Source organism: Streptomyces sp. NPDC030799, assembly GCF_055572255.1.
Genome location: NZ_JBVIDS010000004.1, coordinates 223,598 through 338,940 on the forward strand (window position 1 = coordinate 223,598; position 115,343 = coordinate 338,940).

The 115,343-nt window shown below is 72.1% G+C and carries 98 protein-coding genes (2 of these 98 running past the window's edge); 38 read left to right on the forward strand and 60 right to left on the reverse strand.

Annotation, left to right across the window (positions count from 1 at the left end):
• The 8 genes from ACZ41I_RS11980 to ACZ41I_RS12015 form a co-directional block, all read right to left on the reverse strand.
• A protein-coding gene (locus ACZ41I_RS11980) for a S66 peptidase family protein (RefSeq protein WP_468322687.1) crosses the window boundary here: on the reverse strand, positions 1-76 show its start. 848 nt of this gene lie to the left of the window's left edge; only the first 76 of its 924 coding nucleotides appear in the window; the start codon lies at positions 74-76; its stop codon lies beyond the left edge, outside the window.
• Positions 73-2,025 (reverse strand): prolyl oligopeptidase family serine peptidase, encoded by a 1,953-nt coding sequence (locus ACZ41I_RS11985; RefSeq protein WP_468513982.1) that lies wholly within the window; start codon positions 2,023-2,025, stop codon positions 73-75. Before ACZ41I_RS11985 ends, ACZ41I_RS11980 begins: the two co-directional genes overlap by 4 nt.
• Before the next feature lie 13 nt (positions 2,026-2,038).
• Complete coding sequence (locus ACZ41I_RS11990) at positions 2,039-3,355, reverse strand: M20/M25/M40 family metallo-hydrolase (protein ID WP_468513983.1); 1,317 nt, start codon at positions 3,353-3,355, stop codon at positions 2,039-2,041.
• Positions 3,348-4,181, reverse strand: a complete 834-nt coding sequence (locus ACZ41I_RS11995) for a M55 family metallopeptidase (protein WP_399766093.1) — start codon at positions 4,179-4,181, stop codon at positions 3,348-3,350. Before ACZ41I_RS11995 ends, ACZ41I_RS11990 begins: the two co-directional genes overlap by 8 nt.
• Before the next feature lie 93 nt (positions 4,182-4,274).
• Positions 4,275-4,988, reverse strand: coding sequence for a methyltransferase domain-containing protein (locus ACZ41I_RS12000; RefSeq protein WP_468513984.1), 714 nt, complete (start codon positions 4,986-4,988; stop codon positions 4,275-4,277).
• Positions 4,989-5,132: 144 nt separating this feature from the next.
• On the reverse strand, positions 5,133-7,586 hold the full coding sequence (locus ACZ41I_RS12005; RefSeq protein WP_468513985.1) for an ATP-binding SpoIIE family protein phosphatase: 2,454 nt from the start codon (positions 7,584-7,586) through the stop codon (positions 5,133-5,135).
• A 157-nt stretch (positions 7,587-7,743) separates the two neighbouring features.
• On the reverse strand, positions 7,744-10,146 hold the full coding sequence (locus ACZ41I_RS12010) for an MFS transporter (RefSeq protein WP_468513986.1): 2,403 nt from the start codon (positions 10,144-10,146) through the stop codon (positions 7,744-7,746).
• Between the two features lie 161 nt (positions 10,147-10,307).
• Entirely contained in the window at positions 10,308-10,751 is a 444-nt protein-coding gene (locus tag ACZ41I_RS12015; protein WP_351244431.1) for an SRPBCC family protein, read from the reverse strand.
• A 135-nt stretch (positions 10,752-10,886) separates the two neighbouring features.
• Between ACZ41I_RS12015 and ACZ41I_RS12020 the strand changes: the two genes are divergently transcribed.
• The 3 genes from ACZ41I_RS12020 (at position 10,887) to ACZ41I_RS12030 (ending at position 14,201) form a co-directional block, all read left to right on the forward strand.
• On the forward strand, positions 10,887-11,918 hold the full coding sequence (locus ACZ41I_RS12020; protein WP_468322702.1) for an Rv2578c family radical SAM protein: 1,032 nt from the start codon (positions 10,887-10,889) through the stop codon (positions 11,916-11,918).
• 177 nt (positions 11,919-12,095) lie between these two features.
• Positions 12,096-13,655, forward strand: a complete 1,560-nt coding sequence (locus ACZ41I_RS12025; RefSeq protein WP_399766109.1) for an alpha/beta hydrolase — start codon at positions 12,096-12,098, stop codon at positions 13,653-13,655.
• A 147-nt stretch (positions 13,656-13,802) separates the two neighbouring features.
• Entirely contained in the window at positions 13,803-14,201 is a 399-nt protein-coding gene (locus ACZ41I_RS12030) for a RidA family protein (RefSeq protein WP_399766112.1), read from the forward strand.
• 40 nt (positions 14,202-14,241) lie between these two features.
• Here the strand turns inward: ACZ41I_RS12030 and ACZ41I_RS12035 are convergent, their stop codons facing one another.
• Positions 14,242-14,829: an adenylosuccinate lyase gene (locus ACZ41I_RS12035; protein ID WP_468513987.1), complete on the reverse strand. Its 588-nt coding sequence runs from the start codon at positions 14,827-14,829 to the stop codon at positions 14,242-14,244.
• 395 nt (positions 14,830-15,224) lie between these two features.
• Here ACZ41I_RS12035 and ACZ41I_RS12040 point away from each other — a divergent pair, with 395 nt between their 5' ends.
• From ACZ41I_RS12040 to pssA, 9 genes are all read left to right on the forward strand, one after another.
• A complete protein-coding gene (locus ACZ41I_RS12040) occupies positions 15,225-17,030 on the forward strand; it encodes a 3-hydroxyacyl-CoA dehydrogenase family protein (protein ID WP_468513988.1) in 1,806 nt (601 codons plus the stop codon).
• Positions 17,031-17,184: 154 nt separating this feature from the next.
• Positions 17,185-18,003, forward strand: a complete 819-nt coding sequence (locus tag ACZ41I_RS12045) for a TetR family transcriptional regulator (RefSeq protein WP_399766121.1) — start codon at positions 17,185-17,187, stop codon at positions 18,001-18,003.
• Between the two features lie 397 nt (positions 18,004-18,400).
• Positions 18,401-19,738: a crotonyl-CoA carboxylase/reductase gene (gene ccrA / locus ACZ41I_RS12050; protein WP_363217076.1), complete on the forward strand. Its 1,338-nt coding sequence runs from the start codon at positions 18,401-18,403 to the stop codon at positions 19,736-19,738.
• A 9-nt stretch (positions 19,739-19,747) separates the two neighbouring features.
• Complete coding sequence (locus tag ACZ41I_RS12055; RefSeq protein WP_363217072.1) at positions 19,748-21,775, forward strand: protein meaA; 2,028 nt, start codon at positions 19,748-19,750, stop codon at positions 21,773-21,775.
• A complete protein-coding gene (locus ACZ41I_RS12060; RefSeq protein WP_363217071.1) occupies positions 21,772-22,737 on the forward strand; it encodes an HpcH/HpaI aldolase/citrate lyase family protein in 966 nt (321 codons plus the stop codon). The genes ACZ41I_RS12055 and ACZ41I_RS12060 overlap by 4 nt, the downstream gene beginning before the upstream one ends.
• Positions 22,738-22,752: 15 nt before the next feature.
• Positions 22,753-23,265 carry a MaoC family dehydratase gene (locus ACZ41I_RS12065; RefSeq protein WP_399766125.1) on the forward strand — a complete coding sequence of 171 codons (513 nt, stop codon included), beginning with the start codon at positions 22,753-22,755 and terminating at the stop codon, positions 23,263-23,265.
• Positions 23,265-24,470, forward strand: coding sequence for an acyl-CoA dehydrogenase family protein (locus ACZ41I_RS12070; RefSeq protein WP_228620643.1), 1,206 nt, complete (start codon positions 23,265-23,267; stop codon positions 24,468-24,470). Before ACZ41I_RS12065 ends, ACZ41I_RS12070 begins: the two co-directional genes overlap by 1 nt.
• Positions 24,471-24,640: 170 nt before the next feature.
• A complete protein-coding gene (locus ACZ41I_RS12075) occupies positions 24,641-25,297 on the forward strand; it encodes a phosphatidylserine decarboxylase (RefSeq protein ID WP_363217069.1) in 657 nt (218 codons plus the stop codon).
• Between the two features lie 22 nt (positions 25,298-25,319).
• A complete protein-coding gene (gene pssA, locus ACZ41I_RS12080) occupies positions 25,320-26,141 on the forward strand; it encodes a CDP-diacylglycerol--serine O-phosphatidyltransferase (RefSeq protein ID WP_363217075.1) in 822 nt (273 codons plus the stop codon).
• Between the two features lie 91 nt (positions 26,142-26,232).
• On the opposite strand, the gene ACZ41I_RS12085 is transcribed toward pssA, so the two are convergent.
• Entirely contained in the window at positions 26,233-27,369 is a 1,137-nt protein-coding gene (locus ACZ41I_RS12085; RefSeq protein WP_468513989.1) for a glycerate kinase, read from the reverse strand.
• Positions 27,370-27,587: 218 nt separating this feature from the next.
• Between ACZ41I_RS12085 and ACZ41I_RS12090 the strand changes: the two genes are divergently transcribed.
• From ACZ41I_RS12090 to ACZ41I_RS12105, 4 genes are read left to right on the forward strand one after another with little or no spacing between them, the layout of a single operon-like run.
• Positions 27,588-28,664, forward strand: coding sequence for an ADP-ribosylglycohydrolase family protein (locus tag ACZ41I_RS12090; protein WP_399766131.1), 1,077 nt, complete (start codon positions 27,588-27,590; stop codon positions 28,662-28,664).
• Positions 28,665-28,692: 28 nt separating this feature from the next.
• On the forward strand, positions 28,693-29,187 hold the full coding sequence (locus ACZ41I_RS12095) for an NUDIX hydrolase (RefSeq protein ID WP_363217066.1): 495 nt from the start codon (positions 28,693-28,695) through the stop codon (positions 29,185-29,187).
• Positions 29,184-29,444, forward strand: coding sequence for a hypothetical protein (locus tag ACZ41I_RS12100; protein ID WP_468513990.1), 261 nt, complete (start codon positions 29,184-29,186; stop codon positions 29,442-29,444). Before ACZ41I_RS12095 ends, ACZ41I_RS12100 begins: the two co-directional genes overlap by 4 nt.
• Positions 29,445-29,502: 58 nt before the next feature.
• Positions 29,503-30,240 carry an SIR2 family NAD-dependent protein deacylase gene (locus tag ACZ41I_RS12105; RefSeq protein WP_468322717.1) on the forward strand — a complete coding sequence of 246 codons (738 nt, stop codon included), beginning with the start codon at positions 29,503-29,505 and terminating at the stop codon, positions 30,238-30,240.
• A gap of 49 nt (positions 30,241-30,289) precedes the next feature.
• Here ACZ41I_RS12105 and ACZ41I_RS12110 read toward each other — a convergent pair whose 3' ends face one another.
• Together ACZ41I_RS12110 and ACZ41I_RS12115 are read right to left on the reverse strand one after the other, a co-directional pair.
• Positions 30,290-30,979, reverse strand: a complete 690-nt coding sequence (locus ACZ41I_RS12110; RefSeq protein ID WP_468513991.1) for a hypothetical protein — start codon at positions 30,977-30,979, stop codon at positions 30,290-30,292.
• 206 nt (positions 30,980-31,185) lie between these two features.
• A complete protein-coding gene (locus tag ACZ41I_RS12115; protein ID WP_468513992.1) occupies positions 31,186-31,635 on the reverse strand; it encodes a hypothetical protein in 450 nt (149 codons plus the stop codon).
• A gap of 193 nt (positions 31,636-31,828) precedes the next feature.
• Here ACZ41I_RS12115 and ACZ41I_RS12120 point away from each other — a divergent pair, with 193 nt between their 5' ends.
• Entirely contained in the window at positions 31,829-32,788 is a 960-nt protein-coding gene (locus tag ACZ41I_RS12120) for a D-2-hydroxyacid dehydrogenase family protein (protein WP_468322726.1), read from the forward strand.
• Positions 32,789-32,870: 82 nt separating this feature from the next.
• Here ACZ41I_RS12120 and ACZ41I_RS12125 read toward each other — a convergent pair whose 3' ends face one another.
• The 3 genes from ACZ41I_RS12125 to ACZ41I_RS12135 all read right to left on the reverse strand — a co-directional run bounded on the left by ACZ41I_RS12125 (position 32,871) and on the right by ACZ41I_RS12135 (position 35,948).
• Positions 32,871-33,362, reverse strand: a complete 492-nt coding sequence (locus ACZ41I_RS12125) for a methylated-DNA--[protein]-cysteine S-methyltransferase (RefSeq protein ID WP_468514095.1) — start codon at positions 33,360-33,362, stop codon at positions 32,871-32,873.
• A gap of 40 nt (positions 33,363-33,402) precedes the next feature.
• A complete protein-coding gene (locus ACZ41I_RS12130) occupies positions 33,403-34,881 on the reverse strand; it encodes an AlkA N-terminal domain-containing protein (protein ID WP_468513993.1) in 1,479 nt (492 codons plus the stop codon).
• Positions 34,882-35,075: 194 nt separating this feature from the next.
• Entirely contained in the window at positions 35,076-35,948 is an 873-nt protein-coding gene (locus ACZ41I_RS12135) for a methylenetetrahydrofolate reductase (RefSeq protein WP_399776656.1), read from the reverse strand.
• A 183-nt stretch (positions 35,949-36,131) separates the two neighbouring features.
• Here ACZ41I_RS12135 and ACZ41I_RS12140 point away from each other — a divergent pair, with 183 nt between their 5' ends.
• From ACZ41I_RS12140 to ACZ41I_RS12150, 3 genes are all read left to right on the forward strand, one after another.
• Positions 36,132-36,317 carry a respiratory nitrate reductase subunit gamma gene (locus tag ACZ41I_RS12140; RefSeq protein WP_468322733.1) on the forward strand — a complete coding sequence of 62 codons (186 nt, stop codon included), beginning with the start codon at positions 36,132-36,134 and terminating at the stop codon, positions 36,315-36,317.
• 131 nt (positions 36,318-36,448) lie between these two features.
• The gene (locus ACZ41I_RS12145) at positions 36,449-37,150 is read left to right on the forward strand and encodes a B3/B4 domain-containing protein (RefSeq protein ID WP_468513994.1); all 702 of its coding nucleotides are present in this window, start codon (positions 36,449-36,451) and stop codon (positions 37,148-37,150) included.
• A 45-nt stretch (positions 37,151-37,195) separates the two neighbouring features.
• Positions 37,196-39,016, forward strand: coding sequence for an aminotransferase-like domain-containing protein (locus ACZ41I_RS12150; RefSeq protein ID WP_468513995.1), 1,821 nt, complete (start codon positions 37,196-37,198; stop codon positions 39,014-39,016).
• A gap of 150 nt (positions 39,017-39,166) precedes the next feature.
• On the opposite strand, the gene ACZ41I_RS12155 is transcribed toward ACZ41I_RS12150, so the two are convergent.
• The 4 genes from ACZ41I_RS12155 to ACZ41I_RS12170 form a co-directional block, all read right to left on the reverse strand.
• The gene (locus ACZ41I_RS12155; RefSeq protein ID WP_363217053.1) at positions 39,167-39,676 is read right to left on the reverse strand and encodes an O-acetyl-ADP-ribose deacetylase; all 510 of its coding nucleotides are present in this window, start codon (positions 39,674-39,676) and stop codon (positions 39,167-39,169) included.
• Positions 39,673-41,091 (reverse strand): phytoene desaturase family protein, encoded by a 1,419-nt coding sequence (locus ACZ41I_RS12160; RefSeq protein WP_363217052.1) that lies wholly within the window; start codon positions 41,089-41,091, stop codon positions 39,673-39,675. Before ACZ41I_RS12160 ends, ACZ41I_RS12155 begins: the two co-directional genes overlap by 4 nt.
• A gap of 477 nt (positions 41,092-41,568) precedes the next feature.
• On the reverse strand, positions 41,569-42,414 hold the full coding sequence (locus ACZ41I_RS12165; protein ID WP_363217050.1) for an inositol monophosphatase family protein: 846 nt from the start codon (positions 42,412-42,414) through the stop codon (positions 41,569-41,571).
• A gap of 91 nt (positions 42,415-42,505) precedes the next feature.
• Positions 42,506-44,326, reverse strand: a complete 1,821-nt coding sequence (locus ACZ41I_RS12170) for a gamma-glutamyltransferase family protein (protein WP_468513996.1) — start codon at positions 44,324-44,326, stop codon at positions 42,506-42,508.
• 381 nt (positions 44,327-44,707) lie between these two features.
• On the opposite strand from ACZ41I_RS12170, the gene ACZ41I_RS12175 reads away from it, so the two are divergent.
• The 3 genes from ACZ41I_RS12175 (at position 44,708) to ACZ41I_RS12185 (ending at position 47,087) form a co-directional block, all read left to right on the forward strand.
• On the forward strand, positions 44,708-45,772 hold the full coding sequence (locus tag ACZ41I_RS12175; protein WP_468513997.1) for a lipoate--protein ligase family protein: 1,065 nt from the start codon (positions 44,708-44,710) through the stop codon (positions 45,770-45,772).
• Between the two features lie 82 nt (positions 45,773-45,854).
• On the forward strand, positions 45,855-46,262 hold the full coding sequence (locus ACZ41I_RS12180; RefSeq protein WP_399776640.1) for a hypothetical protein: 408 nt from the start codon (positions 45,855-45,857) through the stop codon (positions 46,260-46,262).
• Positions 46,263-46,391: 129 nt separating this feature from the next.
• Entirely contained in the window at positions 46,392-47,087 is a 696-nt protein-coding gene (locus ACZ41I_RS12185) for a hypothetical protein (protein WP_468513998.1), read from the forward strand.
• A 16-nt stretch (positions 47,088-47,103) separates the two neighbouring features.
• Here ACZ41I_RS12185 and ACZ41I_RS12190 read toward each other — a convergent pair whose 3' ends face one another.
• From ACZ41I_RS12190 to ACZ41I_RS12230, 9 genes are all read right to left on the reverse strand, one after another.
• Entirely contained in the window at positions 47,104-48,630 is a 1,527-nt protein-coding gene (locus ACZ41I_RS12190; protein WP_399776638.1) for an NCS1 family nucleobase:cation symporter-1, read from the reverse strand.
• 115 nt (positions 48,631-48,745) lie between these two features.
• A complete protein-coding gene (locus ACZ41I_RS12195; RefSeq protein WP_468513999.1) occupies positions 48,746-49,765 on the reverse strand; it encodes a TIGR03842 family LLM class F420-dependent oxidoreductase in 1,020 nt (339 codons plus the stop codon).
• Between the two features lie 11 nt (positions 49,766-49,776).
• Complete coding sequence (hydA, locus tag ACZ41I_RS12200) at positions 49,777-51,180, reverse strand: dihydropyrimidinase (protein ID WP_363217042.1); 1,404 nt, start codon at positions 51,178-51,180, stop codon at positions 49,777-49,779.
• A gap of 28 nt (positions 51,181-51,208) precedes the next feature.
• Complete coding sequence (locus ACZ41I_RS12205; RefSeq protein ID WP_363217041.1) at positions 51,209-52,051, reverse strand: nitrilase-related carbon-nitrogen hydrolase; 843 nt, start codon at positions 52,049-52,051, stop codon at positions 51,209-51,211.
• Positions 52,052-52,206: 155 nt separating this feature from the next.
• Positions 52,207-53,769: a PucR family transcriptional regulator gene (locus ACZ41I_RS12210; RefSeq protein WP_399776631.1), complete on the reverse strand. Its 1,563-nt coding sequence runs from the start codon at positions 53,767-53,769 to the stop codon at positions 52,207-52,209.
• Between the two features lie 17 nt (positions 53,770-53,786).
• Positions 53,787-55,070: an aspartate aminotransferase family protein gene (locus tag ACZ41I_RS12215; RefSeq protein WP_399776629.1), complete on the reverse strand. Its 1,284-nt coding sequence runs from the start codon at positions 55,068-55,070 to the stop codon at positions 53,787-53,789.
• The gene (locus tag ACZ41I_RS12220) at positions 55,067-55,909 is read right to left on the reverse strand and encodes a nitrilase-related carbon-nitrogen hydrolase (RefSeq protein WP_363217038.1); all 843 of its coding nucleotides are present in this window, start codon (positions 55,907-55,909) and stop codon (positions 55,067-55,069) included. The genes ACZ41I_RS12215 and ACZ41I_RS12220 overlap by 4 nt, the downstream gene beginning before the upstream one ends.
• A gap of 207 nt (positions 55,910-56,116) precedes the next feature.
• Positions 56,117-58,342 (reverse strand): hypothetical protein, encoded by a 2,226-nt coding sequence (locus ACZ41I_RS12225; protein ID WP_468514000.1) that lies wholly within the window; start codon positions 58,340-58,342, stop codon positions 56,117-56,119.
• Positions 58,343-58,480: 138 nt separating this feature from the next.
• On the reverse strand, positions 58,481-58,732 hold the full coding sequence (locus tag ACZ41I_RS12230) for a helix-turn-helix domain-containing protein (protein WP_363217035.1): 252 nt from the start codon (positions 58,730-58,732) through the stop codon (positions 58,481-58,483).
• A 63-nt stretch (positions 58,733-58,795) separates the two neighbouring features.
• On the opposite strand from ACZ41I_RS12230, the gene map reads away from it, so the two are divergent.
• Positions 58,796-59,563, forward strand: a complete 768-nt coding sequence (map, locus tag ACZ41I_RS12235; RefSeq protein ID WP_468514001.1) for a type I methionyl aminopeptidase — start codon at positions 58,796-58,798, stop codon at positions 59,561-59,563.
• 210 nt (positions 59,564-59,773) lie between these two features.
• Positions 59,774-62,308, forward strand: a complete 2,535-nt coding sequence (locus tag ACZ41I_RS12240; protein ID WP_399776623.1) for an ATP-dependent Clp protease ATP-binding subunit — start codon at positions 59,774-59,776, stop codon at positions 62,306-62,308.
• Between the two features lie 58 nt (positions 62,309-62,366).
• Here ACZ41I_RS12240 and ggt read toward each other — a convergent pair whose 3' ends face one another.
• Positions 62,367-64,169, reverse strand: a complete 1,803-nt coding sequence (gene ggt, locus ACZ41I_RS12245) for a gamma-glutamyltransferase (protein ID WP_468514002.1) — start codon at positions 64,167-64,169, stop codon at positions 62,367-62,369.
• Positions 64,170-64,311: 142 nt separating this feature from the next.
• On the opposite strand from ggt, the gene ACZ41I_RS12250 reads away from it, so the two are divergent.
• Positions 64,312-65,058: a hypothetical protein gene (locus ACZ41I_RS12250; RefSeq protein ID WP_399776618.1), complete on the forward strand. Its 747-nt coding sequence runs from the start codon at positions 64,312-64,314 to the stop codon at positions 65,056-65,058.
• A 110-nt stretch (positions 65,059-65,168) separates the two neighbouring features.
• Positions 65,169-66,737, forward strand: coding sequence for a CocE/NonD family hydrolase (locus ACZ41I_RS12255; RefSeq protein ID WP_468514003.1), 1,569 nt, complete (start codon positions 65,169-65,171; stop codon positions 66,735-66,737).
• Between the two features lie 193 nt (positions 66,738-66,930).
• Here ACZ41I_RS12255 and ACZ41I_RS12260 read toward each other — a convergent pair whose 3' ends face one another.
• From ACZ41I_RS12260 to ACZ41I_RS12305, 10 genes are all read right to left on the reverse strand, one after another.
• Positions 66,931-67,386 carry a DUF6278 family protein gene (locus ACZ41I_RS12260; protein ID WP_363216560.1) on the reverse strand — a complete coding sequence of 152 codons (456 nt, stop codon included), beginning with the start codon at positions 67,384-67,386 and terminating at the stop codon, positions 66,931-66,933.
• A 15-nt stretch (positions 67,387-67,401) separates the two neighbouring features.
• On the reverse strand, positions 67,402-68,181 hold the full coding sequence (locus ACZ41I_RS12265; RefSeq protein ID WP_468514004.1) for an exodeoxyribonuclease III: 780 nt from the start codon (positions 68,179-68,181) through the stop codon (positions 67,402-67,404).
• 35 nt (positions 68,182-68,216) lie between these two features.
• The gene (locus ACZ41I_RS12270; RefSeq protein ID WP_363216562.1) at positions 68,217-68,852 is read right to left on the reverse strand and encodes an MBL fold metallo-hydrolase; all 636 of its coding nucleotides are present in this window, start codon (positions 68,850-68,852) and stop codon (positions 68,217-68,219) included.
• Positions 68,853-68,904: 52 nt separating this feature from the next.
• A complete protein-coding gene (gene pcaDC / locus ACZ41I_RS12275) occupies positions 68,905-70,194 on the reverse strand; it encodes a bifunctional 3-oxoadipate enol-lactonase/4-carboxymuconolactone decarboxylase PcaDC (RefSeq protein ID WP_468514005.1) in 1,290 nt (429 codons plus the stop codon).
• Positions 70,195-70,382: 188 nt separating this feature from the next.
• Positions 70,383-71,075: a response regulator gene (locus ACZ41I_RS12280; protein ID WP_468514006.1), complete on the reverse strand. Its 693-nt coding sequence runs from the start codon at positions 71,073-71,075 to the stop codon at positions 70,383-70,385.
• Positions 71,076-71,107: 32 nt separating this feature from the next.
• Entirely contained in the window at positions 71,108-71,740 is a 633-nt protein-coding gene (locus tag ACZ41I_RS12285) for a potassium-transporting ATPase subunit C (protein WP_399773055.1), read from the reverse strand.
• An 8-nt stretch (positions 71,741-71,748) separates the two neighbouring features.
• Positions 71,749-73,875, reverse strand: coding sequence for a potassium-transporting ATPase subunit KdpB (kdpB, locus tag ACZ41I_RS12290; RefSeq protein ID WP_468514007.1), 2,127 nt, complete (start codon positions 73,873-73,875; stop codon positions 71,749-71,751).
• Positions 73,875-75,536: a potassium-transporting ATPase subunit KdpA gene (gene kdpA / locus ACZ41I_RS12295; protein WP_468514008.1), complete on the reverse strand. Its 1,662-nt coding sequence runs from the start codon at positions 75,534-75,536 to the stop codon at positions 73,875-73,877. Before kdpA ends, kdpB begins: the two co-directional genes overlap by 1 nt.
• A 9-nt stretch (positions 75,537-75,545) precedes the next feature.
• Positions 75,546-75,635, reverse strand: a complete 90-nt coding sequence (gene kdpF, locus ACZ41I_RS12300) for a K(+)-transporting ATPase subunit F (RefSeq protein WP_468514009.1) — start codon at positions 75,633-75,635, stop codon at positions 75,546-75,548.
• 207 nt (positions 75,636-75,842) lie between these two features.
• Positions 75,843-77,684 carry an APC family permease gene (locus tag ACZ41I_RS12305; RefSeq protein ID WP_468514010.1) on the reverse strand — a complete coding sequence of 614 codons (1,842 nt, stop codon included), beginning with the start codon at positions 77,682-77,684 and terminating at the stop codon, positions 75,843-75,845.
• 322 nt (positions 77,685-78,006) lie between these two features.
• On the opposite strand from ACZ41I_RS12305, the gene ACZ41I_RS12310 reads away from it, so the two are divergent.
• A complete protein-coding gene (locus ACZ41I_RS12310) occupies positions 78,007-79,584 on the forward strand; it encodes a Na+/H+ antiporter (protein ID WP_468514011.1) in 1,578 nt (525 codons plus the stop codon).
• 179 nt (positions 79,585-79,763) lie between these two features.
• Here the strand turns inward: ACZ41I_RS12310 and ACZ41I_RS12315 are convergent, their stop codons facing one another.
• From ACZ41I_RS12315 to ACZ41I_RS12355, 9 genes are all read right to left on the reverse strand, one after another.
• Positions 79,764-80,501 (reverse strand): VC0807 family protein, encoded by a 738-nt coding sequence (locus tag ACZ41I_RS12315; RefSeq protein ID WP_468514012.1) that lies wholly within the window; start codon positions 80,499-80,501, stop codon positions 79,764-79,766.
• A 208-nt stretch (positions 80,502-80,709) separates the two neighbouring features.
• A complete protein-coding gene (locus tag ACZ41I_RS12320; RefSeq protein ID WP_468514013.1) occupies positions 80,710-82,992 on the reverse strand; it encodes an SWIM zinc finger family protein in 2,283 nt (760 codons plus the stop codon).
• A 368-nt stretch (positions 82,993-83,360) separates the two neighbouring features.
• Positions 83,361-86,228, reverse strand: a complete 2,868-nt coding sequence (locus ACZ41I_RS12325; protein ID WP_468514096.1) for a DEAD/DEAH box helicase — start codon at positions 86,226-86,228, stop codon at positions 83,361-83,363.
• Between the two features lie 109 nt (positions 86,229-86,337).
• A complete protein-coding gene (locus ACZ41I_RS12330) occupies positions 86,338-86,919 on the reverse strand; it encodes a sugar kinase (RefSeq protein ID WP_363216572.1) in 582 nt (193 codons plus the stop codon).
• Positions 86,916-88,061, reverse strand: a complete 1,146-nt coding sequence (locus ACZ41I_RS12335) for an ROK family glucokinase (protein WP_363216573.1) — start codon at positions 88,059-88,061, stop codon at positions 86,916-86,918. The genes ACZ41I_RS12330 and ACZ41I_RS12335 overlap by 4 nt, the downstream gene beginning before the upstream one ends.
• Before the next feature lie 119 nt (positions 88,062-88,180).
• On the reverse strand, positions 88,181-88,951 hold the full coding sequence (locus ACZ41I_RS12340; RefSeq protein WP_468322794.1) for an ATP-binding cassette domain-containing protein: 771 nt from the start codon (positions 88,949-88,951) through the stop codon (positions 88,181-88,183).
• A complete protein-coding gene (locus ACZ41I_RS12345; RefSeq protein ID WP_399773030.1) occupies positions 88,948-89,976 on the reverse strand; it encodes an ABC transporter permease in 1,029 nt (342 codons plus the stop codon). Before ACZ41I_RS12345 ends, ACZ41I_RS12340 begins: the two co-directional genes overlap by 4 nt.
• Positions 89,973-90,977 (reverse strand): sugar ABC transporter substrate-binding protein, encoded by a 1,005-nt coding sequence (locus tag ACZ41I_RS12350; protein WP_468322798.1) that lies wholly within the window; start codon positions 90,975-90,977, stop codon positions 89,973-89,975. The genes ACZ41I_RS12345 and ACZ41I_RS12350 overlap by 4 nt, the downstream gene beginning before the upstream one ends.
• Before the next feature lie 170 nt (positions 90,978-91,147).
• Positions 91,148-91,885, reverse strand: coding sequence for a GntR family transcriptional regulator (locus ACZ41I_RS12355; RefSeq protein WP_363216605.1), 738 nt, complete (start codon positions 91,883-91,885; stop codon positions 91,148-91,150).
• Positions 91,886-92,015: 130 nt separating this feature from the next.
• On the opposite strand from ACZ41I_RS12355, the gene ACZ41I_RS12360 reads away from it, so the two are divergent.
• Positions 92,016-93,038 carry a Gfo/Idh/MocA family protein gene (locus ACZ41I_RS12360; protein WP_468514014.1) on the forward strand — a complete coding sequence of 341 codons (1,023 nt, stop codon included), beginning with the start codon at positions 92,016-92,018 and terminating at the stop codon, positions 93,036-93,038.
• 184 nt (positions 93,039-93,222) lie between these two features.
• On the opposite strand, the gene ACZ41I_RS12365 is transcribed toward ACZ41I_RS12360, so the two are convergent.
• The 8 genes from ACZ41I_RS12365 to allB form a co-directional block, all read right to left on the reverse strand.
• Complete coding sequence (locus ACZ41I_RS12365; RefSeq protein ID WP_363216578.1) at positions 93,223-93,894, reverse strand: response regulator transcription factor; 672 nt, start codon at positions 93,892-93,894, stop codon at positions 93,223-93,225.
• Between the two features lie 62 nt (positions 93,895-93,956).
• On the reverse strand, positions 93,957-95,228 hold the full coding sequence (locus ACZ41I_RS12370; protein WP_399773021.1) for a sensor histidine kinase: 1,272 nt from the start codon (positions 95,226-95,228) through the stop codon (positions 93,957-93,959).
• 194 nt (positions 95,229-95,422) lie between these two features.
• A complete protein-coding gene (locus ACZ41I_RS12375; protein ID WP_399773019.1) occupies positions 95,423-95,818 on the reverse strand; it encodes a ribonuclease domain-containing protein in 396 nt (131 codons plus the stop codon).
• A gap of 85 nt (positions 95,819-95,903) precedes the next feature.
• A complete protein-coding gene (locus ACZ41I_RS12380; protein WP_468514097.1) occupies positions 95,904-96,800 on the reverse strand; it encodes a DMT family transporter in 897 nt (298 codons plus the stop codon).
• Positions 96,801-97,083: 283 nt separating this feature from the next.
• The gene (locus ACZ41I_RS12385; protein WP_399773017.1) at positions 97,084-97,710 is read right to left on the reverse strand and encodes a dihydrofolate reductase family protein; all 627 of its coding nucleotides are present in this window, start codon (positions 97,708-97,710) and stop codon (positions 97,084-97,086) included.
• 74 nt (positions 97,711-97,784) lie between these two features.
• Entirely contained in the window at positions 97,785-98,603 is an 819-nt protein-coding gene (locus ACZ41I_RS12390; RefSeq protein ID WP_363216582.1) for an AIM24 family protein, read from the reverse strand.
• A 126-nt stretch (positions 98,604-98,729) separates the two neighbouring features.
• On the reverse strand, positions 98,730-99,845 hold the full coding sequence (gene alc / locus ACZ41I_RS12395; RefSeq protein ID WP_468322810.1) for an allantoicase: 1,116 nt from the start codon (positions 99,843-99,845) through the stop codon (positions 98,730-98,732).
• Positions 99,846-99,892: 47 nt separating this feature from the next.
• Positions 99,893-101,233 carry an allantoinase AllB gene (gene allB / locus ACZ41I_RS12400; protein WP_468514015.1) on the reverse strand — a complete coding sequence of 447 codons (1,341 nt, stop codon included), beginning with the start codon at positions 101,231-101,233 and terminating at the stop codon, positions 99,893-99,895.
• Between the two features lie 272 nt (positions 101,234-101,505).
• Between allB and ACZ41I_RS12405 the strand changes: the two genes are divergently transcribed.
• Positions 101,506-102,297: an IclR family transcriptional regulator gene (locus tag ACZ41I_RS12405; RefSeq protein WP_468514016.1), complete on the forward strand. Its 792-nt coding sequence runs from the start codon at positions 101,506-101,508 to the stop codon at positions 102,295-102,297.
• 134 nt (positions 102,298-102,431) lie between these two features.
• Here the strand turns inward: ACZ41I_RS12405 and ACZ41I_RS12410 are convergent, their stop codons facing one another.
• Entirely contained in the window at positions 102,432-102,749 is a 318-nt protein-coding gene (locus ACZ41I_RS12410) for a DUF5955 family protein (protein ID WP_363216586.1), read from the reverse strand.
• A gap of 130 nt (positions 102,750-102,879) precedes the next feature.
• Between ACZ41I_RS12410 and ACZ41I_RS12415 the strand changes: the two genes are divergently transcribed.
• Together ACZ41I_RS12415 and aceB are read left to right on the forward strand one after the other, a co-directional pair.
• Positions 102,880-103,482 carry a nucleotidyltransferase family protein gene (locus ACZ41I_RS12415; protein ID WP_399773005.1) on the forward strand — a complete coding sequence of 201 codons (603 nt, stop codon included), beginning with the start codon at positions 102,880-102,882 and terminating at the stop codon, positions 103,480-103,482.
• Positions 103,483-103,666: 184 nt separating this feature from the next.
• Positions 103,667-105,292: a malate synthase A gene (aceB, locus tag ACZ41I_RS12420; protein ID WP_363216588.1), complete on the forward strand. Its 1,626-nt coding sequence runs from the start codon at positions 103,667-103,669 to the stop codon at positions 105,290-105,292.
• Between the two features lie 62 nt (positions 105,293-105,354).
• On the opposite strand, the gene ACZ41I_RS12425 is transcribed toward aceB, so the two are convergent.
• Positions 105,355-106,269: a HipA family kinase gene (locus ACZ41I_RS12425; protein WP_468514017.1), complete on the reverse strand. Its 915-nt coding sequence runs from the start codon at positions 106,267-106,269 to the stop codon at positions 105,355-105,357.
• 365 nt (positions 106,270-106,634) lie between these two features.
• On the opposite strand from ACZ41I_RS12425, the gene ACZ41I_RS12430 reads away from it, so the two are divergent.
• A complete protein-coding gene (locus ACZ41I_RS12430) occupies positions 106,635-107,459 on the forward strand; it encodes a CAP domain-containing protein (RefSeq protein WP_468514018.1) in 825 nt (274 codons plus the stop codon).
• 12 nt (positions 107,460-107,471) lie between these two features.
• Here ACZ41I_RS12430 and ACZ41I_RS12435 read toward each other — a convergent pair whose 3' ends face one another.
• Positions 107,472-108,956, reverse strand: a complete 1,485-nt coding sequence (locus tag ACZ41I_RS12435) for an IucA/IucC family protein (RefSeq protein WP_468514019.1) — start codon at positions 108,954-108,956, stop codon at positions 107,472-107,474.
• Positions 108,957-109,072: 116 nt separating this feature from the next.
• Here ACZ41I_RS12435 and ACZ41I_RS12440 point away from each other — a divergent pair, with 116 nt between their 5' ends.
• From ACZ41I_RS12440 to ACZ41I_RS12450, 3 genes are read left to right on the forward strand one after another with little or no spacing between them, the layout of a single operon-like run.
• A complete protein-coding gene (locus ACZ41I_RS12440) occupies positions 109,073-110,614 on the forward strand; it encodes an IucA/IucC family protein (protein ID WP_468322985.1) in 1,542 nt (513 codons plus the stop codon).
• Between the two features lie 9 nt (positions 110,615-110,623).
• Positions 110,624-111,886: a VWA domain-containing protein gene (locus ACZ41I_RS12445; RefSeq protein WP_468322825.1), complete on the forward strand. Its 1,263-nt coding sequence runs from the start codon at positions 110,624-110,626 to the stop codon at positions 111,884-111,886.
• Entirely contained in the window at positions 111,886-112,686 is an 801-nt protein-coding gene (locus ACZ41I_RS12450; protein ID WP_468514020.1) for a hypothetical protein, read from the forward strand. Before ACZ41I_RS12445 ends, ACZ41I_RS12450 begins: the two co-directional genes overlap by 1 nt.
• 76 nt (positions 112,687-112,762) lie before the next feature.
• Here the strand turns inward: ACZ41I_RS12450 and ACZ41I_RS12455 are convergent, their stop codons facing one another.
• A complete protein-coding gene (locus ACZ41I_RS12455; protein WP_468514021.1) occupies positions 112,763-113,389 on the reverse strand; it encodes a winged helix-turn-helix transcriptional regulator in 627 nt (208 codons plus the stop codon).
• An 81-nt stretch (positions 113,390-113,470) separates the two neighbouring features.
• Here ACZ41I_RS12455 and ACZ41I_RS12460 point away from each other — a divergent pair, with 81 nt between their 5' ends.
• Together ACZ41I_RS12460 and ACZ41I_RS12465 are read left to right on the forward strand one after the other, a co-directional pair.
• Positions 113,471-114,679, forward strand: a complete 1,209-nt coding sequence (locus tag ACZ41I_RS12460) for a pyridoxal phosphate-dependent aminotransferase (RefSeq protein ID WP_363216596.1) — start codon at positions 113,471-113,473, stop codon at positions 114,677-114,679.
• A gap of 136 nt (positions 114,680-114,815) precedes the next feature.
• Positions 114,816-115,343 carry the 5' portion of a trypsin-like serine peptidase gene (locus ACZ41I_RS12465; RefSeq protein WP_468514022.1) on the forward strand. It continues 1,290 nt past the right edge of the window, so only the first 528 of its 1,818 coding nucleotides appear in the window; it begins with the start codon at positions 114,816-114,818; its stop codon lies beyond the right edge, outside the window.

A 115,343-nucleotide genomic window follows, 5' to 3' on the forward strand; every position in this document is an offset into this window, starting at 1 on the left:
GCACCGGCCCGCTGGTGGCGACGACGGCCACCCGGGCGCCCGGGGCCAGCCGCTTCGGCCGTGTCAGTTCCTTCACGAGTGCAGCTCCAGTCTGGGGACACCGGGCACGTCCAGCCCGAACACCTGGGCGTACAGGGAGATTTCGGCCTCCAGGGCGCGGATCATCGTATCGGCCCGCCGGAACCCGTGTCCCTCCCCCGCAAAGGTGATGTAGGCGTGCGGCAGGCCCCGGCCCGCGATCCGGGCGAGGAAACGTTCGCACTGGGCGGGCGGGCAGATCACGTCGTCCAGGCCCTGCAGCAGCAGGAACGGCACGGTGAGCCGGTCGGCGTGCGCGGTCGGCGACCGCTCGGCGTACCGGGCGGGCACCTCGGCGAGCGGCCCGATCAGTGACTCCAGGTAGCGGGACTCGAAGTCGTGGGTCTCGCCGGGGCCCCAGGTGGCCAGGTCGAGGATCGGGTAGACGATGGTGCCGCAGGCGTAGACGTCGGTCGTGGTCAGCGAGACGGCACTGGTCCAGCCGCCGGCGCTGCCGCCGCGGATGGCGAGCCGGTCCGGGTCGGCGGTGCCCTCCTCGGCGAGGGCGCGGGCGACGGCCGCGCAGTCCTCGACGTCGACCACGCCCCACTGCCCGCGCAGCCGCTCACGGTAGGCCCGGCCGTACCCGGTGGAGCCGCCGTAGTTCACCTCGGCCACCCCGATGCCCCGGGAGGTGAAGTAGGCGATGGCGAGGTCCAGCACGAGCGGCGCCCTGCTGGTCGGGCCGCCGTGCGCCCAGATGACGTACGGCGGTGCCGCACCGTCGGGCGCGGTCCGTGCGGGGTGGTGCGGCGGGTAGACGTGGGCGTGCACCTCGCGGCCGTCCGGGCCGGTGAAGGTGCGGATGTGCGGCTCGGGGTAGTAGGCGGGGTCGACGGCGTCCCGGTGCCGGGCGCCGATGGCGCGGGCCCGGCCGGTGGCGGTGTCCAGCTCGACCACTTCGTACGCGGTGCGCGGACTGGCGCCGACGCCGACCACGCGCCCGCCGTGGGCGGCGAGGGTGGCGCCGAACTCGGTCCACGGTCCGGCGGCGTCGACGATCTCCCCGGATTCTGTATCCAGTATTCCGAGTACGGTCGACCCTCGGCCGTGCACGACCGCGACCAGACCGTCGTCCAGCGGCGCGAACCAGCGCAGGCCCGGTTTCCACAGGGGGCCGGCGAACTCCTCGTCGCGCGGGCACAGCGGGATGCCGTCCCGGTACAGGTTCCACCAGCCGCTGCGGTCGCTCGTATACAGAAGACGGTTGTCCGTCGACCATTCGGCCTGCGCGATCGCCTCCTGGGGCCCGCCGGCGACGGCGTCGACGGTATGCAGTGTGCCGTCGACAGCGATCTGGGCGACGAGCAGTTCCGTTCCGTCCCACGGCATGCGCGGATGGTCCCAGGCCAGCCAGGCCGCCCGGCGGCCGTCGGGCGAGACGCGGGGCCCGGTGACGAACCGGTGCCCGCCGTCGGTGAGCTCGCGTACGAGGGTCCGGTCCTCGGCGGCGGAGCCGTCCAGCGGTACGGCCGCCAGGACCCGCCGCACGTCCGAGGGGCCGGCGCCGGTGAACTCCTCCAGCACACACCACACCTCGCCGCGCGCGAGGTCCAGATGGGGGTCCGCCCAGCGCAGTCCCGCGCCGACCGGGGAGACGGGGGTCAGCGGGCGCGGCTCGCCGCCGGGCTCGTACCGGTACAGCCGCTGGTCGGCGAAGTGCGTGAACACGACGAGCGGTCCGCCGGCGCCCACCGCCCCGGACCAGGGCCGGCCGCCGTACTCCATCACCCGGTTGCGCACGTTCCACGGCGCGGGCAGCACGACCTCCTCCACGCCCTCGGCCGTGCGCCGTACGAGCGCCCGGCGACCGCCCTCGGCCGGCCGGGGCTCGGTCCACCACACCTCGTCCCCGACGAATCCCACCCACTCCGGCTGCCCGTCGTGCGCGGCGGCCAGCGCCGCGTCGATGGGCGACGGCCACGATCCGTACGGCGACGTCCGCATCGTCTCCCCTCCCCTAGGCCGTCCGCAGGAAGCGGTCGAGCACCCGGACGCCGAAGTGCAGCGCCTCGACGGGCACCCGCTCGTCCACGCCGTGGAACAGCGCCTGGTAGTCGAGGTCCTCGGGCAGCTTCAGCGGGGTGAACCCGTAGCCGGTGATGCCGAGCCGGGAGAACTGCTTGGCGTCCGTGCCGCCCGACATGCAGTACGGCACCACATGCCCCTCGGGCGCGAACTCCGTCACCGCGGCCCGCATCCTGGCGAACGTGGGCGAGTCCACCGGCGCCTGCAGAGCCACCTCCCGGTGCGCGAACTCCCAGCTCACGTCCGGACCGGTCAGATGGTCGAGGGTGGCGGTGAACTCCTCCTCCGCGCCCGGCAGACAGCGCCCGTCCACGTAGGCGACCGCCTCGCCGGGGATGACGTTCAGCTTGTAACCGGCGTTCAGCATGGTCGGGTTGGCGCTGTTGCACAGGGTGGCCTCGACCAGCTTGGCCGCCGGGCCCAGCTTCTCCAGCAGCAGGTCCATGTCGGTGAAGTCGGGCTCGACGCCGTAGAGAACGGCGAGTTCGGTGAGCGCGGCCCGCACGGTCGGGGTGAGTCTCCGGCGCCACTGGTGCTCACCGATCCGGGTGACGGCGGCGGCGAGGCGGGTCACCGCGTTCTCCTTGTTCACCTTGGAGCCGTGCCCGGCCCGGCCGCGCGCGGTGAGCTTCAGCCAGCCGGTCCCCCGCTCCCCCGCCGCGATCGGATAGATCTGCCGGCCGGTACCGTCGTGGAAGGTGAAGGCTCCCGACTCGCTGATGCCCTCGGTGCAGCCCTCGAACAGCTCGGGATGCTCGTCGGCGAGGAAGCCGGAGCCGTCCTCGGCGCTGGCCTCCTCGTCGGCGGTGAACGCGATGACCAGGTCCCGGCGCGGCCGTACGCCCGCCCGGGCCCAGGAGCGGACGACCGCCAGGATCATCGCGTCCATGTTCTTCATGTCGACGGCGCCCCGCCCCCACACCACCCCGTCGCGGATCTCGCCGGAGAACGGGTGGACGCTCCAGTCGGCGGCCTCGGCGGGCACCACGTCGAGATGACCGTGCACCAGCAGCGCGTCGGCGGACGGGTCGGTGCCCTCGATCCGGGCGACGACGTTGGTGCGGCCCGGCGTGCGCTCCAGCAGCAGCGGTTCCACGCCCGCGCCGGCCAGCCGCTCGGCCGCGTACTCGGCGGCGGGCCGCTCCCGGCAGTCCCCGCCGCCCCGGTTGGTGGTGTCGATGCGGATCAGGCCGGAGGTGAACTCCACGACCTCGGCCAGAGCCAGTTCGTCGGCCTGCTGGTCAGCCATACTGCTCCTCCACGGCGGCCGAGACGATCGTGGTGACCGCCTTGAACGTCCTGATCCCCTCGTACATGGTGGCGCTGGTGTACGCCACCTTCCGCTCCCCGATCCGCGCGACCCCGGGCACGACGGTCGCGGCCATCGCCAGATGCTCGGCGTCGAACTCGACAGCGACCGTGAACGGCCCGGCCTGCACGGGTGCGTGGCGCACCGCCAGCCGTGCGGCCTCCTTGGCGGCGCCGCGGATGTCGGCGGCGGTGCGGGCCGGGGTGCGGCACACCGCCGCATACCGCGACACATGGTCTTTCACCGCCACCTTCAGTGCCTCCGGTGCGTACCCGAGCGCGTCCTCGCAGGCCACGTCGTCACCGGTGACGAGGACGACGGGCACGCCGTACTCCGCGACGACGTGCGCGTTGAGCAGACCCTCGCTGGCGCGGACGTCGTTCAGCCACACCCCGGTGATCTGGTTCGCGAGGTAGGTGTGGGCGAGGACGCCCTCCATGCCGGCGCCCGCGTGGTAGCCGACGAACGCGATGCCGTCCACGTCGCCGTGCTGGACGCCCTCCACCATGGACAGCGCCTTGTGCCGCCCGGTGAGCATCTCCACCCGCTCGTCGAGCCGCTCCAGCAGCAGATTGCGCATGGTCCAGTGGGCCTCGTTGACAAGAACCTGCTCCGCCCCGCCGTCGAAGAAGCCTTCCACGGCGGCGTTCACGTCCGAGGTGAACATCGACCGGCACCGCTCCCACTGCGGCGTGCCCGGCAGCACGTCGGCCGGCCAGGTGACGCCCGTGGCTCCCTCCATGTCGGCACTGATGAGGATCTTCATGGTGCGTCACGTTACGCGTCGAGGAGCGGCCAGGCTACGACCCCGACGCGTCGGCCGGGCGGCCTTCTCGGCCGGGGAAGACCGTCGCGGGCCCTACACCCGGGCGAGGACGAACCAGTGGGCCGGCAGCTCGATGCGGGTGCCGTCGGCCAGGTGCTCGGTCTGCGGCAGGGCGGTGTCGCCCTCGGCGAGGACCTTGAGGCCGGCCGCACCGAGCAGCCGCGGGATCTCGTCGTCGTCGGCGTCGGCGGGCTTGAGCCCGTGGTGGAAGACGCGCTGGAGCTTGGGCCCCGGGCCCTCGGAGGCGGCGCGCTTCAGGACGTCCCGGGAGCCGGAGGTGAGTTCGACGACGAACGCCCGGCCCTCGGTGCCGAGGATCTCGGCGACGGCGGCGGCGACCGCGGGCCGTGCCTCGGGTTCGCTCTGGTGGATGACGGCCCGCATGTAGACATTGGCGTCGCCGAGCCGCTCGTGCAGGGCGCGTACGGCGTCGCCGTCGGTGAGGTCGAGCTGCTGGAACTCCACGGTGTCGTCCTGCGTGGTGCGGCGGGCGTGCTCGACGGCGGCGTGCGAGAGGTCGACGCCGACGGCGCGCGCGAACCGGGTGGCGAGGTAGCGGGTCTGGGTGCCGTTGCCGCAGCCGAGGTCGACGATGGTGCGCGCCGGATCCGCGTGGGGCAGCAGCAGGGCGCTGTGCGGTGCGGCGGACAGGGCGGGGTCGCAGTCCCAGATCGCCTCGCCCGCCTCGTCGGAGGTCTCGCTCCAGTAACTCTCCCAGTTGCGGCGGTACTTGTCCGAGACGTTCATGCGCTCTCCCCACGGTTCGGTTCCGTGATCGGGATATCGCGGGGACATGCGGCGGGGCAAGGGGCCCGCAGCCACCTTCACCGGAAGTACGGACGCCGGACCACTCCGGGGGCGCGCACCGGCAGGTCGCACGCCCCCTGCTCGTCATCCTCTGCCGGTGATGGCCTGTTCGAACCAGACGGTCTTGCGGTGCCCGGTGGCGCTGGCGCCCCACTCCCGGGCCAGCCGGCTGACCACGCGCAGGCCGCGGCCCGACTCGTCGTACGGCCCGGCTGCGAGCATCTCGGGCAGGCCCGGCTCGTCGTCGGTGACCTCGAACAGCAGCGCGTCGGTGCGGACCACACGCAACCCGACGGGCTCGCTCCGGGCATGCCGGACGGCGTTGGTGACGACCTCGCTGACCAGCAGCTCGGCGGTCCGAACCGCCTGCGGCAGCCCCCAGGTGAGGAGCTGTGCGCGGACCTCGTGGCGGGCCCGGGCGACCTCGCGCGGGTCCGCGTCGAAGCGCCACTCGGCGACGTGGTCGTCGGGGATGCCGTTGAGGCGGGCCATGAGGAGGGCGACGTCGTCCTTGCGGCCGCCGCGCGTGTTCAGGGCGCGGATGATGGTGTCGCAGGCGTCGTCCATGGAGGCGGCGGGGTGCGCGGCGGACTCGCAGAGCGCGGCCAGGCCCTCGCCGATGTCGCAGCCGCGCACCTCGACCAGGCCGTCGGTGCACAGCACCAGCCGGTCGCCGGGCCGGACCCTGACCCGGGTGGCCTCGAACGGGACGCCGCCGACGCCGATGGGGGCACCGGTGGGCAGTTCCAGCAGTTCGCTGCTGCCGTCCTCGGCGCGCACCAGGACGGGCGGGATGTGTCCGGCGTTGGCGAGGTGCAGCTCGCCGCGGATCGGGTCGTAGACGGCGTACAGGCAGGTGGCGAGGTAGGTGTCGCCGAGCCTGCGGGCCAGGTCGTCGAGGTTGCGCAGGAGCTGGGCGGGCGGCGTCTCCATGGTGGCCATGGTCTGCACCGCGGTGCGCAACTGGCCCATCATCGCGGCCGAGTTGAGGCCGTGCCCCATGACGTCGCCGACCACGAGGGCGGTGCGCGAGCCGGGCAGTTTGATGGTGTCGAACCAGTCGCCGCCGATCCGGCCGAGCCGGGTGCCGGGCAGATAGCGGGTGGCGATGTCACAGCCGGCCATCCGGGGGCTGACCTGCGGGAGCATGCTGTCCTGCAGGGTGTCGGCGACGTTCTCCTGGTAGGTGTACATGCGGGCGTTGTCGAGTACGAGGCCCGCGCGGGCGGCCAGTTCGGCGCCGGTGGTGCGGTCGATGTCGTCGAAGGCCGGGCGGTCCGGGCGGCGCATCAGCACCATGAAGCCGAGGACGACGTTGCGGGCCTTGAGCGGGACGATCAGCAGGGAGCGGCCGGTGATGAGCGGTCTGAGATCGCGCTTCTCGAACTCGCCGGAGATGCGGTCGCCCAGATCCTCGGTCACCCGCGGGATGAGGACCGGTTCACCGGTGACCATGCACTTGTAGAACGGGGTGTGTTCGGGGAAGGCGAAGGACTCGCCGACCGGCACGGTGTCGTCCCAACGGCCGGGTTCGTCGTTGTGCTCGACCCACACGCGGAACATCACCGTGTGGGCGTCCGGCGGGCCGTCCGGGAATCCCTCGCCGGCGAGGACGGCCGCGCGCAGATGGGTGCCCGCGAAGTCCGCGAACCGGGGCACGGCGGCACTGGTGACCTCGCGGATGGTCGCACCGAGGTCGAGGGAGGAGCCGATGGCGGAGCTGACCTCGTTGAGGAACTCCAGCCGTTCGCGCACGGCGACGTACTCCAGGTCCTGCTCGGCGCCTTCCGGGAGCACCACCGGCGCCGTCCGCTGCTGGGGTACGACCGCTTCGGTGCGGATGCGTCCGGGACGGCGGGGCACGCCCCAGTAGGGGGTGACGGGTACCCGCTCGGACTGGCTGAACTCCAGGACGGGGTAGCCCAGTTCGAGCACCTGCGAGACGATGCGGCCGCTCAGACCGGGGCCCATGTTGGGCAGGATCTCGGGCAGTCGCCGTTCCAGTTCCTCGGGGGCGGGCAGTTCGGTGTGGCGGGCGAAGCCGGGCGCGATGCGTTCGGCGGTCTCGTCGTCGTATCCGCGCTCCTCGCGCAGCCGCGTGGCGTCGGCGGCGAGCACGAGCAGCCGGGACGGTCCGGGGCCGACCAGCGGGTAGGCCCACCACAGCACGTCCAGCCGCTCGCCGTCCGGTTCCTGCGCGGGCGGGAAGAGACGGGCTCGGCCGGCGGTGGCGTAGCCGGTGTGTCCGCCGAGGGAGGCCTCCAGGCCGGGGCCCAGTACGCCGTACTCCTCGTGGGCGTCCGGCATCGCGTCGCCGCGCAGGTCATCGGGCAGGACGCCCGAGACGGGCAGCAGGTCGGCCGCGACCCGTCCGACGGCGTCCGCCCTGCCCACGTTGAACAGGCGCCGGGCACCGCTGCTCCAGTGGGACACCAGGCCGTCGCGGTCGACGACGACCACGGCCAGCGGAATCCGGCCCGCCGCCGCGCCGTCGGCGCCGCTCCCGGGAGGTGTCTCCCGCTCGCTGCCACGGTCCATGGCCAGGCCCTCTCTCCCCACGGCTGTACGCAAACGATCTGTGCCGCCCCACAACTACGGTACGGCGGCGGCCGGTCGCGATGTGTGGCAATCCTGGAATTGGTTTCACCGGATCGCACCGGCGCGCAGCTCAGCGCCCTGCGTGCGCCGCGGCCGCTCAGTCCTCGTGGCCCAGCTGGAGGTCCCGTTCGGTACGGCCCCCGCCCGCGACCTGGAGCACCGTTGCGACCGGCGGGTAACCGGCGGCGATGACGGTGTACTCGCCGGACGCGAGGTCGACGAACCGGAACATTCCGTCCGCTGCGGTGGTGAGGGTGTCGACGACGTTCCCGGCGGCGTCCAGGAGCGTGACGCGCGCGTCCTCCACAGGCCGTCCGCCGCTCGCCCGGACGGTGCCCTTCAGCACGGCGCCGCCCGCGAGTTCGATGTCCTGCCGGGTCTCCCGGGAGGCCTGCACGGTGACCGGGAGGGCGGCCGGGCGGAAGGCGGGGGCGCCGGCGGCGAGGGTGTACTCGCCGGCGACCAGCTCGGTGATGACATAGCCGCCCTCGCGGCCGCTGCGGGTGGTGGCGACGACCTCGCCGTGCACATCGGTGAGGGTGACGGTGGCATCCCGCACGGGGGTGCCGTCGGCGGTGAGCACGCTGCCGGCGAGGCGACCGGCGCCGCCGAGGACGACATCGAGTTCGACGGGCCGTTCGCCGACGGTGACGGAGACGGCCTGCGGCTGGTGCCCGCCGGCGGCGGCGATGAGCACGTACGACCCGGAGCCGGGCGTGCCGAGCGCGTACCGCCCGTCCTCGCCGCTCGCGCCCCGGCCGATCTGCGCTCCGGCGGCGTCGATCAGGGTGAGCGCCGCGCGGGGCACCACGGTGCCGTCGGGGTGCTGGACCGTGCCGCGGACGGGGACCGCGGCGGCGTAGGGCGAACGCGCCTGCGGGATCGGAGGGTTCACGGTCTCGGGCTCGGGATCGGGCTCGGTCCCGGTCTCGGTGGTGTGGTGGGACACCAGTGGTTTCTCCTTGAGGAAGAAGGCGATGAGCACGCCGAGGACGAGCACCGGGACGAGGTAGAGGAAGATCCGGGGCATCGCGTCGGCGTAGGCGCGGATGTAGGCGTCGCGCAGCGCCGGGGGCAGCGCGTGGACGAGCTGCGGGGTGACCGAGGCGGGGTCGGGCAGCGCGGCGCCCGCGCGCGGGGGCAGCTCCTTGTGCAGCGAGGAGGTGAGCCGGTTCGCGAAGAGGGTGCCGAAGACCGCGGCGCCGACGCTGCCACCGATCTGCCGGAAGTAGTTGTTGGCGCTGGTGGCGGTGCCGAGGTCGGCGGGCCGTACGGAGTTCTGCACGGCGAGGACGAGGACGGGCATCACCATGCCGATGCCGGCGCCGAGGACCGCCATCCAGATGCTGTAGTGCAGCCGGGGCGTGTCCGCTTCGAGGCGGGAGAGCAGCCACATGCCGGCGGCGGAGAGGGCGCCGCCGAGGACGGGGTAGATCTTGTAGCGGCCGGTGTGGCTGATGAGCTGGCCGCCGATGAGGGAGGCGCCGACGATCCCGGCCATCATGGGCAGCATCAGCAGACCGGACTCGGTGGCGCTGGCTCCGTCGGCCATCTGCAGGAAGGTCGGCAGATAGCTGGCGGCGCCGAACAGGGCGACGCCGATCACGAGCCCCACCAGGCCGCTGACGTTGAAGACGGAGTCGCGGAACAGCCTGAGCGGGATGAGGGGTTCGGCGGCGAAGCGCTCGGCGACGACGAAGAGGACGACGGCGGCGAACGCGCCGGCGCCGAGTCCGACGATCCGCCGGGAGTCCCAGGCGTACTCGGTGCCGCCCCAACTGGTGAGCAGCACCAGGCAGGTGGAGGCGCCGGCGAGCAGCAGCGCGCCGAGCACGTCGAGGCGGCCCCGGCTGGGCGGTCGGGGGAGTTTCAGGACGAGGGTGATGACGGCGAGGGTGACCAGGCCGAAGGGGACGTTGATGTAGAAGCACCAGCGCCAGGAGAGGTGGTCGGTGAAGTAGCCGCCGAGCAGCGGCCCGGCGACGGAGGCGAGACCGAAGGCGGCGCCGATCAGGCCCATGTAGCGGCCGCGCTGCCGGGGCGGCACGATGTCGGCGATGATCGCCTGCACGCCGATCATGAGGCCGCCCGCGCCGACGCCCTGGAGCGCGCGGAAGGCGATCAGCTGGTCCATGGTCTGCGCCCGGCCGGCGAGCGCGGAGCCGACGACGAAGACGGCGATGGCGAACTGGAAGACGCCCTTGCGGCCGAAGAGGTCGCCGAGCTTGCCGTACAGCGGCAGGCCGATGGTGGAGGTGAGCAGATAGGCGGTGATCGCCCAGGACATCCGGTCCAGGCCGTGCAGTTCGCCGACGACCTTCGGCAGCGCGGTCGCGACGATCATCTGGTCGAGGGCCGCGAGCAGCAGGGCGAGCACCAGCCCCAAGACCACGAGCCGCACGCGGCGGGCGCCGAGCGAGCCGGTCTCGGCCCCTGGGGCCGCGGGCGCGCCGGCGGGCGCCGTGAGCGGCTCGTCCCGCATCAGAGTCGTCCCGCCCACGTACCGCTCCCCTCGTCGCACCTGTCACAATTCCCGCGTAAGGCGACAACTGCGAACAACTTCGGCGAGTTACGGCACGGTTCTGGACGAGCGGGAGGTCCACTCGAACCGGTGAAGGGGTCCCCAGGGGGCAACGCCCCTTCACCGTCCCGGGGTTCGGGCTACTTCTCGACCTCGGCGGCGAGCCTGGCGAGCACGGCGTCGTAGATCCGGCCGAGGCCCTTGGGCGCGAACGTCTTCTCGAAGAAGCCGCCGATGCCGCCGGCGCCCTTCCAGGTGGTGGTGACGACGACCCGGGAGCTGCCCTCGCCGGCCGGGGTGACGCGCCAGGTGGTGACCATGGAGGAGTTGCGGTCCTTCTCGACCAGCTCGCCGTCCGTGGGCTCGCTGACCTCCAGGAGGCAGTCGCGCACGCGCTTGCTGGTGGCCTGGAGCTTCCAGTGGACGAGGGTGCCCTCGCCGTCGCCGCCCTCGCGGACCTCGTACTCGCTGAAGTGCTCGGGCAGCAGCTTCTGCCGCGTGCCGCGGTAGTCGGCGAGGGCGTCGAACACCTTCTCCGCGTCCGCCGCGACGACCCGCTCCGTAGTGGCCTCGACCTGCGCCATTGCGTTCCTCCAGGACCTGGTTTCTCGGGGTTGGGGCAAGCCAACCACCCCGGTGCCCGGCCGCCCAAATCGGGGGTCGCACGATCATGGGAACACATGTTCTATTCTGTGCCCAGTGCTAGCGAGGAGGGCGTCATGCGCTGGGAGAACCTCACCGAGGAGAGCGAACACGGCCGGGCCGGGACCGCGCTGTTCGGCGCGGACGCCGTCACCACCCGCACCTTCGACACGCCCGAGTTCCGCGGGATCACCTTCCACGAGGTCCGGGCGCGCTCGGTGCTCAACCGGGTGCCGGGCGCCTCGCGCATGCCGTTCGAGTGGACCGTCAATCCCTACCGCGGCTGCACGCACGCGTGCGTGTACTGCTTCGCCAGGAAGACCCACAGCTATCTGGACCTCGACACCGGCATCGGCTTCGACACCCAGATCGTCGTCAAGGTGAACGCGCCCGAGGTGCTGCGCCGCCAGCTGGCCTCCCGGCGCTGGCAGGGCGATCACGTGGCGATGGGCACGAACGTCGACTGCTACCAGCGCGCGGAGGGCCGCTACCGGCTGATGCCGGGCATCATCGGCGCCCTCACCGAGCACGCCAATCCGTTCTCGATCCTCACCAAGGGCACCCTGATCCTGCGCGACCTGGACCTGCTGGTGCGGGCGGCCGAGGTGACGGACGTGGGCATCTCGGTCTCCGTCGGCTTCCTCGACACCGAGCTGTGGCGCACGGTGGAGCCGGGCACGCCCGCGCCCGAGCGCCGGCTGGACGTCGTACGCACCCTGGGCGAACACGGCATCGGCTGCGGGGTGCTGATGGCACCGGTGATCCCGTTCCTGAGCGACCATCCGGACCAGCTGCGCGCCACGGTACGGGCGTTGGCGGAGGCCGGGGCCACCTCGGTGACCCCGCTCACGCTGCACCTGCGCCCCGGTGCGCGGGAGTGGTTCATGGCCTGGCTCGCCCGGCACCACCCGCACCTGGTGCGGCGCTACGAGCGGCTGTACGCGGAGGGCGCCTACGCACCCAGGTGGTACCAGCGCCGGATCACCCGTCAGGTGCACGAGCTGGCCCAGGAGTACGGGATCGGGCCCACGCGCGCGGGCCTGGCCCGCAGGATCCGCCCGCCGGAACCGGCCGACGTGTCCGAGCCGACGCAGCTGACGCTCCTGTGAGGGCCTCGTCCAGGGGGTGAGGCCCGCCCGGCCGCAGGGGGGAGCGTTCGAGGGCTTCGGGCAACCCAAACGGGTCAACTATCCCTACAAGGCGTTCTTCAGAGCGCTCATTCCGGGACGATGCGGCGAGAGAGGTGACCCTCGCGGTCCGCCGAAACCTCCGTCCCGGGAGGACGCATGAGAACACGCGCAGCCGTGCTGTGCGCAGCCGCCGTCGTGCTGGCGGGCTCGGTCACCGCTTTGCCCGCGCAGGCCGCCCCGGCCGCCCCCGCCGCGCGGCTCGCCTGGACGAAGTGCGGCACCGACGACTATCCGACGCTGCAGTGCGCCTCCCTCAAGGTGCCGCTGGACCACGCCGACCCGTCGGGCCGGCAGATCACGCTCGCCCTCTCCCGCGTCCCGCACACCGCGCAGACCTTCCAGGGCCCGCTGCTGGTCAACCCCGGCGGGCCCGGCGGCAGCGGCCTGGACCTCGCCGGACTCGTCGCCTCGGGACTGCCCAGGAGCGTCGCGGCGCAGTACGACGTCATCGGCTTCGACCCGCGCGGCGTCGGCGCGAGCAGCCCGGACCTCGATTGCGCGCCCGGTCACTTCACGACGGTGCGCCCCGACAGTGTGCCCGCCACGGTCGCGCTGGAACGGACGAACCTCGACCGTGCGCAGTCCTTCGCCGCCGCCTGCGGCCGCAAGTACGCGGACGTGCTGCCGTACATCGACACGGTCAGCACCGTGCGCGACATGGACCTGATCCGTGCGGCCGTCGGCGCGCCGAAGGTCAGCTACTTCGGCTACTCCTACGGCACCTACCTCGGCGCGGTGTACGCGAAGCTGTACCCGCAGCGGGTCCGCCGTATGGTGCTGGACTCGGTCGTCGACCCGACCGGCGTCTGGTACGAGGACAACCTCGGCCAGGACTACGCCTTCGACGACCGTCACCGCGCGCTGATGGCCTGGATCGCCCGGTACGACGCGACGTACCACCTCGGCAAGGACCCCCAGCAGGTCGAGGCCGAGTGGTACGCGATGCGGGCGGCCCTGGCGAAGAAGCCGGCCGGCGGCGAGGTGGGCGCCTCCGAGCTGGAGGACACCTTCATCCCCGGCGGCTACTACAACGGCTACTGGCCCGACCTCGCCGAGGCGTTCGCGGCGTACGCGCGCGACAAGAAGTCCGGGCCCCTGATGGAGGCGTACGAGAACCTCGGTGCCGTGGACGACTCCGGCGACAACGGCTACAGCGTCTACTCTGCGGTGCAGTGCCGTGACACCTCCTGGCCCGGCAGCTGGCAGCAGTGGCGCACGGACGCCTGGGCGGTGTACACCAAGGCGCCCTTCATGGCCTGGAACAACCTCTGGTACAACGCGCCGTGCGCCTTCTGGCCGACCGCACGGCGCAAGCCGGTGGACATCGCCAACGCCAAGCTGCCGCCGGTCCTGCTCTTCCAGGCGACCGACGACGCGGCCACGCCGTACCCCGGCGGTGTGACGGTCCACCGTCTGCTCGCCGGTTCCAGCCTGGTGGTCGAGGAGGGCGGCGGCAACCACGGCATCACGCTGAGCGGCAACGACTGCCTGGACCGGTACCTGGCCGCCTATCTGACGGACGGCCGGGTGCCGCGGGGCTCGGGGGTCGCCGACGCGGTCTGCGCCAAGTCCCCCGACCCGAAGCCGGAGGCGCCGAGGGCGGCGTCGGCGGCATCGCGGGGACTGGCGTTGCACCGCTTGCTGGGCTTCCGCTAGGCGCCAGGCGCTCCGCTGAGGGCGCCGCGGAATGCCGTCTGCCGTCGAATGCCGTCTGCCGTCGTCTGCCGTCTGCGGCATGCAGGTGGCCGGTCGCGCAGTTCCCCGCTTCGGGGCGCTGTCAGTGGGCTGGTCCATCATGGGGCCATGAGTGAACCGACCCGGATCGCCGCCCCGGACGGCGTCGCCCCCGCGGCCCAGTACAGCCATGTCGTCTCGGCGGCCGGCCGCTTCGTCGCCGTGTCCGGCCAACTCGCCCTGGACGAGCAGGGCAAGCTGGTCGGCAGGGGCGACCCCGCGGCTCAGGCACGCCAGGTGTTCGAGAATCTGAAGCGCTGTCTGGCCGCCGCCGGTGCCGGTTTCGAACACGTCGTCAAACTGACGTACTTCGTCACCGACACGGCCCATCTCCCCGCGATCCGCGCGGCCCGCGCCGCCCACATACCCGACGACCGCCTCCCGGCGTCCTCCGCGGTGCGGGTGGCCGGGCTGGTGGCCCCGGAGTTCCTGATGGAGATCGAGGCGCTCGCGGTGGTGGGCGACTAGGGGGTGGGGGCGGCGTGCTCTGTCACCTCGTCTCCGTCCTTCACCTCGTCTCCTCCTTCTGCTGCGGGATCCGTGCCAGTGCGTGCACCGCCGCCTCGGCCAGGGCCGGGTGGGCCAGGGCCTCGGTCAGGACCCGGCGGGCGCGGGGGTCGCCCAGCAGGCCGAGGCCCTCCACGCAGGCGAGGGCGACCCGGCGGTAGGGGTCGTGCGGGCGCAGGCGGCGTTCCAGGGTGGTGATCAGGGCGGGCACGGACTCGGGCGCGCCGAGTTCGGCCAGCAGCCGTACCGGGTGCAGGGCGTAGGCCACGCGCAGTTCGTTCGTCGCCAGGGCCGCCGCCGCGCGGGCCGTGCGGGGGTCGCCGAGGCGGGCGAGGGCGTAGGCGGCAGAGGCGCAGCGGGGCGGGTCGCGGTGGTTGAGGAGGAGCACCAGGGACTCGAAGGCGCGCCGGTCGCCCGCGAGGCCGAGCCGGAACGCGGCCAGTTCCCTGGCCCACAGCGGCTGTCCGGGCGCGGTGAGCACATGAGCGAGTTCGTCGTGGTCCTCGGTCGCGAGCAGCCGGTCGTACGCCGCCGAGCCGCCCGACTCCTGCCGTAAGCGCTCCGTGAGTGATCGCAACTCTTCGTCCACGAAGGCCAGCGTAGGGGGGTGGCGAGGCCGGAGGGAGCTACATCACAAAGTCCGGTGCGAACTGGGGGCTGGCGCGCTCGTTACCCGCCGGTTAAGCTCAGACGAGCGAGTTACCCACTCGCGCTTCCGCTGACGACGGTCTGGTGACGCGGCCGTCGTGAGCATTGGTCGGTTCGGTACGACGTGTACCGCAGTACGACCCGGCTCCGGGACAGGGCCGGTCGGATTCCCTGCCGAGTGCCACTCGCGGGCGATGTGCATCGCCCGTGGCACCGGCGGCACCGGGCGTGTGCGCTCAGCAGCCCGGCAACACCCGCATCCCTTCCGCTCCGCGGTGCGCCCCTCGGCGCACCCGGCGCGTTCCTCGTCGTCACCCTCATTCCTGGAGTCCCGCGATGGCCACTCCCCTTTCCGACTCAGCTCTGTCCCCGCTCAAGACGATCGCCGTCGTCGGCCTCGGCACCATGGGCACCGGCATCACCGAGGTCCTCGCCAAGGCGGGCCGCGAGGTGATCGGCATCGACATCAGCGAGGCCCAGGCCGCGAAGTCGCGCGCCGCCCTGGAGGCCTCCACCGCCCGCTGTGTCGAGCGCGGCCGGCTCACCGAGCAGGAGCGCGCCGAGGCCCTCGCCCGGGTCCGCACCGGCACCGACCTCGCCGCGGCGGCCGACGCCGACCTCGTCATCGAGGTGGCTCCCGAGTCGTACGAGATCAAGCAGCAGATCTTCCGCGAGCTGGACGGCATCGTCCGCCCGGAGACGATCCTCGCGACCGGCACCAACGCGCTGTCCGTCACCCGGCTCGCGGCCGACTCGGCCCGCCCCGAGCGGGTGCTCGGCCTGCACTTCTTCAACCCGGCCCCGGCGATGAAGCTGGTCGAGGTGGTCTCCTCGGTGCTGACCGCACCGCAGGCCGTCGCCGCGGTCACGGACCTCGCGATCGAGCTGGGCAAGGAGCCGGTCGCGGTCGGCGACCGTCCCGGTTTCGTCGCGGACGGCCTGCTCTTCGGCTACCTCAACCAGGCCGCCGCGATGTACGAGGCCCGGTACGCCTCCCGCGAGGACATCGACGCGGCGATGCGGCTCGGCTGCGGCCTGCCGATGGGCCCGCTCGCGCTGCTGGACCTGATCGGCGTCGACACGGCGCGTACGGTCCTGGAGGCCATGTACGCCGAGTCCCGCGACCGGCTGCACGCCCCGGCGCCGATCCTGAAGCAGCTCAGCGAGGCGGGGCTGACCGGCCGCAAGTCCGGGCGGGGCTTCTACACCTATGCGGCGCCGGGCAGCGCCACGGTCGTGCCGGACGCGCTGACCCCTGCGGCGGACGGTGCGACGACTCGGGGCCGCGACATCCGCTCCGTCGGCGTCGCCGGCTCGGGCACCATGGCGTCCGGCATCGCCGAGGTCTTCGCCAAGGGGGGCTACGACGTCGTCCTGGCCGCCCGCAGCGCGGAGAAGGCCCAGGCCGCCAAGGCCCGTATCGGCAAGTCTCTTTCGCGCTCTGTCGACAAGGGCCGGCTGACCGCCGAGGCCGCCGCGCAGATCCTGGACCGGATCACCCCGGCGGGCTCCTACGACGCCTTCGCCGAGGTCGACCTGGCGGTCGAGGCGATCGCCGAGGACCTGGAGATCAAGCGGCAGCTGTTCGCCACGCTGGACAAGATCTGCAAGCCCGGCGCGGTCCTCGCCACCACCACCTCCTCGCTGCCCGTCGTGGCCTGCGCCCGCGCCACCTCGCGCCCGCAGGACGTGATCGGCATGCACTTCTTCAACCCGGCGCCGGCGATGAAGCTGGTGGAGGTCGTGCGGACCGTGCTGACGGCCGACGACGTCCACGCGACCGTCCACGAGGTCTGCACGAAGATCAAGAAGCATACGGTGGACTGCGGCGACCGGGCCGGCTTCATCGTGAACGCGCTGCTGTTCCCGTACCTCAACAACGCGATCAAGATGGTCCAGGAGCACTATGCGTCCCTGGACGACATCGACGCGGCGATGAAGCTCGGCGGCGGCTACCCGATGGGTCCCTTCGAGCTGCTGGACGTGGTCGGCCTGGACGTCTCGCTGGCCATCGAGAAGGTCCTGCACCGCGAGTTCCGCGACCCCGGCCTCGCCCCGGCCCCGCTGCTGGAGCACCTGGTGGCCGCGGGCTGCCTCGGCCGCAAGACCGGCCGCGGCTTCCGCGAGTATGCCCGCCGCTGACGGCGGCGGCGACTGGTCCCACGCGGAGACCGACTGGGGCGGACTGCTCGGCCCCGCGGACGTGCCCCCGCCCTCCTGGGGCGGGGGCGGTCCCGGGGGCGGGAGAAACCCCGCACCCGCGCACCGAACTGCGCACATGCAGTACGTTCGGGTCATGTCCCAGCCCGCCAAGTCCTCCCGTACACCAGCTACGCCCGACGCGCCGGAAAGTGCCGCAGGCAGTCGCGCCGCCGCCCAGCGGCTCAAGATGCGCCGAGAACTGGCGGCCGCAGCCATGGAGCTGTTCGCGACCAAGGGGTACGAGGCGACCACCGTCGACGAGATCGCGGCCGCCGCCGGGGTCGCCCGCCGCACCTTCTTCCGCCACTTCCGTTCCAAGGAAGAGGCGATCTTCCCGGACCACGACGACACGCTGATCCGCGCCGAGGCGGTCCTCAACGCCGCCCCCGCGCACGAGCATCCGCTCGACACCGTGTGCCGCGGCATCAAGGAAGTCATGAAGATGTACGCGGCCCGGCCGGAGATCTCGGTCGCCCGCTACAAGCTCACCCGAGAGGTGCCCACTCTGCGGGAGGCCGAGATCGCCTCGGTCGCCCGCTACGAGCGCCTCTTCACCCGTTACCTGCTCGGCCACTTCGACGAGCACGCGCACGCCGACGACGCCAACGACGACCCACTGCTGGCCGAGGTGGCCGCCTCGGCGGTCGTCACCGCCCACAACCACGTCCTCAGGCGCTGGCTCCGGGCGGGCGGCCAGGGGGACGTGGAGGCGCAGCTGGACCACGCCTTCGCGATCGTACGCAAGACGTTCGGCTCGGGCATCGGCGCCGGCCGCGGCACCGCCGCGAAGCCGGCGGCCACGGTCCCCGCGACGGCGTCCGCGCACGGCGAGGTCCTCGTCACGGTCGCTCGCACCGACGCCCCGCTGGACGAGGTCATGCGGACCATCGAAGAGGCACTGAAGGAGCGCTGAGCCCGCTTCCCCGCTGTGACGACGGCCACCCGACCGGGTGGCCGTTTTGGCATGTCAGGGCCTGTTTTCCAGCAGATTTCAGGGCCCGTTCGATCGATCATCGCTCATTTGTTACGTAAAGATTTCACCTGAGGCCAAGTTCTGGCACTCAGTGCCTTGTCACCTGACACGCGGTGTCATACGTTGAAGGTGTCCGGGCTGTCCCGGCAGGCCCACCGCCTGCGCGCCCGGTCGCCTGCGTCACAGGCACCTCCCGCGCCACAAAGCGCTGCCGAAGCACCACCGAGCCGAACCGACGGCACCTCCAAAACCCTCAGCAGCAGCACTCAACGCAGCACCGACGAACCCTCAGCGCCCCTCCCTCAGGGCGCTCACCGCCGGAGGCAACACCGTGACCGTGAAGGACATCCTGGACGCGATCCAGTCGAAGGACGCCACGTCCGCCGACTTCGCCGCCCTGCCGCTCCCCGAGTCGTACCGTGCGATCACCGTGCACAAGGACGAGACGGAGATGTTCGCGGGTCTGGAGACCCGCGACAAGGACCCGCGCAAGTCCATCCACCTCGACGAGGTGCCCGTGCCCGAACTCGGCCCGGGCGAGGCCCTGGTGGCCGTCATGGCCTCCTCGGTCAACTACAACTCGGTGTGGACCTCGATCTTCGAACCGCTGTCCACCTTCGGGTTCCTGGAGCGCTACGGCCGCACCAACGAGCTGGCCAAGCGCCACGACCTGCCGTACCACATCATCGGCTCCGACCTCGCGGGCGTCGTCCTGCGCACCGGCCCGGGCGTCAACGCCTGGAAGCCCGGTGACGAGGTCGTCGCCCACTGCCTGTCCGTCGAGCTGGAGTCCTCCGACGGCCACAACGACACGATGCTCGACCCGGAGCAGCGCATCTGGGGCTTCGAGACCAACTTCGGCGGCCTCGCCGAGATCGCCCTGGTCAAGTCCAACCAGCTGATGCCGAAGCCGGACCACCTCAGCTGGGAGGAGGCCGCGGCCCCGGGCCTGGTGAACTCCACCGCCTACCGCCAGCTGGTCTCCCGCAACGGCGCCGGCATGAAGCAGGGCGACAACGTGCTCATCTGGGGCGCGAGCGGCGGCCTCGGCTCCTACGCCACGCAGTTCGCCCTGGCCGGCGGCGCCAACCCGATCTGCGTCGTCTCCAGCGAGCAGAAGGCGGACATCTGCCGCGCGATGGGCGCCGAGGCGATCATCGACCGCAACGCCGAGGGCTACAAGTTCTGGAAGGACGAGGAGACCCAGGACCCGAAGGAGTGGAAGCGCTTCGGCAAGCGCATCCGCGAGCTGACCGGCGGCGAGGACGTCGACATCGTCTTCGAGCACCCCGGCCGCGAGACCTTCGGCGCCTCGGTCTACGTCACCCGCAAGGGCGGCACCATCGTCACCTGCGCCTCCACGTCCGGCTACATGCACCAGTACGACAACCGGTACCTGTGGATGTCCCTGAAGCGGATCATCGGCTCCCACTTCGCCAACTACCGCGAGGCCTGGGAGGCCAACCGCCTCATCGCCAAGGGCAAGATCCACCCGACGCTGTCGAAGGTGTACTCGCTGGAGGACACCGGCCAGGCCGCCCACGACGTCCACCGCAACGTCCACCAGGGCAAGGTCGGCGTGCTCTGCCTCGCGCCCGAGGAAGGCCTCGGTGTGCGCAACGAGGAGATGCGCGCCAAGCACATCGACGCCATCAACCGCTTCCGGAACGTCTGAGAGCCATAGATGACAGAGCGTCAGAAGGACCGTCCGTGGCTCATGCGGACGTACGCCGGCCACTCGACGGCCGAGGCGTCCAACGAGCTGTACCGGCGCAACCTCGCCAAGGGCCAGACCGGTCTGTCGGTGGCGTTCGACCTGCCGACGCAGACCGGCTACGACCCCGACCACATCCTCGCCCGCGGCGAGGTCGGCCGGGTGGGCGTGCCCGTCGCGCACCTCGGTGACATGCGCCGGCTGTTCCAGGACATCCCCCTGGAGCAGATGAACACCTCGATGACGATCAACGCCACCGCCATGTGGCTGCTGGCGCTCTACCAGGTCGTCGCCGAGGAGCAGGGCGCGGACATCACCAAGCTCCAGGGCACGACCCAGAACGACATCGTCAAGGAGTACCTGTCCCGCGGGACCCATGTGTTCCCGCCGGGGCCGTCGCTCCGCCTGACGACGGACATGATCGCGTACACGGTCTCCCACATCCCGAAGTGGAACCCGATCAACATCTGCAGCTACCACCTGCAGGAGGCCGGGGCCACGCCGGTGCAGGAGATCGCGTACGCGATGTCCACCGCCATCGCCGTCCTGGACGCCGTGCGCGACTCCGGCCAGGTGCCGCAGGAGCGCATGGGTGACGTCGTCGCCCGCATCTCCTTCTTCGTGAACGCGGGCGTCCGCTTCATCGAGGAGATGTGCAAGATGCGGGCCTTCGGCCGCATCTGGGACAAGGTCACACGGGAGCGGTACGGCATCGAGAACCCCAAGCAGCGCCGCTTCCGCTACGGCGTCCAGGTCAACTCGCTCGGCCTGACCGAGGCGCAGCCGGAGAACAACGTCCAGCGGATCGTGCTGGAGATGCTGGCGGTCACCCTCTCCAAGGACGCACGCGCGCGTGCCGTGCAGCTGCCCGCCTGGAACGAGGCCCTCGGCCTGCCCCGCCCCTGGGACCAGCAGTGGTCGCTGCGCATCCAGCAGGTGCTGGCGCACGAGAGCGACCTGCTGGAGTACGAGGACATCTTCGAGGGCTCGCACGTCATCGAGGCCAAGGTGAACGCCCTCGTCGAGGAGTCCCTCGCGGAGATCGACCGGATCCAGGAAATGGGCGGCGCGATGGCCGCCGTCGAGTCCGGTTACCTCAAGGCGCAGCTGGTCTCCTCGCACGCCGAGCGGCGGGCGCGGATCGAGTCCGGCCAGGAGAAGATCGTCGGCGTCAACATATTCGAGACGACCGAGCCCAACCCGCTGACGGCCGATCTGGACACCGCGATCATGACGGTCGATCCGGCGGTCGAGGCCCGCGTCATCGCCTCGCTGCAGCAGTGGCGCGACACGCGCTACCAGCCGCCCTTCAACCACCCGCGCCCCTGCAAGGCGCTGGAGCGGCTGAAGGAGGCCGCCAAGGGCACCGACAACCTGATGGAGGCCACGCTGGAGTGCGCCCGCGCCGGGGTCACGACCGGCGAGTGGGCCGCGGCCCTGCGCGAGGTGTTCGGCGAGTACCGGGCGCCCACTGGGGTCTCCTCCGCTCCGGTGGCCGTCGCCGCCGAGCCGGGTTCCGCGCTCGCCGAGGTCCGCGCCAAGGTGGACGCCACGGCGCGCGACCTGGGCGTGGGCAAGCTGCGCTTCCTGGTCGGCAAGCCGGGCCTGGACGGGCACTCCAACGGCGCCGAGCAGATCGCCGTACGCGCGCGTGACGCCGGCTTCGAGGTGGTCTACCAGGGCATCCGGCTCACCCCGGAGCAGATCGTGGACGCGGCCCTCGCCGAGGACGTGCACGCGGTGGGCCTGTCGATCCTGTCCGGTTCGCACGCCCAGCTGGTGCCGGACGTGCTCCAGCGGCTGCGTGTGGCCGGTGCCACAGATATACCCGTGATCGCAGGTGGCATCATCCCGAACGGGGACGCCGACCAGCTCAGGGCCGCCGGAGTGGCCGCCGTCTTCACCCCGAAGGACTTCGACATCACCGGAATCATCGGCCGCATCGTCGACGAGATCCGGAAAGCGAACAAGCTCGACCCTCTGGAGGTCCCCGCATGACCACCCCCGTCAACCGCCTCCGTCCGCGGCGTTCCTGCCTGGCCGTACCGGGCAGCAACCCGCGCTTCCTGGAGAAGGCGCAGGGTCTTCCGGCGGACCAGGTCTTCCTGGACCTGGAGGACGCGTGCGCGCCGCTCGCCAAGCCGGAGGCGCGGCACACCATCGTCAAGTTCCTCAACGAGGGCGACTGGACGGGCAAGACGCGGGTGGTGCGCGTCAACGACTGGACGACCGAGTGGACGTACCGCGATGTCGTCACGGTGGTCGAGGGTGCCGGCCAGAACCTCGACTGCATCATGCTGCCGAAGGTGCAGAACGCCGAGCAGGTCGTCGCGCTGGACCTTCTGCTCACGCAGATCGAGAAGACGATGGGCTTCGAGGTCGGGAAGATCGGCATCGAGGCGCAGATCGAGAACGCCCAGGGCCTGAACAACGTCAACGCGATCGCCGAGGCCTCCCCGCGCCTGGAGACGATCATCTTCGGCCCGGCCGACTTCATGGCCTCCATCAACATGAAGTCGCTGGTCGTGGGCGAGCAGCCGCCCGGCTACCCGGCGGACGCCTACCACTACATCCTGATGAAGATCCTGATGGCCGCCCGCGCCAACAACCTCCAGGCGATCGACGGCCCCTACCTGCAGATCCGCAACGTCGACGGCTACCGCGAGGTCGCCCGGCGTGCCGCCGCGCTCGGCTTCGACGGCAAGTGGGTGCTGCACCCGGGCCAGGTCGAGGCGTCCAACGAGATCTTCTCGCCCTCGCAGGAGGACTACGACCACGCCGAGCTGATCCTGGACGCGTACGACTACTACACGTCCGAGGCGGGCGGCAAGAAGGGCTCCGCGATGCTCGGCGACGAGATGATCGACGAGGCCAGCCGCAAGATGGCCCTGGTCATCGCGGGCAAGGGCCGGGCCGCCGGCATGCAGCGCACGTCGAAGTTCGAGATCCCCGCCAGCTAAGGAGCCCTGAGCACGATGCAGTTCGGACGCACCTACGAGGAGTTCGAGGTCGGGGCGACGTACAAGCACTGGCCGGGCAAGACGGTCACGGAGTACGACGACCACCTGTTCTGTCTCCTCACCATGAACCACCACCCGCTCCACATGGACACGAACTATGCGGAGAAGACGACGGACTTCGGCAAGAACGTCGTCGTCGGGAACTACATCTACTCGCTGCTGCTCGGCATGTCCGTGCCGGACATCTCCGGCAAGGCGATCGCCAACCTGGAGATCGAGTCGCTCAGGCACGTGGCGCCGACCTTCCACGGCGACACCATCTACGGCGAGACGACCGTGCTCGACAAGTGGCCGTCGAAGTCGAAGAACGACCGCGGGATCGTCTACGTCGAGACCAAGGGCTACAAGCAGGACGGCACGCTCGTGTGTGTCTTCCGCCGCAAGGTCATGGTGCCGACCGAGACCTACATCAAGGAGCGCGGCGGCGAGCAGCCCGGCCGCCCGGAGCTGAAGCAGCAGGAGAAGTAATGGCGCGCCTCGCCCAGACCGCCGGTCTGACCGACGTCCAGCAGGAGATCCTGTCGACGGTCCGTGACTTTGTCGACAAGGAGATCATTCCGGTCGCGACCGAGCTGGAGCACCGCGACGAGTACCCGCAGCAGATCGTCGACGGCCTGAAGGAACTCGGCCTCTTCGGCCTGATGATCCCCGAGGAGTACGGGGGTCTGGGCGAGTCGCTCCTCACCTATGCGCTGTGCGTGGAGGAGATCGCCCGGGGCTGGATGTCGGTGTCCGGCATCATCAACACCCACTTCATCGTCGCGTACATGCTCAAGCAGCACGGTACGCAGGAGCAGAAGGACCACTTCCTGCCGAGGATGGCGGCCGGCGACATCCGGGGCGCCTTCTCGATGTCGGAGCCGGGTCTGGGCTCCGATGTGTCGGCGATCACCTCGAAGGCGGTGAAGGACGGCGACGAGTACGTCCTGAACGGCCAGAAGATGTGGCTGACGAACGGCGGCACGTCCTCCCTCGTGGCCGTTCTCGTCCGGAGTGACGAAGGACACGCCGAGGGAACCGCGCCCCACAAGTCGATGACGACCTTCCTGATCGAGAAGGAGCCGGGCTTCGGCGAGGTCCGGCCGGGCCTGACGATTCCCGGCAAGATCGAGAAGATGGGCTACAAGGGCGTCGACACGACCGAGCTCATCATGGACGGCCTGCGCGTTCCGGCCGATCGGGTGCTCGGCGGGGTCACCGGCCGAGGTTTTTACCAAATGATGGACGGCGTCGAGGTCGGCCGGGTCAACGTGGCGGCGCGCGGCTGCGGCGTCGCCCAGCGCGCCTTCGAGCTGGGTGTGCAGTACGCCCAGCAGCGGCACACCTTCGGCAAGCCGATCGCCCAGCACCAGGCCATTCAGTTCAAGCTGGCGGAGATGGCCACCAAGGTCGAGGCCGCGCATGCGATGATGGTCAACGCGGCACGCAAGAAGGACTCCGGCGAGCGAAACGATCTCGAGGCCGGAATGGCGAAATACCTCGCCTCCGAGTACTGCAAGGAGGTCGTGGAGGACGCCTTCCGCATCCATGGCGGCTACGGCTTCTCCAAGGAGTACGAGATCGAGCGCCTCTACCGCGAGGCCCCGATGCTGCTCATCGGTGAAGGTACCGCCGAGATCCAGAAAATGATCATCGGCCGCCGATTGCTCGAAGAGTACCGGTTCCAGGGCTGAATGTCCGGATACGGGGTGTTTTCTTCGAGAAGAAGATCACACCCCGTTGACGGTGTTCGGCCGCCGACTCGGCTTCCCAGCTTGCCCAGTTGTAGGCCGCGACCGGTACGATCCCCGGAAAGCCGCCGTCCCCCGTCATAGCGCGGCATCATCCGCTACGAAGGTCATCCATGCCCCACAGCCAAACCTCTGCACCTCGCGACAGCCGAGCCGGCGTACGCCTCGCGCGCGGAGCATCGCCGTGGCTTCTCCCGACCGTCGCCACCGCAGCCCTCAGCCTGGCCCGTGCCCGACGCTCCGGCGCGGCCCGGGCCGTGGCCGTCCCCGCCACCGCCCTGGCGGCGGGCATGCTGTGGTTCTTCCGCGACCCCGAGCGCGAGATCGCCCCGGGCCGGGTCATCTCGCCCGCCGACGGTGTGGTGCAGAGCATCATGCCGTGGAAGGACGGGCGCACCCGCGTCGCGATCTTCATGAGCCCGCTGAACGTCCACGTCAACCGCGCACCCCTCGCGGGCACGGTGACGTCCGTCGAGCACATCCCCGGCGGCTTTGTTCCGGCTTTCAACAAGGAGAGCGAGAACAACGAGCGCGTAGTCTGGCATTTCGACACCGAACTCGGCGACATCGAGATGATCCAGATCGCCGGCGCGGTGGCCCGCCGCATCGTGCCCTACATCCCGGAGGGCACGAAGGTCGAGCAGGGCGACCGTATCGGTCTGATCCGCTTCGGCTCGCGTGTCGACCTCTACCTGCCCGAGGGTGTGGAGGTCGCGGTCGAGGTCGGACAGAAGACCGTGGCTGGGGTGACTCGCATTGACCGTGATTGATCCGGAGACCCAGGCGGGCTGGGTGCCCGAGGCCGACGAGGTGGACGAAGAAGAGGAGATGCCCCTCTCGCTCCGCCTGTCGATAGCGGACACCCTCACCCTGGGGAACGCCACGTGCGGCTTCATGGCGGTGTACTTCACCACCACCGGCATCCTGATCCCGCACCTGACGGGCAATGACGAGTCCGCGGGCATGGCGCGGCACAGCGCCGCCACGGCCGTCATCCTGATGCTCTGCGCGGCCGTCTTCGACCTGTTCGACGGACTGGTGGCCCGGAAGCTGCGCTCGTCCCCCATGGGCGCGGAGCTGGACAACCTCTCCGACCTGATCAGCTTCGGGCTGGCGCCCGCGTACTTCGTGCTGGTCTACGGCATGGTCGCGGACGACGCGCACCAGCGGGTGGCGGCGGTGGGGGCGATCGTGGTGCTGCTGGCGGTCGTGCTCAGACTCGCCCGCTTCAGCTGCGTGACGATGAAGGACGGCATGTTCCAGGGCATGCCCTCGCCGTTCGGCGCGCTGACGGTCGTCTCGATCGTGCTGCTGGAGCTGCCGTTCGTGGCGACGCTGCTGGCGATCCTCGGGACCGCCTGGCTGATGGTGAGCCGGGTGGAGTACCCGAAGCCGAGGGGGCGCCTGGCCGGGGCCATGCTGTCCTGGATCGTGCTGTCCATGGGCCTGCTGGCGGCGTGGGCCTTCGACGCGCCGAGCGGCCAGCTCCTGCTGCAGACGGGGTGCGCGCTGCAGCTGGTCATGGGCGCGGTGATTCCGCTGTTCGCCACCGCTCGGCGGGTGAACAACTTCCGCGACAACCGCCGCGAGGCTCGGGCGGCGCAGTTGCCGTAGCCCGGCATACGGGCAAGGGCCCCGGACCCGGTGACGGGTTCGGGGCCCTTCGCTGTCCTCACCCCCTGGGGGCCTCAGTCCCCAGGGGTTCTCAGCCCAGGTAGTCCTCGGCGATCCGGACGGCGACCCGCTCCAGGATCGGCCCCGCATCCGCGATGCACCTGGCGACGTCGGGCTCGACCGAGGTGAGCGGGTAGGCCCGCTCGATCCCGGCCTGCAGCAACGCCTCCGTCGGCAGCGCAAGCCTCCCGCACACCGCCACCACGGCCTTGCCCGCGGAGCGCGCCGCGGCAGCAACCCCCGCCGGTGCCTTCCCGTGCAGCGTCTGCTCGTCCAGCGACCCCTCACCGGTGATCACCAGGGAGGCCCGCGCCAGCGCGGGGGCGAAGCCCAGGACGTCCAGCATGACCTCGATGCCGGGCCGGAAACGGGCGCCCAGCAGCAGCGCGCCGTAGCCGATGCCACCCGCGGCACCCGCACCCGGGGCCGCCGCATGCTCGGCGGCACGCGGGCCCACGGCCGCCTCCAGCACCTTGGCGAAATGGGCGAGCGCCGCGTCCAGGGCGTCCACGTCGTCCGGGGTGGCGCCCTTCTGCGGGCCGTACACCGCCGGCGCGCCCTTCGGCCCGGTCAGCGGATTGTCGACGTCGCTGGCGAGGACCAGCTCCACGGACGACAGCCGCGCGTCCAGGCCGGACAGGTCCGCACGCGCCAGGTCGGCGAGCCCGCCGCCGCCCGGCGAGACCGGTTCCCCGTCCTCGTTCAGGAACCGCGCACCCAGCGCAGCCAGCATGCCCGCGCCGCCGTCCGTCGTGGCGCTGCCGCCGACGCCGAACACGATCGTCCGCGCGCCCGCGTCGAGCGCGGCCCGCAGCAGCTCGCCGGAGCCGTACGTCGAGGCCGTCAGCGGCGCGAAGACCCCGGCCGGGAGGCGCTGGAGGCCACTCGCCTCGGCCATCTCCACGACGGCGGTGTCGCCGCGCAGCGCGAACGCGGCCGTCACCTCCTGGCCCAGCGGCCCGGCGACCCGGACCTCCCGCCGCTCGAAACCGGCCGCGACCGCCGCGTCCACGGTCCCGTCGCCGCCGTCGGCCACGGGCAGCGCCTCGACCGACAGGTCCGGCACGACCCGGCGCAGCCCGGCCGTCACCCGCTCGGCGACCTGCACGGCCGTCAGCGAGCCCTTGAACTTGTCCGCGGCGATGAGCACCCGACGGGTCTCGTTCACTGCAGCGTCCGCCACCTTGCTTTCCCCTTGCTCTCCGGGCCCCGCGCACGTCAGGGCCAGTCGCGCCGCTGCGACCTTAACCGGAGGACACCCTCGCCGTCATGCCCCGACCGAAGGCTGGGAAGCGCCCGGGAACGGCCGGGAAGCGCCTGGGAGGCAGCCGGGAGGACGTCGGGAGGAGCCGGGAAGAACCTGGGGAAAACGGGTAGACCCCAGCCATGACCAGCCAGCGCCCCGGACCTGCCGCCCTCGCCGACCGCATCCACGGCGGCTGGCTGGGCCGGATCGCCGGCAACATGCTCGGCAAGCCGGTCGAGCAGGGCGAGGTGTGGACCCGCGAGCGCATCGACCGCTATCTGCGGGGGGCCGCGGCCCTGCCGCTCACCGACTACCTGCCGGAGCCCGCCGACCCGGCCGAGACCGCCGTACTGCGCCCGGAGTGGCGTGTCTGCGTGCGCGGCCGGATCCACGGCAGCTGCCGGGACGACGACGTCGACTACGCGATCCTCGGCCTGCACCTGCTGGAGACGCACGGCTTCGGCTTCAGCACCGAGCAGGTCGGCGACCTGTGGCTGCTCAGGCTGCCGTACCTGCAGACGTTCACCGCGGAACGGGCGGCGTACCGCAACCTCGCGAACGGGCTGAAGCCGCCGCTGACGGCGACGTACGACAACCCGTACCAGGAGTGGATCGGCGCGCTGATCCGCGCCGACGTGCACGGCTGGACCCGCCCCGGCGACCCGGCCGGCGCCGCCGCCCTGGCCCGCCGGGACGCGGTGCTCTCGCACACGGGCAACGGCGTCTACGGAGCCATGTGGGCGGCCGCGCTGATCGCGGCGGCGTTCACCGCGCCGAGCGTGCGGGACGCGCTGGAGAGCGCGCTCGCCGTCATCCCGGCCGGCAGCCGCCTCGCCCGTACCGTACGGCGCGTCATGACCCTGCACGAGACGCGGCTGCCCTGGGAGGAGACCCTGGCCACGCTGTCCGCGGAGACCGCCGGGCTCGGCTGGATCCACACCGTCCCGAACGCCGCGGTCCTCACCGCCGGGCTGCTGTACGGTGACGGCGACTTCACCCGGACCATCACGCTGACCGTGCGCGGCGGCCTGGACACGGACTCCAACGGGGCGACGGCCGGCTCGGTGGCCGGGGTCCTCACCGGCGCGGAGGCGATTCCTTCCCAGTGGAAGGACCCGCTTCAGGACACGGTACGGAGCGCGGTGTTCGGCTTCGACGGCGTTCGGATCAGTGCGCTGGCGGAACGCACCGTGCGCCTGGCGACGGCGGCCCCATAGCCGTACGGCGGCTGGTTACCCTTCCCCAATGACCACGACTGGTGACTTCGCCACGTACATCGCGAGCCTGCCCCGCGTCCTCGCCGGTGCCGCCGCGCTCTTCCGGGACGAAGAGGGGCGCGTGCTGCTGGTCGAGCCGAACTACCGCGAGGGCTGGGCGCTTCCGGGCGGCACGATCGAGTCGGACGACGGGGAGACACCGCGCCAGGGCGCCCGCCGGGAGACGCTGGAGGAGATCGGGCTCGACCGGCAGCTCGGCCGGCTGCTGGCCGTGGACTGGACGCACGGCGAGGGCCGCCCGCCGCTGGTGGCCTACCTGTACGACGGCGGTGTCCTCGGAGACGCCGACCTCAAGGCGATCCGCCTGCAGGAGGAGGAACTGCTCTCCTGGCGGCTGGTCCCGCGCGAGGAGATCACCGCCCACCTGCCCGGCGCCCTCGGCCGCCGCGTCCTGACCGCACTGGACGTCCTGACGGCCGGCTCCGGCACGGCGGAGCTGGAGAACGGCCACCGGGTGGCATGAGCGACCCCGGTCGGGCCGACACCGACCGCGGCTGCCTGCGCCTGGTCCTCGCCGTGCCGCTGACCCTGCTCACCCTCGTCGCCGGCTTCTTCTGCCGGGCGGCACTGGTGACCCGCCCGTCGGGCACCTGGGACCACGACGCGTACGCCGCCATCGTCCTGCCCTGCCTTCCCACCCTCGCCGCCGCGGCGGCCGCGCTCGGGCTGCGGCTGCTCGGCCGACGGGTGCTGGGCCGGCGCTGGGCGACGCTCGGCTGAGGGGTGGGCGGCGTTATCCGTTCGCGGCGCCACGCCCGCCCGGCCTACCCTCGACGGCATGACCAAGCCTCTCGTGGCCGTGCTCAGCGGTGCCGGTGTCTCCACGGATTCGGGGATCCCCGATTATCGCGGTCCGAACGGACTGTGGCGGCGGGATCCGGAGGCCGAGAAGCTCGTCACGTACGAGTACTACATGGCGGACCCGGAGATCCGGCGGCGCTCCTGGCAGATGCGGCGCAAGAACCGCACGCTCCAGGCCCAGCCGAACGCCGCACACCGGGCCGTGGCCGAGCTGGAGCGGTCCGGGATACCGGTCAGGGTGATCACACAGAACGTCGACGGACTCCATCAGCTCGCCGGCATGCCCGCCCGCAAGGTGCTCGAACTGCACGGCAGCGCACGGAGCGTGGTCTGTACGAAGTGTCGCGCGCGCGGGCCGATGGAGGACGCCCTCGCCCGTGTCGAGGCCGGAGAGGAGGACCCGGCGTGCCTGGAGTGCGGCGGCATCCTCAAGTCGGCCACGGTGATGTTCGGCGAACGGCTCGACCCCATGGTGCTCGGCGAAGCCGTGGCCATCACCAAAGCCTGCCAGGTGTTCATCGCCGTCGGTACCAGCCTCCAGGTGCAGCCCGCCGCTGCCCTCGCAGGCCTCGCCGCCGACCACGGCGCCCGACTGATCATCATCAACGCCGAGCCCACGCCGTATGACGACCGCGCCGACGAAGTCGTACGGGAACCGATCGGCACCGCACTGCCCAGAATCCTCCGCAGGTTCAGCGCCGAGAGCACGCTCTAGGCTCCTCAAGGCGTCCTTCGGTCTTGGCCTTACGCAGCCGTATCGTCCGTTACGTAGGATTCTTGAGATAGCCCACCCGGAATGTTTCCACGGCAGTGTCACTGTCGTATTTGACGGGAACAAGAAGAGTCCAGCGCCCGGCGCTGCTTTTTACGCAAACGCTTTCATTCGCGTGCATCTCATACAGAAAAACCACGTCCTCAGGGCGCCCGCGGGAAGCACACGCGGGGACCAGGTCATTGGTGATTACTGACACCGTAGTATCGGCCGTCTCATAAGTTTGGCCATAGAAGAGCCGCTCGCCATCCAAATGAACGTCGTAATTCTGTCCCCCTTCCCGACCGAGACGCATGCTGTCAACATCGAGGTAATTTCCGTCACCAACCTCGATGTCCTGTGGGGCGTCCATGTACTTGTCCAGCGCGTGCGCCGGGTCCGATTCCGGAGTTCTGTCCGGCGTTTCCGAGACGCCGGCTGCTGAGGGAACCTCACTCTGCGTGGTGGGCACCGGTGCACTTTTCGAAGGAGCACTCGAAGGCGAACGTGATCCGGGATGTGCATCAACCTTGTCTCGACCGCCACTGAAGGTCCCGACCACCCCAGTGATCAACGCGACCACAATCAGAACAGCTCCCAGGCCCACCAGCTTGGATTTGTGCTTGTCGTAGATCGGGGCAATTGATCCAGCGACCACTCCGCCGATGCCGGCCAACAAACTTGCCCACTGTGCACTGTTCATGATCGGCCCCCCGGCTCCATGCGATGTCCGCATCGTGCCCCACATCAATGTCACTCACACGACGATCGAGTGAAACAGCCGCCCTTGTGGCGCTTCTGTTGCAGAGCAGTGCAGGTCCAGAAGATCCGGAAGTCGGCGACGGTGATGTTCGGCGAACGGCTGGACCCCGTCGGCGTCGCCGACCACGGCGCCCGCCTGATCATCCGTCAGGGGCCGCCGCAGCTCACATAGGCCTCGTACCAGTACTCGGCCTCGGACACGATGACGAGGGAGTCCAGTGTCCCCGACAGGAACATCCACGGATCCTCGATCGCCTTCCGCAATCGGGCCGTCCAGCCTTGCCCGGGGACCTCGCACTCCAGCCAGGGCAAGGTACCGAGATGGCTCCTCACGTAGAGCCGGCCGCTCATGGAGGTCCGGGTCAGCAACCCGTCCAGCCACGCGTCGAGTTCCTCCGGCGACGTGTCGTCGGGAAGCCGGTCGGTCGGGGCCGTGTGGATGCACCGGGATCGCCTGATCGCAGCCGTCACCCACTCCGGCTCCGCACCCGGCTGAAGGCTGCCGCCGGTGCGCACATCGCCGAGCCTGTCCTCGATGATCTTCAGCGCGGCCTTTTCCCGGTGCTCCCGGAGTTTCCGCTGCAACCTGCTTTCCACCGCACCGCTCCCGCTCGGGTACATGACGCTTCGACAGCGTCCGGGGCCCGGTTGCGCACCCCGTCGCTGTCCGTCGGCGCCCCCCTCGCCCGGCCCGTCGACCGGTAGGGGCAAGATCTTCCTGCGGTGGCCGCCCGGCCGGGCGGCCACCCGTGTCTGTGCTCCGACAGCGCAATTCTCCGGGAGGAACGACATGCGATTCCGCTGCGCCGTACTCGACGACTTCCAGAACGTGGCGGTCACGTCCGCCGACTGGTCGGTGCTGGGCGACCGCGTTGAAGTCGTCTCGTTCGGTGAGCACTTCGCGAGCGAGGACGAACTCGCCGCCGCGCTCGCCGACTTCGACTGTGTGGTCACACTGCGCGAGCGTGTGCCGTTCCCGGCGAGTCTGCTGAACCGGCTGCCCCGGCTGAGGCTCCTGATCGCCTCCGGTATGCGCAACTCGGTGATCGACCACGCGGCGGCGAAGGCGGGTGGCGTCACCGTGTGCGGGACGGAGAGCTCCGGCACACCGCCGGTCGAGCTGACCTGGGCCCTGCTGCTGGGCCTCGCCCGCGGCATCGTCGAGGAGAACAACGCGCTGCGCGCGGGCGGCCCCTGGCAGTCCACCGTCGGTGCCGACCTGCACGGCCGTACGCTCGGGCTGCTCGGCCTGGGCAGGATCGGCAGCCGGGTGGCGCAGGTCGGGCTCGCCTTCGGGATGGAGGTCGTCGCCTGGAGCCAGAACCTCACCGAGGAGCGCGCCGACGAGGCCGGCGTACGCCTCGCCCCCTCCAAGGAGGAACTGCTCGCGAGCAGCGACTTCGTGTCCGTACACCTCTCGCTGAGCGACCGGACCCGCGGGCTGATCGGCGCCGCCGAACTCTCCCTGCTCAAGCCGACCGCCTACCTGATCAACACCTCGCGGGCCGCGATCGTCGACCAGGACGCGCTGCTCGCCGCGCTGCACGAGGGCCGTATCGCCGGCGCCGGTGTCGATGTCTTCGACGTGGAACCGCTGCCCGCCGACCACCCGATGCGCAGCGCGCCGCGCCTGCTGGCCACCCCGCATCTGGGCTATGTGTCCCGCGCCAACTACGCGCGCTACTACGGCCAGGCCGTGGAGGACATCCAGGCCTATCTCGACGGCGCCCCGGTCCGGCTCCTCGGCTGACGTGCCCGTCGCGGCCTCCGGCGGACCGCACGCCGCCGGAGCCGGCCATGGGTCGAGGAGCGGGAAGAGGGCCGTCTCCTGCTCAGAAGAGGGCCGTGCCGCGTTCGAAGTCCAGCAGCCGGCGCTTGCGGTCCAGGCCGCCGCCGTAGCCGGTGAGGTTGCCGTCGGAGCCGATGACGCGGTGGCAGGGGACGATGATCCCGACGGGATTGCGCCCGTTGGCCAGGCCCACGGCACGGGAGGCACCGGGGCTGCCGAGGGCGTCGGCGAGTTCGCCGTAGGTGCGGGTCTCGCCGTAGGGGATGCGGGTGAGCTGTGCCCAGACGCTGCGCTGGAACGGCGTTCCCCCAAGGGCGAGTTCGACGGTGAACTGCGTCAACTCCCCCGCGAAGTACGCCGTCAGCTGCTCCCCGGCCTCGGCGAAGACGGCCGGGGTGTCGTCCCGCGGGCCGAAGTTCTCCTCGGCCGGGCGGTGCCGCTGGCCGTTCATGTACAGCCCGCACAGGGCGCCGTCGGCGTCGGCGACCAGGGTGAGCGGGCCGTAGGGGCTGTCGATCACGGTGTGGCAGGCCACGGATGTCGCGGCTGTCATGGAAGTCACGGGTGCAACCTTCTTACACGGGGAGGAAGTTGATCGGATGGCTGTCGGTCGCCCACAGGTACTGCACCGCGTACGCCCGCCACGGCCGCCATGCCTCGGCGCGGGCGGTGAGCGCGGCCGGGGTGGACGGCAGGCCCAGCTCCCCCGCCGCGCGCCGGATGCCGAGGTCGGTGGGGAGGAAGGCGTCGGGGTCGCCGAGGGCGCGCATGGCGATGACGTCGACGGTCCAGGGGCCGAAGCCGGGGAGGGCGAGGAGCCTGGCGCGGGCCTCGGACCAGTCGCTCTCGACGCCCAAGTGGAGGGTGCCGTCGGCGAGTTCGCGGACGAGGGTGGTGAAGGTGGTGCGCCGGGTGCGGGGCATCGCCAGCGTCCCGGGGTCGACGGCGGCCAAGGCCTCGGGGGACGGGAACAGGTGGGTGAGGCCGCCCTCGGGGTCGTCCAGGGGCTTGCCGTGCGCGGTGACCAGGCGGGCCGCATGGGTGCGGGCGGCGGCCGTGGACACCTGCTGCCCGAGTACGGCACGGACGGCGAACTCGGCCTCGTCGACCGTGCGTGGCACACGGCGGCCGGGCGCCTTGTCGACCAGGGGCGCGAGGAACGGGTCCGTGCGCAGGTGGTCGTCGACGGCGACGGGGTCGGCATCCAGGTCGAGCAGGCGGCGGCAGCGGCTGATCGCCACGGTCAGGTCGCGCAGGTCGCTCAGGGTGAGACGGCAGGCGATGTGATCGGGGCGGGGGGTGAGCGCGACGATCCCGTGGCCGTACGGCAGCCGGAGCGTGCGCCGGTAGGCGCCGTCCCGCCACTCCTCGACGCCGGGTATGGCCGTGGCGGCGAGGTGGCCGAAGAGGTTGGAGGGGTTGAGCGGGGCGCGGAACGGCAGCCGCAGGCTGATCCCGCCGGGTGTGCCGGTCCCGGACTCGGGCGCTCGGGTGCGCAGCTCGCTCGGGGTCAGGGCGAAGACCTCGCGGACGGTGTCGTTGAAGGTGCGGATGGAGGAGAATCCGGCCGCGAAGGCGATCTCCGCCATGGGCAGTGGGGTGGTCTCGATGAGCAGCCGCGCGGTCTGGGCGCGCTGGGCACGGGCGAGCGCGAGGGGTCCTGCGCCCAGTTCGGCGAGCAACTGCCGCTCCACCTGGCGGGTGCTGTAGCCGAGCCGGACGGCGAGGCCGGGCACGCCCTCGCGGTCCACGACGCCGTCGGCGATGAGCCGCATGGCGCGGGCCACCAGGTCGGCGCGCTGGTTCCACTCCGGCGAGCCCGGGCTGGTGTCCGGGCGGCAGCGCTTGCAGGCCCTGAACCCGGCCTGCTGGCAGGCGGCCGCGCTCGGGTAGAACGTCATGTTCTCCGGTTTGGGCGGGACGACGGGGCAGCTGGGCCGGCAGTAGATCCGGGTGGTCACAACCGCCGTGAAGAACCACCCGTCGAACCGTGCATCCTTGGACTGCACGGCGCGTACGCAGTGCTCACGGTCGAGGTGGGTCGCTGTCTGCATGCCTCCAGCATCGGCCACCCGGGGCAGCCCGTGCTGGCGGAAATCCGACACCAGCCTCCGCCGGCCTGCCCGGTTCCCGAATCCGGGGTGGGGTGCGAGGGATGCCCGGGGGCCGGTGCAAGCCGGGGGTCGGCCGCCGTGGAGCCGTGCCGCGGCCCAGGGGGTGTCGTTTGGATCAGGCCGGCCGACACCCCCTAGGCGGGGGTCTCCTGCCGGAAGCGGGTGACCCACTCCGCGGTGTGCCGCAGCCCGCCGAAGGTGTAGAAGTGCACCTTCACCGCGCCGTGCCGCTCGGGGTCGTAGCGGCGGGCGAGCGCGTGCAGGAAGCGGTCCGGGCCGGTCGTGCCCATGAGGTTGGTCAGCGAGAAACCGTACTTGCGGGCGACCGAGGCGCTGGTGGCGACGCCGAAGCGGGTGGCGTAGCCGAGCAGCCGGCGCACGCCCGCCGGTCCGGGCACACCGATGCGGACGGGCAGGTGCACGCCCCGGGCGCGGGCGGCCTCCAGCCAGGTGAGGACCGGGTCGGCGTCGAAGCCGAACTGGGTGATGACGTCGCCGCCGAACCGGTGCGCCCCGATGGCCGCCGCCTTGTCCGTGAGCGCCGACCACAGTGTGCGGTCGGTTATCGCGGGGTGGCCCTCCGGGTAGCCGCTGATACCGACGTGGCGGACGCCGTGGCGCTGGAGCAGTCCGGTACGCAGCACGGCGAGGGCGTCCTCGTAGGGGCCCTCGGGGTGGGCGGGGTCGCCGCCGACGACGAAGACGTTCTCGGCCGTGCCGTCCTCGGACAGCCCGGACAGGAACTCCTCCAGGGCTGCGCGGGAGGGCAGGCGGCGCGCGGAGATGTGCGGTACGGGGACGAAGCCGAGCCGCTTGACCGCGCGGGCGGCCGCCAGCCGCATGCCGAGGTCTTCGTTGGCGAGGAAGGTGATGTTGATCCGGGTGCCCCGCGGGATGCTGCCCTGCGCCTCCTCCAGCCGCGGCACGTCCTTGCCGGTCATCTCCAGGGAGAAGTCGTCCAGCAGAGCGGCACCGACGGCCGGGGGGACGGTGAGAGCGGGGTTCATCGTGCTCCTCGTACGACGGCGTTCCTGACCTCGGCCGATGATGTCACGCGGGCAGCCGGGCCAGGGGCGAGGGGGAGGGCAAGCGTCTGTCACGTCCTTCCGGACAGCTCTAGACGACGGGCGGGCACCCGGACGCCGGAATCCCGGGCCGCTACGGCGCCGGGTTCAGCGGGTCGTCGGGCGATGGCGCACGCACCGCTCGTCTACCAGTGCCACGCGCTGCTCGCCCCGGCCCTGTTCGCGCTGTGGCCGTTCGGCCGTCCGGTGCACGCGTTCGCCGTCCCCTTCGGCCACGTCGTGCGTCCGTACGTCGTCCACCGCTCCCGGGGCGGCGGCACGGGCGCCCGCGGCGCGGTCGTGGACCGGTGAACGCGGTCGTGAACCCGTGGCCGCGGTTATGGACCGGTGAGACGCACCCACTTTGGCTCTGGTGAGTGGACCACGCTCCCGGCAGGGTGGTGTTCCCGACCCCGAGGAGCGACCCCGAGGAGACCCTCACCATGCGATTCCGGCACGCGGACACCATCTGGGCCACGTTCCCCGAACTGGCCTCCGGCGCGCTGTACGCCACCGGCGTCGGCGCCGCTGCGGACACCGGCCCGCGCGCCGCCGCGTACACCAGCCGCGCCCGGGCCCGGCTGGCCGGCGCCGGCGAGGGCGAGTTCCCCGAAGTACTGGCCTGGCGGCGGGCGTTCACCCGGCTGGGAGTGAAGCCGACGCAGTACCGGTCCGCCTCGGAGTCGCTGCTGCGGCGGCTGCGCAAGGACGGGGCGCTGCCGCGCATCCATCCGCTGGTCGACCTGTGCAACGCGCTGTCGGTGGCGTACGCCGTCCCGGTGGCGGTTCTCGACGCCGACCGGATCGCCGGGCCGCTGCTGGAGGTGCGGCCGGCCGTCGGCGACGAGACGTACACGGCGTTCGGCGGTGGCGTCGAGCGGCCCGCGCCCGGCGAGGTGACGTTCGTCGACTCCGCGGGACGGGCGCACGCCCGGCGCTGGACCCACCGGCAGAGCGGCCACTCGGCGGTCGGGGAGCACACCCACCGGGTGCTGGTGGTGGCGGAGGCCATGCACGACGGCGGCGCGGAGACCGTATCCGAGCTGCTGAAGACGGTGCAGGAGGAGGTGGCGGCGCACTGGGGAGCGGTCACCGGGACGGCCGTGCTCACCAGGGGCGCGCCTGAGTTCGTCTTCGGCGACTGAGCCGGGCGGCATGGCAGCATCGGCAGGATGAACGAGGGGACACTCATGCCCGCCACAGGTGAACTCCCGGGGCGGGGCTCGGACTTCCTGCAGCTGGCGGCCGGTGACGTGCCCGCCGGCGGGAAGGCGGAGTGGCTGGCGGGCCGGTTGCGGCAGGCGATAGCGGACGGCCGGCTGGCGGTGGGCAGCAGACTGCCGCCCACCCGGGTACTGGCCGCCGAACTGCACGTCTCCCGAGGGGTGATCACCGAGGCGTACCGCCGCCTCGCCGAGGACGGCCACCTGGAGGGCCGCCGCCGCGGGGGCACGGTGGTGGTCGCGGCCCCGTTCGTCCCGGCGCCGTTCGCTCGGACGCGGGGGGTCTTGGACGGCGGGTCTCCGGACGACGGCGGTGCTGCGGCAGACGGGGGGTCTCCGGACGACGGCGGGGCTGCGGCAGACGGGGGGTCTGCCGAGGACGGCGGGTCCGCCGAGGACGGCGGGTCTGCCGAGGACGGGGGGTCTGCCGAGGACGGGGGGTCTGCCGAGGACGGGGGGCCGCTGAGAGGTGGGGGGCCGCCGAAGGGCCCGGCGCACACCGCACCGGGCAGCCCTCTTCCCGGCACGTCCGCGACACCGCCCGTCCACACGCCCGGATCGCCGCACACCGGCGTGCCCGGCACCGTGCCCCCCGGCCCGACCGACACCCGGCCCCACCCCGCATCACCCCGCCCCACGTCCGGGACACCGACGCCGTCCTCCCGCGTCCCCGAGGCCGATGTCTTCGACGCGCTGCGGACCGCACCGGCCGTCGTCGACCTCACCCCGGGGCGGCCGGACCTGGCCACCTTCCCGCGTACCGCCTGGCTGCGTGCCGAGCGTGCCGTCCTGGCGGACCTGGCCGCCGAGCACCTCGGGTACGGCGACCCCCGGGGCGCACCCGCGCTGCGGCGGGCCGTCGCCGACTGGCTCGCGCGGATGCGGGGCGTGCGGGTGGAGCCGGACGAAGTGCTGATCGTCGCGGGCACCGCCCAGGCCCTCACGCTGCTGCACCAGGTGCTGCGGGCGGACGGCATCGACACCGTCGCCGTGGAGGACCCCGGCTCGCTCGGGAGCCGTCAGCACCTGCGCAACGGGGGCCTCGGTACCCCGCCGGTGCCGGTGGACGAGGACGGGGTCCGGGTGGACGCGTTGCGCGCGACCGGCGCCCCGGCGGTACTGCTCACGCCGGCCCACCAGTTCCCGACGGGGGTGGTGACCAGCGGCGAGCGCCGGCGTGAACTGCTGGGCTGGGCGCGGGACGGCGGGCTGATCCTGGAGGACGACTACGACGCGGAGCACCGCTACGACCGCCCGCCGGTCCCCGCGTTGCGGGCACTGCTGGCCGACCGGGTGTGCTACATGGGCAGCGTGTCCAAGCTGCTCGCCCCGGCGCTGCGCATCGGCTGGCTGGTGGCCCCGCCCCGTCTTCGTGCGGGCCTGGTCGACGCCAAGCGGTTCAACGATCTGGGCAACCCCGTGCTGCCGCAACTGGTGCTCGCCCGGCTGATGGCCTCCGGTGACCTGGAGCGACGGCTACGGCTGGTGCGGCGCCGGCACCGCGACCGCCGCGACGCGATGATCGCCGCCCTCGCCGAGCACCTGCCCGGCGGGACCGTGCACGGCGCCGCGGCCGGGCTGCATCTGACGGTCACGTACGCGGCGGACGTACCCGACACCGAGGTGGCCGCCGCCGCGCTGGCACGGGGCGTGAAGTGCCAACCGCTGTCCTGGCACCGGCAGTTGCCGGGCCCGCCCGGACTCGTCCTCGGCTATGCGGCCACCGCTCCGGGAGCCATCGCCGAGGGCGTGGCCCTGCTCGGCAGAACCCTGTGCGAACTGTCCTGACGGGACGAACCCTCCTCAGGATTAACCGTCCTGGGAGGCGTCGGGAAGGTCACCACACAGGGGACGCCTGGCACCTGACCCGTCCGTAGTCCGCCATGCCTGGTTGCGCCACCACGGACATCGGGGGGCCAGGAACCCACGGCGATCTGGTCAGCGGAGCTGCGCGGCGAACGCCTCGTACGCCCGCTCGTCGAAGAGGACGAACCGAACCTCCTCGACCGCCGTGTCCGTGGCCCGCACCGTCTCCACGGCGATCCGGGCCGCGTCCTCCATCGGCCACCGGTACACACCGGTGGAGACCGCCGGGAACGCGACCGTGCGGGCGCCGAGTTCGCCGGCGAGTTTCAGGGACTCGCGGTAGCAGGAGGCCAGCAGCTCCGAACGGTCCTCGCTCTGGCTGTACACCGGACCTACCGTGTGGATGACCCAGCGGGCGTCCAGTGCACCCGCCGTCGTGGCGACCGCCTGGCCGGTGGGCAGGCCCTTGCCGTACCGGGAGGCGCGCAGGGCACGGCACTCCTGAAGGATGGCGGGGCCGCCGCGCCGGTGGATCGCGCCGTCGACCCCGCCGCCGCCGAGGAGGGAGGAGTTGGCCGCGTTGACGATCGCGTCGGCGCTCTGCCGGGTGATGTCTCCCTGGACGAGGGTGATGGTGGTCATGTCTGCCTCAGTCTGCGCCAGACGGCCTTGGCCGCGTTGTGCCCCGACATGCCGTGCACGCCCGGTCCCGGCGGGGTGGCCGCGGAGCAGATGAAGACGGCCGGATGCGGGGTGTGGTACGGGAACAGGGACGGTCTCGGGCGCAGCAGCAGCTGGAGTCCGGACGCCGCGCCGCAGGCGATGTCCCCGCCGACGTAGTTGGCGTTGTGGGCGGCCAGCTCCGCGGGGCCGGAGACCGCGCGGGCGAGGACGCGGTCGCGGAAACCGGGGGCGAAGCGCTCCAGTTGGCGTTCCATGGCGTCGGTGAGGTCGCCGGACCAGCCGTTCGGGACATGGCCGTACGCCCAGAAGACCTGCTTGCCCTCGGGGGCACGGGTCGGGTCGACGACACTGGGCTGCACGGTGATCATGAACGGCCGGCCGGGTGCGCGGCCCTCGCGGGCGGCGGCGCGCAGGGCGGTGGAGATCTCGGCCTGGCTCGCGCCGATCTGGACGGTCGTGGCGGCGCGGGCCTCGGGCGCGGTCCAGGGCACGGGGCCGTCGAGCGCGTAGTCGATCTTGAAGACGCTCGGGCCGTAGCGGTAGGTGCGGTAGTGGTCGCCGAAGCCGGCGATGCGGGCGAGAGCGGTGGGCGAGGTGTCGAAGACGTACGCCCGCGCGGGCGGCAGGTCGTCCAGCCGCTTGACCTCGTAGTCGGTGTGTACGGCGCCGCCGAGGTCCTTGAGATAGCCGGCGAGGGCGTCGGAGATCGCCTGGGAGCCGCCGCGGGGCACCGGCCAGCCGCGGGCGTGCGCGGACAGCGCGAAGACCAGGCCGATGGCGCCGGTGGCCAGGCCGTTCAGCGGCGCGATCACATGCGCGACCAGACCGGCGAACAGGGCCTTGGCCCGCTCGTCCTTGAAGCGGCGCAGCAGCCAGGTGGACGGCGGCAGCCCGGTCAGACCGAAGCGGGCCAGGGTGACGGGGTCTCGCGGGAGCGCGCTGAGCGGCAGGGACATGAAGTCCTGTACGAGGGTGTCCCAGTGGTGGAGGAACGGCTCGACCAGTCTGCGGTACGCGCCCGCGTCGCGCGGCCCGAAGGAGGCGGCCGTCTCGGCGACCGAGCGGGCGAGCACGGCCGCGCTGCCGTCGAGGAAGGGGTGCGCCATCGGCAGCTCGGAATGCAGCCACTGGAGGCCGTAGCGGTCCAGGGGCAGGGCGCGGAACGCCGGTGAGTTGATGCCGAGGGGGTGGGCGGCCGAGCACGGGTCGTGCCGGAAGCCGGGCAGTGTCAGTTCCTCGGTGCGGGCGCCGCCGCCCACGGTGGACCTCGCCTCGAACAGCGCGACGGAGAAGCCGCGGCGGGCCAGCTCCACGGCAGCGGTCAGTCCGTTCGGTCCCGCACCCACCACGACCGCATCGAGCATCGACGGCACCTTCGGACCCCTTCGTCAGCCGATGGCCACTCGGGGCCAGGATATGCCGGAGGACTGACGCTCTCCCCGTCCGGGTGGTCCGTGCGACCGGTTCCGGCCCGCGGGCGGGGCCGAGAGGAGCCGTACCCGGCGGGGCCCGGCGGACCCGCGAGCACCTCCCGGCCGCCCGGTGGCAGGGGCGGACCGGACGCCACGGCCGCCTCGCCCCCGAGGAGGACAGACCGGAACGCCACGGCCTTGCCGTGCGCCGCTCCCAGCCGAGCGCCAAGCCCCGACCGTCACCCGCACCCGACCACCGAGAACGGATCCGACGCGACGGCACGGGCCCGCCGGTCGTCGGCCGCCGGGCCCAGCCGACCGTCAGCCCCCCGACCGCCGGACAACCAGCGAACGCAAACACAACCGCACCCCCATTCGCCCCACACAGCGAACCGCGAGCCCCCGACCGCCGCGGACCGGGGCGGGCAGGCCTGGGCCTCAGGGGGTCGTGCGCAGCAGTTCGGTCAGTCGGTGGGCGGTCGCGGTGTCCCGGGCCGCCGTGAACGGCAGCGCGTTGCCGCCGGTCACGCGGAACGGCTCGCCGGCGCGGGTGAGATGCGTGCCGCCCGCCTCCTCGACGAGGAGCAGGCCGGCCGCGTGGTCCCATGCCGCCTCCCAGGAGAAGGCGACGGCGTCCAACTCGCCCCGGGCGACGGCGAGATACTCCAGGCCCGCCGAACCGCAGGGGCGGGGGGCGAGGCCGTCGGTCCACAGGGCACGCAGGGCGCGCTTCTGCTCGTCGGTGGTGTAGTCCGGGTGGGACGTGGCGACGACGAGGTCCCGGCCGGGCGTCGGCGTGCCCGCGAACAGCCGCTCGCCGTCGAGGAAGGCGCCCCGGCCACGGACCGCGGTGGCGAGCTGGTCGCGCGCCGCTGCGTAGGTCCAGGAGGCGCGGACGACGCCCCGGTGGGCGAGCGCGACCAGGGTGCAGAACCCGTCGTCACCGTGCACGAACTGGCGGGTGCCGTCGACCGGGTCGACGATCCAGACCGGCGCGTCGCCCTGGAGCGCGGCGTACGTCGCCGGGTCGGCGTGCACCGCCTCCTCGCCGACCACGACCGAGCCGGGCAGCAGGGCGCCGAGGTCCTGGGTGAGCCGCAGCTCGGCGAGCCGGTCTGCGTCCGTCACCAGGTCGTGGGGGCCGCTCTTCTGGTCCACCTCGTGTTCGGCGAGGCGGCGGAAGCGGGGCAGGATCTCGGCCGCGGCCGCCTTGCGGACCGCCTCCTCCACGTCGGCCGAGCACCGGTCGAGAAACTCGTCGATGGTTTCCGTCTCTTCGATCATGCCTCCATGAGAGCACGCCCCACTGACAATCCCCGCCCGCCCGGTGCACGCCCGGTGGAATCGGGATGAAGAACGGGTGCCGGATGATCGGTCAGCGGCCGACGGCGTACCCCTGCATCCCGCGTGGGTTGGCCGCCGCCGACAGCACGCCGGTCACCGGGTCCCGGGCCACCGCGCACAGGCGTCCCTCGGACCAGGCGGGGCCGATGGTGACGTCGTGGCCGCGCCGCCGCAGCTCCTCGATGACGCCGCGGGCCATGCGGGACTCCACGGTGACGCTGCCGGGGTGGCGGCCGCGCGGATAGAAGGAGCTGGGGAAGCTGTCGGTGTGCCAGTTCGGTGCGTCGATCGCGCCCTGGAGGTCGAGGGCGCCGCGGACCGGGGCGCGCAGGGCCGCGGCGAGGAAGAAGTGCAGCTGCCACTGGTCCTGCTGGTCGCCGCCGGGCGTGCCGAAGGCCAGGACCGGCACTCCGTCGCGCAGCGCGAGGGAGGGGGTGAGGGTGGTGCGCGGGCGGCGGCCGGGGGTGAGGGAGTTCGGCAGGCCCTCCTCCAGCCAGGTCATCTGCAGGCGGGTGCCGAGCGGGAAGCCCAGCTCGGGCACGACCGGGTTCGACTGCAGCCAGCCGCCGCTGGGCGTGGCCGCGATCATGTTGCCCCAGCGGTCGACGACGTCCAGGTGGCAGGTGTCGCCGCGGGTCGTGCCGTCGGCGGCCACCTGAGGCTCGCCGGGGAGCTGTGCGACCGTCGGCTCGCCCGCGCCCATCGGGTCGAAACCCCGCTCGTTGCCGGTCTCCACGCGCGCGTGCGCCTGCGCCGGGAGCCGCGGGGTGCGTCCGCCGGGGCTGCCGGGCCGCAGTTCCCAGGAGGCCTTGGCACCGACCAGGGCCCGCCGGCCGGTGTTGTAGCCGTCCGAGAGCAGTTGGGCGACCGGTACCTCGGCGGCGTCCCCGTACCAGGCCTCCCGGTCGGCCATGGCGAGTTTGCAGCCCTCGATCAGCAGGTGGACGTACTCGGCGGAGCCGTAGGCGGGCAGCTCGGCCGGGAGCAGGGCGAGCTGCTGCAGGAGTGCGGGGCCCTGGCTCCAGGGGCCGGCCTTGCACACGGTCCAGCCGTTCCAGTCGTAGGTCACCGGGGTCTCGTAGGTCGCCGACCAGCCGGCGAGGTCGGCCTCGGTGAGCGTGCCGGTGTGCCGCATCCCGCTCGTGTCCATCGTGGGCCGCCGGGACTGCCGTACCAGGGCCTCGGCGATGAATCCCGAGCGCCACACCTCGCGCGCGGCGTCGATCCGGGCCTCCCGGTCACCGGCGCCCGCGGTCTCGGCCAGCAGCCGCTTCCAGGTGGCGGCGAGCGCGGGATTGCGGAAGAGTTCACCGGGCCGGGGCGCCCGGCCGCCGGGCAGGTACACCTCGGCCGACGAGGTCCACTCGGTCTCGAACAGCTCCCGTACGGTCTCCACGGTCGCGGCGGCCTTCTCCACGGGCGCGTGCCCGTGCTCGGCGTATCCGATGGCGTACCGCAGGACGTCGTCCAGGGCCTTCGTGCCGTGGTCGCGCAGGAGCAGCAGCCAGGCGTCGAACGCGCCGGGCACGGCGGCCGCGAGCGGTCCGGTGCCGGGTACGAGGTCCAGCCCGAGCCCCCGGTAGTGGGCGACGGTGGCCCCGGCCGGGGCGACCCCCTGCCCGCACAACACCCGCACCGCATCGCCCGCCGGGGCGAGCAGAATCGGTACCTCTCCGGCCGGCCCGTTCAGATGCGGCTCGACCACATGCAGCACGAACGCCCCGGCCACGGCGGCGTCGAAGGCGTTCCCGCCGCTCTCCAGCACCGCCATCGCCGACTGGGAGGCCAGCCAGTGGGTGGACGACACCATGCCGAAGGTGCCCTGCAGGGTGGGCCGGGTGGTGAACTGCATCTCTCACCTCGCTGTTCATGGGCATCGGTCGGTCCGGTGAGGCTCAGGACACGCCTTGGGGAGGATCCGGGACGCTGGGGCTTCGCGGCACGTTCGGAGGTCACCAGGCACACCACATGATGCGTCATCGAAGAGACGTCACAGGGAGACCGGGCAGCGGCCGACACCCCCGTGGCAAGACTCCCTCAGTGCGAGGGCCACTCCTGAACCGCGGCGGTCGGCGGGCGCCGAAGCGGTACCGCCGGCCCCTGCGGCTCGCCTTCGCAGCGGCAGGAGCGGCAGGAGCTGTCGCAGGTGAGCGTGCGGGTGTGATCACCGTCCGGGGAACACGGCGGCCCGCCGAGGCGTTGATCTCGTGCGGCAGGAACGGAGGGCCAGGCAGTGCACGGTGAGTACAAGGTGCCCGGCGGCAAGCTCGTCGTCGTGGATGTGGAGGCCGAGGACGGCGTGCTGCGGCAGGTGCGCGTGGCGGGCGACTTCTTCCTGGAACCCGACGAGGCATTGGACGCGGTGAACGGCGCCTTGGAGGGTGCTCTCGCGGACACGGATGCGGCGGGGCTGGCCGCCCGGATCGAGGCGGCGCTGCCCGCGGGGACCGTGATGTACGGCCTGACGCCGGAGGGTGTCGGGATCGCCGTGCGCCGGGCGCTCGCGCGTGCCACGGACTGGACGGACTACGACTGGCAGCTGATCCACGAGGACCCGCAGCCGCCCGCACTGCACATGGCCCTGGACGAGGTGCTGACCACCGAGGTCGCCGCGGGCCGGCGGCCACCGACCCTGCGGGTGTGGGAGTGGGCCGCCCCCGCGGTGATCATCGGCAGCTTCCAGTCCCTGCGCAACGAGGTGGACCCTGAGGGTGCCGCGCGGCACGGCATCGAGGTGGTGCGGCGGATCTCCGGCGGCGGCGCGATGTTCGTGGAGCCCGGCAACACGATCACGTACTCCCTGTCGGTGCCCGAGTCCCTCGTCCAGGGCCTGTCCTTCCAGGACAGCTACGCCTATCTGGACGACTGGGTGCTGGGCGCCCTCGGCGACATGGGCATCCGCGCCTGGTACCAGCCGCTGAACGACATCGCGACCGACCAGGGCAAGATCGCGGGCGCGGCGCAGAAGCGGATCGTCGGACCCGGCGGGGGCCCGGGAGCCGTGCTGCACCACGTGACGATGGCGTACGACATCGACGCCGACAAGATGACCGAGGTGCTGCGCATCGGGCGGGAGAAGCTGGCCGACAAGGGGACGAGAAGCGCGAAGAAGCGGGTCGATCCGCTGCGGCGGCAGACGGGGCTGCCACGGGAGGCCGTCATCGACCGGATGATCGAGTCGTTCCGCGCGCGGTACGGCCTGGCACCGGGCAAGATCACTGACGAGGAGCTGGCGCGCGCCCAGGAGCTGGCGCGGACGAAGTTCACCTCTGCGGAGTGGACGGCGCGGGTGCCGTAGCCGCCGGCCCGGCCGGAAGCCCTGGTTCAGCAACAGGTCAAGGGCTGCCCTCGCCTCGGCCAAACGGTCGTATGAGTTCCGTGTGCCGCCGTCACTGCACCCCGACACAGCCGGATTTGCCCCGTTGATCGCCGGCTACGGCGCCCTGCCGCCGGGGGTCCGCCGCGTGTGGGACTGGGCGCAGGTGGCGGCATCCGTCGTGGCCCTCGTGTGGGGGTGGCTGGTGCAGCGCCGGGAGCACCGCAGGAGGCTCCTCGATCCGCCTGGGCCCGACGAGTTCCGTGCCGCCAAACGGGACGAGCACCGCCGCTCCACCGGTCTGGCCGTCGCCGGTCGCGTCCTCTGGCTGGTCGCGGCACCCGTCCTGCCCGCGTCGGCCGCTTGGGCCGTCGGCTGGTCCGTCGCGGCCTTCACCGTCCGCGCATACCCCAGCGAAGTCGGCGCCCGTCGCCGACTGGAGGCGCATAACGGGCATCCCAGGACGTCCTGAACATGCTGCCGTGATCGCGCGGGCACGCTGCGAGTTTTCGCTTCCGCCGCACAGGGACTCATGTGACACTGGCGTCCCCACACCGCCCCGCGGACCCCTTCGTACCCGCTCCCCCACGAGAAGTGCGCCGTGCGTTCCCTTCCTCTGCCGCTCGCCCTGACCGCGCGGATCTCGCCGGTCGCGGTCCTCGCCTGTGCCGGCTGGGCGCTGACGTCCGGACCGGCCGCGCCGCCGGCGGCCGCCGGGCACCAGGCAGCCCAGAAGACGTCCACCCAGTCCGCCCCGGGCTCCTCCGGACCCTCCGGCTCCTCCGACCCGACGGCCGGCGCGAAGGCGTACTCCGCCGCGCCCTCTCCCTGCACCAGCGTGCCCGTGGCGACCGTCAAGTCCCTGGTGCCGGGGGCGAAGACGGCGGGCAAGGAGATCCCGTCGACGGACCCCAAGCTACGCCGCACCTGCTCCTGGAACGCGCTGCAGGGCTACGACTACCGCTGGCTCGACGTGTCGTTCGAGATCAGCGAGTCGGAGCAGGAGGCGAAGCAGGAGTACCAGCAGCGGATGAGCGAGAAGAGCGGCGGCGGGACCGTGCCGGGGCTCGGGGACGGCGCCTACTCCGTGGTGAACCTGACCACCGAGGACAAGCAGCAGACCCGCGAGGGCGTGGTGATGGTCCGGGTGTCCAACGCTCTGGTGGTCGTCACCTACAACGGCAGCGACTTCGAGACGAAGAAGGCTCCGGGGACGGACGAGATCAACAAGGGGGCCATCCAGGCGGCGCGGGCCGCGGTCGGCGCGCTCGGGGGCGGGCAGTCCCAGTCCGGCTGACCGCCCCCGGACCCCCTCAGGCCAGGGCCCCCTTGCGGCCGGTCAGCTTGGTCAGGGTCAGGTACAGCACCAGGGACGTGCCCAGGCCCACCGCCCAGCCGTAGTCGGCGAGGGAGGACAGGGCCGGGATGGGGCGGCCGTCGATCAGGGGCTTGAAGCCGGCGCCGCCGACGGCGAGGACGCCGCCCGCCAGGAACGCGACGACCGCCCGCCAGTTCCAGCCGGCCGTGTACCAGTAACGGCCGCCCCTCCGGTAGAGGTCGGTGAGGTCCAGGCGGGTGCGGCGCAGCAGCCAGTAGTCGGCGACGAGGATGCCCGCGACCGTGCCGAGCAGGCCGCCGACCAGGCCCAGCCAGGTGAAGATGTAGCCCTGCGGGTCGGAGTACAGCTTCCAGGGGAAGATCAGGACCGCGAGGACGGCCGTGATGAGCGCTCCGGTGCGGAAACTCACCTTTCTCGGCGCCACGTTGGAGAAGTCGAAGGCGGGCGAGACCAGGTTGGCCGCGATGTTCACCGAGAGGGTGGCCACCAGCACCGTGACCAGGGCGTAGAGCAGACCCACCACGTTGTCCGTCTTCGCCGCCAGCTGCACCGGGTCCCAGACCGGCTTGCCGTACACCGCCTGCGAGCCGGAGGTGACCAGGACGGACAGGAACGCGAACAGGGTCATCGTGGTCGGCAGGCCGAGTGCCTGGCCCCAGGTCTGGGCCTTCTGGCTCCTGCCGTAGCGGGTGAAGTCCGGGATGTTCAGCGAGAGTGTCGACCAGAAGCCGATCATGCCCATCAGGGAGGGCCAGAACAGCTTCCAGAAGCTCCCGCCCCAGCCGAGCCTGGAGGGCTGGTCGAAGAGCGGGCCGACGCCTCCCGCCTTGCTGCTCATCCATCCCAGCATCACGAACGCGCCGACGAGCACGAAGGGCGCGGCCCAGTTCTCGAAGCGGCGGATGGTGTCCATGCCCCGGTGGATGATCGCGACCTGGATCGCCCAGAAGATCGCGAAGGACAGCCACATGGTCCAGGCGTAGCCCCCGATGTGCGCCGCGTTCGACCAGCTGTCGCCGATCAGCTTCCCGGCGAGGAAGTAGATGGCCTCGCCGCCGATCCAGGTCTGGATGCCGAACCAGCCGCACGCCACCAACGCCCGTACGACGGCGGGCAGATTGGCGCCGCGCACGCCGAAGGAGGCGCGGGCGAATACCGGGAAGGGGATGCCGTACTTGGGGCCGGCGTGTCCGGTCAGCAGCATCGGCACCAGCACGACCAGGTTGGCGAGGGCGATGGTGAACACCGCCTGCTTCCAGTCCATGCCGACGGCGATCAGACCGGAGGCCAGCGTCCAGGAGGCGGTGTTGTGGGCCATGCCGACCCACAGGGCGGAGAAGTTGTACGTGGTCCAGGTGCGCTTCTCGACCGGGACCGGCAGCAGGTCCGCGTTGGCGTAGGGGCCGCTCGGCTGGGGAGCGCCGGGGGCGATCGTCACCCGGCCGTCGGGGAGGGTGACCTGGGAGGACGAGGGTATGGCCGTGGGGGCGGTGTCGGTCATGGGCAGGCCAATCGAACGAGGTGGGACGGGAGAGGCCGTGCGGGCACCAGCCCCTCCCCGGGGACTGCGGGGAGGGGTGACCAGGAGGCGGGGGACTCGGAATCGCGGTGGGGGTTCAGGAGTTGACGGCCGGGATCACCTTCGTGCCGTAGGCGTCGATGGTGGTCTCCTGTGCGTCGTGCATGTCGTACACCGCGAACTGGTCGACGCCCAGCGCGCGGAGCGCGGTCAGTTTCTCGATGTGCTTCTCGGCCGGTCCGATGACGCAGAACCGGTCGACGATCTCGTCCGGTACGAACTGGGTGTCGGGGTTGCCGCTGCGCCCGTGGTGGGCGTAGTCGTAGCCCTGCCGTGCCTTGATGTAGTCGGTGAGCTCCTCGGGGACCTGGGAGGAGTGCTCGCCGTACTTGGCGACCAGGTCGGCGACGTGGTTGCCGACCATGCCGCCGAACCAGCGGCACTGGTCGCGGGCGTGGGCGAGTGCCTCGGGCGAGTCGTCCTCGGTGACGTACGCGGGGGCCGCGACGCAGATGGTGACCGCGGAAGGGTCGCGGCCGGCGGCGACGGCCGCGTCCTTGACGGCCTTCACCATGTACTCGGTCAGGTAGAGGTCGGACAGCTGGAGGATGAAACCGTCGGCCTCCTCGCCGGTCATCTTCAGTGCCTTCGGGCCGTACGCGGCCATCCAGACGGGGAGTTCGGCGCCCGGCTTGATCCACGGGAACCTGATCACCGTGCCGCCGAGGTCGGCCTCCTCGCCCCGGCCCAGGGCGCGGATGACCTTCATGGCCTCGCTGATGCGGGCGAGCGTGTTGGGTTTGCGGCCCGCGACGCGCATCGCGGAGTCGCCGCGGCCGATGCCGCAGACGGTGCGGTTGCCGAACATGTCGTTGAGGGTGGCGAAGGTGGAGGCGGTGACCTCCCAGGTGCGGGTGCCCGGGTTGGTGACCATCGGGCCGACCTTCAGCTTCTTCGTGTTCGCGAGGATCTGGCTGTAGATGACGAACGGCTCCTGCCAGAGCACGGCGGAGTCGAACGTCCAGCCGTACGTGAAACCGTTGCGCTCGGCCCGTTTCATCAGGCTGACGACGCGGGAGGCCGGCGGATCGGTCTGCAGGACGAGTCCGAAGTCCATGAGCGCGACTCCTAGGTGAGGTACTGACAGGTGGAGCGCGGGGTGAAGACGCCGTGGCCGGCGTGTCCGGTGTACTCCCGCTCGGTGACGACCGGCTCGCCGCGCGAGAGCACGGTCTCGACCCGGCCGGTGACGCGCTTGCCCTCGTAGGCCGAGTAGTCGACGTTCATGTGGTGTGTCTGTGCCGACATGACCTGCTCGGCGTGCGGGTCGTAGATGACGATGTCGGCGTCGGCGCCCGGCGCGATGGTGCCCTTCTTCGGGTACAGGCCGAACATGCGGGCCGGGGTGGCGCAGGCGATCTCGATCCAGCGGCGGCGGGAGATGTGCCCGTCGACGACGGCCTGGTGGAGGAGGTCCATGCGGTTCTCCACGCCGGGCAGGCCGTTGGGGATCCTGGAGAAGTCGCCGCGGCCCAGTTCCTTCTGGCCGGAGAAGCAGAAGGGGCAGTGGTCGGTGGAGACCACCTGCAGGTCGTTCGTCCTCAGGCCCTGCCACAGCTTGGCCTGGTGTTCGCGCGGCCTCAGGGGCGTCGAGCACACGTACTTCGCACCCTCGAAGTCCGGCTCGGCGAGGTTGTCGGTGGACAGGAACAGGTACTGCGGGCAGGTCTCACCGAAGACGTTCAGGCCCTCGTCGCGCGCCCGCGCCAGCTCGGCCACCGCCTCCATGGCGGAGACGTGGACGACGTACAGCGGGGCGCCCGCGACCTGTGCGAGCCGGATGGCTCGGTGGGTGGCCTCGGCCTCCAGCAGGGCCTTGCGGACCTCCCCGTGGTAGCGCGGGTCGGTCTCGCCCCGGGCGAGCGCCTGCTCGACCAGGACGTCGATGGCGATGCCGTTCTCGGCGTGCATCATGATCAGCCCGCCGTTCTCGGCGGAGCGCTGCATGGCGCGCAGGATCTGGCCGTCGTCGGAGTAGAAGACCCCCGGGTAGGCCATGAACTGCTTGAAGCTCGTCACCCCTTCCTCGATCAGCAGGTCCATCTCCTTGAGCGTCTCCTGGTTCACATCGGAGACGATCATGTGGAAGGCGTAGTCGATCGCGCAGTTGCCCTCGGCCTTGGCGTGCCAGGTGTCCAGGCCCTCGCGCAGGGTGTGGCCGACGCTCTGCACCGCGAAGTCGACGATCGTCGTCGTACCGCCCCAGGCGGCGGCCCGGGTGCCGGTCTCGAAGGTGTCGGAGGCGGAGGTGCCGCCGAACGGCAGCTCCATGTGGGTGTGCGCGTCGACACCGCCCGGGATGACGTACTTGCCGGTCGCGTCGATGACCCGGTCGGCGGTGAACGCCTCTGCGGCGGGGGTGCCGGAGGCGGCGAGCGCGGCGACGCGGCCGTCCTCGATGAGTATGTCGGCGTGGATCTCGTCCGAGGCGGTGATGACGAGGCCACCGCGGATCACTGTACGGCTGCTCATGCTGCCTCCTGTGTCGAACGGCATACGGTCACGGCGCCGTCAGCGGTGTGTACGCCCCCGGCGCCCGGTCCCGGTAGAACTGCCAGCGGTCGCGGACCTCGCGGAGTTTCGCCAGGTCCAGGTCGCGTACGACGAGTTCGGTCTCCTTGTCGCTCGCGACCTCGCCGACGAACTGGGCCTCGGGGTCCACGAAGTAGGTCGTGCCGTAGAAGTCGTTGTCGCCCAGGTTCTCCACGCCGACCCGGTTGATCGCGCCGACGAAGTACTCGTTGGCCACGGCCGCCGCCGGCTGCTCCAGCTGCCAGAGGTAGCGGGACAGGCCGCGCGAGGTGGCCGAGGGATTGAAGACGATCTCGGCACCGGCGAGGCCCAGGGCCCGCCAGCCCTCCGGGAAGTGGCGGTCGTAGCAGATGTACACGCCGATCCTCCCGGCGGCCGTGTCGAAGACGGGCCAGCCGCTGTTGCCCGGTCGGAAGTAGAACTTCTCCCAGAAGCCCTGGACCTGGGGGATGTGGGTCTTGCGGTACTTGCCGAGGTAGGAGCCGTCCGCGTCGATCACGGCCGCGGTGTTGTACAGCACTCCCGGCTGCTCCTCCTCGTACATCGGCAGCACGAGGACGATGCCCAGCTCGCGGGCGAGGGCCTGGAAGCGCCGGACGGTCGGGCCGTCCGGGATCCGCTCGGCGTACTCGTAGAAGGCCTTGTCCTGCACCTGGCAGAAGTAGGGGCCGTAGAACAGCTCCTGGAAGCAGAGGACTTGGGCGCCCTGCGCGGCCGCGTCGCGCGCCGCCTGCTCGTGGACCTGGATCATGGATTCCTTGTCGCCGGTCCACGCGGTCTGGAACAGGGCGGCACGGATCACTCGGCTCATCGGGACCTCCGGTAGCTCGGTGTGCCGTGAGCCTAGGAAGCCCGCGAGGACCGGTTGAGTGGCAGCGTGTCACGTCTGCGGGCGTGCGGCGTGCCACCGTGTCACGCGTTCGCGATCCCATGTTTCACCGCCGTTTTCGCAGGTCGTCGCATATTTCACCCCTGTTGCGCGTCATGCGCGAGGAGCGCGATGTGCACGGAGGCCGCCTGTTCGAAGTCGTCCAGGTCGACACCGAGGCGGGCCTGTATGGCCTCCAGGCGGCGGTAGAGGGCGGGCCGGGAGACATGGTGGAGCTGAGCGGTGCGGGACTTGTTGCGGCCGGTCGCGAGATAGGTCCGCAGGACGTTCAGCAGCTCGGGCTCGGCCTCGCCCAGCAGCCCGTCCAGCTCCCGCTCGGCGAAGGACTGCACCTGCGGGTCGTCGCGCAGCAAGCGGATCAGTCCGCGCAGGTGGACGTCCCCCAGGCGGACGACGGGCGGGAGGTCGAGGGCGGCACGGGAGCCGGCGACGGCGTCGGCGACATGCCGGGCCTCACGCAGTCCGGCGGGCACCTCGTCCCAGGCCGTACCGGGGCCGGCGGCGACCACGGCCGGCGCCTGCGCACGCAGCCGGGCCGCGAAGTGGGCGGTGAGGACCTCGGCGTCCTGGTCGCGGGCGAGGCTGAGCAGCACCGCGGCCATGCCGTCGGCGAGTTCGGCGACCAGCCCGGGCAGGCCCAGCAGCCGCAGCACGCGGTCGAGTTCGGCCGCCGTGCGGTCCAGGACGACGAGCGGGACGAAGGTGCGCCGGCTGACCGGCAGCCCGGCCGCACGGGCCCGGGGCAGCAGCCGGCAGGCCGGTACGACCCCGGAGACCAGGTCGGTCAGCAGACTCTGTGCGGACTCCTCCTCCCAGGAGTGCGCGGAGCCGCCGCCGAGCATGCGGTGCAGGACCAGCGCCTCGGCGGCCCGGTCGGCGAGCAGCCGCCCGGTGGCCGCGTCTGCCCGGTAGCCGCACAGCAGCAGCCGGCCCCAGCGCTCGCCGCGGCCGCCGAGTTCGGCGCTGATCCAGCCGCCGTCGGCGCAGGCGGAGGCCTGGCGGGCGATCCGCTCCCAGTCGCGCAGCACGTCGTCCACCGCGGACCGCTCCCCCGCCGTGGCGAGGACGCGGTGGGCGAGGTTGGTGACCACGACCGGACAGCCGCTGTACCGGGCGACCCCGTCCAGCAGGCGCTGCAGGGGGGCACCGGCCGTGATCAGGGCGGTGAGTTCGGTCCGTACGGTCTCCGAGAGACTGACGGCGGCGAACTTGCGCCGGACCAGCCGGGACTGGACCTCCTCGGTCAGCTCGGCGAAGGGGAAGGGCCGGTGCAGGACGACCATCGGCAGTCCGCACCGCTCGGCGGCCCGGCGCATCACCTCCGGCGGCGCGGGGAAGGCCCGCCCGAGACCGAGCACGACGGCGGCGGCCTCCGCCCGGTGCAGCGACTGGATGTACTCGGCCTGTCGGGCCTCGTCGCCGGCCAGGAGCACGCCGGTGGTGAGCACCATCTCGCCGCCGCTGAGCATCACGCCGACGTCGGCGGCCTCGGCGACATGCACCCAGCGCACGGGGCGGTCGAGCTGCCCGGCCCCGGCCACCACCTCGGGCTCCCCCGCGAGCACCCGCTCCAGGGTGAGCACCTGGCGGACGGAGAGGGCGGGTTCCCAGGCGTATCGGCTCTCCGAGGTGGTGGTCATGACCGTACCGCCGTTCTCTAGTACGTACTCCTGAGCGCCCGTTCCAGGATCGTCGCGCCCTCCTCGGCCTCCGCGACGGTGAGCGACAGCGGCGGGGCGATGCGCAGGGCGCTGGTGTCGTGGCCGCCGCCCTTGCCGATGAGCAGGCCGCCCTCGCGGGCCGCCTCCAGCACGGCGGCGGCCGCCTGCGGGTCGGCCTCGTCGGTGCCGGGCCTGACCAGCTCGATGCCGATCATCAGGCCGCGCCCGCGCACCTCCCGCACGCCGGGCAGCTGGGCGGCGACGGCGCGCAGCCGCTCGATGAGCAGGCCGCCGACGCGGCGGGCGTTGCCCTGCAGGTCGTGCTCCAGCAGGTACGTCAGGTTCGCCAGCCCGGCGGCCATGGTGAGCTGGGTGCCGCCGAAGGTGGAGATGCTGTTGGCGTCCAGGCAGTTCATGATCTCGGCGCGGGCGATCACCCCGCCGATGGACATGCCGTTGCCGATGCCCTTGGCGAAGGTGACGAGGTCCGGCGGGCCGCTGCGGGCGTGCGCCTGCCAGCCCCAGAAGTGTTCGCCGGTGCGGCCCCACCCGGTCTGCACCTCGTCGGCGATCCACAGGATGCCCTGCTCCTTGAGGACCTCGCGGAAGGCGGCGTAGAGCCCGTCGGGCGGGGAGGTGAAGCCGCCGACGCCCTGGATCGGTTCGGCGATCAGCGCGGCGGGCGGCCGGGTGTGCCCGAGGATGTCCTTCAGGTCGGCGACGCACGCGTCGATGAACGCACGGTCGTCCAGCTCCGCGAACGGGCCCCGGGTGCGCACGCCGCCGTGGACGTACAGGGTCTGCAGCGGGGACAGCGAGGTCGGCGACCAGCCGCGGTTGCCGGTGATGCCGACCGTGCTGAAGGAACGGCCGTGGTAGCTGTTGCGCATCGCCAGGACCGTGTTGCTGCGCCGGTGGGCGGTGGCGAGCAGCAGCGCGGTGTCGTTGGCCTCGGTGCCGGAGGTGGTGAAGAAGACCCGGGCGTCCGGGATGCCGCTGAGCTGGGCGATGCGCTCGGCCAGGTCGACCATCGGCCGGTTCAGGTACAGCGTCGAGGAGTGGATGATCCGCCCGGCCTGCTCGCTGACCGCCTTGGTCACCTCGGGCAGCGCGTGCGCGGTCATCGTCGTCAGGATGCCGCCGAAGAAGTCCAGGTACTTGTTGCCCGCGGAGTCCCAGACGTGGCGGCCCTCGCCGTGGGTGATCTCGATCGGCTCGTCGTAGTAGAGGGCGAGCCAGTCGGGGAGGACCTGGCGGTGGCGGGAGTAGAGGTCGTTCACGGCTGCACCAGTCCTTCGTAGGCGTCGGGGCGGCGGTCGCGGTAGAAGGCCCACTGCTGCCGCACTTCCTCGATCAGGTCGAAATCGAGGTCACGGACGAGGAGTTCCTCGGACTTGTCGCTCGCGACCTCGCCGACGAACTGCCCGCGCGGATCGACGAAGTAACTGGTCCCGTAGAAGTCGTTGTCTCCGTACTCCTCCTGTCCCACCCGGTTGATGGCGGCGACGAAGTACTCGTTGGCGACGGCGGCGGCGGGCTGCTCCAGCTGCCACAGATGCGCGGACAGCCCGCGGTGCGTGGCCGACGGGTTGTAGACCAACTGGGCGCCGTTGAGCCCGAGTTGCCGCCAGCCCTCCGGGAAGTGCCGGTCGTAGCAGATGTAGACGCCGACCTTGCCGACGGCGGTGTCGAAGACGGGCCAGCCGAGGTTGCCCGGCTTGAAGTAGTACTTCTCCCAGAAGCCCTTGACCTGCGGGATGTGGTGCTTGCGGTACTTGCCGAGGTAGGTGCCGTCGGCGTCGATCACGGCGGCGGTGTTGTAGTAGAAGCCGGACTGCTCGACCTCGAAGACGGGAACCACGACGACCATGCCGGTTTCCCGGGCGAGGTCCTGCATCCGCCGTACCGTCGGCCCGTCGGGCACCGGCTCGGCCCAGCGGTAGTGCTCCGGCTCCTGGACCTGGCAGAAGTAGGGCGAGTTGAAGACCTCCTGGAACCCGATGACCTTGGCACCCCGACGGGCCGCCTCGCGGGCGTGCTCCTCGTGTTTCGCCACCATGGACTCGGTGTCGCCGGTCCAGGTGGCCTGGACCAGTGCGGCTCGTACGACGTCGGTCATGAGCTGCTCCTTCGACGGGACCGTCAAAGTCTCTACGCCCGTAGAGCAGGCGGTAGAGGGACGAAAGTAAGCCTGGCCGGAGGCCCTTGCCAAGACCATCGTCGTCAACCCGCGGAGTCGGTCACGTTTCACACCCCTGTGGGTGAGCGGAGCGGCCGGTCGGAGGGGTGAAGCGGGGCAGACCGGGACGATGACTCCCGGCGCCGGTCACATCGTGTACCCGGCCACCCGCAGGGCGTGCACGAGGTCCCAGTGCCGCTCGTCGGAGACGGCCTGCGCGGAGCGGAGCAGCAGCGGCACGATCCGGCGTGGATCGGGTGCGGCGCTGCGGGCGGCTTCCTCGGCGGTACGGACGCGCACGCACGCGTCCAGTAAGGCCTCCGCCTCCCACCGGCGCCCTGCCTCCGCCAGCCGCAGCACGGCCGCGCCGATCTGCTCCGGCGGGCGGGCGACGCCCTGCCGCAGCAGTTGCCGAGCGTCTTCGTCCCGTCCGGCGGCGGTCAGCGCGTCGGCGACGGCGACCAGCCGCTCCGCGGGCAGCGAGGCGGCTTCCCACAGCAGCGTCGCCCAGTCGGCACCGAGTCCGGCACGGGCCAGCGCGTCCGCGAGCGCCGGGAACCGGCCGGCGGGCCACTGCGCGGCCTCGGTCAACAGCACATGCGCCTCTCCACTGCGCCCCTCGGCCCGCAACCGCGCCAGCCCCTCCACCACTCCGGCGACGGCCGCCCCCGCCTCGACGTCCACCACCTCCCCGCCTGCGCCCTCCGCCTCGACGCCCTCGGCACCCCCGGCGAACCGGGCCCCTCGCGGCACCCGACGTACAGGCGCCTCCGGCATCACCGGCAGCGGCACCTGCTGCACGACACCAGGAGCGTCCCCGTCCTCCACCACCCCGGCGAACCGCGCACTGCCGCGCCTGCGTTTACGGGGCTTGGCCGGAGGGGGCGGAGGGACAGCCTCCGGAGCGGACCCTCCGGGGACCGCCGGGGACGGCACGGCCGCTTGCGGGTCCGAATCGGACACGGCGACGTACGGCCCCCGGACAGATCCGCCGACGGCCGGGAAGGGCTGGGCCGCGCGAGGAGGCGCGGCGGCGGCGCTGGACGCGGCGGCATACGAGGTCCGAACGGCAGCGGCTGCGGCATCGGGGGCGGGCAGGGACGGCGGAGCCGGGACGGAAGGCCTCACGGCGGAGCCGGGCGCGGAGACAGGCCCGTACGGACCACCCACCGAGCCATCGGAGCGCGGGTCCGACGCGGCGGCATCCGCGAGCGGGGAGGGCTGGGCCGGGGCGGGAGGACTGGTGGCGGAGCCGGTGCGGCGGGGGTCCTCGCCGAACGCGGACGCGGCGACGCGACCCGCGGTGCCGGAGACGGGGCCGTCGGGCCTGGGCTCCGAGCCGACCGTGGAACGGGCCGGGAGCTCCACAGAAGCGGACTCGGACGGGCGCCGGGCGGCGTCGCCTTCGGCCCCTCGACCGCGCCGGGCAGCGTCGCCTTCGGCCTCCCGACCGTCCCAGGCGGCGTCGCTTGCGGCCCCTCGACCGTCCCAGGCGGCGTCGCCTTCGGCCTCCCGACCACGCCAGGCAGCGTCCCCCTCAGCCCCCTGACCGCCCCAGGCGGCATCACCATCGGCCCCCCGACCGCCCCAGACGGCATCGGCCTCAGCCCTCCCACCACGCCAGACGGCACCCCCCTCAGCCCCCCGACCATCCCAGGCGGCATCACCATCGGCCCCCCGACCACGCCGGGCAGTATCGCCGTCAGCCCCCCGACCGTGCCAGACGGCATCGCCATCCGGGTTCGGGGTGCGTGCGGGGGGCTCGGCGGGTGGGTTCCGTGTCGTCGGCGTTCCCCGGTGCGTGGGCTCGGTCCGTGGTGGCGCGGAGTCGGTCGGGCGCCGCACCGCGTGTGCGTTCCTCGGTTCCTGTCGGTCCAACTCCGCCAGGCGGCCACGGAGTTCCGTGCACCTCGCGGTGGCGCGGGCGTGGTCGTCGTGGGCCCAGGCGAGGTCGAGGCGGAGGGAGTCGGCCTCTTCGGCGGAGGACGGTGTGGACAGCAGACGGCTCAGTTCGGCCTGGCGCTCGGCGGCGTAGCGCTGTTCGCGGAGCATGACGTCGAGCCGGTCGAGCAGGGTGTCGCGTGCGCCCGGGTGGGCGTCGTACGCCGCCAGAGCGGCCCGGTGCAGGGCGCGGGCGCGCTCCCGCTCGGCCACCGCCGCGGCGCGGCCGTACGCCGCGGCGAGGTCCTCCAGCAGCGCCTCCACCACGTCCCAGGGCGGCACCTCGCTGCCGTCCAGGCAGGCCCGCATGCCGTCGGGGTCGCGCTGCCAGAAGACCCCGCTCCAGCCCCCGCCCTGGTCCAGGCGTGCCAGCAGACCGTCCAGGTAGCTCGCGAACTCCCGTACTCCACCAGGGAGTCGATCCACCGCCATCGCTCAGCTCCCGCCCGACCGCCGGCACTTCCAACGGGCAGGCAACACCAGTTGTGTTACGGCGCTGCTACGCAGAGTTTTCCGGCAGTGCGCGGACGCCTCATCGCGGCCCCGGGGCCGCTGCGCGGACCGGGCGTCTCACGCGGCCACGAGCAGGCACTGCGCCATCAGCTCGTCCATCGACAGCCCGAGGACTCGGGCGAGCGCGGCCACGGTGAAGAACGCGGGTGTCGGCGCCCGGCCCGTCTCGATCTTGCGGAGCGTCTCGGCGGACACGCCGGCCTGCGCGGCGACCTCGGCCATGCTCCGGCCGCCGCGCGCCTCGCGCAGCAACTGCCCGAGCCGCTCGCCGCGTTCGCGCTCTTCGGGAGTGAGAGGGGTGCGCACCATCCCCCCATTCTAATACCGGCCCCTCGACCGCCACCCCATTAAAATACCGGTATAGTAATTGGCATGGTGGAACTCAAGACGGACGCATCGATCGACGCCATGCACGCGGCGGGCCAGGTCGTCGGACGGGCCCTGACGGCCGTACGGCAGGCCGCGGCCGTCGGTGTCTCGCTGCTGGAGCTGGACGAGGTGGCGCGGGAGGTGCTGCGCGAGGCCGGGGCGTCCTCCCCGTTCCTCGGCTACCGCCCCTCCTTCGCCCCGACCCCCTTCCCGGCCGTGATCTGCGCCTCCGTGAACGACGCGATCGTGCACGGCATCCCCACCCGGTACCGGCTCCGCGACGGCGACCTGCTCTCCGTGGACTGCGGCGCGGAGCTGGACGGCTGGGCCGGCGACTCCGCGGTCAGCTTCACGGTGGGCCGCCCGCGCCCGGCGGACCTCCGCCTGATCCGGACGGCCGAGCGCGCCCTGGCGGCGGGCATCGAGGCGGCCGTCGCCGGCCACCGCATCGGCGACATCGCCCACGCCGTCGGCCGGGTCTGCCGTACGGCCGGCTACGGCATTCCGCAGGGCTTCGGCGGCCACGGCGTCGGCCGCCGCATGCACGAGGACCCCGAGGTCCCCAACGAGGGCCGTCCCGGCCGGGGCCTGCCCCTGCGCCCCGGCATGGTCCTCGCCATCGAGCCCATGCTCATCGCGAGCGGCGAGGACGGCTACTACGAGGCACCCGACGGCTGGACCCTGCGCACGACCGACGGCTCCAGAGCCGCCCATGTGGAGCACACGGTGGCGATCACGGAGACCGGTCCCAGGGTTCTCACGGCGAGGTAGGCGCCCCCGAAGGGACGCGGGGCCGTGTCGATGTGCGGTTCCGCCGCGGGCCCCAGCACCCGTACACGGCCCGCAGCCGCCGTACCGGACCGCGTCCCACCGCCCGTAGGCGAACATGCCTCCGCAAACGGATCGTGTCATCGTGGGCATGAACAGCCCCCCACCCGGTTACCCGGCGGAGCCAGTCGTCAGCGAAGGAAGCGCAACGCCATGACCAACGGCTACCCTCCTGACCCCTTCGGCGAGTTCCTGGCCCGCTTCTTCGGCGGGCCCCCCAGCGGAGCCAAACGCCACATCGACATCGGCCGTCTGCTCAGCCAGCCGGCTCGTGAGCTGGTCAGAGGGGCCGCCCTGTACGCCGCCGAGCACGGCAGCCGGGATCTGGACACCCAGCACCTGCTGCGCGCGGCGGTGGCGGCCGAGCCCACCCGGAGCCTGCTGAGCCGGGCGGGCGCCGACCCGGACTCGCTCGCCACCGAGATCGACGACCGGGCCGGCCCGGTGCAGCACCCGCCGGGCGAGGTGCCGCCGCCCACCTCGCTGTCGCTCACTCCGGCCGTCAAGCGCGCCCTGCTGGACGCGCACGACATGGCGCGGGCGAGCGGCGCCGGGTACATCGGCCCGGAGCACGTGCTGAGCGCGCTGGCAGCCAACCCCGACTCGGCGGCCGGCCACATCCTGCACGCGGCACGCTTCTCGGCCGGCTCCCTGCCGACCGAGGTCCCGGAGAGCACCCCGGCCCGCCCGGAGCGGCCGCGCGCCACCGGCACTCCGACGCTGGACAAGTACGGGCGCGACATGACCGAGCTGGCCCGGCAGGACCGGATCGACCCGGTCATCGGCCGGGAGAACGAGATCGAGCAGACCATCGAGGTGCTGTCGCGGCGCGGCAAGAACAACCCCGTCCTCATCGGGGACGCGGGCGTCGGCAAGACGGCCATCGTGGAGGGGCTCGCCCAGCGCATCGCCGACGGGGACGTGCCGGACGTCCTGGCGGGCCGCCGCGTCGTCGCGCTGGACCTCACCGGGGTCGTGGCCGGCACCCGCTACCGGGGTGACTTCGAGGAGCGCCTGAACACCATCGTGGAGGAGATCCGTGCCCATTCCGACCGGCTGATCGTGTTCATCGACGAGCTGCACACCGTCGTCGGCGCGGGCTCCGGCGGCGAGGGCGGCGCGATGGACGCCGCGAACATCCTCAAGCCCGCCCTCGCCCGGGGCGAGCTGCACATCGTGGGCGCGACCACGCTGGAGGAGTTCCGCCGGATCGAGAAGGACGCGGCGCTGGCCCGCCGGTTCCAGCCGATCCTGGTGCCCGAGCCGACGGTCGAGGACACCGTCGAGATCCTGCGCGGGCTGCGCGACCGGTACGAGGCTCACCACCAGGTCCGCTACAGCGACGAGGCGCTGGCCGCCGCCGTGGAGCTGTCCGACCGGTACCTCACCGACCGGCGGCTGCCCGACAAGGCCATCGACCTGATCGACCAGGCGGGCGCCCGGGTACGGCTCGGCGCGCGGACCAAGGACACGGACGTACGGGCGATGGAGCGCGAGGTCGAGCAGCTGGTCCGGGACAAGGACCAGGCGGTCGCCGACGAGGACTACGACGAGGCCAAGCAGCTGCGCGACCGGATCGGCGAGCTCAAGCAGCGGATCATGGAGGCGAGCGGCGAGGAGAAGGTCGACGAGGGGCTGGACCTGGAGGTGACGGCGGAGGCCATCGCGGAGGTGGTGTCCCGGCAGACCGGCATCCCGGTCAGCCGCCTCACCCAGGAGGAGAAGGAACGGCTGCTCGGCCTGGAGGAGCACCTGCACCAGCGGGTCGTCGGCCAGGAGGAGGCCGTCGGCGTGGTCGCCGAGGCGGTACTGCGCTCCCGCGCCGGGCTCGCGAGCCCCCACCGGCCGATCGGCAGCTTCCTGTTCCTCGGCCCGACCGGCGTCGGCAAGACCGAGCTGGCCCGGGCGCTCGCCGAGGCGCTGTTCAGCAGCGAGGACCGCATGGTCCGCCTCGACATGAGCGAGTACCAGGAGCGGCACACCGTCTCCCGGCTGGTCGGCGCCCCGCCCGGATACGTCGGGCACGAGGAGGCCGGTCAGCTCACCGAGGTGGTGCGCCGGCACCCGTACTCGCTGCTCCTGCTCGACGAGGTGGAGAAGGCCCACCCGGACGTCTTCAACATCCTGCTGCAGGTCCTGGACGACGGCCGGCTGACCGACTCCCAGGGCCGGACGGTGGACTTCACCAACACGGTCATCGTGATGACCAGCAACCTCGGCTCGGAGGCGATCACCCGGCGCGGTGCCGGGATCGGGTTCGGGCCGGGCGGCGCGGAGGCCGACGAGGAGGCGCGGCGCGAGCAGGTCCTGCGCCCGCTGCGCGAGCACTTCCGGCCGGAGTTCCTCAACCGCATCGACGAGATCGTCATCTTCAGGCAGCTGACCGGCGAGCAACTGCGGCAGATCACCGACCTGCTGCTGGAGGGCACCCGGCGGCTGCTGGACGGGCAGGGCATCGGGGTGGAGTTCACGCCCGCCGCCGTCGACTGGCTCGCCGAGCGCGGCTACCAGCCGGAGTACGGCGCCCGCCCGCTGCGCCGCACCATCCAGCGGGAGGTGGACAACCAGCTGTCCCGGCTGCTGCTGAACGGCACGATCTCCAAGGGCAGCCGGGTGACGGTGGACGCGAGGGACGGCCGGCTCGACTTCCGCGCCGAGGAAGCGCCGCCGCCCGCAGCCGAGTTGTGACGCCGGCCGTCCGCCGGTGAGGTCGTCTCGTGGTCCCGGCGCCGGGTCCACGGCCGCGCTACGGCGCCGGACACACCACCATCGCCGAGCCGCCGCCGCGTCGTACCTTCTCTGCGGCGGCCAGCCACCTGCCGTCCGGCAGCCGTTGCACACCGGTGGCCGCGCCGATCTCCGGGTTGAGCTTGAACGAGTGCCCGATGGCCTCCAGCTGCTTGCGCAACTCACTGTTGTACAGGGCCGGTTCGAGCTCGGTCTGGGCGGCGTTGCGCTGACTGGCGCGGGGTGCGGCGATCGCGTCGACCAGCGGCAGATGCCGGTCCAGGAACCCGGTGAGCGTCTGCAGCACGGTGGTGATGATGGTCGCGCCGCCGGGTGAACCGAGGGCCACCACCGGCCGGCCCAGCCGGTCCAGGACGATGGTCGGGGAGATCGACGAGCGGGGCCGCTTGCCCGGACCGGGCAGGTTCGGGTCGTGGACGGCCGGGTTGGCCGGGGTGAAGGAGAAGTCCGTCAGCTCGTTGTTGAGCAGGAAGCCCCGGCCGGGCACGGTGATGCCGCTGCCGCCGGTCTGCTCGATGGTGAGCGTGTAGGCGACGACGTTGCCCCACCTGTCGGCCACGGTCAGATGCGTGGTGTTCTCGCCCTCGTACGTCGTCGGGGCCGCCGTACCACCCTTGTGGCAGGCCGCCGGGTGGCGCGGGTCCCCGGGGGCCAGCGGGCTGGTGAGGACCGCGTCGTCCTTGATCAGGCAGGCGCGCGAGTCGGCGTACTTCTGCGACAGCAGCTGCCGCGTCGGTACGTCCTCGAAGGCCGGGTCGCCGACCCAGCGCCCGCGGTCGGCGAAGGCGATCCGGCCGGCCTCGATGTAGTGGTGCAGGTACTGCACCTCGCTCGCCTTCGAAAGGTCGGTGTTCTCCAGGATGTTGAGGGCCTCACCGACCGTCGTGCCGCCCGAGGAGGAGGGTGCGATGGAGTACACGTCCAGACCGCGGTACGACGTCCTGGTGGGCGCCTGGAACTTGGCGCGGTAGACGGCGAGGTCCTTCTCGGCGAGCTTGCCGGGGCGGGCGTTCCAGCCGGAGGCGGGGTCCACGGGCGGGTGTTCGACCGTGTTGACGATGTCGTCGCCGATGTCCCCGCGGTAGATCGCGGCGATGCCCTTGCGGCCCAGTTCCTCGTAGGTGCGGGCGAGTTCGGGGTTCTTCAGGGTGGACCCGACGACGGGGAGCTTTCCGTCCGGCAGGAACAGCTTCGCGGTGTCCGGGAAGTAGCGGAACCGGGTCTCGTTGGACGCGGTCTGCGAACGGAAGGTGTCGTCCACCGTGAAACCGTCCCGGGCGATCCGCTCGGCCGGCTTCAGGACGGTGCCGAGCCGCTCGCTGCCCCACTCGTCCAGCGCCTGCTGCCAGGTGGCGGGCGTGCCGGGGGTACCGACGCTCAGGCCGCTGCTGACGGCGTCGGCGAACGCGAGCGGCTTGCCGTTCTCCGTGAACAGGTCGGAGTCCGCGCTGAGCGGCGCCGTCTCACGGCCGTCGATGGTGTGCACGGTGCGGGTTTTGGCGTCGTAGTAGACGAAGTAGCCGCCTCCGCCGACGCCCGCCGAGTAGGGCTCGGTGACGCCGAGCGCCGCGGCGGTGGCGACGGCCGCGTCGACCGCGTTGCCGCCGTGTCTGAGCACCTCGATGCCGGCGGCGGACGCGTCCGCGTCCACGCTGGCCACGGCACCGCCGTAGCCGACGGCCACGGGAACCTTGGCGGCCGTACGACTCGTTGCCGGGGCGGGTGGCGCCGCCGCCCCCACCGACACCACGGCGGCCGAGACCGCCAGAACCGCCAGTTTCCGCGTACCTGGGCGACCCATGCGTACCTCCCGTCGGGACAGTCCGCGCAGCGTAACCAGATCGGTCCAGTACCGACAGTACGCGTCCGCGCCCTGCCACACGAACGTCACGCGTCGAACACAAGTACGTTGCCGTCGCCCGCGCCCGCTACCATGCGCGGCCATGAACGACGACGTGCGCAACATCGTCCTGGGCCTGGTGGCGACCGGGATCTCGGCCTCACTGGGCTGGCTCGCCCGGACCTGTCTGTGGCGCCGCAGACTCCGCCGCAAGCAGGCCTTCTTCGGGATGCCGGACCACTCGGAGTCGCTGCTCGTGGTCAACCACACGGCGGGCGGGCCGGAGCTGTCGGTGAAACGCCACGACGTGTTCGCCCTGCTGGAACTCTCCGCCCTCGTCAAGGACTGCAACGCGCACGTCCGGGTCGTGGGGCACGACGACATCCAGCAAGGCTTCGGTGAGCGCACGGAGTTCTGCGTGGGCGGGCCCTACTCGAACCGCCGGACGGAGGCTCACCTGTCCTCCCTTCTGCCGGGTGTGTGGATGAACGTGGAGACGGACGCCGGTCCGCAGCTGGGCGCCCTGCGGATCGGCGGGGAGAACTACCGCATGGAGCGCGGCCGGAACGAGTACGTGCTGCTCGCCCGGCTCACCGCGGACGGCCGGGCGGACTCCCGCCCGGTGTTCCTCTTCTGCGGCCAGCGCGCCATCACCAACCAGGCCGCGACCCGGTATCTCGCCCGCCACCACGAGCGGCTGCACCGCAAGTACGGCACCGGTTCGTTCGTCCTGCTGCTGAAGGTGGTCAACTCCCAGGCGTACGGCCCGGATGTGGTGGAGCTGGTGGCGGACGTGACGCGGGCGGCGCGGACGCCCCTGCCGGAACCGGCTGCCGCCGCGGGTGAATGACACCCTCAACAATCTTTACTGGCACGTAACTTACCGACGGGTTACTTGCGGTAAGGAAGAAAGGTTACCGTCGGGTCACTTTGCACTGTTGACGAGTGAAGGAGTGACCCATGGGACATGGTCGCACCACGCTGCGCAGCACCGCCGCCACAGCCGTCTCGGCCGCGCTGATCGCCGGTACCGTCGTCGGCCTGGCGCCCGCCGCTCAGGCCGACGCCCCGTCCGTCCGCTTCGTGGACATCACGGGCGACGGCGGCACCCTGCTGAAGGGGAACGTCGTCACACCCGCCGGCGCCGACGGCTCGCGCCGCTACCCGCTTCTCGTGCTGCCCACGAGCTGGTCCTTCCCGCAGGTCGAGTACCTCGCCCAGGCGCAGAAGCTCGCCGACGCCGGCTATGTGGTGCTCACCTACAACGTCCGCGGATTCTGGCAGTCCGGCGGTCAGATAGAAGTGGCCGGTCCGCCGGACGTAGCGGACGCCTCCAAGGTCATCGACTGGGCCCTCGCGAACACGCCGGCCGACCCGCAGCACGTCGGCATGGCCGGAGTGTCCTACGGCGCCGGGATCAGCCTGCTCGCCGCCGCGCACGACAAGCGCATCAAGGCCGTGGCCGCGCTCAGCGGCTGGGCGGACCTGATCGAGTCCATCTACTCGGGCCGCACCCAGCATGTGCAGGCGGCGGCCGTCCTGGACGGCACGGCCACCCTCACCGGCCGCGAGAGCCCCGAACTGAGGAAGATCTTCGACAACCTGTACTCCTCGAACCTGTCGAAGGAACAGGAGATGATCGACTGGGGACGGAAGCGTTCCGTCGCGACCCATGTCGACCAGCTGAACAAGAACGGCGCGGCGGTGATGCTCGCCAACGCCTGGGGCGACACGGTCTTCCCGGTCAACCAGTACGCCGATTTCTACGAGAAGCTGACCGTGCCCAAGCGGCTCGAACTGCGGCCCGGCGACCACGCGACCGCCGAGCTGCCCGGCCTGTTCGGACTGCCCAACGACGTGTGGACGGACACCGGACGCTGGTTCGACCACTACCTCAAGGGAGCCGACAACGGCATCGACCGTGAACAGCCGGTCCGGCTGAAGTCCCGTAGCGCGGGGGAATACGAGGGCTACCCGGACTGGAAGTCGGTCGAGGCGACACGCAGGAAGTTCACGCTCGACGGCTCCAGCACCATCCACGCGAACGTCGACTCCGGCGCGGACGGCGGGATCGTCTTCCTCTCCAGCATCCTCGACCAGATCGCCCAACTGCCGCCGATGGCCTCCATCCCCCTGCTGCCGCGCCGTTGGGCGGCCGTGTGGCAGTCGGAGCGGTACGGCAGCGCCCAGCGGGTGCGCGGCACGGCACGCCTGCACACCACACTGACGCCGACGGCGGAGAGCGGCACCCTCGTCGCCTACCTGTACGACGTGGGGCCGCTCGGCATCGGCAAACTGGTCACGAACGCGCCGTACACCTGGCACGGGCGGACGCCCGGCGAGCCGTTCCGCGTCGACCTGGACCTGTTCTCCACCGCCTACGACGTGCCCGCCGGGCACCGCCTGGCGCTGGTGGTCGACACGGTCGACCCGCTGTACATCGAGCACAACCCGTCCGGCGCGCAGCTGACCTTCTCCTCGCCCTCGGACGACCCGTCGTACGTGTCCGTCCCCGTGCGCGAGCAGTGATCTCCGGCTGCCGCCGGACGAGCCTGGCCCGTGTGAACTGCCGCCCCCTGGGGTTTCGCAGCACGCACATCCCGGTGCAGATCGGCGAGCTCACCATCACCACAGGGATGAACGGCACATCCTAGTCGAGGCCGGAGGTGCTGAGCTTCCCCGGTGCCGAAACGATCCACTGGGCGGCGAGGTTGAGGGAAGCTCAGGTCTCGGCGATCTCCGCGTACAGCTGGGACAGCTCGGGGACACCGCTCGCCGCCCAGTCCTGCCCGGCGCCCACCACCTCGATCTCGCGGCCGGAGGCCAGCCGTACGACCGCCTCACCGTCGGGGCGGATCCGCCAGGCGGCGCCGGACACGGTGCGCACCACGACCGTGCCCAGGTACAGCCCCGCGTCATGGCCCAGCCAGGGCAGGGTCTCCGTGTCGTCGCGCCAGCGCGGAACCAGCTGGTCCAAGGCCTCCAGGGAGGCCGGGGTGTCGTCGAGGCGGACACCCGCCCGGGCCGCCTGCGCGCGCAGCAGCTCGCACTCGGAGAGCAGCGCGGCGACCGCCTCGGGGTCGGCAGGGGGTGCCCCCACCCTCGAATCGGCTCGCGCGGGGGCACCCCCCTCGTCACCGTTCTTCTTGCGCCGGTGGCCCAGGAACGGAAGATTCATGGAACCAGCGTGGCATCAGACGTCGAGGTCGACCACCACCGGAGCGTGATCGGAGGCACCCTTGCCCTTGCGCTCCTCGCGGTCGACGTAGGCGTCCTTGACGGCCTGGGCGAACGGTTCGTTGCCGTACACCAGGTCGATGCGCATGCCGCGGTTCTTCGGGAAGCAGAGCTGGCGGTAGTCCCAGTACGTGAACGGGTGGTCGTACTTCAGCGGGCGGGGCACCACGTCGGCCAGGCCCGCCTCGCGCAGGGAGGCCAGAGCGGCGCGCTCGGCGGGGGTGACATGTGTGGAGCCCTCGAAGGCGGCCACGTCGTAGACGTCGTCGTCGGTCGGCGCCACGTTGTAGTCACCCATGACCGCGAAGGGGCGGCTGCCCTGTGCGTCGCCGTACACGGCCGCCTTGAGGGCCTCGAACCACTGGAGCTTGTAGGCGTAGTGCGGGTGCTCGACCTCGCGGCCGTTGGGGACGTACACCGACCAGACGCGGACGGGGCCGCAGGTCGCCGAGATGGCGCGCGGCTCGGTGACGCCGTCGAAGCCGGGGTCGCCAGGCAGGCCCTTGACCACGTCCTCCATGCCGACGCGGGAGAGCACCGCCACGCCGTTCCACCGGCCGGTCGCGTGGACCGCCGACTCGTAGCCCAGCTCGCGCAGCTCGTCGGACGGGAACTGGTCCTCGGCGACCTTGGCCTCCTGGAGGCAGAGCACGTCGGTGCCGCTGCTCTCCAGCCAGGCCAGCAGCCTCGGGAGGCGGGCGGTGATCGAGTTCACGTTCCAGGTAGCGATGCGCATGCCTCACAACCTACCCGGCGCCTCTGACAACGGACTCAGATCTCGGTGGAGGCCCCCGGCGACAGCCGCTGGTGGTCCGTGCCGCCCAGGGCGCCGATCTGGCGGTCGTAGATCGGGCGGGCGAGATCGGTGAGCAGGGCGTCGTGGACGTCGTAGGCGCGCTGCGGCCGCACCTCGCGGACGTAGTCGATGACCTCGGAGATCTTGTTCCAGGGGGCCATCACCGGGAGCATCAGCGTCTCCACCTGCCGGCCGGGCACGGTGAGGGCGTCGCCGGGGTGGAAGACCCTGCCGTCGTCGATCAGATAGCCGACGTTGGTGATGCGCGGGATGTCCGGGTGGATCACCGCGTGCAGCTCGCCGTGGACCTGCACCTCGAAGCCGGCCGCGGTGAAGGTGTCGCCGTGACCGACGGTGTGCACCCGCCCCGGGAAGGCCGCCGAGATCTGGTCGGCGACGGACTTCAGCGTCCAGATCTCGGCGGCCGGGTTGTTCTCCATGGCGGCGCGCAGCCGGAACTCGTCGAAGTGGTCCGGGTGTTCGTGCGTGACCAGGACGGCGTCCGCGCCGAGCGCGGCGTCCGGTTCGCTGAAGCCGCCCGGATCGATGACAAGCGTCTGCCCGTCCTTCTCCAGGCGGACGCAGGCGTGGGACTTCTTCGTGAGCTTCATGGCTCACCATCCTGCCGAACCCGGCCGCCGGCCGGGCCCGGCGGCGCGCGGCTCACTCGGCGGGCGTGGTCTCCTCCTGGATGACCTGCCGGGCCACCCGGAACGCGCCGGCCGCGGCCGGCACCCCGCAGTACACGGCCGTCTGCAGCAGCACTTCCTTTATCTCGTCCGGGGTGAGCCCGTTGCGCAGGGCCGCCCGGGTGTGGGAGGCCAGCTCCTCCAGATGGCCCCCGGCGACCAGCGCGGACAGCGCGACGCAGCTGCGGGTACGGCGGTCCAGTCCGGGCCGGTCCCAGATCTCGCCCCAGGTGTAGCGGGTGACGAGGTCCTCGAAGTCCCCGGAGAACGCGTCGGCCTCGGCCAGCGCCCGGTCCACGTGTGCGTCGCCGAGCACCTCCCGGCGGATCTTGAGCCCGGTCTCGTACCGGTCGGGCCGCGCGGCCGGCTGCGCCGGTGCGGCGGCCGGGGCGATCTCGGCGACCGGCGCGGCCGACGGCGCCACCGCCGGGACCGGGACGGCCGGCGCCGCCGGCAGGACCGTCTGGCCGGTCTCGTAGGGCTGCTGCCAGGCGGTGGAGAAGTGGTGCACCAGCAGGTCGGTGACGGCCGCCGGCTGCTCGACCGGGACCAGGTGGGAGGCGCCGGGGACGACCGCGAGCCGGGCGTCCGGGATGCCGGCGACCAGCGTGCGGGCCTCGGCGGGCCCGGTGACCTGGTCGTCGGCGCCGACGAGCACGAGCGTCGGCACGCCGACCCGGCCCAGTTCGGCCCGTACGTCGAACACGGCGAGCGCCTCGCAGGCGGCGATGTAGCAGCCCGGGTCGGTGGTGCGGACCATCTGCACCGCCCACTCGGTGATCGCGGGCTGCGCCGCGGCGAACCCGCCGGTGAACCAGCGGTCGGGGGCGGTCCGGGCGACCGGGTCCAGCCCGTTCGTCCGTACGACCACCCCGCGCTGCCGGAACTCGTCGGCGGTCCCGAACCGGGGCGAGGCCGCGACCAGCGCCAGGGAGGCGAGCCGTGCGGGGTGGCGCAGGGCCAGCTCGATGCCGATCGCACCGCCCAGCGCGCAGCCCGCGTAGCCGAACCGCTGCACACCGAGGGCGTCCAGCGTGGCCAGCAGCCGGCCGGCCAGCTCGGCGACGGAACCGGCCGGGTGGGCGGGGGCCCCGCCGTGACCGGGCAGGTCGAACCGCAGGACCCGCCACTGCTTGGTCAGCTCCGGCACCTGGCGGTCCCACATGTGGCGGGTCGTGCCGAGGGACGGTCCCAGGACCAGGACCGGTGCGCCTTCCGGTCCGTCGAAGCCGTGTTCCAGGAGTTCAGTCGTCGTCGTGCTCACCCGTTCACGCTCGCACATCTCACGAGCGGAGCGGACAGCGGGGGCGCCCCGGCAGGAACCTGGGCGCCCCCGGCGTCCGGGGCGGACGGAGCGCTGACGTCCCTGGTCAGAGGGTATGAGGGAGACACGCGAAGGGAGTTCGGGGCCGTACCGCCCGGCGGCTGGGGGCCGGCTGCGCGGCGAGCACCTCAGCGCCCGCGCCCTTCGAAGCGGTAGCCCATGCCGGGCTCGGTGATCAGATAGCGGGGGTGGGAGGGGTCCGTCTCCAGCTTGCGGCGCAACTGCGCCATGTAGACGCGCAGGTAGTTGGTCTTGTTGCGCTGCGAGACGCCCCACACCTCCTGCAGCAGGTGCTTCTGCGTGATCAGCCGGCCGGGGTGGGTCACCAGGATCTCCAGCAGATGCCACTCGGTCGGGGTGAGCCGTACGTCCCGCCCGTGGCGTACTGCCTTCTTGGCGAGCAGGTCGATGCTGAAGTCCGCCGTCTCGACCAGCGTCGACTCCGGCACGAGCGGTGTGTCCTCGGTACGGCGGACGGCGGCCCGCAGCCGGGCCAGCAACTCGTCCATGCTGAACGGCTTGGTGACGTAGTCGTCGGCACCCGCATCGAGCGCGGCCACCTTCTCGTCGGACCCCTGCCGCGCGGACAGGACCATGACCGGGGCACGGGTCCAGCCGCGCAGTGCCTGGAGGACGTCGATGCCGTCCATGTCGGGCAGGCCGAGGTCGAGCAGGACCACGTCGGGCCGGCGCGCGGCGGCGAGCCGGAGGGCCGTGGCACCGTCGGGGGCGGCGTCCACGCCGTAGTGACGTGCCTGCAAGTTGATGACGAGGGCCCGCACGAGCTGCGGGTCGTCCTCCACCACGAGCACCCTGGTCATGGCGTGTGCCTCTCCTGTCATGCATAAGGCGGTCACGTGCGCGTCACAAGGTCCTTGAGCGCGATGTTGAGCTCCAGGACGTTCACGCGGGGTTCGCCCATGAAGCCGAGGGTGCGGCCGGTGGTGTGGTCCTTGACCAGCTTCTGCACGGCGGAGACGGACAGGCCGTTCCTCACGGCGACCCGGTGGACCTGAAGGTCCGCGTAGGCCGGGGAGATGTCCGGGTCCAGGCCGGAGCCGGAGGAGGTGACGGCGTCGGCGGGGACCCGGGACGGCTCGACCGTGTAGCCGGGTACGGAATTGTCCTTGACCACCTCGGCCTTCGCCTGCTCGACGGAGCCGACGAGCTTCTTGCTGTCGGCGGACAGGTTGGTGGCGCCGGACAGGATCAGCCTGTACTGCGTGTTGAGGCTGTTCGTACCGAGGCCGTCGGCCGGGCGGGGCTGGAAGTACGCGAGGTCGTACCCCTGTTGGCCGATCAGGGACGAGCCGGCGACCCTGCCGTCCGCCTTGATCTCCGAGCCGTTCGCCCGGTCGGCGAAGAGCGCCTGGGCCACACCTGTGACGGCCAGCGGATAGATGACGCCGGTGAGCACGGTCAGCACCAGCAGTGCCCTGAGGCCCGCGCCCAGCAACCGGACTGCGTTCGCAAGGGAGTTGTTCATGGTGGACTTCACCCGATCCCGGGGATGAGCGAGATGAGCAGGTCGATGATCTTGATGCCGATGAAGGGTGCGACCAGGCCGCCGATGCCGTAGATCCCGAGGTTGCGGCGGAGCATCCTGTCGGCGCTCATCGGCCGGTACCGCACACCCTTCAGGGACAGCGGCACCAGCGCGATGATGATCAGCGCGTTGAAGACGACGGCCGACAGGATCGCGGAGTCGGGCGAGGACAGGTGCATGACGTTCAGCTTGTCCAGGCCCGGGTGGACCGCCGCGAACAGCGCCGGGATGATCGCGAAGTACTTCGCGACGTCATTGGCGATGGAGAACGTCGTCAGCGCACCCCGGGTGATGAGGAGTTGCTTGCCGATCTCGACGATCTCGATCAGCTTGGTCGGGTTGGAGTCGAGGTCGACCATGTTGCCGGCCTCCTTGGCGGCCGACGTACCGGTGTTCATCGCCACGCCGACGTCCGCCTGGGCGAGGGCCGGGGCGTCGTTGGTGCCGTCACCGGTCATCGCGACCAGCTTGCCGCCCGCCTGCTCCCGCTTGATGAGGGCCATCTTGTCCTCGGGCGTGGCCTCGGCGAGGAAGTCGTCGACGCCCGCCTCCTCGGCGATCGCCTTCGCGGTCAGCGGGTTGTCACCCGTGATCATGACCGTTTTGATGCCCATGCGGCGCAGCTCCTCGAACCGCTCCCGCATGCCCTGCTTGACGACGTCCTTGAGGTGGACGACACCCAGCACCCGGGCGCCCCTGTCGTCGTGCACGGCGACCAGCAGCGGGGTGCCGCCCGCCGCCGAGATGCGGTTGGCTGTCGCGTCCGCGTCCTTGGCGACCGTGCCGCCCCGCTCCTCCACCCAGGCGAGGACGGAAGCAGTTGCACCCTTGCGGATCTTCCGGCCGTCGACGTCCACACCCGACATGCGGGTCTGGGCGGTGAACTCGATCCACTCGGCGCCGACCAGCTCGCCCTGGTGGCGCTCGCGCAGCCCGTACTTCTCCTTGGCGAGGACGACGACGGAACGGCCCTCGGGGGTCTCGTCGGCCAGCGAGGACAGCTGGGCCGCGTCGGCCACCTCCGCCTCGGTGGTGCCCTTGACCGGCACGAACTCGGCGGCCTGGCGGTTGCCGAGCGTGATGGTGCCCGTCTTGTCCAGCAGCAGGGTCGACACGTCACCGGCGGCCTCGACCGCACGCCCGGACATGGCCAGCACATTGCGCTGCACCAACCGGTCCATGCCCGCGATACCGATCGCGGACAGCAGGGCGCCGATCGTGGTCGGGATCAGGCAGACCAGCAGGGCGACCAGCACGACCATGGTCAGGTGCGTGCCCGCGTAGGTCGCGAACGGCGGCAGGGTGGCGCAGGCCAGCAGGAAGACGATGGTCAGCGAAGCGAGCAGGATGTTCAGCGCGATCTCGTTGGGCGTCTTCTGCCGGGCGGCGCCCTCGACCAGGTTGATCATCCGGTCGATGAAGGTCTCGCCCGGCTTCGTCGTGATCCTGATGACGATCCGGTCGGACAGGACCTTCGTACCGCCCGTGACGGCGCAACGGTCACCGCCGGACTCCCGGATCACCGGAGCGGACTCACCCGTGATCGCCGACTCGTCCACCGAGGCGACACCCTCGACGACGTCACCGTCACCGGGAATGACATCGCCGGCCTCGCAGACCACCAGGTCGCCGATCCGCAGATCGGTGCCGGGAACCCGCTCTTCGAAGTCCCCGGTGATCCGGCGGGCGACCGTGTCGGTCCTGGCCTTGCGCAGGGTGTCCGCCTGCGCCTTGCCCCGGCCCTCGGCGACCGCCTCGGCGAGGTTGGCGAAGAGCACGGTCAGCCACAGCCAGACACTGATCGTCCAGCCGAACCAGTCGGTCGGGTCCTTGGCGGAGAAGACGGTGGTCAGGACCGAGCCGATCCACACCACGAACATCACGGGCGACTTGGCCATCACCCGCGGGTCGAGCTTGCGGAAGGCTTCCGGCAGGGACCTGACCAGCTGCTCGGGATCGAAGAGACCCGCTCCGACCCGGCCTTCGGCGGGCCTGTGCCCGGTGGGTGCGTCCTGGTGGGGCGCAAGGGTGGGGGTGGACATGGAGTCCTCGTGGTTTTCCGTTCGGGTGGTCATCACGCCAGTCCTTCGGCGAGCGGCCCCAGCGCGAGGGCCGGGAAGTACGTGAGACCGGTGATGATCAGGATCGCGCCGACCAGCAGGCCGGCGAACAGCGGTTTCTCGGTGCGCAGGGTGCCCGCGGTGACCGGGATCGGCCTCTGCCCGGCGAGCGAACCGGCCAGGGCCAGGACGAACACCATCGGCAGGAAGCGGCCGAGCAGCATCGCGAGTCCGGTCATGGTGTTGAACCAGTCGGTGTTCGCGTTCAGGCCGGCGAAGGCGGAGCCGTTGTTGTTCGACGCCGAGGTGAAGGCGTACAGCACCTCGGAGAACCCGTGCGCACCGGAGTTGAGCATCGAGTGCGGCGGGGTCGGCAGCGCCATCGAGGCCGCGGAGAAGACCAGCACCAGCGCCGGGGTGACCAGGATGTAGCAGGCGGCCAGCTTCATCTCCCGGCCGCCGATCTTCTTGCCCAGGTACTCGGGCGTACGGCCCACCATCAGGCCGGCGATGAACACCGCGATGACCGCCATGATCAGCATGCCGTAGAGGCCGGAGCCGGTGCCGCCGGGCGCGATCTCGCCCAGCATCATGCCGAGCATCGCGATCCCGCCGCCCAGGCCGGTGAAGGACGAGTGGAAGGAGTCCACCGCACCCGTCGAGGTGAGCGTCGTCGACGTCGCGAAGATCGACGAGGAGCCGACCCCGAAGCGGACCTCCTTGCCCTCCATCGCCCCGCCCGCGATCTGCAGCGCCGGGCCGTGGTGCGCGAACTCGGTCCACATCATCAGCGCGGTGAAGCCCAGCCAGATCGTGCCCATCGTGGCGAGGATCGCGTACCCCTGCTTCACCGAGCCGACCATCACGCCGAAGGTGCGGGTCAGCGAGAACGGGATCACCAGGATCAGGAAGATCTCCAGGAGGTTGGTGAACGGGGTCGGGTTCTCGAAGGGGTGGGCGGAGTTGGCGTTGAAGATGCCGCCGCCGTTCGTGCCCAGCTCCTTGACGGCCTCCGTCGAGGCGACCGCGCCGCCGTTCCACTGCTGGGCACCGCCCGTGAACTGCCCGACCTCATGGATGCCGGAGAAGTTCTGGACCACCCCGCACGCCACCAGTACGACGGCGGCGATCGCGGCGCCCGGCACCAGGATCCTCAGCGTGCCGCGCACCAAGTCGGACCAGAAGTTGCCGAGTTCGCCGCCGCGCGAGCAGGTGAACCCGCGCATCAGCGCCACGGCCACCGCCATGCCCACGGCCGCCGACACGAAGTTCTGCACGGCCAGACCGGCGACCTGGACGACATGCCCGATCGTCTGCTCACCGTAGTACGACTGCCAGTTGGTGTTGGTCACGAACGACACGGCCGTGTTGAACGACTGCGCCGGGCCGACCGAGGAGAAGCCGAGCGAACCGGGCAGCACGCCCTGGAGCCGCTGGAGGAGGTAGAGGAAGAGGATGCTGACGGCGGAGAAGGCCAGCACACCGCGCAGGTACGCGGGCCAGGTCATCTCGGCGTCAGGGTTGGCACCGATGGCCCGGTGGATCCACTTCTCCACCCGCAGGTGCTTCTTCGAGGAGTAAACCTTGGCCATGTAGTTGCCGAGGGGGATGTGGGCGAGCGCCAGTGCGCCCATGAGGGCGAGCAGCTGGAGGAAGCCCGCGACTTCTGGACTCATGTGCTGTTCTCAGAACCTCTCCGGGAAGATCAGGGCGAGGACGAGATAGCCCAGCAGGGCGACGGCCATGACCAGGCCGGTGATGTTCTCGGCGGTCACAGCTTCGTCACCCCCTTGGCGACGAGGGCCACCAGCGCGAAACCCGCGAGCACGGTGACGACGAAGGCCAGATCGGCCATCGTGAACTCCTGGAGTGAGGTTCGGTGGAAACGGACGGTTAGAGAAAACCGCCTGTCCGGCCGGATCCGGTCGTCGTTGACGGCTCTCTTACGGCGGCCCGTACGGCTTTGACGGGACCCTTACGGCTCACGGCAGCCGGAAGCGCAGCCGGCAGATCACCGCGTCCGTCTCCCGGCGCACGGCATGGGCGACGACGGCACCCCGCTGGTTCTGCAGCAGCCGCTGCCACAGCCGTTCGGGCTCGGTCTCCGGGATCAGCACGGTGACCCGCGTGCCCGGCTCGGTGGCGGCCACCTCACGCACATAGGCGGCGATCGGACGGCCCAGACTGCGCCGCTCGGCGGCCAGCCGCACCAGCTCCACCCCCGGGTCCCACTCCGCCCAGGCCCGCTCCAGGGCGCACAGATGGGCCCGGTCCTCGGGGTCCGGGTAGCCCACGGTCACGGCCTGCACCTCGTCGCCGAGCGAGCCGGCCGCGGTCAGCGCCTCCGAGGTCAGCCGGGACAGGGACGACACCGGAACGACCACCAGCGAGCGTTCCCGGTGCGGGGCCTGCGGTATCCGGCCGAGGCCGAGCCGCTCGCCGATCCGGCCATAGGCGCGGTGCACGGTCTCGAAGGCGACGACCAGCACCGGCAGCGCGATCACGATCAGCCACGCGCCCTCCTCGAACTTGCTCGCGGTCACGACCACGGTCGCGACACCGGTGAGCAGCGCGCCGAAGCCGTTGAGCAGCGCCTTCCCGCGCCACCTCCGCCCCCGTGCCCGACGCCAGTGCCGGACCATCCCGGTCTGCGCGATCGTGAAGCCGACGAAGACACCGACGGCGAACATCGGCACCAGGGTGTTGGTGTCACCGCCGGAGAAGACCAGCAGCGCGGCCGAGACCACCGCGAGTGCGAGGACGCCGTGCCGGTGGACCTGACGGTTGGCCTTCAGGGCGAAGACGTGCGGCGCGTAGTTGTCGCGGGCGAGCAGCTTCAGCAGGACCGGCAGCCCGCCGAAGGAGGTGTTCGCGGACAGCGCCAGCAGGATCATCGTCGCGAACTGGATGACGTAGAACGCCCCGTTGTGGCCGAGCGAGGCGTCCGCGAGCTGCGCGAGGACCGTGACGCCCTCGACCGGCTGCAGGTGGAAGCGGCGGATCAGCACCGACAGACCGATGAGCATCAGAGCGAGTACGGCACCGAGGGCGACCTCCGCGCGCTGGGCCCGGCGGACCCGCGGCACCCGGAAGGACGGAACGGCGTTCGCGATGGCCTCGACGCCGGTGAGTGCGGCACAGCCGGAAGCGAAGGCCTTCAGCAGGAGCAGGGCGCCCACGGCGGAGGCGTTGTCCGCGACGACCGAGGCGTGCCCGGCCGCCGTCACCGTGCTCACCGGATGCGAACGGAACAGGCCGACGGCGACGAGGACGAGGACCGAGCCGACGAACACGGCCGTCGGCACGATGAACACCCGCGCCGACTCCGCGATCCCGCGCAGATTGACGCCGGTGATCAGCGCGAGCACCACGAGGCACAGCCACAGCCGGTCGTCGTACAGAGCGGGGAAGGCGGAAGTCAGGGCCGCCACGCCCGCCGTCACGGCGACGGCGACGTTGAGGACGTAGTCCAGCACCAGCGAGGCGGCGGCCACCAGACTCGTGCGCGCCCCCAGATGCGTCCTCGCCACGGCGTAGGAGCCGCCGCCGTCCGGGAAGGCCGCGATCACCTGCCGGTACGACGCCACCAGCACGGCCAGCAGGGCGGTGATGGCCAGCGTCACCGGCATCGTGAAGCCGAGGCCGTGGGCGCCCGCGCCGGCCAGCACGAGCACGATCGCTTCCGGGCCGTACGCCACCGAAGCCATCGCGTCCAGCGACAGCGCCGCGAGGCCCGTGATCGCGGTCAGGCGGTGGGGTTCGCCGGTATCAGGGGGCTCCTCGCCGGCGGGGACGGCATCCGGCTCGGCGGTCAGGACGGGCATGGGCGCGTGCTCCTTCCTCCGGCTTCTTTCGCCGGCTTCTTGGTCCGAGCGCGCACGAGGGCTGACGTGTGCGCGGATGCACTCAGGTTCTGACCGATTCCGACCGCATCCGGCTGTTCCTTGCGGCATCTTCGCACCCAGCCTGCGGATTCTGACGGGACCTTGACGGGCTCTCGGGTGCCGCGGGGCGGCTTCTCGGCGGCGGCCCGGACGACCTTGACACTGTCTTGACGTGGTCCGGCCCGCTAGGGTGAGAGCAGGTGTGCCGGGAAGTCTGGTCGGCCGGGGGCCAGGGTGGCTTCCGTTCTCCCAGGGGGACGGCATGCGCAGCGTCGGTACGGTTCTCGCCCTCGTGGTCCTCGCCACGATGGTCGCCACCTTCGCGCGCCGGTGGCGCGTTCCCGCTCCCTCCCTGCTGGTGGTCGCCGGCCTGGCCGTGGCACTGCTGCCGGGCACCCCGCAGATCGAGATCAGCCCGCAGATCATCGGACTCGTGGTGCTGCCGCCCCTGTTGTACGCAAGCGCCGAGGACATGCCGTGGCGGGAGCTGCGGGCGGTGTGGAAACCGGTCGGTGTCCTCGCGATCGGTCTGGTCCTGGCCTCGGCGGCCGCCGTAGGGGCGGTGGCGGCGTTCGTGACTCCCCTGTCGTGGCAGATGGCATTCGTGCTCGGGGCCGTGCTGGCCAGCACCGACCCGGTGGCGGTCACCGCGCTCGGCCGCCGGCTCGCCCTGCCGCCCCGGGTACAGGTCCTGGTGCAGGCGGAGAGCCTCTTCAACGACGCGACCTCGCTGGTGCTGGTCCGGGTGGCGGCCGGTATCGCGGTGGCGTCGACGGCTGCCCACTGGAGTGCGGCGGGCGGCCAGTTCCTGCTGCTGGCCGGCGGTGGCACGGTGATCGGGACGGCGGTGGCCGGGGTGATCACCCTGATCCGGCGCCGCACCGAGGATCCGGTGCTGGAGACGGTGATCGCGCTGGTCACCCCGTACGCCGCCTATCTGCTGGCGGAAGTCGCGCACACCTCCGGTGTCACCTCGTGCGTGGTCGCCGGAGTGGTCCTGGGCGGCCGGGGCGACCGGCTCACCAACGCCCGTATCCGGCTCCAGCTGCACGCCGTGTACGGCACGGTGGTGTTCCTGCTGGAAAGCGTGGTGTTCAGCCTCATAGGGCTGGCGCTGCCCGCGCAGGTGCGGGCGCTGGCCGACGGCGACCGGACCTGGCCGCTGTACGCCCTCGCGGTCGCCGCCACGCTCATCGCCGTACGCCTGCTGTGGCTGGCGCCGCTGTCCGCGGTCGTGCAGCGCGAGGGCGGCCTCAGCCGTGGGAACTGGCGGCTGCCGATGGTGCTCACCTGGGCCGGCACCCGCGGGGTGATGCCGCTGGCCGCCGCCCTGTCCATCCCCGAGGTCACCGGGAACGGCACCCCGCTCGCCGACCGCCCGCTGGTGCTGGTCCTGACCACCTCGGTCGTGGTCGTCACCCTGGTCGGGCAGGGCTTCACCCTCGCCCCGGTCGTGCGCGCCTCCGGCATCGCCCTGGAGCCCGCCCACACCGCACGCGAGGAGGCCCGGGCCCGCTCCCACCTCGCCCACGCCGGCCTGGCCCGACTGGAGGAACTCGCGGAGCTCGAGGTCGTACCCGACGTCGTTCTCGACCGGCTCCGCCGCGGCCTGACCGCCCGCCTCGACGACGCCCGCGACCGCCTGGCCGGGAGCGAGGGCACCGACGGCGCGGCCGCCGAGTCCGCCGACCTGGTCTACCGCCAGCTGCGGCGCGACCTGATCGCCGTCGAGGCGGGGGAACTCCAGCGGCTCTACGACGCCCACGCCATCAGCGACACCACCCGCCGCAGGCTGCAGCGCGCACTGGACCTGGAGGAGGCCCGGCTGACGGACGCCTAGGGCGTGCGGGCGTTGACGCACCCCCGACCGTGCGGGCGGTTGACGCACTCGACGGGTGACGGGTGCTGCCGGATGCCGCGCCTGCGCAGGTGGCCGCGGACGGCGCGGGCCCGGCCGACGGCGTGGCCGGCCGGTTCGGCGTGGCGGGTCGGTTCGGCGGGCCGGAAGTGCGCCGGGCCCTACCGCTGGGCGGCTGCCGCGGCGGTGCGCTCCTCGCCTCTGCGGCGTGCCCGCTTGCCGTACAGCACCGTCCACAGGATGAGGCTGCCGAGGACGCCGTAGATCAGGACCGGGCTCAGGGCCACCATGGTGTCGATGCTCAGCGCGGAGGCCAGCGCAACGCGGACCACCGCCTCGGCGCAGTAGGCCACACCCCAGACCGCCGTCATCGTCCGCATGGTGGTGCGAAAGCCTTCGAACTCCCAGAGGCCGTTCCACCACGAGGTGCTCGCGGCGCTGCCGTCGGTGGCGAACTTGCGGCCGAAGTAGAACATGAGCGGTCGCGGCGCCAGCAGCGTCACCAGGCACAGCAGGCCGAAGAGCCCGGTGATGACCGAGTCCTTGACCAGCAGGGCCCGGGCCGAGTGGGCGCCGACGAGTGAGACGACAGCCGTGATGACCAGGAACACCAGGGTCACGATGGCGAACTCGTCGAGGCGGCGCCGCCAGGCAAGGTGCACGGCGCTGTCGAGCACCGGCCAGGCACCGCTCGCCAGCAGCGCGGCGAACTCGCTCCACCCCTGATCGCGCAGGGCGTTGTAGGTGAGGATCGGCGCCGCGACGTTCAGCGCGATGGTGAGGAACCAGCCGACCAGGGCACTGCCCCGGGACCGGGCGGGCGGCAGCGGGCGGTCCTCCGTCTGTGCCGCCCGCGCTTCCGACGTTATTGGCATGCCCATGGCATCCTGAGCAGACATGTATCCCCCGAAGTTCTTGCTGATGAAAGCGGTCGCCTCACGATGGGGCGGTGTGCGGCAGTGAGACGGAACAAAAGCCACCGTCAGCTCGGCACACCCCGCCGGGCGTGATCATTCACGAACAAGATCCGTTTTGGCAAGCGCCGGCGCCACCCGGTCCGGGGCGGCCGTTCGCCGGCAGGGAGGTGACCGCGCCCCTGGTTCCCGGTCAGGTGGCGTCCGGTGTGCCGAGGCCCGTCAGCGCGCCCACCGGGTCGAGGTCCGGGGTGCCGCGGGGCCACCAGTCGTCGTGGCCTGGCTCCGACTCGTAGGCGTACCACAGGCCGTCACGGCCCAGGCGGAGCTGGACATGGCCGCGCGGGTGCGTGAGGCGGTTGCGCCAGGGGCGGAACGCCGGCAGGTCGGCGGCGAGCAGCAACGGGCGGGCCCGGTCGAAGCGGCCGGCCGGCGGATCCCACGGCTCCTCCAGCACGGCCAGTCCCGCGAGCCCGCCCTGCCGCCAGGCGGCGACGGCACGCGCGAGGTCGGCCGGGGTGCGGCCTGTGGCCGTGGCGAGCGCGGCGTAGAGAGTGCGGGTGGTGGCGGTGAGGCCGGAACCGGGGCGGGCGGCGGCCAGGCGCACCGCGTCCTGCCACAGCGTCAGCTCGCCCACCGGGTCACGTCCGGTGCCGAGCAGCGCATGGGCGCGGGCGGCGGCGTCGGTCGCCAGCTGGTCCAGCGCGAAGGGGTCCGGGCCGCCGGGTGCCGCCGGATACACCGGTGGCTGCTCGGGGTGCGGGGGTGCCGGCAACGGCGGCGGCAGCGGCGGGAGTGCGCGCGGAGCCAGGACATCGGTGGCCCGTACCCCGGGCAGGGACTGCGGCTGCCGCTCCTGGGCGGCGCGGGCCGCGCGGGCGGCGCTGCGCCGGGAGAGCGCGTCGAGCAGGTCCTTCTCACCCCGGCCCCGCAGCAGGAGCAGCACGAACGGGTCGGCGTCGAGCAGCCGTGCCGTCTGGTAGCAGAGCGCTGCCGCGTGCTTGCAGGGGTGCCCGGAGTCGGGGCAGCTGCACCGCGGGACGAGGTCACCGGGGCCGGGCAGCAGGGGGACCCCGCAGTCGGCGAGCGAGTGCGGCAGCTCCTTGTCGAGCAGTGCGGCGATGTGTCCCGGCCGGTCGGCGGCCACCTCCAGGAACCGCGCCCAGTCCTCGTCCTCCAGCGTGCGGACCCGCACCTGGACCCGGTACGGCCGGGGGCGGCTCCCGCGCACGTACGCCAGCACGAGCCCCGGGGTGACGGTGATCGCGTCCACGTGGCCCTGGTCCGCGTATCCGCGTCCGCGGGCCAGCCGCTTGGGATCCAACGCGCCCTGCTCCAGCGCCTCCACCCAGGCGTTGCCCCACCAGGTCGCCGCGAACGGCACCTCCCCGGCCCCGGCCTCACGTGCCCCGAACGCCGCGAAGGTGCGCCGCAGCTCGGTGTCGCGGTGGGGGCTGGCCATGGTGGGCGGCACGTGGGGGGAAGCGGGGGTGGAGCGGCTGGGCGTCGTGGGGTGCGGGGCGGTGGGGGGCGGGGCCGTCGGGTGCGGGGCGGTGGAAGACGGGGTCGTAGCGGGCAGGGTCGTAGTGGGCGGGGTGGCGGGATGCGGAGTCGTCAGGTGCGGGGTGGCGGGGGTGGCTGTCGCAGGAGGCGTGTGCGGGGTGGCCGACTCGGTGGCCGTGGGGTCCCCGGCGGGGGCGGCAGGCGTGGGGCGCGGCTCGGCGGAGTCGGTGAGCGGTGGGTGCGGTGACGCGGTCGACGCAGGCGTGCGGCGCGGCTCGGCGGAGTCGGTGTTCCCGGTGGTGTCGCCGGCTCCGACCGTGCTTGTGTCGTCCTCCGGGGTGTCCGACCACGTGGGCATCCGGAAGGCGTTCGCCAGGTAGTGCCGCATGTCCTGGGCGGCTTTGAGCCGGGCGGCCCGGGAGGCGGCGTCCGGCCCCGACCCGGCGCTCGGCACCGGCGAGCCGGGGTTTCCCGTGGCGCGTGTCTGGTGTCGGACCCGCGGCTCCGCCACCCGCGTACCCTGTCGCGCGGCCTCGTCCGCTTCCGCACGCAGCGCCTCGCGCCGGGCCGTACGCAGCGCTTCCCGCGCGACGTCGGCGGGGCGTCCGCCCGCCGAGCCCTCGGCACGGGCCTGCGGCACCGTCCCGACACCGTCCGGGGCGTCGTCCTGACGGGGGCTGCTCGCGCCGGCCGGCGCGGAAGCGGCGGTGGGGGAAGCGGAGGCCGGCTGTACCTCGTCGTCGCCCCGGCTCGGGGGCACCGCAGCAGCCGTCGGAGCTTCGCGCTCGTTCCGCCGCGCGGACACCGCGGCCCGGAGTGCCGCGCGCGCCGCGTCGCCGGGCCTCGGGCCGGTGGTCGCGGGGCGTCCCGGCGCCACCTCGCCCGGCACATCCGTAGCCCCCGCCGCGCCGGAGACGGTGGTCGCGGAGGCGTCCCCCGCTCGCCCGACGGCCCCCGACGAAGCGCCCGTCACTGGCCCCGCAGCACCCTCCGAAGCACCCACTGCTCGCCCGACGGCCCCCACCGAAACAGCAGCCACTCGCTCAACAGCACGGTCGGAAACACCGGCCACCGGGCCAACAGCCGCCTCCGGCCCCTCCGACGCATGGGGCCCGGCCTGGAAAGACTCCTCCGAGGCGCCCGGTCCGGAGTGACCGCCCCGCTCGGACGCGCCCGGACCGGCCTGAACCGAACCGCCGCTCACGCCGGGCCCGTGCTGAACTGCCGTCGACGACGCGTCCGGTGTGCCACCGGCCCGTTCCGCGGGCTCGGTCGCGGCCTGGTGCCGTGCTGCCCGCAGGGCGCGGCGGGCGGCGTCGCCGGGGCGGGGGGCGGGGGCTGTCATGCGGTCCTCCGCAGGGAGACGAGGTCGGACAGCTCGCGGTCGGTCAGTTCGGTGAGGGCCGCCTCGCCGGAGCCGAGGATGGCGTCGGCCAGGGCACGCTTGGCGGCGAGCATCTCGGCGATGCGGTCCTCGACCGTGCCCTCGGTGACCAGGCGGTGGACCTGGACCGGCTGGGTCTGGCCGATGCGGTACGCGCGGTCGGTGGCCTGTTCCTCGACGGCCGGGTTCCACCAGCGGTCGAAGTGGACGACATGGCCCGCGCGGGTGAGGTTCAGGCCGGTGCCCGCTGCCTTGAGGGAGAGGACGAGGACCGGGGTCTCGCCGTCCTGGAAGCGGTCGACCATGCGCTCGCGCTCGGGGACCGGTGTGCCGCCGTGCAGGAGGTCGACCGGGATCCCCCGGGCGGACAGGTGGGCGGTGATGAGGCGGGCCATGCCGACGTACTGGGTGAAGACGAGCGCCGAGCCGTCCTCGGCGAGGACGGTGTCCAACAGCTCGTCCAGCAGGGCGAGTTTGCCGGAGCGGGCCACGAGCCGGTCGGGGTGTGTCTCCTCCTTCAGGTACAGCGCCGGGTGGTCGCAGATCTGCTTCAGCGCGCCCAGCAGCTTCAGGACCAGGCCCCGGCGGGCGATGCCCTCGGCTGTCTCGATGGTGAGCATCGACTCGCGCACCACCGCCTCGTACAGCGCGGCCTGTTCACGGGTGAGCGGCACCGGGTGGTCCGTCTCGGTCTTGGGCGGCAGTTCGGGGACGATGCCGGGGTCGGACTTCTTGCGGCGCAGGAGGAACGGCCGCACCAGGCGGGCCAGGCGCTCGACCGCCGCCGGGTTCTCGTCGGCCTCGCCGTTCTCCACCGCTCGCGCGTGCCGGGCGCGGAAGGACTTCAGCGGGCCGAGGAGTCCCGGGGTGGTCCAGTCGAGCAGGGCCCACAGTTCGGAGAGGTTGTTCTCGACCGGGGTGCCGGTCAGCGCCACGCGCGCGGGGGCCGGGATGGTGCGCAGGGCCTTGGCGGTCGCGGAGTACGGGTTCTTCACGTGCTGGGCCTCGTCGGCGACGACCATGCCCCAGGGCTGTTCGGCCAGGCGGGCCGCGGTGGAGCGCATGGTGCCGTACGTGGTGAGGACGAAGCCGCCGTCCAGGCCGTCCAGGGTGCGTTCGGGGCCGTGGAAGCGGCGGACGGGCACACCGGGCGCGAACCGGGTGATCTCCCGCTGCCAGTTGCCGAGCAGGGAGGCCGGGCAGACCACGAGGGTCGGTTCGGTGCGGGCCCGCTTCAGGTGCAGGGCGATGAGGGTGACGGTCTTGCCGAGGCCCATGTCGTCGGCGAGGCAGCCGCCCAGGCCGAGGGAGGTCATCAGGTCCAGCCAGGCCAGACCGCGCAGTTGGTAGTCGCGGAGGGTGGCGGCGAGGCCGGCGGGCGGCTCGGCGGGGCGCAGGCCCGCGGTGAGCCGGTCACGGAGGGCGGCCAGCGCACCGACCGGGACGGCCTCGACGGTCTCGCCGTCGACGTCGGCGGTGCCGGTGAGCGCGACGGACAGCGCGTCGACCGGGTCGAGCAGGCCCAGTTCGCGTTTGCGGGCCTTGCGGACGAGGGCCGGGTCGACCAGCACCCAACGGTCCCGCAGTCGTACGACCGGACGGTGGGCCTCGGCGAGGGCGTCCATCTCGGCTTCGCTGAGCGGGTCCCCGCCCAGCGCCAGCTGCCAGCGGAACCGGAGCAGGTCCTCGCTCTCGAAGAAGCCGGTGCCGTCGGTCGCCGAGCCGGGCGCCGGGCGGACCACCGCGGTGGCCGTGAGGTCGCGGGCGAGGTCCCGGGGCCAGTGCACGGCGACCCCGGCTGCGGCCAGCCGGGTGGCCGCCACACCGAGCAGGTCGCCGAGCTCGTCCTCCGAGAGGGCGAGGACGTCGGGCACGTCCTGTTCTGCGAGCCGGTCCAGGGGCGGCCACACGCGTGCCGCGCGCCGCACGGCGAGGGCGGCGTCCACGCGCGCGCGGGGCCCGAACGCCGTGTCGGCCTCCCCTGCCCACAGGGCCGTCGCGTCGGCCACCAGGGTGGGGTCGGCGAGGCTGTGCACCTGCACGATGGCGGCGCCGGCGTTCCTCAGGTCGGTCGTCTGGGGGGTGTCGTCGCTCGCGCCGGCGTCGAAGACGTCGTACGCCGACAGATCCAGGCGGAGCGAGATGCGTACGCCCGCGTCCATGCCGGCGGCGACCTCGGCCGCCCACTCATGAGCCTGCGGCAGCGCCACCGGCTCCGGGGCGGCGAAGGGCCGCCCGCAGGTGAACGGGGCGGCCGGGGTGCGGGGCAGGGTGTCGGCGACCGCGTCCAGGAAGTGACGGACGAGCGCCTCCGGCTCGGGCAGCCGCAGCGGCCCCGGGTCCGGGAGGGGTACCGCATGGCCCTCGGGGGGAAGAGCCGCGGCGATCGCGCGGGCGTGGGCGATGTCGTCCGGCTCCAGCGGGCCGGCCCGCCAGGCGTCGTGCCCGCCCGGGGTCAGGCCCGGCAGCAGGCGGCCGCGCGCGACCAGCCGCAGCGCGTGCAGCGCGGCGGCGCCCCAGCAGGCCGTGGCCGGATGGGCGGCCGGGTCGCGCCGGGCCCGGACCAGCAGCGGCAGGGCCTCGGTGAGCGGCAGGGTCAGCGCGGGTACCTGCCGGCGGCGCACACCGGCGCCGTGGCGTCGTACGACCGTGAGCTCGGCGGTGCCGCCCTCGACGGAGCCGCCGTCGGGGTCCCAGAAGGCGATGCGGCCCTCGCGCGGGAGGGGCGCGGGCAGGTAGACGGAGGGGAGGCGCACCGGGGCCGGGTTCCCGGCCGGGCCGGAACCTCGCGTGCGGTCGGCCACCGCGGCCGTGCCGCCGTACATCCGTTCTGTCATACGTCCTGCCACCTCCCGCCCGTGTGTCGGATCAGATGTCTTCGACTCTACGGGCGGGGTCTGACAATCGGCCCCGGACACCGGCCGGGGCCGGTGTTCACGGCACCGTGCGGGAGACGACGTAGACCATCGGGTTCTTCGGGTCGGACAGGTTCACCACGACGTCCTGGGTCGGCGCCGGGTTCTTCTGCTCATGGGTCAGTCCCCACCAGGGGCCGGGTCCGGTGAAGTGCCAGCCGCTGACCTTCTGGTCGCGGGTGCCGATGGCGATGTCGCCCTTCTTCAGCCGGTCCCGGCGGGTGCCCATGGTCTGCAGGAAGCTGTCCAGGCCGGCGGCGTTGGTGCGGAACTGCGCGTAGAGCCGGCTGGTCTTCCAGTTGTTCGTCTCGTAGGAGGCGGTGGCGTCGGCCGGGTGCGGCACGGGCACCTGGTAGAGACGGCACTGCACCTTCGACGGCGCGCCCGGGGTCAGGCCGGTCGCCGAGTACTTCGCCTCCTTGTCCTTGCCGCTGTCGCGGCTCAGGTTGGCGGAGATCACCAGGTAGCGCGCGGGCACGCCGATCAGCAGGCCGATGATCAGCAGGGTGAGCGCGCGGCGCCGGGCCCTGTGCCGGGGGGTCTCGGCGGTGCGGTGCGGCTGGTCCGGCGGGGCGGCCTGGCGGGGCAGCGACGCGGTCATGCGGTGTCCCGGTCGCGGCGGGCCTGGGCGTACCGCTCGTAGCGCTCGTAGCGCTCCACCCGGCGGCGCTTGGCCCGGCGGAACCGGCGGGCGACCAGCCGGGCCAGATCGGCGGCGCCGACCATGCCGGCCTCGGGGCCGAGCTGGGCGCGGGTGATGCGAGCCTCGGGGCGGTAGCCGCGGCCGGTGAGATGGCGCTTGAAGGCGTCCCTGGCCGGGCCGATGAGCAGGTCGTCGGCGGCCGAGACGCCGCCGCCGATGACGAAGCAGGAGGGGTCGAGGGCGGCGGCGAGGTTGGCGATGCCGACGCCGAGCCACTGGCCGATGTCCTGGAGCAGTTCCACGCACATGGCGTCGCCCTCGCGGGCCAGCTCGGTGATCGTCGGGCCGGTGATGTCGTCGATGTTGCCCTTGACGTGTTCGATGATCCCGTAGGCCACCGGCGAGTCGGCGGCGGCCAGCTCCTTGGCCTCGCGGACGAGAGCGTTCCCGGAGCTGTACTGCTCCCAGCAGCCGCGGTTGCCGCACGGGCAGCGGTGCCCTCCGGGGACGACCTGCATATGGCCGAACTCGCCGGCGACCCCGAACTTGCCGCGCTTGACCTGGCCGTCCTCCAGGATGGCGCCGCCGATGCCGGTGCCGAGCGTGATCATGACGAGGTGGTCCTCGCCCCTCCCTGCGCCGAAGCGCCACTCCGCCCAGGCGGCCGTGTTGGCGTCGTTGTCCACGAGGACCGGCACGGAGAGGCGGCCGCTCAGCCGGTCGCGCAGCGGTTCGTTGCGCCAGGACAGGTGGGGGGCGAACAGCACGCGGTTGCGGTCGGCGTCGACCCAGCCGGCCGCGCCGATGCCGACCGCGTGCACGTCGTGCCGGTCGGACAGGTCCAGGACCAGTTCGACGATGGTGTCCTCGACGACCTTCGGGCTCTTGGACTTGTCCGGGGTCTCCGTGCGGAGCTTCTCCAGGATGTTGCCGTCGGCGTCCACGACGCCCGCCATGACCTTGGTGCCGCCGATGTCGATGCCGACCGTGGGCACCCGGGGTGCGGTCAGGTGGGAGCGGCGTTCCCTGGTCCCGACCGTACGGAGGACCGGGGCTCGGCGGGAGCCGATGGGGGCGGTGAGGTCGCGGTAGGTGCTCATCGTTTGTCGATTCTGCCTCACCGCGGATGTGGGTGACGTACGGGACAGGGGGAGGGGAAGGCGCGAGCGTCGCCGGGTGCGGCATGCGTCGCGGTCACTCGCGCACTGCCCCGCGCCCCTCAACCTCGCTGCAGTTCATGGACCAGAGCGTCCAGGTCGGCTCCGCCCGCCATCTGCTTGGTCAGCTCGTCCAGTGTTGTTTCGTCCCGTGTGCAATTCCCCACCATGGTGCCCCTTCGCAGCAGCACGAACCTGTCCCCCACCAGGTGTGCGTGGTGCGGATTGTGGGTGATCAAGACAACGCCCAGGCCCTCGTCACGTGCCGCGGCCACATATTTCAGGACCACACCGGACTGCTTCACCCCCAGCGCCGCCGTCGGCTCGTCCAGGACCAGGACCTTCGCGCCGAAGTGGACGGCGCGGGCGATCGCCACGCACTGGCGTTCGCCGCCGGAGAGGGTACCGATGGGCTGGTCGACGTCGCGGAGGTCGATGCCCATGCGGAGCAGTGCCTCGCGGGTGGTGCGCCGCATGAGGTCGGTGTCCAGGCGCTTGAAGGGGCCGACGCCCTTGCGGGGCTCGGAGCCCAGGAAGAAGTTGCGCCAGACCGGCATCAGCGGGACGACGGCCAGGTCCTGGTAGACGGTGGCGATGCCCCGGTCCAGGGCCTCGCGCGGGGAGGTGAGGCGGGTCTCCTCGCCCTCGATGCGCAGGGTGCCGCCGTCGTGGCGGTGCAGGCCCGCAATGATCTTGATCAGGGTCGACTTGCCCGCGCCGTTGTCACCCAGGACGCAGGTGATCTCGCCCGCGTGGACCTCCAGGGAGACGCCTTCCAGGGCGCGGACGGTGCCGTAGTGCTTGCTGACGTCGGTCAGCTCCACGAGTGTCACTTGCTCGCCTCCGCGCGCTTGCGGACCCAGGCGTTGAGCAGGGTCGCGAGGAGCAGCATCGCTCCGAGGAAGAACTTGAACCAGTCGGGGTTCCACTCGGCGAAGACGATGCCCTTGCTGGTCATGCCGAAGAGGAGGGCGCCCACGGCGGAGCCGATCGCGCTGCCGTAGCCGCCGGTGATCAGGCAGCCGCCGATGACGGCCGCGATGATGTAGATCAGCTCGTTGCCGACGCCCTCGCCGGACTGGACGGCGTCGAAGGAGAAGAGCAGGTGCTGGCCGGAGATCCAGGCGCCGAAGGCCACACCCATATAGAGGGCGATCTTGGTTCTGGCGACCGGGACGCCGACGGCGCGGGCCGCGTCCTCGTTGCCGCCGACGGCGAAGATCCAGTTGCCGGCTCGGGTGCGCAGCAGGATCCAGGAGGCGAGGGCGACCAGGCCCAGCCACCACAGGATGGTGACCTTGAAGTCGACGCCGCCGAGGGTGAGGGCCGAGGCGAAGACGGCGTGGGCGCTCGGGAAGCCCTCCATGTCGGCGATGGTCTTGGTGGAGACCGTGCCGTCGATCAGCTTGGTGAAGCCGAGGTTCATGCCGGTCAGCATCAGGAAGGTGCCCAGCGTGACGATGAAGCTGGGCAGTTTCGTGCGGGTGAGCAGGAAGCCGTTGAAGGCGCCGACGGCCAGCGTCACGAGGAGGGACACGCCGGCGCCGACCCAGGTGTTCGCCGTCATCTGGTAGCTGAACATCGACGAGATCAGCGCGGACGACGTCACCAGGACGCCGGCCGACAGGTCGAACTCGCCGCCGATCATCAGCAGGGCCACGGGTACGGCCATGATGCCGATGGTCGAGGAGGCGTACAGGACCGTGCTGAGGCTGGCGGCGCGCAGGAAGCCGTCGGCTGCGAAGGCGAAGAAGACGAAGACGGCGAGTGCGCCGACCACCGAGCCCAGTTCGGGCCGGGAGAGCAGTCTTCTCAGCGGCGAGGTCTGCAGAATCCTTTCATCAGCGGATGTGCTCATCGGGTGCCCCGCTCGGTGTACGCGGCCAGCGCGGAGGCCTGGTCCTTGGTGATGATCTGCGGGCCGGTCAGGACCGGCTTGCCGCCGCCGAGGACGTCCCCGTTGTACTTGTAGGCCCACAGCAGGTCGACCGCCTCGTAGCCCTGGAGGTACGGCTGCTGGTCCACGGCGAAGCCGAGGGTGCCGCCCTTCAGGGAGGCAGCGACCTTGGCATTGAGGTCGAAGGTGTCGATCTCGGCCTTGCTGCCGGCGTCGGCCTTGGCCTTCACGGCGGTGTCCGCGTACGGCGCGCCGAGGGTGACGACGGAGTCGACGGAGCCGTCGGCCTGGAGCCTGGCCTCGATGGCGGACTGGACGTCGGGCATGTTGGTGCCGTTGACGTAGAGCTTCTGCAGCGTGCCGTGGAAGGTCTTGGCGATGCCGTCGCAGCGCTGTTCGTGGCCGACGTTGCCCTGCTCGTGCAGCACGCACAGGGCCTTCTTCTTCCCGCGCTCGTTCAGTTCGTCGCCGACGGCCTCGCCGGCGATCGTCTCGTCCTGCCCGATGTGGGTGAGGGCGCCGAAAGCCTTGGACTCGGCGGAGCCGGAGTTCACGGTGATGACCGGGATGCCGGCCTTCTCGGCGCGGGCCACCGCGGCCTTCATGGCGTCCGGCTTGGCGAGGGTGACGATGATGCCGTCGACCTTCTTGTCGACCGCCGCGTCCACCAGCTGCGCCTGCTGCTGGGCCTCGTCGTCGTGCGAGTAGAGGAAGTTGATGTTGTCCTTGACGGCGGCCTGCTTGGCGCCGCTCTGCACGATGTCCCAGAAGGTGTCGCCGTCTCCCGAGTGGGTGATCATCGCGAAGGTCCAGCGCGGGGTGTTCACCGCCGCCCTCCCCTGGGCCGCGGCGGCCTTGCGGGCGTCCTCGGCCCGCTTGCCTCCGGTGCTGCTGCAGGCCCCCAGGGACACCGAAAGTGCCCCTGTCAGCGCGATGACCGCCCAGATCCGAAACCGTGCCACGAGGCAGTGCCCCTTCTTGCTGTGTTCTTGCTCCGACGGACGAGAGGGACCGCCGATGGCCTCGGCAGCCCCAAACGCTCCAGTATCGAACACAGGTAACACTCATGACGCGGCAGGGAGCACCCACCCCGTCCGATTGTCCGGACATTGCGACGAGCAGCGGGGTGCCGTCAGGGCCGGACGAGCAGCTGGAACTCGAAGGAGTAGCGCGTCGGGCGGTAGGTGTGGTCGCCGAACTCGACCGCGCGGCCGGTGTCGTCGAAGGTGGTGCGCTGCATGGTGAGCAGCGGGGCGCCCTCGGTCTCGCCGAGCCGCTCGGCCTCGGCGGCCGTGGCCCCGCGGGCGCCGATGGACTGGCGGGCGCTGTGCAGGGTGATGCCGGCGGAACGCATCAGCCGGTACAGGCCGGTGGCCTCCAGCTGGCCGGTGTCGAGGTCCAGCAGGCCGGGCGGGAGGTGGTTGACGAGGTACGCCATCGGCTCGCCGTGCGCGAGGCGCAGCCGCTCGATGCGGTGCACGTCGCTGCCCTCGGGGACGCCGAGCGCGGCGGCGACGGCGGCGGAGGCCGGCAGGACGCTGTTGACCAGGACCTTGGTCGCGGGGCGCTGGCCGGCCGCCTCCAGGTCGTCGTAGAGGCTGCTCAGCTCCAGCGGGCGCTTGACCTGGCTGTGCACCACCTGCGTACCGACACCGCGGCGGCGCACGAGGAGTCCCTTGTCGACCAGGGACTGGATGGCCTGGCGGACGGTCGGCCGGGACAGGCCGAGCCGTGCGGCCAGCTCGATCTCGTTGCCCAGCAGGCTGCCCGGGGTGAGGCTGCCGTGCTCGATGGCGGCCTCCAGCTGCTGGGAGAGCTGGAAGTACAGCGGCACCGGGGAGCTACGGTCCACGCGGAGGTCGAGCGACACGGTCGGGTCCACATCTGGTTTCGGCACGAGCCCGAGCGTAGCCCCGTGATCGGTTGACGGGAAGTTGTGTAGTCCGATTGTCAGGACATACGCATTGACAGGGTGCGGTCTCGGCCCTCACTTTGTTTCCATGCGCATCGGGGTCATCGGTACGGGCCGCATCGGCACCCTTCACGCGAGAACGCTCAGCCGCCACCGCGAAGTCGGATCGCTGATCCTGACGGACGCGGATCCGGCGCGGGCGCAGGCCCTGGCGCACCGGCTGGGCGAGACGGCGGCGCCGGGGGTGGACGAGATCTTCACATGGGGCGTGGACGCGGTGGTGATCACCACGGCGACGGCGGCCCATGCCGAACTGATCGGCCGGGCAGCCCGCTCGGGCCTGCCGGTGTTCTGCGAGAAGCCCATCGCGCTCGATCTGCCGGGCACGCTGCAGGCGCTCACCGAGGTGGAGACGGCCAGGACGGTCCTGCAGATGGGGTTCCAGCGGCGCTTCGACGCGGGATACGCCGGCGCCCGCGAGGCCGTGCGCGCGGGACGGCTCGGCCGGCTGCACACCGTGCGCGCGATGACCTGCGACCAGTCCCCTCCCCCGGCCGAGTGGCTGCCGCTGTCCGGCGGGCTGTTCCGGGACACGCTGATCCACGACTTCGACGTGCTGCGCTGGGTGACGGGCCGCGAGGTGGCCGAGGTGTACGCCACCGGCTCGGACGGCGGCCCCGCCATGTTCCGCGAGGCCGGTGACGTGGACACCGGCGCGGTGCTGCTCACGCTGGACGACGGCACGCTCGCCACGGCGACGGCGACCCGGCTGAACGGCGCGGGCTACGACGTGCGCATGGAGCTGGCCGGGGAGCGGGACACGGTCGTGGTGGGGCTGGACGACCGTACGCCGCTCGCGTCCACCGAGCCGACCGGGCCGCCGCCCGCGGACAAGCCGTGGACCGGCTTCCTGGAACGGTTCGGGCTCGCGTACGAGGCGGAGCTGAACGCCTTCGTGGACGTGATCCGCGGCGAGCGGGCCAATCCGTGCGACGGCCACGAGGCCCTGCAGGCCCTGCGGATCGCCGAGGCCTGCGAGGTCTCCCGGCGGGAGCGGCGCCCGGTGCCCCTCACCGACATCCCGGACCGCCCACGCCCGTCCGACGGCTGACCACGACACGCCCACCGGCCGAGCGACGGACGAGCGACGGCCCCGTGACGACGGCCACCACGCGGGCGGCCCCGGGCCACGCTGTGCCGGGGCGGAGCGGTGGCCGGCAGGTGCTTGCCGATCATCTCCTGGTCGAGGCTCGCCGGGTGCCTCCCGGTGCAGGGACAACGCGTGGCGCGCGGGCTCAGTGACCGTCCTCCTCCAGGAGTCCGGCGTCGTAGGCGAGCAGCGCGATCTGCACGCGGTTGTCGAGGCCGAGTTTGGCGAGGATGCGGGAGACATGCGTCTTGACGGTGGCCACGCTCATGAACAGTTCGGCGGCGATCGCCGCGTTGGCGAGGCCGCGGCCGACGGCGACGGCGACCTCGCGTTCGCGGTCGTTGAGGGCGGCGAGCCGGTCACGCGCGCGTGCCTGGCGTGCGTCGGCGGCGCCGCCGGCCGCGTGCCGCATCAACTGCCGGGTGACGGCGGGCGACAGGACGGGGTCGCCAGCCGCGACCCGGCGCACGGCGTCGACGATCTCGGCGGGCGGGGTGTCCTTCAGGACGAATCCGGCGGCGCCCGCGCGCAGGGCGTGCAGCACCTGCTCGTCGGCGTGGAAGGTGGTGAGCACCACGACCTGCGGGGCATCGGCCCGTGCGCGCAGCCGCTCGGTCGCGGTGAGCCCGTCCACCGAGGGCATCCGCAGGTCCATGAGGACGACGTCCGGCCGGGTGCGCACGGCGAGTTCCTCGGCCTGGGCGCCGTCCGCGGCCTCCCCGACGATCTCGATGTCCTCGGCCCCGCCGATCATCAGGGCCAGTGCGGCGCGTACGAGCGGGTCGTCGTCGACGAGGAGGAGTCTGATCGGTGTCATGGGCCTTACGTAATCACGGTGCGGGCGGCGCATGGAGGCCCTGCCGGCGGACGACGGCATCGTCAGGACGTGGGTCCTGTCCGGGCCCATGGCAGCCAGGCTCGTACCGCGAACCCTCCGTCGGACGTGGTGCCGTGCTCCAGCCGGCCACCGGCCAGGCTCGCGCGTTCGGTGAGGCCGATCAGGCCCTGCCCGGAGCCGGGGACGGGCGCGGGCTCGGTGGTGGGCGGCGGGTTGGTGACGGCCAGGGTGAGTCCGTCGCCGGGCGTGCCGGTGAGGCTGAGGGCGACCTCGGCGCCGGGGGCATGTTTGCGGGCGTTGGTCAGGGCCTCCTGGGCGATGCGGTAGGCGGTGCGGCCGACGGAGGCGGGGACGGCGGCCGGGTCGGCGACGCGGTGGTCGAGGGTGACCTTCATGCCCGCATCGCGGCACTCGGCGACGAGGGCGTCCAGCGCGGCCAGCGTCGGGCGCCGCTCGCCGGCCGTCTCCTCGGACTCGCCGGCCCGCAGCACGCCGATGATCTCCCGCAGGTCCTGCAGCGCCTCGTGCGCGCTCTCCCGGATCACTCCGGCGGCCCGGGTGATCTCCTCGCGCGGCGCGTCCGGCCGGAACTCCAGGGCGCCCGCGTGCACGCTGAGCAGGGTGAGCCGGTGGGCGAGGACGTCGTGCATCTCGCGGGCGATGGCCTCGCGGGCCAGGCGCTGGGCCTGCTCGGCGCGCAGCCGTGCCTCGGTCTCCGCCCGGTGGGCCCGGTCCCTGAGGCTCAGCATCAGCATCCGCTTGGAGCGGACGAACATGCCCCAGCCGATGATCGACACGGTGAGCAGCGTGGTGAACGCGACCGTTCCGGCGTAGGGCAGGTCGGGGTCGGGCCGCAGCCAGTAGAAGAGCGGGACCAGCGCGAGGTCGACGCCGCCGATCCAGGCCACATAGCGGAAGGGCCGGTGCACGGCGAGCGTGAACGTGGCGACCATCGCCGCGCCGCCCGCGGTGTTCGACAGCAGGCCGACCGGGACCAGCGCGGCGGCGAGCCCGACCGGCCACCGGCGCCGCAGCCAGACCGCCGCACAGGCGACGGCGCCGAGCGCCTGGTCGAGGACGGCGAGGGAGTACGGCAGACCGGGTTCGTCGGACACGGACTGCGCGGCCGCCAGAGCGAGGACGGCGGCCAGCAGGAAGCACGAGAAGTCGACGACCCAGTCGCGCGCGGTGCGCCGCGGCCGCCGGCCGGAGGCGCGGGCGTCCGGGTCCAACTCGTACACCAGGGCCGAGGGAAACAGCCAGCGGCGGCCTGCGAACCCCTGTGTCACCCGTATCGGTTCGTCCTTGCTCACGGTCGCCAAATCTACGCAGGATCGGCCGCGGGAACCCTGCCGTGTGCCGGATCAGCGACCAAAGTCGCACGCGTGTGGACTTTCGATGGCGTGACGCGGCGGAGCGGTCCTGTGGCGCCTCGACGCTCGCCCCGTGGCCGGCGTGGGGGCAGGTCGCGGGGCGGGCGTCGGGGCGGTGAACGGGACCGGTCGGCTCAGCAGCCGAAGTCGATCAGGGCGAACGTGGCGTAGTGGTCGGAGGTGTAGTAGTCCTCCTGGGACTCCTCACCGGTGACGATGCGCCGGGCACCGCGCGTCGGGGAACCGGGGGTGACCACCGTGTACTCGTGGTAGTAGCCGGACTGCTCGCTGGGCAGGACGCCTTCCTTGTTGGAGAAGACGGTGCCGTCCTGCGCGTACGGGTAGGGGCCGCCCTGGTCGATCAGGTCCAGGGTGTGGTGGGCCTGCGAGGGCAGGGCGCCGTAGCAGATGCTGCCGACCGACGCGGCGGCGGCGTCCGCCGTGGTGGCGGAGACGGTGCCGCCCACGAGGAGGGCGGACAGGAGGGCTGCTGCGGCGCCGATACGAGTGGCGCGTGGGGGGAATCTCATGCCTTCATGATGACGCGCGTAGATGTTGGCATGTCAACGACAAAGTTGAAAATTTTCCCGTCAAGTCCGAGGAGTTTTCGCGAAGTTAACCTGCCGCCCGGCGTCCCCACGCGGTCCCCGCAAGCACCAGCGCGCCACCCACGAGCCCCGGCGCGCCGAGCCGTTCCCCGCCGAGGGCGATACCGGCAGCGGCGGCCCACAGCGGCTCGGTGCCGAGCAGCAGTCCGACCCGGGACGGGGAGGTACGGCGGACCGCCCACATCTGGACGAAGAAGGCGAACACCGTGCACAGCCCCGACAGGAACAGCAGCCCGGCCCATTCCCGCGAGCCGAAGTGCGCCGCTGCCGTCCAGGGCGCAGGGCCACCGGAGACGGCGGACAGGAGGGCGAACACGGCGACGGACGCGCCGAGCTGGACCGTGGTGAGCGGCAGCGCGTCGGCGCCCTGTACGGCCCTGATCCGGGACATGGCGAGCACGTGCAGCGTGCGGGCCAGCGCGGCGAGCAGCATCAGCAGGTCGCCGGTGCCCGGCCGGGTGAAGCCGCCGCCCTGGGTGAGCAGCACGACGCCCAGCACGGACAGCAGCGCCGCGCCGAGGAAGCCGGGGGCGGGCCGGGTGCGGGTGACGGCGGCCTCGGCGAGCGGGGTGAAGACCATGGTGAGGCTGATGATGAGGCCCGCGTTGGTCGCCGAGGTGTGCACCACCCCGTAGGTCTCCAGCAGGAAGATCCCGCTGAGGATCAGCCCCAGAAGGCAGGCGCCGCGCCACTGGGCGCCGGTGAGCGCGCGCAGCGCCCGACGGCCGGCCACCGCCAGGACGGGCACGGCGAGCGCGAAACGCAGGACCAGCACGGCGAGCACCGTACGGGCCGTGGTGATGTCCTTGGCCGCCAGGTAGCTGGCGCCCCAGCAGACCGCGACGAGCAGCACGGGCAGGTCGGTGTGCCAGGCGCGACGGGGCGCGGCGTCCCGCCGCCGGATTCCCGTCGTCCGCCCGGAGGGCGGGCCCGGCGGCGTCTGGTGGGTGCGATCGCAAGGCGCCGGAGCGCCTTCGTGACGGAGCCACGTGGGCGGTTCGGCAACGCGGCGAGCGTGCGTGCCGGACGCCGCCGGGCAGGCGGGTATCCGGCGACGGGGCGCGAGGGCGGCTCCCGGGGCGGCGATCGACGACATGGGTGCGGGTCTCCCGGTCTCCGGAGGGGGTGCGGAGACGTCGGCGGCTCACACGGGGCGCGATCACCGTACCGGCGGGGACGAGCTCGGCCTACGGGTTTTCCGGGAGCTCGTAGGAGCCGTACCGCGGCCTCCCGGCCGGGTCGTAGGACTGGATGGAGACACCGGCGGCGGTGACGCGTCCGGCGGTGTGCGTGAAGGCGGTCGGTACGGCGCCCTCGGCGAACAGGCGGAGGCCGGTGCCGAGCACCACCGGGAAGGTGACCAGGTGGAGGGTGTCGACGAGCCCGAGGTCGAGCAGGGAGCGGACCAGGGCGCCGCTGCCGTGCACCTGGAGCTCGCCGTCGGTGCGCTCCTTGAGGGCGGTGACCTCCTTGGCGAGGTCGCCGCCGATCACGGTGGTGCCGGACCAGCCGGGGTCGGTGAGGGTGGACGAGGGGACGTACTTCGGCAGGGCGTTCAGCCTGGCGGCGATCGGGTCGGCGGGATCGGTCACCTTCGGCCAGTACGACGCGAAGATCTCGTACGTACGGCGGCCGAGCAGGAACGCGCCCGCGCGCTCGAAGACCTCGGTGACGAACCGGCCGAAGTCGTCGTCGCCGTACGTGAAGCTCCAGCCGCCGTGCTCGAAGCCTCCCCGGGTGTCCTCCTGGGGGCCGCCGGGCGCCTGGTACACGCCGTCGAGGGTGATGAAGACGGTGGAGACGAGCTTGCCCATGGCGGGTGCCTTCTTTCCGGGTGCGGGGTCCGTGTCATCGGCTCAGACCCCGCACGCACCCGTAACTCATCGGTTCAGCCGGCGTTGGTGGAGAACAGGCCGCCCGTCGGGCCCTGCTTGTCGCCGCCCTGGGCCTTCTTCAGGGCGTTGGCGAGGGACTCGATGGTGAGGGACTGCAGGATCACCCGGCCGTTGCCCTCCAAGGTGGCCAGGGACAGGCCCTCGCCGCCGAACACGGCGTTCATGATCCCCTGGCGGTTGAGGCCGCCGACGCGCTGGACGCCGTACTGGATGCCCTCCTCGAAGGCGACCACACAGCCGGTGTCCACCTCGATACGGCCGCCGAAGTCCGCCGGGTTGAGGTCGATGAAGTTGCCCGCGCCGGCGATGATCACCGTGCCGTACCCGGTGAACTTCTCCAGGATGAAGCCCTCGCCGCCGCTCATGCCCGTGCGGCCGCCGGCGAAGGCGATGCCGAAGTCGACGGTGGACTCCGCGGCCACGAAGGCGTCCTTCTCGGCGAACCACGCGCGGGTGCCGTCGAGTTCCAGGGCCCGCATCTCGCCCGGGAGCACGCCGGCGAAGCCGACCGTGCCCTCGCCGCCCTGGGAGGTGAAGTACTGGAACGCCAGGGACTCGCCCGCGAGCATGCGCTGGCCCACCTGCATGGCGGTGCCCATGGCCTGGCGCAGCAGACCGCCCATGCCGCCGCCCCCGCCGCTCTGCCCCTGCTGCCCGCCGTTCCCGGATGGTCCGGACAGCCGCGTCTCCATGGTCACGTTCGTGGTCTTGAACAGGAACTTTCCGGCCTCGCAGTACACGGTCTGGCCGGGCTGCAGGTTGACGACCGCCATCTGCATGGCGTTGCCGACGATCTCTTGCTGAAGGGTCACGCGAGAAGAACGCGCAAGCCGGACCCATAAATTCCAGGGAGCCGCGAACTGGGTCCGTACGGGTGACACGCGGGGCGCTCCGGTGCTGTCCGGGCCGGGGCGCCCCGCGCGCGCAGGGGGGTGGGGTCAGCCGCCCAGTTCCTGGTGCCGGGCGGCGAGGCCCGTCGCGCCCTGTTCGGTCAGGGAACCGTACAGGCGCAGGCGGGAGATGCCGCCGTCGGGAAAGATGTCGATCCGCGCGTGCGTGCCGACGGCCGGCTCGGGGAGCACGAAGCGGTGGTTGGTGTCGGGCTGCAGGCGGGTGCGCGGAAGGATCTCCGCCCAGTCGCCGTTCTCGCCGTCCTTCACGGACACCGACGCCCAGCCGGCGCTGTTGCCCTTCAGGTATGCGGTGTCGATCTCGATCGCGCGGATCCGGGACTGGGCGGCCAGCCCGTAGCGGATCCAGTCGTTGCCCTGGTCACGGCGGCGGCGGGTTTCCCAGCCGTCGTCCATCTTGCGGGAGCGGCCGGGCTGGATGGTGTTGGTGGCCGGGGAGTAGAAGAGGTTGGAGGCGTCCTCGACCCGGCCGCCGTTCTCCAGGGCGACCACGTCGAAGGTGCCGAGGACCGCCAGCCACTCGGGGTCGGGGACGACCTCGCCGTACACGCGCAGCCGGGCGATGCCGCCGTCGGGGTGCTGGTTGACCCGGAGGTGCGTGAAGCGCTGCTCCACCGATACGGAGAAGCCATTCGCCGCGTGGCCGCCCACCGCCGTGCGCGGAACGATCGTCGTCCACTTCACGTCGTCGCCCAGCAGCTCCTCCGGAGACGGCGAGCCGGGTACGGAGGTGGCCTCGATCGAGACCGCCTGCGGGTAGTTGCCGCGGAAGTGGGCGGTGTCGACGACGATCCCGCGGATCACCCCGGGCGCGCCGAGGCGGACCAGCGCCCAGTCGTGGTCCTCGGCGGTCGGCCACGGGTGCTCGGCGGAGACTCCACGCCGGCGGCGGGTCTCCCAGCCGTCCATGATCTTGCCCTTGTGCCCGAAGTGCTCGGGGTCGAACTCGGCGGGCTCGGGCACCAGCAGGTTCTCCCGCTGGGCGAAGAACTCGTCGTTGGCGGCGATGACACCGGCGCCGAGCTGCCGGTCGGCGAGGTTGGCGTACTGGGTGAAGGGGAAATCGGCGGTGCGGTAGTCCGCGTACGGGTCGCCGCCTCCGTAGGGGTTCGCGTCGCCGGTGTAACTCGGTATCGCCGTCACGGTGATCAGGGGTTCCTTTCTGGGCGTCGGCCGGGTGCGGAGGTGGCTCACCGGGGGCGGCTGAGCAGCGTGCCCTTCGGCTCGCTGAACTCGCCGTCCGCGACGATGCGTTCGCCGCGCAGCCAGGTGGACTTCACGACGCCGTACAGGGTCTTGCCGGCGTACGCGGTGACCCGGTTGCGGTGCTGGAGACCGGCCGGGTCGACGGTGAAGGTCTCGTCCGGGGCGAGGACGGCGAAGTCGGCGTCGCGGCCGGGGGCGATCGCGCCCTTGGCGGCCTCCAGGCCGGCCAGGGCGGCCGTCCGCGTGGACATCCAGCGGACGACGTCCTCCAGGCCGTAACCCCGCCTACGGGCCTCGGTCCATACGGCGGACAGGCTGAGCTGGAGGCCGGAGATGCCGCCCCAGGCGGTGGCGAAGTCGTCGGTCTTCAGGTCCGCGGTGGAGGGCGAGTGGTCGGTGACGACACAGTCGACGGTGCCGTCGGCCAGCGCCTCCCAGAGCAGGTCCTGGTTGGCGGCCTCGCGGATGGGCGGGCAGCACTTGAACTCGCTGGCGCCGTCGGGGACTTCCTCGGCGGTCAGGGTGAGGTAGTGCGGGCAGGTCTCCACGGTGATCTGCACGCCCTCGGCGCGCGCGGCGCGGATCAGCGGCAGCGCGTCACTGGAGGACAGGTGCAGGACATGCACGCGCGCGTGGAGGCGGCGGGCCTGCGCGACGAGGTTCGCGATGGCCGTGTCCTCGGCGTCGCGCGGGCGGGAGGCGAGGAAGTCGGCGTACCTGGGGCCGCCGTGCTGCGGGGCGGCGGCGAGGTGGTGCGGGTCCTCGGCGTGCACGATCAGCAGGCCGCCGAAGCCGGCGATCTCCGCCAGGGACTGGGCCAGCTGGTCCTGGTCGAGGTGCGGGAACTCGTCCACGCCGGACGGGGACAGGAACGCCTTGAAGCCGAAGACACCGGCGTCGTGCAGCGGGCGCAGGTCCTTGACGTTGTCCGGCAGGGCGCCGCCCCAGAATCCGACGTCGATGTGCGCCTTGTCGGCGGCCACCTCCTGCTTGACCCGCAGGTTCTCGACGGTCGTGGTCGGCGGGAAGGAGTTGAGCGGCATGTCGATCAGCGTGGTGATGCCGCCGGCCGCCGCCGCGCGGGTGGCGGTCCAGAAGCCCTCCCACTCGGTGCGGCCGGGGTCGTTGACGTGCACGTGGGTGTCGACCAGGCCGGGCAGCAGGACGTGGTCGCCGAAGTCCTCCAGCCGCGCCCCGGCCGGGACCTGGGCGTCGTACGGCAGGACGGCCGTGATCTTCCCGGCGGACACGGTGACCGCGGCGGCCCGTGTCCCCTCCGGAGTGATGACGCGCGTCGAGCGCAGGACCAGTTCAGCGTCGGACACCCGAACCCCTCTCTGTATCGCCGTTTTACGCCCAGGAAACGGGATTTACACCCACGAAACGGATTTCAACGTTCTGTTGAAGGAGTCTTCACTCCCGCTCCCCCGCCGTCAAGGGGCACACTTCCGGGCAGCGCGCGGCCGCACACGCTCTGGACTTTTCCACAAAGCGGAATTAGAATTCCAGCAAGCAGAACGTAGCTATGTACGAGCAGGGAGTCAACCGGCCGCCGGGTAGGCTTCTGCCCTCCTGTCAGCCCCGAAAGGAACGCGCCGTGCCGACGTCCAGCGCCAGCACCAACGACTCCGCCAAGTCCTCCGCCGGCGGGGTCCAGTCCCTCGAGCGCGCCTTCGACCTGCTGGAGCGGATGGCGGACGCCGGCGGCGAGGTCGGCCTGAGCGAGCTGTCCGCGACCAGCGGGCTGCCGCTGCCGACCATCCACCGGCTGATGCGCACGCTGGTCGCCTGCGGATACGTCCGCCAGCAGCCGAACCGGCGGTACGCGCTCGGCCCGCGCCTGATCCGGCTCGGCGAGTCGGCCTCCCGGCTGCTCGGCACGTGGGCGCGGCCGTACCTCGCGCGACTGGTCGAGGAGACCGGCGAGACCGCGAACATGGCGCTGCTGGACGGCGACGAGATCGTGTACGTGGCGCAGGTGCCGTCGAAGCATTCGATGCGGATGTTCACGGAAGTGGGCCGACGGGTCCTTCCTCACTCGACCGGTGTCGGCAAGGCACTCCTCGCCGGTGTGCCGGACGACGAGGTGCGGGCGCTGCTGTCCCGTACGGGGATGCCCGCCGCGACGGAGAAGACCATCACCACGCCGGACGGGTTCCTGGCGGCGCTGGAGGACGTACGGCGGGCCGGTTACGCCGTCGACGACAACGAGCAGGAGATAGGGGTCCGGTGCCTGGCGGTGTCGGTGCCGGAGTCTCCGACGGCCGCGGCGATCTCCATCTCCGGGCCTGCCGGGCGGGTCACCGAGGAGGCGACCGGAAAGATCGTGCCGGTGCTGCAGCAAGTGGCCCGGGAACTCGCCCAGGCCCTCGCGAGTTCGGGCGCCTGAAGCACCTGAGGGGCGCAGGGGACTGCGCGACGTACCGCGAGGGGCCCGCAGCCGCCGAACGCGCGTCGCGGCTTGTCGCGCCCACGCGGCGGAGCCGCATGTCGACACAGCTCCGCGCCCCTGGGGAACCGCACTCAGCCCCGCTGTGTCGGCCCCCCGAACAGATCCACCGCCTGACGTACCTCCCCGAGCCCCCTGGCCAGGGCACTCACCGAGCCGATGGCGCCGGCGATCAGTAACAGGGAGCTGCGCAGGCGCGGAATCTCCGGCGCACCGCCGGAGGCCATCGCCGCCAGCGCCGCCAGTTCGTCCTCGGCTATGGCGCGGTCGGGGAACTCGGAGGGGAGCGCGGCGAGTTCACGGCGCAGCCGGGACACCGCGGTTCGCAGTTCCGCCACTCTCGGGTCCTCGCCGCTGCCGGTCACTGGCCTCTGCCCCAAGCTCCGCAACACAGCCCTCCCCCTCACACTCCGTCGTGCGCGGGCCAGTAAACGCCACCGCGTCCGGGAGCGCCACCGCGCGGACCGAAATTCAGCCCAAGGGAATCGGGCCGTCGTCCCTCGCGTCAGGTATGCAGGACGCATGACGGACAAGCATCGCGAGGAGGTCGCCGGGCTGCTGCTCGCCGCCGGCGGGGGCAGACGGCTCGGCGGGCGTCCCAAGGCGCTGCTGGAGCACCGGGGGCGCCCGCTGGTCGAGCACGCGGCCGGGGTGCTGCGCGCGGCCGGGTGCGCACGCGTGCACGTCGTCCTGGGCGCTCGCGCCGACGACGTACGGGCGCGTGCCGACCTGACCGGCTGTGTGCTCGTGGACAACCCCGACTGGGCCGGGGGCATGGGCTCCTCCCTGCGGGCGGGGCTGGCCTCACTCGCCGGTACGGGGGTGCACGCGGCCCTGGTGAGCCTCGTCGACCAGCCGGGCATCGGACCGGCGGCCATGGCGCGGGTACTCGGTGCGTACGAGGACGAGAAATCGCTGGTCTCGGCCGCTTACGACGGGACGCGCGGGCATCCGGTGCTGTTCGGCGCGGCCCACTGGCCGGGCATCGCGGCGACGGCCACCGGGGATCGCGGAGCCCGCGCCTACCTTCAGGAGCACGCCGGGCAGATCCGGCTCGTGGAGTGCGCGGACGTGGCCGAGCCGTACGACATCGACATCGAGGCCGACCTGCGCCACCTTGAGTGAAGGGGGTGGCACTGGGCGCCACCTTTCCTCGACTCAGAGAATCTCGACATCAACAAACCATTGAAGTTCCACAATGAGGAAACTACTATCCACTGCTCAGAAGCGCCTGACCGCACAGCGGGCGCTGTTTGCCCTATAAGTGCCACTAGGCACCCGGTGCCACCGCTGAAGGAAGTGACAGCTCATGTCCGCACCAGCGCCGTCCCCGCTGGCCATCGTCGACGCCGAGCCCCTGCCCCGGCAGGAAGAGGTCCTCACGGACGCGGCGCTCGCCTTCGTGGCGGAGCTGCACCGGCGGTTCACCCCGCGCCGTGACGAACTCCTCGCCCGCCGGGCCGAGCGCCGCGCCGAGATCGCCCGCACCTCCACGCTCGACTTCCTGCCCGAGACGGCCGCGATCCGCGCGGACGACTCCTGGCAGGTCGCCCCGGCCCCGCCCGCGCTGAACGACCGGCGCGTCGAGATCACCGGCCCCACCGACCGCAAGATGACCATCAACGCGCTCAACTCGGGCGCGAAGGTCTGGCTCGCCGACTTCGAGGACGCCTCCGCGCCCACCTGGGAGAACGTGGTCCTCGGCCAGATCAACCTGATCGACGCCTACACCAGGAACATCGACTTCACCGACCCGAAGTCCGGCAAGTCCTACGCCCTGCGCCCGAACGAGGAGCTGGCGACCGTCGTCATGCGCCCGCGCGGCTGGCACCTGAACGAGCGGCACCTCGTCGACGCCGACGGCCGCGCCGTCCCCGGCGCCTTCGTCGACTTCGGCCTCTACTTCTTCCACAACGCCCAGCGGCTGCTGGACCTCGGCAAGGGCCCGTACTTCTACCTGCCCAAGACCGAGTCGCACCTCGAAGCCCGGCTGTGGAACGACGTGTTCGTCTTCGCGCAGGACTACGTCGGCATCCCGCAGGGGACCGTCCGCGCCACCGTCCTGATCGAGACGATCACGGCCGCGTACGAGATGGAGGAGATCCTCTACGAACTCCGCGAGCACGCCGCCGGGTTGAACGCGGGCCGCTGGGACTACCTGTTCTCCATCGTCAAGAACTTCCGTGACGGCGGCGCCCGGTTCGTCCTGCCGGACCGCAACGCGGTCACGATGACCGCCCCGTTCATGCGGGCGTACACCGAACTGCTCGTCCGCACCTGCCACAAGCGCGGCGCGCACGCCATCGGCGGCATGGCGGCGTTCATCCCGTCCCGCCGGGACGCGGAGGTCAACAAGATCGCCTTCGAGAAGGTCCGCGCCGACAAGGACCGCGAGGCGAACGACGGCTTCGACGGCTCCTGGGTCGCCCACCCCGACCTGGTCCCGATCGCCATGGAGTCCTTCGACAAGGTCCTCGGCGACAAGCCGAACCAGAAGGACCGGCTGCGCGAGGACGTGCACGTCGAGGCGGCCGACCTGATCGCGATCGACTCGCTGGACGCGAAGCCGACGTACGCCGGTCTGGTCAACGCCGTCCAGGTCGGCATCCGGTACATCGAGGCCTGGCTGCGCGGGCTCGGCGCGGTCGCCATCTTCAACCTGATGGAGGACGCGGCCACCGCCGAGATCTCCCGCTCCCAGATCTGGCAGTGGATCAACGCGGGCGTCGAGTTCGAGAACGGCGACAAGGCCACGCCCGAACTGGCCCGGAAGGTCGCCGCCGAGGAACTGGACGCCATCCGCAAGGAGATCGGCGAGGAGGCCTTCGCGGCCGGCCACTGGCAGGAGGCGCACGACCTGCTGCTGACGGTCTCCCTGGACGAGGACTACGCCGACTTCCTGACCCTGCCGGCGTACGAGCAGCTCAAGGGCTGACACCCCGGCCGCACAGGCGCACCGAGCGGCTCCGGACGGCGTCCGGGGCCGCTCGCGCACCTTCAGCCCAGGTGCGCCGACCAGTCCTGTTCCGCCGCCGGCTTGCCGTGCAGGTCGGGGACGCGCTTGAGCCAGTCCGGGCGGCCCGCCTGCGTCTTCTCGGCGCGGGCGGCCTCCTCGGCCGCGAGCTCTGCACGGCTCGGGAAGTCCGTGGGCAGCCACTCCGGCGAGCGGCGGACCCGGGCGAGGAGGTAGTCGACGTAGGCGGCGCGGACGTCGTCGGGCGTGGCGAAGCCGGCGTCCTCGGCCAGCCAGGCGTCCGGGACCTCGGCGACGATGCCGCGCAGCAGCTCCTCGGTCACCCGTGGCGCGAGTTCGGCGTCCGCGGCGCGGACATCGGGGCCGTAGTGGCCGAGGGCGTGGTGGCGGAAGTCGTACCTCTTGCCCGGGGTCGTGGTGTCCCAGCGGTGGTGGAAGACGAGGGCGGCGCCGTGGTCGATGAGCCACAGGCGCGGCGGCGTGGTGCCGAGTGTCGGCCAGACCATGAGGTTGGAGCTGTGGACCGTGCGGTCCACGTTGACGGTCAGTGCGTCCAGCCAGACGATGCGGCCGGCCTCCAGCGGGTCCACGGGGAAGGACTGCGCGATCCGAGGGGTGAAGTCCCGGGCGCCCGGCAGGTAGTCCATGCCGAGGTTCACGCCCGCGCTCGCGCCGTGCAGCTCGCGCACCTCCTGGTGCGGTTCGCCGGCGGCGATGGCGGGGTCGAAGTGGACGAGGACCAGCTCGGGGAAGCGCAGTCCGAGCGCGCGGGCGAGTTCGCCGACGATCACCTCGGCGACCAGCGCCTTGTGTCCCTGTGCCGAGCCGGTGAACTTGACGACGTACGTGCCGTCGTCGTCGGCCTCGACGACTCCCGGGACGGAGCCGCCCGACCGCAGCGGGGTCACGTATCGAACAGCAGTCACGTCGCGCAGCACACCAGCCACCCTAAAGCAGGGCGGCCGGGTGACATCCCTCACACCGGCGTCGGCGACTAAGCAGGCCGGGTAGTAGATGCCACCCGTGGGACAAAGAGGACTTGTCCGTCTTGCCACAGATTCGTTGCCGCTCCCGAGCGAGCTCCCGCCACCCGCCCAATGGCTTCCCCTATTCCTCGCCGGGCGCACATGTCTGACGAGGCGACAGCAGTGAGCAAACGTCGCGGATGCGAAGTCGGCATCTCTCCGCCCGCCTGGCAAGACCCGCCCCATCCTACGAGGCGGGGTAGTAGAAGAGGCCTTTGCGCTCTCTGTGAGGCCGTCCTGAGAATGACCGCTCGGCGATCACCGAGTGAGGTTCACGCATGGGTAAGCACCGCAGGACGCAGCACTACCGGCGGATAGTCATCGCCGCCGTCACCATCGGCGCCGTCGGCGTACCGTCCGTCGCCCTGGCCTGTTCCACCTGGCCGTACGGCCCGGAGGACCCGTCCCAGGCCGCCGTGGCGACCGCGCCCCCGCAGCAGTGGCAGCACCCCCACCGGCATCACCACCATCACCACCGCAACGGGCACCACACCGGTACGCCGTCGGCCGCGGCGCCGCACACGCCCCGGGCCACCGCTCACCCGAGCGCCACGTCGAAGGCCGCCACCCCCAGGCCGGCGACGACCCCCGCTCCCCACTCCACCCCCGCCGCGTCCACGGCCCCGGCCGCGCCCAGCACCCCGAAGGCCACGCCGAGCACGCCGAAGGCCACGCCGAGCACGCCTAAGGCCACGCCGAGCACGCCCCAGGCCCCCGCCACGGCGTCCGGGGTCGTCGCGCGCATCGTGCAGCTCGTCAACGCCGAGCGCGCCAAGGCCGGTTGCCGGCCCCTGACGCTGAACACGGCGCTGACCAAGGCCGCGCAGGACCACAGCGCGGACATGGCGGCGCACCAGAACATGTCGCACACCGGGTCCGACGGGTCCGCCCCGGGCGACCGCATCACGGCCGCCGGCTACGACTGGAGCGCCTACGGCGAGAACGTCGCCTACGGTTACAGCACCGCGGACGAGGTCATGGCGGGCTGGATGTCCAGCCCCGGACACCGGGCCAACATCCTCAACTGCTCCTTCCAGCAGATCGGCGTCGGTCTCGCGCAGCCGGGCAGCTACTGGACCCAGGACTTCGGCACGGCCCGGTAGTCGGCAGGCAGGTCAACGCGCCGCCAGCGGGTTCGGCAGGGGCAGGTAGCGGGCGTCCGCGCCGTCCGCGCCGGTCCAGCGCAGCAGCAGGTTGGTCTTGCCGGGCAGGGTGGGCGCGGTGAGCAGGGCGGGGATCTCGGGCAGGCGGTGCCGGGCGAGTTCGCCGCGGGCGGCGGGCCAGGGGTCGAAGCCCGGGTGGTGTTCGGCGAGGGCTGCGGCGATCTCGGTGAGGTGGTTCACCACCAGGCAGTAGACCAGCCGTTCCCAGCCCGCGGCCCTGCTCACGTCCGGCAGCAGCTTGGCGCCCTCGGCGTCCCGGAACAGGGCCTGGACGGGCGTGCCGGCCGCGTCCACGGCGACGAGGGTGTTCTGGAGATGGGCCTCCAGGACGACTCCGTGCTCGTCGAAGGCCCTGAGGGCGGGCGGGACGACCTGCCACAGATAGGCCTCCCACCAGGCCGCCGGGTCGGCCGCACCGGCCAGCGGGCTGCCGTCGAAGCCCTCGGTGAGGCCGGCGGCGAGCAGCGGGGTGGCGCCCGGCAGCAGATGGCCGCGCAGACCGTCCCGGACGAGGACGGCCAGCTCCTCGAAGGCGAAGGCGACCGTGCGGTAGCCGCGGTCGCTCAGCCAGGCCGCGGGCGGGCCCAGCGCCGCGAAGGCCTGCCCGGCGGCCCGGTCGGTGCGGCGCATTCTGCGCAGGTCGTGGCGCCACAGCCGGCGGATGTCGTTGGTGATGCGGACGTCCAGGCTGAACTTCAGGAACACATCGCGCCGCGGCTCGTAGACCGTGCGGATCGCCGCCGTGGGCCAGGTGTCGAAGGCGGTGTCGCCGAGGCGGAGCAGGCGGCCGTCGGCGAAGGCCTCCGCCAGCTCCCGGCCGACCAGGTCCAGCTGCCAGGGATGGGCCGGCAGCAGCCGGTAGCCCGGCGGGGCCGTGCCGAGCGCGTCCAGGGCGCCGGTGTCGCCCTCCTCGGCCACCTGGTCCTCGCGCACCCCGAGCAGCACCAGCGGGAAACGGGCGTGCGCCTCGGGGGCGTAGGGCAGCCAGGACGCGACCGGGCCGCCGCCGCGCGCCTTCGGAGCGGGGTGGCAGGGGTGGCCGGTGATCAGGGACTGCTCGGAGAGCAGATACGGATCCGCGGGCGGCGTCGCCCGGGCGCGGGCCGTGAGCAGCGCGGCGACCGCGTCCCGGCTGTCGATCATCTCGGCGGGCAGGTCGCCGCCCGACAGCCCGGTGTGCCGGCGCAGTTCCTCGGCGACGAGTTTGACCAGTTCGGTGTGGACGACGCGGTGCCAGACCCCGGCCGAGCACACCTCGGGGTCGGTGGGGCGCCGGCCGGGGCGCACGCGCAGCAGCCGCCCGCTCGGCAGCCGGTGCACCCGTGGGTCAGCGGGGTCCGGCTCGGCCACCTCGCGCAGCAGGCAGTTCAGCACCGGAGCGGCCGCGTAGGCGTCGGCGCGGCGGCCGACGGCGTCGGTGGGGGGTGTCAGGTCCACGCGATCCGTTCGTTTCGTCGGGGGTCGTCGCGCTCAGTATGTCTGTCGTCCCCGACAATCGTCCTGCGTGCAGCGTGCGACCGTCCTGCGTGCAGCGTGCAACCGAGGAGCCGACCGTGCACCGTCCCGCCACCACCGAGGCCCGGGTCGCCGAGGAGCTGGCCGCCGTCCGGCCGGCGCTGCTGCCCCGCTACACGGCGGAGCTGCCGGGCGCCCGCGCCGCCGTGCTGACCCGGCTGTGGCGGGCGCTGGCCCACGAGCCGCTGCCATGGATCACCGGCCGGGTGCACGGTGCGCACGGCCTGGCGCTGCGGCTCGCCGACGGCCGGACGCTGTACGGGCCGCCCGCGGACCCGTACGCCACCAGCGCGTACGTCACCGGCGTCCGCCTGGACCGGGAGCGCCAGGTGGATCCGGCCGCGCTGATGACCGCCCTCGCGGTGCCGCACGGCGCGGCATTCGCCGCCGAACTGGCGGACAGTGTCGCCTCGTTGGCGCTGTCACGGGCCGGCGCGGATCACCCGAAGGAGTGGCCCGCGGGGGTCCCCACGACCGAAGGCTGGGGGAGGGACTGGGAGTGGGAGCAGCGGGTGACCGACGGGCATCCCTACCACCCGGGCTGCCGTTCCCGTCCCGGTTTCTCGGTGGCCGACCAGCTGGCGTACGGCCCGGAGCACCGGCCGGTGGTGGAGCTGGGGACGGTACCGGTGCCGGCGGCGGACTGCCTGGTGAACGGTGACTGGCCGGAGGAACTGCGCGACGGCGGACGGCTGCTGGTGCCCGTGCACCCCTGGCAGGCCGGCCACGTCCTGCAGCGGCCGTACGGCCCCTGGCGCCCGGGGCGTCCCCTGCTGTCCCTGCGCACCCTCGCACTCCCGGGCGGCACGCATGTGAAGACCGCGCTGAGCGCCCGGCTGACGTCCTCCGTGCGGGACATCTCCGCGTACTCGGTCCGGGCCGCCGCGCCGCTGACGGCCCTCGGCGAGGAGCTGGCGGCCCGCACCGACGGCCTGTTGCACCTCACCCGCACGCTGGGCGCGGTCTCGGCCGGATCCCCCGACCTGGCCGCGCTGCTGCGCGAGTCACCCGAGGTGTACACGGGCCCGGGGGAACGGGTCCTGCCGGTGGCCGCGCTCGCCACCACCTGCCTGCCGGACGCGCCCGCCTGGATGGCCGCGTTCACCCGCCTGACCCTGACCGTGGGGCTGCGCCTGCTCGACCTCGGCGTGGCCCTGGAGGCGCACGGCCAGAACCTGCTGGTGATCCTGGCGGCGGACGGCACCCCGCTGCGGCTGGTCTACCGCGACCTGGCCGACATCCGGATCAGCCCGGCCCGCCTGGCCCGGCACGGCATCGTCCCGCCCGCGCTCACCGGGCGCCTGGTCACCGACGACGAGACGGCCCTGCGCCGCAAGCTGTTCGGCTCCCTGGTGGCGGGCGCGCTGGCCGGTACGGCGGGCTCCGGCGCGGCGCTGGGAGCGGCCCTGTCCGCCGCCGTACCGGACCTCGCGGACACCCCCGACCTGCGCGCCCTGCGCGAAGGCCCGCTGCCGGCCAAGGCGTTGACCCTGATGCGCCTGTCCCCCGGGACCCCGGGCGACCAGTGGACGTCCCTGCCGAACCCGCTCGTTTTGGAGCCCGGCCCGTCCGCTCCATAAGATCCGGCGATGATCACAAGACAACGGCTGGCGGCGGGAGTCTGTGCTCTGCTCGCCGCCCTGGCGGCCGGGATCGCGTTGCCCGGCTCAGCCGTCGCCGACGAGACACAGGCGGCCGCCCCGAAGGTCGAACTCGTGCTGGACGTCAGCGGTTCGATGCGGGCGCGGGACATCGACGGCGGCTCCCGGATGGCCGCGGCGAAGCAGGCGTTCAACGAGGTGCTGGACGCGACGCCGCAGGAGGTACAGCTCGGCATACGCACCCTGGGCGCCAACTACCGCGGCAGCGACCGCAAGGAGGGCTGCAAGGACACCGCGCAGCTCTACCCGGTCGGCCCGCTGAACAGGACCGACGCCAAGACGGCGGTGGCCACGCTGCAGCCGACCGGCTGGACGCCGATCGGTCCCGCGCTGCTGAAGGCGGCGGACGATCTGAACGGCGGCGCGGGAAGCCGTCGTATCGTCCTGATCAGCGACGGCGAGGACACCTGCCAGCCGCTCGACCCCTGCGAGGTGGCGCGCGAGATAGCGGCCAAGGGCATCGGGCTGACCATCGACACCCTCGGTCTGGTGCCGGACGCCAAGACCCGCGACCAGCTCAGCTGTATCGCGGACGCGACCGGCGGCACCTACACCGACGTACGGCACAAGGAAGAACTGTCCGACCGGGTCGGGCAGTTGGTGGACCGGGCGGCCGATCCGGTGGTGACGCCGGTGGCCACCGAGGGTGCCGCGCAGTGCGAGAAGGCACCGACGCTGAAGTCGGGGCTGTACACGGACCGTGCGGAGTTCGGGCAGCAGCGCTGGTACAAGGTCGAGGTGGACCCCGGCAAGGAGCTGCGCGCCTCGGTGAGCGTGGCCGACGACCGGGCGGTGAACCCCGACTACGGGCTGCTGCTGCGGGCGGTGACCGTGCAGGGACGGGAGATCGTGCGCGGTGAGGCAGCGGGGACGGGCCGTACGGACGTGATCTCGACGGGTCTGCGCTACCCGAAGCAGGAGAGCGACGACGACAACGCGCCCGCGGAGACGGTGTGCCTGCAGGTCACCAACTCCTTCTCGGCCGCGGCCGGTGTCAAGACGACGCCGGGTCTGCCGCTGGAGCTGACCGTCGACGTCGTGGACGGACCGTCCGGCCATCACGACGTGGCCTCCTTCGGTCTCGGCCGCGGCTGGTGGCTGCTGGGTGCGCTGGTGCTGGCCGGCTTCCTGGCGGGTCTGCTGTGGGGCTGGCTGTCGCGCTGGCGGGTCGCGGTCTGGAGGACGAACTGATGCGGATCACACGTGTGATGGGTGCGGCGCTGCTCGCGCTGGGGCTCGCGGCCGGACCGGCCGCGGCCGACTCCTCCCCGTCTCCCGGCGCCTCCGCCGACGGCAAGGCGCCCACTCGGGCGGGCACCTCGTTCCGTACGGCGACGGAGATCCGGCAGGGGCAGCAGGCCACGGCGTCCGGTTCGACGGGTGACTACCTGTACTGGTCGTTCCCCGCGGACACCGGGCAGCGGCCCACCGTCAGCGCGAGCGTGAAGCTGCCTGCGGCGCACGGGGCGCAGACCTGGCAGATCGATGTGTACGACGGACTGCGGCGCCGTCAGGCCTGCCAGTACGGGGCGGCGACCCGTACGGCCGGGCAGGGGGCGTCCTCCGTCGCACTGGCCTGTGTGCTGCGGACGGTGCGCGGGTGGTCGGAGCCGTGGGGCAACGACCCGCTGCCGGGCACGTACTACATCCGGCTGACCGTCGTGGACCTCGGCTCCGCCGACCTCGGCAAGCCGGTGAGCGTCGACGTCCGTGCCGACTCCGAGGACATCGGCGGCGCGGCGGCGGTGGACGGCTCGCTGGGCAAGCCGCTGGTTCCCGGCATCGCCGTCAAGTCCGAGGCGGACGGGAAGGGTTCGAAGCCGGCGGTGCTGTCGAGCTTCGGCTCCGACGACGGCTGGTCCTCCGGCTGGTGGTCCGACCGGTGGGTGTGGACCGCGGTCGGGGGTGCGCTGGCGGCTCTCGCCGGGGTCGGCGGGTACGCACTGACCCGGGGGTCCGGGCGGCCGTCCCGGGTGCCGCCGAACGTGTGAGCCCTCGCATCGGAAGGCCCGCCTGCCGGCGGGCCTTCCGTCTGTTCGGCCACCGGCCCACCCCGTGCGGCTGGTTTCACGCCTCCCGCAACGCCTTGGCGAGGGTGCCGTCACCCGTCACCGTCACCCGGCCGTCCCGCACCGCGTCCGGCAGGCTCAACTCGCCACGGGCAACGGCCTCACAGGTCGCCGCGTCCAGCTCCAGCCGGGCGTCGGCCTCGCCGGGTGCGGAGCCGTCGCCGTACAGCGGGCCCTCCTCTGCGCCGAGGCGCAGATGGAACTCGCCTTCCGCCAGCCGTACTTCCACGGTCCCCTCCCCCTCCAGGGCCCGCAGCAGGGGCAGCGCGAACCAGTGGGCGCGGACCGCGTCGGTCGGCCGGCGCTCGCCCAGCTCGGTCTCGCCCCAGCTGCCCAGCGCCTGCAGCACGGGCAGCAACTCCCGGCCCCGCCGGGTGAGTTCGTAGACGTAGGCCGCTCCCGGCGGGGGCAGCCGGCGGCGGGTGGTGAGGCCGTCGCGCTCCATGTCCTTCAGCCGGGAGGCGAGCACGTCCGTGCTCACGCCGGGCAGGTCCGCGTGCAGGTCCGTGTAGCGACGGGGCCCGGCCAGCAGCTCCCGGACGATCAGCAGGGTCCAGCGGTCGCCGACGAGGTCGAGGGCGCGGGCTGCGGAGCAGTACTGGTCGTAGCTTCGGCGAGGTGACATGACCCGCAGTCTAGACATGTCATTGGACTTTCCAAGCTCCTACTTGGTAAAACCAAGCAACACGAGTTTCCGGAGGGGCGCATGGAGTTCCGGCAGTCGAACAAGCTCAGCGAGGTCTGTTACGAGATCCGCGGCCCGGTGATCGAACACGCCAACGCGCTGGAGGAGGCCGGGCACAGCGTCCTGCGCCTGAACACCGGCAACCCCGCGGCCTTCGGATTCGAGGCGCCCGAGGAGATCCTCCAGGACATGATCCGGATGCTGCCGCAGGCGCACGGCTACACCGATTCCCGCGGCATCCTCTCCGCCCGCCGGGCGGTCGCCCAGCGCTACCAGACCCTGGGCCTGGAGGTCGGCGTCGACGACGTGTTCCTCGGCAACGGCGTCTCCGAACTGGTCTCCATGGCCGTGACGGCGCTCGTCGAGGACGGCGACGAGATCCTCGTCCCCGCACCGGACTTCCCGCTCTGGACGGCCGCCACCACCCTGGCCGGCGGCAAGGCGGTCCACTACCTGTGCGACGAACAGGCCGACTGGAACCCGGACCTGGCCGACATGGCCTCGAAGATCACGGACCGGACGAAGGCCGTGGTCATCATCAACCCCAACAACCCGACGGGCGCGGTATATCCGAAGGAGGTCGTCGAGGGCATCCTGGACCTGGCCCGCCGGCACGGCCTGATGGTGTTCGCCGACGAGATCTACGATCAGATCCTCTACGACGACGCGGTCCACCACTCGGCCGCCGCCCTCGCCCCCGACCTGGTCGTGCTCACCTTCTGCGGCCTGTCGAAGACGTACCGGGTGGCGGGCTTCCGCTCCGGCTGGCTGGTCGTGACCGGTCCCCGGCAGCACGCGAAGGACTATCTGGAAGGCCTGACCATGCTGGCCTCCATGCGCCTGTGCGCCAACGCCCCCGCCCAGTACGCCATCCAGGCCGCGCTCGGCGGCCGCCAGTCCATCCGCGAACTGACGCTGCCCGGCGGCCGGCTGCACGAGCAGCGGAACGTGGCCTGGGAGAAACTCAACGAGATCCCCGGTGTGTCCTGCGTGAAGCCCAAGGGCGCCCTGTACGCGTTCCCGCGCATCGACCCCAAGGTGCACCCGATCCACGACGACGAGAAGTTCGTCCTCGACCTGCTGCTGCGCGAGAAGATCCAGGTGGTTCAGGGCACCGGCTTCAACTGGCCCTCCCCCGACCACTTCCGCATCCTCACCCTGCCGCACGCGGAGGACCTGGAGGCGGCGATCGGCAGGATCGGGCGGTTCCTCGGCGGGTACCGGCAGTAGCCCGTTTCGCGTATTCGCGCGCCTGTGCGAGGATCGCCCCGCACGAACCGGGGGGATCTTCGCGCCCGACCAGCGCCGCGCAGCCGTTCCCCCGGGCCGGTTTTGACAGACCCGCAGCAGACCAGGGGGAGCACCGTTGTCCTCGTCCAGAAGACCGTCCTCGTCGCGCATACGCCGGACGACCGTCGCCGTGGTGTGCGGCGCGGCCCTCGGGGGCGGGGTCGCGCCCGCGCAGGCCGGGTCCGCCGCGTCGCCGGCGCCTTCCACCGGGCAGGAGGCGCGGCAGGCCGCCCGCTTCTGGACCGCGCAGCGGATGGCGGACGCGGCGCCGCTGGACGGGGACCGGGCACGGCCGGACGGGCCCGGTCCGGGGGCCGCGGCGGCGGGCCGCCCGCAGGGCACTCTCTTCCAAGGGACCCGTGTCGTCGGGACGTTCTTCGGGTCCGACGGGCCGGGCGGCACGACCTGGCACTGCACGGGCAGTGTGATCGACACCGCGGCACGGAACATCGTGCTCACCGCCGCCCACTGCGCGCTGAGCATGAGGGGCGACTACGTCTTCGTCCCCCGGTTCGTGAAGGGCGCGAGCCCCGACCAGCAGCCGTACGGCATCTTCCACATCCAGCGGGTCTTCACCGACCCCCGGTACGTGCCCGACAAGGGG

Coding starts and splice junctions, on each gene's coding strand:
- ACZ41I_RS12165 (WP_363217050.1), bottom strand. CDS start 42,414: ATGATCGAAGAGACGGAAACCATCGACGAGTTTCTCGACCGGTGCTCG.
- ACZ41I_RS12365 (WP_363216578.1), bottom strand. CDS start 93,894: ATGACACCGATCAGACTCCTCCTCGTCGACGACGACCCGCTCGTACGC.
- ACZ41I_RS12145 (WP_468513994.1), top strand. CDS start 36,449: ATGCGATTCCGGCACGCGGACACCATCTGGGCCACGTTCCCCGAACTG.
- ACZ41I_RS12460 (WP_363216596.1), top strand. CDS start 113,471: ATGGAGTTCCGGCAGTCGAACAAGCTCAGCGAGGTCTGTTACGAGATC.
- ACZ41I_RS12255 (WP_468514003.1), top strand. CDS start 65,169: ATGGGACATGGTCGCACCACGCTGCGCAGCACCGCCGCCACAGCCGTC.
- ACZ41I_RS12025 (WP_399766109.1), top strand. CDS start 12,096: ATGAGAACACGCGCAGCCGTGCTGTGCGCAGCCGCCGTCGTGCTGGCG.
- ACZ41I_RS12000 (WP_468513984.1), bottom strand. CDS start 4,988: ATGAACGTCTCGGACAAGTACCGCCGCAACTGGGAGAGTTACTGGAGC.
- ACZ41I_RS12360 (WP_468514014.1), top strand. CDS start 92,016: ATGCGCATCGGGGTCATCGGTACGGGCCGCATCGGCACCCTTCACGCG.
- ACZ41I_RS12315 (WP_468514012.1), bottom strand. CDS start 80,501: ATGTCTGCTCAGGATGCCATGGGCATGCCAATAACGTCGGAAGCGCGG.
- ACZ41I_RS12270 (WP_363216562.1), bottom strand. CDS start 68,852: ATGAAGCTCACGAAGAAGTCCCACGCCTGCGTCCGCCTGGAGAAGGAC.
- ACZ41I_RS12445 (WP_468322825.1), top strand. CDS start 110,624: ATGATCACAAGACAACGGCTGGCGGCGGGAGTCTGTGCTCTGCTCGCC.
- ACZ41I_RS12260 (WP_363216560.1), bottom strand. CDS start 67,386: ATGAATCTTCCGTTCCTGGGCCACCGGCGCAAGAAGAACGGTGACGAG.
- ACZ41I_RS12130 (WP_468513993.1), bottom strand. CDS start 34,881: ATGCAGACAGCGACCCACCTCGACCGTGAGCACTGCGTACGCGCCGTG.
- ACZ41I_RS12015 (WP_351244431.1), bottom strand. CDS start 10,751: ATGGCGCAGGTCGAGGCCACTACGGAGCGGGTCGTCGCGGCGGACGCG.
- ACZ41I_RS12330 (WP_363216572.1), bottom strand. CDS start 86,919: ATGACCGCGTCGCTGCCCCGCCAGGCCGCCCCGCCGGACCAGCCGCAC.
- ACZ41I_RS12045 (WP_399766121.1), top strand. CDS start 17,185: ATGTCCCAGCCCGCCAAGTCCTCCCGTACACCAGCTACGCCCGACGCG.
- ACZ41I_RS12455 (WP_468514021.1), bottom strand. CDS start 113,389: ATGTCACCTCGCCGAAGCTACGACCAGTACTGCTCCGCAGCCCGCGCC.
- ACZ41I_RS12005 (WP_468513985.1), bottom strand. CDS start 7,586: ATGGACCGTGGCAGCGAGCGGGAGACACCTCCCGGGAGCGGCGCCGAC.
- ACZ41I_RS12250 (WP_399776618.1), top strand. CDS start 64,312: ATGAACGACGACGTGCGCAACATCGTCCTGGGCCTGGTGGCGACCGGG.
- ACZ41I_RS12450 (WP_468514020.1), top strand. CDS start 111,886: ATGCGGATCACACGTGTGATGGGTGCGGCGCTGCTCGCGCTGGGGCTC.
- ACZ41I_RS12060 (WP_363217071.1), top strand. CDS start 21,772: ATGACCACCCCCGTCAACCGCCTCCGTCCGCGGCGTTCCTGCCTGGCC.
- ACZ41I_RS12095 (WP_363217066.1), top strand. CDS start 28,693: ATGACCACGACTGGTGACTTCGCCACGTACATCGCGAGCCTGCCCCGC.
- hydA (WP_363217042.1), bottom strand. CDS start 51,180: ATGAGCAGCCGTACAGTGATCCGCGGTGGCCTCGTCATCACCGCCTCG.
- ACZ41I_RS12170 (WP_468513996.1), bottom strand. CDS start 44,326: ATGCAGTTCACCACCCGGCCCACCCTGCAGGGCACCTTCGGCATGGTG.
- ACZ41I_RS12070 (WP_228620643.1), top strand. CDS start 23,265: ATGGCGCGCCTCGCCCAGACCGCCGGTCTGACCGACGTCCAGCAGGAG.
- ACZ41I_RS12030 (WP_399766112.1), top strand. CDS start 13,803: ATGAGTGAACCGACCCGGATCGCCGCCCCGGACGGCGTCGCCCCCGCG.
- ACZ41I_RS12100 (WP_468513990.1), top strand. CDS start 29,184: ATGAGCGACCCCGGTCGGGCCGACACCGACCGCGGCTGCCTGCGCCTG.
- ACZ41I_RS12240 (WP_399776623.1), top strand. CDS start 59,774: ATGACCAACGGCTACCCTCCTGACCCCTTCGGCGAGTTCCTGGCCCGC.
- ACZ41I_RS12385 (WP_399773017.1), bottom strand. CDS start 97,710: ATGGGCAAGCTCGTCTCCACCGTCTTCATCACCCTCGACGGCGTGTAC.
- ACZ41I_RS12285 (WP_399773055.1), bottom strand. CDS start 71,740: ATGAACAACTCCCTTGCGAACGCAGTCCGGTTGCTGGGCGCGGGCCTC.
- ACZ41I_RS11990 (WP_468513983.1), bottom strand. CDS start 3,355: ATGGCTGACCAGCAGGCCGACGAACTGGCTCTGGCCGAGGTCGTGGAG.
- ACZ41I_RS12190 (WP_399776638.1), bottom strand. CDS start 48,630: ATGACCGACACCGCCCCCACGGCCATACCCTCGTCCTCCCAGGTCACC.
- ACZ41I_RS12415 (WP_399773005.1), top strand. CDS start 102,880: ATGACGGACAAGCATCGCGAGGAGGTCGCCGGGCTGCTGCTCGCCGCC.
- ACZ41I_RS12430 (WP_468514018.1), top strand. CDS start 106,635: ATGGGTAAGCACCGCAGGACGCAGCACTACCGGCGGATAGTCATCGCC.
- ACZ41I_RS12065 (WP_399766125.1), top strand. CDS start 22,753: ATGCAGTTCGGACGCACCTACGAGGAGTTCGAGGTCGGGGCGACGTAC.
- ACZ41I_RS12265 (WP_468514004.1), bottom strand. CDS start 68,181: ATGCGCATCGCTACCTGGAACGTGAACTCGATCACCGCCCGCCTCCCG.
- ACZ41I_RS12155 (WP_363217053.1), bottom strand. CDS start 39,676: ATGACCACCATCACCCTCGTCCAGGGAGACATCACCCGGCAGAGCGCC.
- aceB (WP_363216588.1), top strand. CDS start 103,667: ATGTCCGCACCAGCGCCGTCCCCGCTGGCCATCGTCGACGCCGAGCCC.
- map (WP_468514001.1), top strand. CDS start 58,796: ATGGTGGAACTCAAGACGGACGCATCGATCGACGCCATGCACGCGGCG.
- ACZ41I_RS12325 (WP_468514096.1), bottom strand. CDS start 86,228: ATGTACGGCGGCACGGCCGCGGTGGCCGACCGCACGCGAGGTTCCGGC.
- ACZ41I_RS12195 (WP_468513999.1), bottom strand. CDS start 49,765: ATGGACTTCGGACTCGTCCTGCAGACCGATCCGCCGGCCTCCCGCGTC.
- ACZ41I_RS12220 (WP_363217038.1), bottom strand. CDS start 55,909: ATGACCGACGTCGTACGAGCCGCACTGGTCCAGGCCACCTGGACCGGC.
- ACZ41I_RS12345 (WP_399773030.1), bottom strand. CDS start 89,976: ATGAGCACATCCGCTGATGAAAGGATTCTGCAGACCTCGCCGCTGAGA.
- ACZ41I_RS12120 (WP_468322726.1), top strand. CDS start 31,829: ATGCGATTCCGCTGCGCCGTACTCGACGACTTCCAGAACGTGGCGGTC.
- ACZ41I_RS12075 (WP_363217069.1), top strand. CDS start 24,641: ATGCCCCACAGCCAAACCTCTGCACCTCGCGACAGCCGAGCCGGCGTA.
- ACZ41I_RS12140 (WP_468322733.1), top strand. CDS start 36,132: ATGGCGCACGCACCGCTCGTCTACCAGTGCCACGCGCTGCTCGCCCCG.
- ACZ41I_RS12090 (WP_399766131.1), top strand. CDS start 27,588: ATGACCAGCCAGCGCCCCGGACCTGCCGCCCTCGCCGACCGCATCCAC.
- ACZ41I_RS12280 (WP_468514006.1), bottom strand. CDS start 71,075: ATGACCAGGGTGCTCGTGGTGGAGGACGACCCGCAGCTCGTGCGGGCC.
- ACZ41I_RS12310 (WP_468514011.1), top strand. CDS start 78,007: ATGCGCAGCGTCGGTACGGTTCTCGCCCTCGTGGTCCTCGCCACGATG.
- ACZ41I_RS12205 (WP_363217041.1), bottom strand. CDS start 52,051: ATGAGCCGAGTGATCCGTGCCGCCCTGTTCCAGACCGCGTGGACCGGC.
- ACZ41I_RS12210 (WP_399776631.1), bottom strand. CDS start 53,769: ATGACCACCACCTCGGAGAGCCGATACGCCTGGGAACCCGCCCTCTCC.
- kdpA (WP_468514008.1), bottom strand. CDS start 75,536: ATGAGTCCAGAAGTCGCGGGCTTCCTCCAGCTGCTCGCCCTCATGGGC.
- ACZ41I_RS12375 (WP_399773019.1), bottom strand. CDS start 95,818: ATGAGATTCCCCCCACGCGCCACTCGTATCGGCGCCGCAGCAGCCCTC.
- ACZ41I_RS12335 (WP_363216573.1), bottom strand. CDS start 88,061: ATGAGCACCTACCGCGACCTCACCGCCCCCATCGGCTCCCGCCGAGCC.
- ACZ41I_RS12105 (WP_468322717.1), top strand. CDS start 29,503: ATGACCAAGCCTCTCGTGGCCGTGCTCAGCGGTGCCGGTGTCTCCACG.
- kdpB (WP_468514007.1), bottom strand. CDS start 73,875: ATGACCACCCGAACGGAAAACCACGAGGACTCCATGTCCACCCCCACC.
- ACZ41I_RS12055 (WP_363217072.1), top strand. CDS start 19,748: ATGACAGAGCGTCAGAAGGACCGTCCGTGGCTCATGCGGACGTACGCC.
- ACZ41I_RS12040 (WP_468513988.1), top strand. CDS start 15,225: ATGGCCACTCCCCTTTCCGACTCAGCTCTGTCCCCGCTCAAGACGATC.
- ACZ41I_RS11985 (WP_468513982.1), bottom strand. CDS start 2,025: ATGCGGACGTCGCCGTACGGATCGTGGCCGTCGCCCATCGACGCGGCG.
- ACZ41I_RS12110 (WP_468513991.1), bottom strand. CDS start 30,979: ATGAACAGTGCACAGTGGGCAAGTTTGTTGGCCGGCATCGGCGGAGTG.
- ACZ41I_RS12225 (WP_468514000.1), bottom strand. CDS start 58,342: ATGGCGGTGGATCGACTCCCTGGTGGAGTACGGGAGTTCGCGAGCTAC.
- ACZ41I_RS12305 (WP_468514010.1), bottom strand. CDS start 77,684: ATGCCCGTCCTGACCGCCGAGCCGGATGCCGTCCCCGCCGGCGAGGAG.
- ggt (WP_468514002.1), bottom strand. CDS start 64,169: ATGGGTCGCCCAGGTACGCGGAAACTGGCGGTTCTGGCGGTCTCGGCC.
- ACZ41I_RS11995 (WP_399766093.1), bottom strand. CDS start 4,181: ATGAAGATCCTCATCAGTGCCGACATGGAGGGAGCCACGGGCGTCACC.
- ACZ41I_RS12150 (WP_468513995.1), top strand. CDS start 37,196: ATGCCCGCCACAGGTGAACTCCCGGGGCGGGGCTCGGACTTCCTGCAG.
- ACZ41I_RS12230 (WP_363217035.1), bottom strand. CDS start 58,732: ATGGTGCGCACCCCTCTCACTCCCGAAGAGCGCGAACGCGGCGAGCGG.
- ACZ41I_RS12135 (WP_399776656.1), bottom strand. CDS start 35,948: ATGAACCCCGCTCTCACCGTCCCCCCGGCCGTCGGTGCCGCTCTGCTG.
- ACZ41I_RS12020 (WP_468322702.1), top strand. CDS start 10,887: ATGCGCTGGGAGAACCTCACCGAGGAGAGCGAACACGGCCGGGCCGGG.